This window comes from Paralcaligenes ginsengisoli (assembly GCF_054781135.1).
Window position 1 is genome coordinate 1 of sequence record NZ_BAAGUZ010000005.1, and the last position, 90647, is coordinate 90647.

The 90647-nt window shown below is 60.3% G+C and carries 90 protein-coding genes; 50 read left to right on the forward strand and 40 right to left on the reverse strand.

Annotated elements, in window-relative coordinates:
- Window positions 1-233 precede the first annotated feature (233 nt).
- The 7 genes from ACYVIS_RS03830 to ACYVIS_RS03860 form a co-directional block, all read right to left on the reverse strand.
- Window positions 234-644 carry a RidA family protein gene (locus tag ACYVIS_RS03830; protein ID WP_460873319.1) on the reverse strand — a complete coding sequence of 137 codons (411 nt, stop codon included), beginning with the start codon at window positions 642-644 and terminating at the stop codon, window positions 234-236.
- A gap of 24 nt (window positions 645-668) precedes the next feature.
- Window positions 669-2315: an AMP-binding protein gene (locus tag ACYVIS_RS03835; protein ID WP_460873320.1), complete on the reverse strand. Its 1647-nt coding sequence runs from the start codon at window positions 2313-2315 to the stop codon at window positions 669-671.
- Between the two features lie 63 nt (window positions 2316-2378).
- A complete protein-coding gene (locus tag ACYVIS_RS03840) occupies window positions 2379-3551 on the reverse strand; it encodes an acyl-CoA dehydrogenase family protein (protein WP_460873321.1) in 1173 nt (390 codons plus the stop codon).
- Entirely contained in the window at window positions 3552-4403 is an 852-nt protein-coding gene (locus tag ACYVIS_RS03845; protein ID WP_460873322.1) for an enoyl-CoA hydratase family protein, read from the reverse strand.
- Between the two features lie 29 nt (window positions 4404-4432).
- A complete protein-coding gene (locus ACYVIS_RS03850; RefSeq protein ID WP_460873323.1) occupies window positions 4433-5221 on the reverse strand; it encodes an SDR family NAD(P)-dependent oxidoreductase in 789 nt (262 codons plus the stop codon).
- A complete protein-coding gene (locus ACYVIS_RS03855; RefSeq protein ID WP_460873324.1) occupies window positions 5218-7557 on the reverse strand; it encodes a bifunctional salicylyl-CoA 5-hydroxylase/oxidoreductase in 2340 nt (779 codons plus the stop codon). The genes ACYVIS_RS03850 and ACYVIS_RS03855 overlap by 4 nt, the downstream gene beginning before the upstream one ends.
- Before the next feature lie 214 nt (window positions 7558-7771).
- Window positions 7772-8854 carry a M14 family metallopeptidase gene (locus tag ACYVIS_RS03860; RefSeq protein ID WP_460873325.1) on the reverse strand — a complete coding sequence of 361 codons (1083 nt, stop codon included), beginning with the start codon at window positions 8852-8854 and terminating at the stop codon, window positions 7772-7774.
- Window positions 8855-9268: 414 nt separating this feature from the next.
- On the opposite strand from ACYVIS_RS03860, the gene ACYVIS_RS03865 reads away from it, so the two are divergent.
- The 6 genes from ACYVIS_RS03865 (at window position 9269) to proB (ending at window position 14891) form a co-directional block, all read left to right on the forward strand.
- On the forward strand, window positions 9269-9781 hold the full coding sequence (locus ACYVIS_RS03865) for a MarR family winged helix-turn-helix transcriptional regulator (protein ID WP_370635862.1): 513 nt from the start codon (window positions 9269-9271) through the stop codon (window positions 9779-9781).
- 658 nt (window positions 9782-10439) lie between these two features.
- Window positions 10440-11666 carry a bifunctional glutamate N-acetyltransferase/amino-acid acetyltransferase ArgJ gene (argJ, locus tag ACYVIS_RS03870; protein ID WP_460873326.1) on the forward strand — a complete coding sequence of 409 codons (1227 nt, stop codon included), beginning with the start codon at window positions 10440-10442 and terminating at the stop codon, window positions 11664-11666.
- Window positions 11667-11762: 96 nt separating this feature from the next.
- The gene (rplU, locus tag ACYVIS_RS03875; RefSeq protein ID WP_232744667.1) at window positions 11763-12074 is read left to right on the forward strand and encodes a 50S ribosomal protein L21; all 312 of its coding nucleotides are present in this window, start codon (window positions 11763-11765) and stop codon (window positions 12072-12074) included.
- 37 nt (window positions 12075-12111) lie between these two features.
- Complete coding sequence (gene rpmA / locus ACYVIS_RS03880) at window positions 12112-12372, forward strand: 50S ribosomal protein L27 (protein WP_232741178.1); 261 nt, start codon at window positions 12112-12114, stop codon at window positions 12370-12372.
- 151 nt (window positions 12373-12523) lie between these two features.
- Entirely contained in the window at window positions 12524-13672 is a 1149-nt protein-coding gene (gene obgE, locus ACYVIS_RS03885) for a GTPase ObgE (RefSeq protein WP_232741179.1), read from the forward strand.
- A 37-nt stretch (window positions 13673-13709) separates the two neighbouring features.
- On the forward strand, window positions 13710-14891 hold the full coding sequence (gene proB, locus ACYVIS_RS03890; protein ID WP_232741180.1) for a glutamate 5-kinase: 1182 nt from the start codon (window positions 13710-13712) through the stop codon (window positions 14889-14891).
- Between the two features lie 53 nt (window positions 14892-14944).
- On the opposite strand, the gene ACYVIS_RS03895 is transcribed toward proB, so the two are convergent.
- Window positions 14945-15865 (reverse strand): LysR family transcriptional regulator, encoded by a 921-nt coding sequence (locus ACYVIS_RS03895; RefSeq protein ID WP_232741181.1) that lies wholly within the window; start codon window positions 15863-15865, stop codon window positions 14945-14947.
- Window positions 15866-16067: 202 nt separating this feature from the next.
- Here ACYVIS_RS03895 and ACYVIS_RS03900 point away from each other — a divergent pair, with 202 nt between their 5' ends.
- A complete protein-coding gene (locus ACYVIS_RS03900; protein ID WP_232741182.1) occupies window positions 16068-16451 on the forward strand; it encodes a DUF4148 domain-containing protein in 384 nt (127 codons plus the stop codon).
- Window positions 16452-16573: 122 nt separating this feature from the next.
- On the opposite strand, the gene ACYVIS_RS03905 is transcribed toward ACYVIS_RS03900, so the two are convergent.
- Complete coding sequence (locus ACYVIS_RS03905) at window positions 16574-17062, reverse strand: Lrp/AsnC ligand binding domain-containing protein (protein ID WP_305072083.1); 489 nt, start codon at window positions 17060-17062, stop codon at window positions 16574-16576.
- Between the two features lie 157 nt (window positions 17063-17219).
- Between ACYVIS_RS03905 and ACYVIS_RS03910 the strand changes: the two genes are divergently transcribed.
- On the forward strand, window positions 17220-18470 hold the full coding sequence (locus ACYVIS_RS03910; RefSeq protein ID WP_460873327.1) for a D-amino acid dehydrogenase: 1251 nt from the start codon (window positions 17220-17222) through the stop codon (window positions 18468-18470).
- A gap of 184 nt (window positions 18471-18654) precedes the next feature.
- Window positions 18655-20568 carry a phosphomethylpyrimidine synthase ThiC gene (gene thiC, locus ACYVIS_RS03915; RefSeq protein ID WP_460873328.1) on the forward strand — a complete coding sequence of 638 codons (1914 nt, stop codon included), beginning with the start codon at window positions 18655-18657 and terminating at the stop codon, window positions 20566-20568.
- A 146-nt stretch (window positions 20569-20714) separates the two neighbouring features.
- Here the strand turns inward: thiC and ACYVIS_RS03920 are convergent, their stop codons facing one another.
- The 5 genes from ACYVIS_RS03920 to ACYVIS_RS03940 form a co-directional block, all read right to left on the reverse strand.
- Window positions 20715-21377 (reverse strand): OmpA family protein, encoded by a 663-nt coding sequence (locus ACYVIS_RS03920; protein ID WP_370635863.1) that lies wholly within the window; start codon window positions 21375-21377, stop codon window positions 20715-20717.
- 128 nt (window positions 21378-21505) lie between these two features.
- On the reverse strand, window positions 21506-22513 hold the full coding sequence (locus ACYVIS_RS03925) for a Bug family tripartite tricarboxylate transporter substrate binding protein (protein ID WP_370635864.1): 1008 nt from the start codon (window positions 22511-22513) through the stop codon (window positions 21506-21508).
- 739 nt (window positions 22514-23252) lie between these two features.
- Window positions 23253-23993, reverse strand: coding sequence for an amino acid ABC transporter ATP-binding protein (locus tag ACYVIS_RS03930; protein WP_232741186.1), 741 nt, complete (start codon window positions 23991-23993; stop codon window positions 23253-23255).
- Window positions 23994-24040: 47 nt separating this feature from the next.
- Window positions 24041-25141, reverse strand: coding sequence for an amino acid ABC transporter permease (locus tag ACYVIS_RS03935; RefSeq protein ID WP_460873329.1), 1101 nt, complete (start codon window positions 25139-25141; stop codon window positions 24041-24043).
- 1 nt (window position 25142) lies between these two features.
- On the reverse strand, window positions 25143-26327 hold the full coding sequence (locus ACYVIS_RS03940) for an amino acid ABC transporter permease (RefSeq protein ID WP_232741188.1): 1185 nt from the start codon (window positions 26325-26327) through the stop codon (window positions 25143-25145).
- A gap of 101 nt (window positions 26328-26428) precedes the next feature.
- Between ACYVIS_RS03940 and ACYVIS_RS03945 the strand changes: the two genes are divergently transcribed.
- Genes ACYVIS_RS03945 through mutY form a run of 3 tightly spaced genes read left to right on the forward strand, consistent with a single transcriptional unit; the run spans window position 26429 to window position 29084 of the window.
- On the forward strand, window positions 26429-27100 hold the full coding sequence (locus tag ACYVIS_RS03945) for a cell division ATP-binding protein FtsE (protein WP_232741189.1): 672 nt from the start codon (window positions 26429-26431) through the stop codon (window positions 27098-27100).
- Window positions 27097-28005 carry a cell division protein FtsX gene (locus tag ACYVIS_RS03950; RefSeq protein ID WP_232741190.1) on the forward strand — a complete coding sequence of 303 codons (909 nt, stop codon included), beginning with the start codon at window positions 27097-27099 and terminating at the stop codon, window positions 28003-28005. The genes ACYVIS_RS03945 and ACYVIS_RS03950 overlap by 4 nt, the downstream gene beginning before the upstream one ends.
- Complete coding sequence (mutY, locus tag ACYVIS_RS03955) at window positions 28005-29084, forward strand: A/G-specific adenine glycosylase (protein ID WP_460873330.1); 1080 nt, start codon at window positions 28005-28007, stop codon at window positions 29082-29084. Before ACYVIS_RS03950 ends, mutY begins: the two co-directional genes overlap by 1 nt.
- A gap of 3 nt (window positions 29085-29087) precedes the next feature.
- Here the strand turns inward: mutY and rodA are convergent, their stop codons facing one another.
- The 5 genes from rodA to ACYVIS_RS03980 form a co-directional block, all read right to left on the reverse strand.
- Window positions 29088-30224, reverse strand: a complete 1137-nt coding sequence (gene rodA / locus ACYVIS_RS03960; RefSeq protein WP_232741192.1) for a rod shape-determining protein RodA — start codon at window positions 30222-30224, stop codon at window positions 29088-29090.
- Window positions 30221-32356, reverse strand: coding sequence for a penicillin-binding protein 2 (mrdA, locus tag ACYVIS_RS03965; RefSeq protein WP_460873331.1), 2136 nt, complete (start codon window positions 32354-32356; stop codon window positions 30221-30223). Before mrdA ends, rodA begins: the two co-directional genes overlap by 4 nt.
- 24 nt (window positions 32357-32380) lie before the next feature.
- Entirely contained in the window at window positions 32381-32962 is a 582-nt protein-coding gene (gene mreD, locus ACYVIS_RS03970; protein WP_232741194.1) for a rod shape-determining protein MreD, read from the reverse strand.
- Window positions 32940-33830 (reverse strand): rod shape-determining protein MreC, encoded by an 891-nt coding sequence (gene mreC / locus ACYVIS_RS03975; RefSeq protein WP_232741195.1) that lies wholly within the window; start codon window positions 33828-33830, stop codon window positions 32940-32942. The genes mreD and mreC overlap by 23 nt, the downstream gene beginning before the upstream one ends.
- A gap of 61 nt (window positions 33831-33891) precedes the next feature.
- Window positions 33892-34935 (reverse strand): rod shape-determining protein, encoded by a 1044-nt coding sequence (locus tag ACYVIS_RS03980; protein ID WP_232741196.1) that lies wholly within the window; start codon window positions 34933-34935, stop codon window positions 33892-33894.
- Window positions 34936-35203: 268 nt separating this feature from the next.
- On the opposite strand from ACYVIS_RS03980, the gene gatC reads away from it, so the two are divergent.
- Genes gatC through gatB form a run of 3 tightly spaced genes read left to right on the forward strand, consistent with a single transcriptional unit; the run spans window position 35204 to window position 38499 of the window.
- Entirely contained in the window at window positions 35204-35512 is a 309-nt protein-coding gene (gatC, locus tag ACYVIS_RS03985) for an Asp-tRNA(Asn)/Glu-tRNA(Gln) amidotransferase subunit GatC (RefSeq protein WP_460873332.1), read from the forward strand.
- A 3-nt stretch (window positions 35513-35515) separates the two neighbouring features.
- A complete protein-coding gene (gene gatA, locus ACYVIS_RS03990; RefSeq protein WP_232741198.1) occupies window positions 35516-37045 on the forward strand; it encodes an Asp-tRNA(Asn)/Glu-tRNA(Gln) amidotransferase subunit GatA in 1530 nt (509 codons plus the stop codon).
- Window positions 37045-38499 carry an Asp-tRNA(Asn)/Glu-tRNA(Gln) amidotransferase subunit GatB gene (gene gatB, locus ACYVIS_RS03995; protein ID WP_232741199.1) on the forward strand — a complete coding sequence of 485 codons (1455 nt, stop codon included), beginning with the start codon at window positions 37045-37047 and terminating at the stop codon, window positions 38497-38499. Before gatA ends, gatB begins: the two co-directional genes overlap by 1 nt.
- Before the next feature lie 75 nt (window positions 38500-38574).
- Here the strand turns inward: gatB and ACYVIS_RS04000 are convergent, their stop codons facing one another.
- A complete protein-coding gene (locus tag ACYVIS_RS04000; protein WP_232744670.1) occupies window positions 38575-39366 on the reverse strand; it encodes a DODA-type extradiol aromatic ring-opening family dioxygenase in 792 nt (263 codons plus the stop codon).
- Window positions 39367-39396: 30 nt separating this feature from the next.
- A complete protein-coding gene (locus ACYVIS_RS04005; protein ID WP_460873333.1) occupies window positions 39397-39801 on the reverse strand; it encodes a DoxX family protein in 405 nt (134 codons plus the stop codon).
- 174 nt (window positions 39802-39975) lie between these two features.
- Here ACYVIS_RS04005 and ACYVIS_RS04010 point away from each other — a divergent pair, with 174 nt between their 5' ends.
- The 3 genes from ACYVIS_RS04010 (at window position 39976) to ACYVIS_RS04020 (ending at window position 42479) form a co-directional block, all read left to right on the forward strand.
- Window positions 39976-40887 carry a LysR family transcriptional regulator gene (locus ACYVIS_RS04010; protein ID WP_232741201.1) on the forward strand — a complete coding sequence of 304 codons (912 nt, stop codon included), beginning with the start codon at window positions 39976-39978 and terminating at the stop codon, window positions 40885-40887.
- A gap of 49 nt (window positions 40888-40936) precedes the next feature.
- The gene (pyrE, locus tag ACYVIS_RS04015; protein WP_232744671.1) at window positions 40937-41620 is read left to right on the forward strand and encodes an orotate phosphoribosyltransferase; all 684 of its coding nucleotides are present in this window, start codon (window positions 40937-40939) and stop codon (window positions 41618-41620) included.
- 64 nt (window positions 41621-41684) lie between these two features.
- A complete protein-coding gene (locus ACYVIS_RS04020) occupies window positions 41685-42479 on the forward strand; it encodes an exodeoxyribonuclease III (RefSeq protein WP_460873334.1) in 795 nt (264 codons plus the stop codon).
- On the opposite strand, the gene ACYVIS_RS04025 is transcribed toward ACYVIS_RS04020, so the two are convergent.
- Together ACYVIS_RS04025 and ACYVIS_RS04030 are read right to left on the reverse strand one after the other, a co-directional pair.
- On the reverse strand, window positions 42476-43117 hold the full coding sequence (locus ACYVIS_RS04025) for a Vgb family protein (protein ID WP_460873335.1): 642 nt from the start codon (window positions 43115-43117) through the stop codon (window positions 42476-42478). The two genes, ACYVIS_RS04020 and ACYVIS_RS04025, sit on opposite strands and share 4 nt — an antisense overlap.
- Before the next feature lie 9 nt (window positions 43118-43126).
- Window positions 43127-44347 carry a helix-turn-helix domain-containing protein gene (locus tag ACYVIS_RS04030; RefSeq protein WP_460873336.1) on the reverse strand — a complete coding sequence of 407 codons (1221 nt, stop codon included), beginning with the start codon at window positions 44345-44347 and terminating at the stop codon, window positions 43127-43129.
- A gap of 128 nt (window positions 44348-44475) precedes the next feature.
- Between ACYVIS_RS04030 and ACYVIS_RS04035 the strand changes: the two genes are divergently transcribed.
- Both ACYVIS_RS04035 and ACYVIS_RS04040 read left to right on the forward strand, forming a co-directional pair.
- The gene (locus ACYVIS_RS04035; RefSeq protein WP_460873357.1) at window positions 44476-44826 is read left to right on the forward strand and encodes a DUF899 family protein; all 351 of its coding nucleotides are present in this window, start codon (window positions 44476-44478) and stop codon (window positions 44824-44826) included.
- 212 nt (window positions 44827-45038) lie between these two features.
- Window positions 45039-45671, forward strand: a complete 633-nt coding sequence (locus ACYVIS_RS04040) for a DUF2182 domain-containing protein (RefSeq protein WP_460873337.1) — start codon at window positions 45039-45041, stop codon at window positions 45669-45671.
- Window positions 45672-45675: 4 nt separating this feature from the next.
- Here ACYVIS_RS04040 and ubiE read toward each other — a convergent pair whose 3' ends face one another.
- Entirely contained in the window at window positions 45676-46452 is a 777-nt protein-coding gene (gene ubiE / locus ACYVIS_RS04045) for a bifunctional demethylmenaquinone methyltransferase/2-methoxy-6-polyprenyl-1,4-benzoquinol methylase UbiE (protein ID WP_232741206.1), read from the reverse strand.
- 109 nt (window positions 46453-46561) lie between these two features.
- Here ubiE and phoB point away from each other — a divergent pair, with 109 nt between their 5' ends.
- The 6 genes from phoB to ACYVIS_RS04075 all read left to right on the forward strand — a co-directional run bounded on the left by phoB (window position 46562) and on the right by ACYVIS_RS04075 (window position 51691).
- Window positions 46562-47263, forward strand: coding sequence for a phosphate regulon transcriptional regulator PhoB (gene phoB / locus ACYVIS_RS04050; protein WP_232741207.1), 702 nt, complete (start codon window positions 46562-46564; stop codon window positions 47261-47263).
- Window positions 47264-47311: 48 nt separating this feature from the next.
- The gene (phoR, locus tag ACYVIS_RS04055; RefSeq protein ID WP_232741208.1) at window positions 47312-48622 is read left to right on the forward strand and encodes a phosphate regulon sensor histidine kinase PhoR; all 1311 of its coding nucleotides are present in this window, start codon (window positions 47312-47314) and stop codon (window positions 48620-48622) included.
- A 131-nt stretch (window positions 48623-48753) separates the two neighbouring features.
- Window positions 48754-49185, forward strand: coding sequence for a VOC family protein (locus ACYVIS_RS04060; protein ID WP_232741209.1), 432 nt, complete (start codon window positions 48754-48756; stop codon window positions 49183-49185).
- A 13-nt stretch (window positions 49186-49198) separates the two neighbouring features.
- Entirely contained in the window at window positions 49199-49930 is a 732-nt protein-coding gene (gene pxpB, locus ACYVIS_RS04065) for a 5-oxoprolinase subunit PxpB (RefSeq protein ID WP_232741210.1), read from the forward strand.
- Entirely contained in the window at window positions 49927-50949 is a 1023-nt protein-coding gene (locus ACYVIS_RS04070; protein WP_460873338.1) for a 5-oxoprolinase subunit C family protein, read from the forward strand. The genes pxpB and ACYVIS_RS04070 overlap by 4 nt, the downstream gene beginning before the upstream one ends.
- Window positions 50930-51691: a LamB/YcsF family protein gene (locus ACYVIS_RS04075; RefSeq protein ID WP_232741212.1), complete on the forward strand. Its 762-nt coding sequence runs from the start codon at window positions 50930-50932 to the stop codon at window positions 51689-51691. Before ACYVIS_RS04070 ends, ACYVIS_RS04075 begins: the two co-directional genes overlap by 20 nt.
- A 458-nt stretch (window positions 51692-52149) precedes the next feature.
- Here ACYVIS_RS04075 and ACYVIS_RS04080 read toward each other — a convergent pair whose 3' ends face one another.
- Window positions 52150-56091, reverse strand: a complete 3942-nt coding sequence (locus tag ACYVIS_RS04080) for a DUF3683 domain-containing protein (protein ID WP_460873339.1) — start codon at window positions 56089-56091, stop codon at window positions 52150-52152.
- Between the two features lie 165 nt (window positions 56092-56256).
- Complete coding sequence (locus tag ACYVIS_RS04085) at window positions 56257-56793, reverse strand: YqaA family protein (RefSeq protein WP_460873341.1); 537 nt, start codon at window positions 56791-56793, stop codon at window positions 56257-56259.
- A gap of 141 nt (window positions 56794-56934) precedes the next feature.
- Here ACYVIS_RS04085 and ilvA point away from each other — a divergent pair, with 141 nt between their 5' ends.
- On the forward strand, window positions 56935-58443 hold the full coding sequence (gene ilvA / locus ACYVIS_RS04090; protein ID WP_232741215.1) for a threonine ammonia-lyase, biosynthetic: 1509 nt from the start codon (window positions 56935-56937) through the stop codon (window positions 58441-58443).
- A gap of 10 nt (window positions 58444-58453) precedes the next feature.
- Here the strand turns inward: ilvA and ACYVIS_RS04095 are convergent, their stop codons facing one another.
- From ACYVIS_RS04095 to ACYVIS_RS04125, 7 genes are all read right to left on the reverse strand, one after another.
- Entirely contained in the window at window positions 58454-59005 is a 552-nt protein-coding gene (locus tag ACYVIS_RS04095; protein WP_232741216.1) for an adenine phosphoribosyltransferase, read from the reverse strand.
- 104 nt (window positions 59006-59109) lie between these two features.
- Window positions 59110-60774, reverse strand: a complete 1665-nt coding sequence (cydC, locus tag ACYVIS_RS04100) for a thiol reductant ABC exporter subunit CydC (RefSeq protein ID WP_232741217.1) — start codon at window positions 60772-60774, stop codon at window positions 59110-59112.
- The gene (gene cydD, locus ACYVIS_RS04105) at window positions 60771-62543 is read right to left on the reverse strand and encodes a thiol reductant ABC exporter subunit CydD (RefSeq protein WP_460873342.1); all 1773 of its coding nucleotides are present in this window, start codon (window positions 62541-62543) and stop codon (window positions 60771-60773) included. Before cydD ends, cydC begins: the two co-directional genes overlap by 4 nt.
- 20 nt (window positions 62544-62563) lie before the next feature.
- Window positions 62564-62701, reverse strand: coding sequence for a cytochrome bd-I oxidase subunit CydX (gene cydX, locus ACYVIS_RS04110; protein WP_232741219.1), 138 nt, complete (start codon window positions 62699-62701; stop codon window positions 62564-62566).
- Between the two features lie 24 nt (window positions 62702-62725).
- Entirely contained in the window at window positions 62726-63880 is a 1155-nt protein-coding gene (gene cydB / locus ACYVIS_RS04115) for a cytochrome d ubiquinol oxidase subunit II (RefSeq protein ID WP_460873343.1), read from the reverse strand.
- Window positions 63881-63891: 11 nt separating this feature from the next.
- The gene (locus ACYVIS_RS04120) at window positions 63892-65472 is read right to left on the reverse strand and encodes a cytochrome ubiquinol oxidase subunit I (RefSeq protein ID WP_232741221.1); all 1581 of its coding nucleotides are present in this window, start codon (window positions 65470-65472) and stop codon (window positions 63892-63894) included.
- A 19-nt stretch (window positions 65473-65491) separates the two neighbouring features.
- Entirely contained in the window at window positions 65492-66034 is a 543-nt protein-coding gene (locus ACYVIS_RS04125; RefSeq protein WP_232741222.1) for a GbsR/MarR family transcriptional regulator, read from the reverse strand.
- Between the two features lie 183 nt (window positions 66035-66217).
- Between ACYVIS_RS04125 and ACYVIS_RS04130 the strand changes: the two genes are divergently transcribed.
- The 10 genes from ACYVIS_RS04130 (at window position 66218) to ACYVIS_RS04175 (ending at window position 74130) form a co-directional block, all read left to right on the forward strand.
- Window positions 66218-67207: a KpsF/GutQ family sugar-phosphate isomerase gene (locus ACYVIS_RS04130; RefSeq protein WP_232741223.1), complete on the forward strand. Its 990-nt coding sequence runs from the start codon at window positions 66218-66220 to the stop codon at window positions 67205-67207.
- A complete protein-coding gene (locus ACYVIS_RS04135; RefSeq protein ID WP_232744673.1) occupies window positions 67204-67809 on the forward strand; it encodes a KdsC family phosphatase in 606 nt (201 codons plus the stop codon). Before ACYVIS_RS04130 ends, ACYVIS_RS04135 begins: the two co-directional genes overlap by 4 nt.
- 5 nt (window positions 67810-67814) lie before the next feature.
- Entirely contained in the window at window positions 67815-68435 is a 621-nt protein-coding gene (gene lptC, locus ACYVIS_RS04140) for an LPS export ABC transporter periplasmic protein LptC (RefSeq protein WP_232741224.1), read from the forward strand.
- Entirely contained in the window at window positions 68432-69115 is a 684-nt protein-coding gene (gene lptA, locus ACYVIS_RS04145) for a lipopolysaccharide transport periplasmic protein LptA (protein WP_460873344.1), read from the forward strand. The genes lptC and lptA overlap by 4 nt, the downstream gene beginning before the upstream one ends.
- A 37-nt stretch (window positions 69116-69152) precedes the next feature.
- Window positions 69153-69941, forward strand: a complete 789-nt coding sequence (gene lptB / locus ACYVIS_RS04150) for an LPS export ABC transporter ATP-binding protein (protein ID WP_232741226.1) — start codon at window positions 69153-69155, stop codon at window positions 69939-69941.
- A gap of 204 nt (window positions 69942-70145) precedes the next feature.
- The gene (gene hpf, locus ACYVIS_RS04155; protein ID WP_232741227.1) at window positions 70146-70472 is read left to right on the forward strand and encodes a ribosome hibernation-promoting factor, HPF/YfiA family; all 327 of its coding nucleotides are present in this window, start codon (window positions 70146-70148) and stop codon (window positions 70470-70472) included.
- Window positions 70473-70677: 205 nt separating this feature from the next.
- A complete protein-coding gene (locus tag ACYVIS_RS04160; protein ID WP_232741228.1) occupies window positions 70678-71136 on the forward strand; it encodes a PTS sugar transporter subunit IIA in 459 nt (152 codons plus the stop codon).
- A gap of 12 nt (window positions 71137-71148) precedes the next feature.
- Entirely contained in the window at window positions 71149-72078 is a 930-nt protein-coding gene (hprK, locus tag ACYVIS_RS04165; RefSeq protein ID WP_232741229.1) for an HPr(Ser) kinase/phosphatase, read from the forward strand.
- 106 nt (window positions 72079-72184) lie between these two features.
- Window positions 72185-73057: an RNase adapter RapZ gene (rapZ, locus tag ACYVIS_RS04170; protein ID WP_232741230.1), complete on the forward strand. Its 873-nt coding sequence runs from the start codon at window positions 72185-72187 to the stop codon at window positions 73055-73057.
- Window positions 73054-74130 (forward strand): septal ring lytic transglycosylase RlpA family protein, encoded by a 1077-nt coding sequence (locus ACYVIS_RS04175; RefSeq protein WP_460873345.1) that lies wholly within the window; start codon window positions 73054-73056, stop codon window positions 74128-74130. The genes rapZ and ACYVIS_RS04175 overlap by 4 nt, the downstream gene beginning before the upstream one ends.
- Here ACYVIS_RS04175 and rsmI read toward each other — a convergent pair.
- Window positions 74106-75047, reverse strand: a complete 942-nt coding sequence (gene rsmI, locus ACYVIS_RS04180; RefSeq protein WP_460873346.1) for a 16S rRNA (cytidine(1402)-2'-O)-methyltransferase — start codon at window positions 75045-75047, stop codon at window positions 74106-74108. The genes ACYVIS_RS04175 and rsmI overlap by 25 nt on opposite strands.
- A 34-nt stretch (window positions 75048-75081) precedes the next feature.
- Here rsmI and ACYVIS_RS04185 point away from each other — a divergent pair, with 34 nt between their 5' ends.
- From ACYVIS_RS04185 to slmA, 7 genes are all read left to right on the forward strand, one after another.
- Window positions 75082-75570 (forward strand): YraN family protein, encoded by a 489-nt coding sequence (locus ACYVIS_RS04185; RefSeq protein WP_460873347.1) that lies wholly within the window; start codon window positions 75082-75084, stop codon window positions 75568-75570.
- Window positions 75571-75634: 64 nt separating this feature from the next.
- Window positions 75635-76228 (forward strand): phosphoheptose isomerase, encoded by a 594-nt coding sequence (locus ACYVIS_RS04190; protein WP_460873348.1) that lies wholly within the window; start codon window positions 75635-75637, stop codon window positions 76226-76228.
- The gene (locus tag ACYVIS_RS04195; RefSeq protein ID WP_460873349.1) at window positions 76228-76941 is read left to right on the forward strand and encodes a BON domain-containing protein; all 714 of its coding nucleotides are present in this window, start codon (window positions 76228-76230) and stop codon (window positions 76939-76941) included. The genes ACYVIS_RS04190 and ACYVIS_RS04195 overlap by 1 nt, the downstream gene beginning before the upstream one ends.
- Window positions 76938-77432 (forward strand): peroxiredoxin family protein, encoded by a 495-nt coding sequence (locus ACYVIS_RS04200; RefSeq protein WP_232741236.1) that lies wholly within the window; start codon window positions 76938-76940, stop codon window positions 77430-77432. Before ACYVIS_RS04195 ends, ACYVIS_RS04200 begins: the two co-directional genes overlap by 4 nt.
- 153 nt (window positions 77433-77585) lie before the next feature.
- Window positions 77586-78491, forward strand: a complete 906-nt coding sequence (argB, locus tag ACYVIS_RS04205; RefSeq protein ID WP_232744674.1) for an acetylglutamate kinase — start codon at window positions 77586-77588, stop codon at window positions 78489-78491.
- Between the two features lie 6 nt (window positions 78492-78497).
- Complete coding sequence (locus ACYVIS_RS04210) at window positions 78498-79226, forward strand: pyrimidine 5'-nucleotidase (protein ID WP_232741237.1); 729 nt, start codon at window positions 78498-78500, stop codon at window positions 79224-79226.
- A gap of 17 nt (window positions 79227-79243) precedes the next feature.
- Window positions 79244-79813 carry a nucleoid occlusion factor SlmA gene (gene slmA / locus ACYVIS_RS04215; protein WP_232741238.1) on the forward strand — a complete coding sequence of 190 codons (570 nt, stop codon included), beginning with the start codon at window positions 79244-79246 and terminating at the stop codon, window positions 79811-79813.
- Here slmA and ACYVIS_RS04220 read toward each other — a convergent pair.
- From ACYVIS_RS04220 to gpmA, 4 genes are all read right to left on the reverse strand, one after another.
- Window positions 79808-80572 (reverse strand): HesA/MoeB/ThiF family protein, encoded by a 765-nt coding sequence (locus ACYVIS_RS04220; protein ID WP_232741239.1) that lies wholly within the window; start codon window positions 80570-80572, stop codon window positions 79808-79810. The genes slmA and ACYVIS_RS04220 overlap by 6 nt on opposite strands.
- Window positions 80572-82134, reverse strand: coding sequence for a S41 family peptidase (locus ACYVIS_RS04225; protein WP_232741240.1), 1563 nt, complete (start codon window positions 82132-82134; stop codon window positions 80572-80574). The genes ACYVIS_RS04220 and ACYVIS_RS04225 overlap by 1 nt, the downstream gene beginning before the upstream one ends.
- 66 nt (window positions 82135-82200) lie before the next feature.
- Entirely contained in the window at window positions 82201-83658 is a 1458-nt protein-coding gene (locus ACYVIS_RS04230; RefSeq protein WP_460873350.1) for a murein hydrolase activator EnvC family protein, read from the reverse strand.
- A gap of 1 nt (window position 83659) precedes the next feature.
- The gene (gpmA, locus tag ACYVIS_RS04235; RefSeq protein ID WP_232741241.1) at window positions 83660-84412 is read right to left on the reverse strand and encodes a 2,3-diphosphoglycerate-dependent phosphoglycerate mutase; all 753 of its coding nucleotides are present in this window, start codon (window positions 84410-84412) and stop codon (window positions 83660-83662) included.
- 89 nt (window positions 84413-84501) lie between these two features.
- Between gpmA and ACYVIS_RS04240 the strand changes: the two genes are divergently transcribed.
- From ACYVIS_RS04240 to ACYVIS_RS04260, 5 genes are read left to right on the forward strand one after another with little or no spacing between them, the layout of a single operon-like run.
- The gene (locus ACYVIS_RS04240) at window positions 84502-84912 is read left to right on the forward strand and encodes a rhodanese-like domain-containing protein (protein ID WP_232741242.1); all 411 of its coding nucleotides are present in this window, start codon (window positions 84502-84504) and stop codon (window positions 84910-84912) included.
- Between the two features lie 34 nt (window positions 84913-84946).
- Window positions 84947-85204 (forward strand): glutaredoxin 3, encoded by a 258-nt coding sequence (gene grxC / locus ACYVIS_RS04245; RefSeq protein WP_232741243.1) that lies wholly within the window; start codon window positions 84947-84949, stop codon window positions 85202-85204.
- 32 nt (window positions 85205-85236) lie between these two features.
- Entirely contained in the window at window positions 85237-85749 is a 513-nt protein-coding gene (gene secB, locus ACYVIS_RS04250) for a protein-export chaperone SecB (RefSeq protein ID WP_460873351.1), read from the forward strand.
- Between the two features lie 11 nt (window positions 85750-85760).
- On the forward strand, window positions 85761-86864 hold the full coding sequence (locus ACYVIS_RS04255; RefSeq protein WP_460873353.1) for an NAD(P)H-dependent glycerol-3-phosphate dehydrogenase: 1104 nt from the start codon (window positions 85761-85763) through the stop codon (window positions 86862-86864).
- Between the two features lie 37 nt (window positions 86865-86901).
- Window positions 86902-87903: a Bug family tripartite tricarboxylate transporter substrate binding protein gene (locus ACYVIS_RS04260; protein WP_460873354.1), complete on the forward strand. Its 1002-nt coding sequence runs from the start codon at window positions 86902-86904 to the stop codon at window positions 87901-87903.
- Window positions 87904-87950: 47 nt separating this feature from the next.
- Here ACYVIS_RS04260 and ACYVIS_RS04265 read toward each other — a convergent pair whose 3' ends face one another.
- Both ACYVIS_RS04265 and ACYVIS_RS04270 read right to left on the reverse strand, forming a co-directional pair.
- Complete coding sequence (locus ACYVIS_RS04265; RefSeq protein ID WP_460873355.1) at window positions 87951-88421, reverse strand: tRNA (cytidine(34)-2'-O)-methyltransferase; 471 nt, start codon at window positions 88419-88421, stop codon at window positions 87951-87953.
- A gap of 13 nt (window positions 88422-88434) precedes the next feature.
- Window positions 88435-89214, reverse strand: coding sequence for a ComF family protein (locus ACYVIS_RS04270; RefSeq protein ID WP_232741248.1), 780 nt, complete (start codon window positions 89212-89214; stop codon window positions 88435-88437).
- An 88-nt stretch (window positions 89215-89302) separates the two neighbouring features.
- On the opposite strand from ACYVIS_RS04270, the gene ACYVIS_RS04275 reads away from it, so the two are divergent.
- A complete protein-coding gene (locus ACYVIS_RS04275; RefSeq protein ID WP_232741249.1) occupies window positions 89303-90211 on the forward strand; it encodes a methyltransferase domain-containing protein in 909 nt (302 codons plus the stop codon).
- Window positions 90212-90647: the final 436 nt, after the last annotated feature.

Here is a 90647-nt window from a genome sequence, read left to right on the forward strand (position 1 = left end):
CAGGCTGCGGCCGCGGCGGACTCAAGCTCGCCCACCCCGCCTGGGCCGCCACCCCCGCTCGCATCTAGGTTTTTGGGCAATCACAGGCCTGCGTTTTTTGGGTGATCACGGGCCTGCGTTTTTTGAATGGTCACGGGCTTGCGTTTTTTGCACGATCATGGGCCAGCGCGGCTATGAGTTATGGGCATGAGTCAACGCGGCAATCAGGGGGTCACGCGGACAGTTCGTAGGGATCAGGCGGTGGGCGGCACGACGGCGGTGACTTCGATTTCCACGCGGGCCCGGTCTTCGACCAGGTCGCCCACTTCAACGGCGGTCATGGCGGGGTAATGGCGGCCGATCACCTCGCGGTAATGGCGGCCAACTTCACGCAAGGCTGCTACATATTCATTTTTATCGCATACGTACCAGGTCATCCTGGCGATGTGCTCCGGGCCTGCGCCGCCTTCTTTGAGAACGGCCACGATGTTTCTCAATGCCTGGCCCACCTGCTCGGCGAAGTCGTCGGTCTCGAACTGCTGCTGGCCATTCCAGCCAATCTGGCCACCGACAAACAGCAGGCGGCTGCCCACCACCATTTCCGCCATGATGCCATTGGCGTAGCCGCGCGGAGCCAACCAGTCGGGAGGTTGCAAAGTATTCATTCCATTTTCCTTATAAAACGCTGATCATGATGATTTCTTACGCAGCATGAAACGCTGCAGCTTGCCGGTTTCGGTGCGCGGCAGGCTGTCGACAAACTCAATGGCACGCGGATACTTATAGGGCGCGATTACCGATTTGACGTGTTCCTGCAAGGTTTTGACCATGGCAGCATCGTGGCTGAAGCCGGGCTTGAGCACCACATAGGCAGTGACGATATTGCCGCGGTCTGCATCGGGTACGCCCACTACCCCACACTCGGCAACCGCCTCGTGCCGCAGCAGGGCTCCCTCGACTTCGGGGCCGGCAATGTTGTAGCCGGCCGAGATAATCATGTCGTCGTTGCGGGCTTGGTAAAACAGGTAGCCGTCCTCATCCATGCTGAAGGTATCGCCGGGCAGGTTCCAGCCCTGCTGCACAAAGACGCTCTGGCGCTCATCGCTCAAATAGCGGCAGCCGGTCGGCCCCTTGACGGCGAGACGGCCTACGACTCCCGGCGCGACCGGCTTGAAGTCCTGATCGACCACCTGCGCCACATAGCCCGGCACGACTTTGCCGATGGAACCGCGGCGCACCTCGGCCCCCGCGCTCGATACGTATACATGGATCATCTCGGTGCCTCCTATGCCATCGATCATTTCGATTCCGCTGGCCTCTTTCCAGAGCTGCCGCGTGGCGTCGGGCAAGGCTTCCCCCGCCGATACGGTCTTCTTCAGCGTCGACAGATCGTATTTGGACACCAGGGCCGCCATCTGGCGGTAAAACGTAGGCGCCGTAAAAGTCATGGTGACACCGAAATCCTGCACCGTCGCCAGCATCTCGTCAGGAGTAAGCCGCTCGGTCAGCACAACGGACGCGCCAACCCGCAGCGGAAAACACAGCAAGCCGCCCAATCCGAAGGTGAACGCCAAAGGAGGCGTGCCGCAGACTATGTCGGCAGCATCCATCTGCAAGGTGTGGCGGGAAAAGGTATCGCACATCGCCAGCACGTCGCGATGGAAGTGCATGCAACCCTTGGGCTTGCCGGTTGTTCCGCTGGTGAAGGCAATCAGGCATACGTCGTCGATGGCGGCATCGCAGGCCGCGTAAGTCTCCGGCTTGGCCGCGGCAAGCGCTTCCAGCCCCTCCGCGCCAGGATCATTGAAATAGCGCACCTGCCTGATTTCGGGACAAAAATCGGGATGCCTGGCATCCAGGCAATGCTCGATTTCGTCGGCCAGGCGCACATCGCACAAGACCGCCTGTATTTGAGCCTTTTGAATAATCGGCTTGAGCTCCGAAGCTCGCAGCAGGGGCATGGTCGGCACCGTAACCAGGCCCGCCTTCACGGCGGCCAGCCAGGAGGCGGCCATCATTACATTATTGGGGCCGCGCAACAAAACCCGGTTGCCCGCCTGCAACTGCATGTCTTCGGTCAGCACTCGGGCGATCCGGTTGGTCAGGGCCATGAGTTCGCGGTAGCTCATGCTGCGGTGTTCGCCGCCCTCGCACCAGCGCAGGGCGATCCGGTCGCCCCGGCCCTGGCCCACGATCGCATCGACCAGCTCCACCGCGCAATTCAGGCGCGCCGGATAGGCCACGTCGGGGTTGCCGTCGAGAAGCAGTTCCGGCCACTGATCCAGAGGTGGCAGATGATCCCGCGCAAAGGTGTCTTGGTATGCCGATACTTCCATGTCCGTCTCCTTGTTGTCCCGGCTGCGCCGCCCGCTTCCAGCTTGCGGCGCGGGCTCTGCGTCCTAGCCGTCTTTGAGCAGCTCGCGCGCAATAATCAGTTTTTGCACTTCAGTCGCGCCCTCGTAGATGCGCAAGGCGCGAATTTCGCGATACAGTTTTTCAACCGGCATGCCGCTCACCACACCGGCTCCGCCAAACATCTGCAAGGCCCGGTCGATGACGCGCTGGGCCGACTCGGTCGCCGCCATCTTTGCCATGGCCGCCTCGCGGGTGGTGCGGACTCCCTTGACGTCGCGCATCCAGGCGGCCCGGTACGTCAGCAAGGCGGCGGCATCGATTTCCGTGGCCATATCGCCCAGTGCCGCCTGGGTCAATTGCAAGTCACCCAGCGTCTGGCCGAACATGCGGCGCGACCTGGCGCGCGCCAGCGCCTCTTGCAGGGCCCGGCGCGCGAAGCCCAGGGCGGCCGCGGCCACCGAGGCGCGAAAGATGTCCAAAGTCATCATCGCAATCTTGAAACCCTGCCCGGGATCGCCCAGCCGATGCGAAACGGGAACCCGGCACTCGTCGAACCGCAGCGTTGCCAAGGGGTGAGGGGCAATGACTTCGATACGCTCCGAGACAGTCAGGCCCGGCGCGTCCGCATCGACCACAAACGCGGTAATACCACGCGCGCCGGGGGCTTCGCCGGTGCGAGCGAAAACACAATAGAAATCGGCAATTCCGCCGTTCGAAATCCAGGTTTTCTGTCCGTTCAGGACGTAGGCATCGCCGTCCAGCCGAGCCTCGCACGCCATGGCCGCCACATCGGAGCCGGCTTCCGGTTCGGACAGGGCAAAAGCCGCTATCGCCTGACCGCCGGCCACTCTGGGCAAATAGGCCAATCGCAGTGCATCGCTGCCGGCTATGGAAATAGCGCCGCTGCCCAGTCCTTGCATGGCAAAGGCAAAATCGGCCAGCCCATCGTGGCGCGCCAGAGTTTCGCGCACGATGCACAAGGCACGCGAATCGATCGCCGGCCAGCGTCCACCCCAACTGCCGTCGGGCCCCTGCGGAACGCCTACGCGCAACCATCCCGCGGCACCCAGCTCGCCCACCAGGCGGCGACATGCCGCATCGGTATCGCCATGGTCCACATGCGCCAGGGTGCTGTTGCACCAGGCTTCAAGCTGCCCGGCCAGCTCCTGATGCCGTTCATCGAAAAAAGGCCATTCCAGCCAACTGGTGTCGTTCATTCAATCACCTTCGAACACAGGTTTTTGCTTGGCGACGAAAGCATCATAGGCACGGCGAAAATCACGGGTCTGCATGCAAATGGCCTGGGCTTCGGCCTCGGCCTCGATTGCCTCGTCAACGCCCATCGCCCATTCCTGATGCAGCAATTTCTTGGTGACGCCATGCGCGAACGTGGGGCCGTCGGCCAACTGACGCGCCAGCGCCTGGGCGGCGCCGAGCACCGCGCCGGAGGCCTGCAGGCTATTGAAAAAACCCCAGCTCAAACCTTCATCGGCCGTCATCGCCCGGCCGGTATACAACAGTTCCGATGCCCGGCCCTGGCCTATCATGCGCGGCAACAAGGAGCACGCCCCCATGTCCGCGCCCGCCAGGCCGACGCGCGTGAACAGGAACGCCGTGCGTGCCTGCGGTGTACCGATGCGCATATCGGAAGCCAGGGCTACCATGGCGCCAGCGCCGGCGCAAATGCCATCGACGGCGGCCACGATGGGCTGGGGGCAGCCGCGCATTGCCTTGACCAGATCGCCTGTCATGCGCGTGAAATCGAGCAACTCGGGCATGGTCATGGTGGTCAGGGGCCCTATGATTTCATGCACATCCCCGCCCGAGCAGAAATTTCCACCCGCTCCGGCGATAACGATGGTTTTGATATCGCCGGCATAAACCAGGCCGCGAAACAAATCGCGCAACTCGGCATAGGAATCGAACGTCAGGGGATTCTTGCGCTCCGGACGATTCAGGGTAATGGTTGCCACCTTGCCGTCGGCGGACGTCTCCCACAGGAAATTCTTTGCCCGATAGCCGGCATAAGGGCGTTTGTGGTGGGTCATTGTATGTACTGCCTGTTCCATGCAGATTCTCCTTTTCCAGACAGCGGGCGCTAACCCGCCATCACCTCTCCCCCGTCGATGGGGATGGATTGCCCATTGACGGCCGCCGAGCCGGGCTGGCATAGCCATACCACCGCTTCGGCGACCTCGTCCGGTTGCACAAGCCTGCCCTGGGGATTGCGTTCCGCCAGCTTCCCCCGGGCCTGCTCGGCATTCATGCCGGTTTTTTCAGTGATATTCGCAACCGCTTCCCGCACAATATCGGTTTCGGTATAGCCCGGGCACACCGCATTGACTGTCACACCCTTTCTTGCGATTTCGAGCGCCAGCGCGCGAGTCAGTCCGATGACGCCGTGCTTGGCGGCACAATAGGCGCTTACATAGGCGTAGCCGACCAGGCCGGCGGTGCTGGCCACATTCACAATGCGCCCCCATTGCCGTTCCAGCATATCCGGCAGGGCTGCCTGCATGCAGTGGAAAGTGCCGGTCAGGTTCACGGCCAGCATTTGCTGCCATGCCGCGTCATCCAGACGATCGAAACGCTGGCTGACGGCCTGCCCCGCGTTATTCACCAAAATATCGATCGGGCCGAAACGTGCCTTGGCCGCGGCAAAGGCCTGATGCACATCGGACTGCCGTGCAATATCGCCGCTGGCAAAATTCACTTCGCCATGAACGGCAAGGCTGGCGGCCGCCTGTTTGAGCGCAGCTTCGCCTCGCCCCATGAGCGTGACGCATGCTCCCTGCTCCAGCAATTGCCGCGCCACGGCATAGCCTATGCCGCGCGAAGCGCCGGTTACCAGAGCATGGCGCTTGTCGAGCGAATGGTTAAGGCTCATTTTCCCACCGGCTGCGCGTAAGCGGCCGCCCGTTCAAAATTGGTTTCAAGCTGGCGCTTGGCCGGAAAATATTGTTTGGGCCAGGCCACATCGACAAAGCCTATGCGCGCCGACTCACGCAAGGTCCAGGCCGCGTCGGCCAGATGCGGACGAGCCAGGGCGCATAAATCCGCGCGGCCCGATGCAATGATGCTGTTGACATGATCGGCTTCGAAAATCGCCCCCACGGCAATCGTCGGCACGCCGGCCTCGTTGCGCACCCGGTCGGAGAACGGAGTTTGATACATGCGCCCGTAAACCGGCTTTTCCTCCTTGCTGACCTGCCCGGACGAGCAGTCCACCATGTCGGCGCCCGCCGCCTTGAACTGGCGCGCGATGTCGATCGCATCGTCGGCCGTAATACCGCCCTCGACCCAATCGTGCGCCGATATGCGCACCGACATGGGCAGGTGCTGCGGCCAAACGTCCCGCACCGCCCGGAATACTTCCAGCGGGTAGCGCAGGCGATTTTCGAGAGTGCCGCCGTATTCATCGCCGCGCTGATTCGTCAGCGGCGAAATAAAGCTGGACAGCAGATAACCGTGCGCGCAATGCAGCTCCAGCCAATCGAAACCGGCCTGCTGCGCACGGCGGGCGGCCGCGACGAATTCGTCGCGCACCGTATCCATTTGCCGGCGCGTCATTTCTTGCGGCACCTGTGACACGCCGTCGATATAGGGAATGGGCGAAGCCGACACCAGAGGCCAATTGCCGGAGGGCAAAGGCATGTCGGTACCTTCCCAACTGACCCGCGTCGACCCTTTGCGCCCCGCGTGGCCCAGTTGCATGCCGATCTTGGCACTGGTGTTCTGGTGCACGAAATCGGTAATGCGCCTGAAGGCATGCATTTGGCCATCGTTCCAAAGCCCCGGGCACCCCGGGGTGATGCGCGCTTCCGGAGACACACATGTCATTTCGACCATGACCATCCCGGCCCCGCCCATGGCGCGCGCGCCCAGGTGCACCAGATGAAAATCGCCCGGAACGCCGTCAACGCTCGAATACATGGCCATGGGCGACACAACGACGCGATTCTTCAAGGTCACGCCGCGTGCCGTATAAGGCATGTGCATGGGTGGGATCGACTGCTCGCCCTGCGGCGCCGCGCCGGCCTTGCCCGCCATCCAGCGTTCGTAGCTTTCGATCCACGCGGTATCGCGCAATCGCAGGTTCTCGTGCGAAATCCGTTGCGACCGCGTCAGCAAGGAATAGGCGAACTGCTCGGGCTCGAAATTGGCATAGCGCCGCACATTTTCGAACCATTCGGTGGAATTGCGCGCCGCGTTCTGGATTTTCAGGACCTCGATACTGCGTACGTCCTGATAATGGCGCAAGCCTTGTTCCAGATCGTTATTGTGTTCGAGAATGGAACGATTCAATTCGATGGCGTCTTCCAGCGCCAGTTTCGTTCCCGAGCCTATCGAAAAATGCGCGGTATGCGCGGCATCGCCCATCAGAACAATAGGCACGCGCCGGCCATCGGACAAGGCCTGCTCGTGCACCCAGGTGTTGCAGATTACCCGCGGAAAGCGGATCCAGATCGCCGACCCGCGCAGGTGCGTCGCATTGGAAACCAGGGCATTGCCGTCAAGCCACGGGGCGAACAGTTTTTCGCAATAGGCAATACCCTCTTCCTGGCTCATGGCCTCGAGGCCGGACGCTTTCCAGGTTTCGTCCAGGGTTTCCACGATGAATGTCGACATCCCCGCCTCGAACTGATAGGCATGGGCCTGAAACCAGCCGTGCTCGGTCTGCACAAAGGCAAAGGTGAACGCGTCGAAGGTTTTCTTGGTTCCCAGCCATACGAAACGGCACTGGCGGGTATCGATATCCGGCTGAAACGTATCGGCATAGCGAGTGCGCACGCGGCTGTTCAAGCCGTCGGAAGCCACTACCAGATCGGCTTGATATTTTTCGGCCAGGGCCTGGTCATCGGACACATCGGTTTCGAATACCAGCTTGACATCGAGCTCTTCGCAGCGGGCCTGCAAAATATTGAGCAGCTTCTTGCGCCCTATTCCGATAAAGCCATGGCCGCCGCTACGTATGCTGCGGTCCTTGTAATGGATCTCGATGTCGTCCCAATGATTGAAAGCGGCGCTGATCTGCCTGGCGGAAACGGGATCGGCTTCTTTCAGGTTTTCGAGCGTGGCGTCGGAAAACACCACGCCCCAGCCAAACGTATCGTACGGACGATTGCGTTCGACCACCGTCACTTCATGCGTGGAATCGCTGAGCTTCATGAGCAAGCCAAAATACAGGCCTGCCGGGCCTCCGCCTATGCATACGATTTTCAAGATCTTCTCCGAACGAACGCCCTACCTGTCGACAAGCCATCGGGCCATTGGTGCTGCCCCGATTCCGATGCCATATACTTTAAGCTTAAACTATATAGCCAAAAAAAAGAGCCGGCAAGCACTATTTTTTCAACCGCTGCGGCACATGCGCCGCAGCGACTCCGCGGGCACGACAGGCGGCGCATAGAATATGCCGCCTGCTTTCCCTTCAGAATCATGCACTCAAACCATAAATAGTTTGCAGCAGCGTTGCTCGCGACTGGCCTATGACAGCCCCTTTCCAGTCGTCGTTCTCCGGGTAAAAAGCGGCCCGGTGAGCGGCTTTCAGTGCGTGGCGGCGAGTTGGATCCACATCGGGCCTGTTGGCCAACCAGCGATCTGCGCGCAAAGCCGTGAACACCTCGTCCAGGGGCGCGGTACCGTATTCCAGCGCCAGGAACGTCAATTCCGGCACGGCGGCGCACTCTTCGAGCATGGCCTGCACCAGGGTTCCCCGGACATCCACCGTGCTCGAATCGGAATCGAAAATGGCCACGACGTCGCGACCCCACCATTCCCGGGCACGCAGGTAATCGGGGCCATCGGCCTGCACAAAGATTTTTTCCGCATGGCCGTATGGCCCCAGGCCCGTGTGATAGTCGATCCAGGCAATACGGTTGCGCGGCCGCCCATACTGCCGGAAGATTTCGCGCAAGCTGCGGTTGCTCCACGAGGCCGCGCGGCCGCCGTAAAACAGGCCGTCGGCGTGCGTATACTGGCCTTGCATCATGCCGTCGCGGTAGGCCTGCTCGCCCCGGGTGAGAATAAACTCCTGAATGGCCCGTGCGTTATCTTCACCTGGAGGCCAGCTTGCGGGGATCAGATAAGGATGCAGGGCATCGTAATGGGGATTTTCCGGCAAGGCCGCCGTAAAGTCGCAGAAATTGCGATTCAAATCAATGTTTTCTTCGTTGGTACGATGCCCGTATGAAAAGCCGTAAGGATTCAGGGCATGCACCAGCAGCACGCCGATTCCGGCCTCACGCGCCTTACGCAACAGGGCGGCGTCGTTCATCAGCGCGACCTGGCAGCCCGAACCGCAATACCCTTCGGCGCCATGAGTGCCCGAAGTCAGCACCAGCATGGCCGGCGCGTCGGCCGGCCCCGAATACGCAACATCGATCGACAGGACCTCACCGTCGATACCCAGGCCGACCGGATTGATGAAAGTCTGCAGATCGAACTCCTTTTCCTCTGCCGTGGCCATGAAAATGGCTTTGGCCTCGGCATAGGACGCGGCAAAGAATTTTTCAAGCATATGCACTCCTGGAAAGGCCGGCGCGATAAATCCGGCCAAAGCCGACTGCCGGCCGCGCCTGCGGGGACAGGCCTTGACCCATCCGCACGGGGCATGACGCAACACCGGCAAGCACTTTTATGGTTTAGGGTTAAATAGTATTCGTATTTATAATTTAAACTGTATTGATTGAAACAGTGTAAATTCAAGTCTGTTTCACTGCCGCATGCAGGCATGGCCGTCCATATTATGGGCATCCCGCATGGCGGGCAACCAGCAATTGCGCTCATGCCCGCGGGGCATGTCCCGTTTGCTCCAGCACTCAATGGTGCCGGCGCGGGCGCACTGCCAGACGGCTTGCGCCCCGGCGGTGTTGAATTCGTCTGTACCCGGACACACCGTCACACGGCAGTTCCGGCCTTCTCGATAAAAGTCATGGGCAACACTCACGAAACCGACCTGGAACTCATACCCGACCTGGAAAGCCGCACTATTCCCGAAGATCATCACGACTTGCGGCTATGGCTGCGCCTGCTGACCTGCTGCAACCTGATCGAAAGCGAAATCCGCACCCGCCTGCGCATCGAATTCGAAACCACCCTGCCGCGCTTCGATCTGATGGCACAACTGCTGCGCGCACCATCGGGCATGAAAATGAGCGAACTTTCCAGGCACATGATGGTGACCAACGGCAACATCACCGGCATTACCGACCAGCTTGAAAAAGAAGGTTTGGTCGAGCGCATCAAGGTCGCCACCGATCGCCGCAGCTCTCTCATCAAACTGACGGTCAAAGGCAAGCGGACATTCAAGAAAATGGCCCAGTCGCACGAGCAATGGATCCAGGACCTGTTGGGCGGCCTGTCGGAAAAGAGCGGCAAAGCCCTGTTCGAAGCCCTGGGCGAGCTCAAGTTGCTGACCCAGCCGCGACGTTCCAGCCGCCCTTGAACTCAAGGTTATAGCGGCGAGCCGTCGTCTTATAGGCAGCACAAGCCGCCGCGCAAGGTGTCCGTACAATCCCCTTATAGCCGCGCTGGCCCATGATCGTGCAAAAAACGCAGCCCATGATCATTCAAAAAACGCAGGCCCGTGATCGCCCAAAAAACATAGGCCTGTGATCGCCCAAAAACCTAGATGCGAGCGGGGGTGGCGGCCCAGGCGGGGTGGGCGAGCTTGAGTCCGCCGCGGCCGCAGCCTGGATCGGGATGCAAGGGCGCGGTTGTCTGAGCGTCAAGGGTGTCCACAGCCCGGGGGGCTGTGGACGACGCGAGTTCCGCGACCGCCCGATCCAGGCTGCGGCCGCGGGCAGTCCTGGCAAAGCCAGGACCGGACGATGCGAGCCCCACCCCGCCTGGGCCGCCACCCCCGCGTCTTAAGAACGCAGAAAACAGCCAGCCACAAGAACCCCACGCCTACGCATCCATAACGAACCCACAAGCGCCCCCCCATAAAACAAACAAGCGCTGTTAAAATTTTCGCTTCCCTGTCGCCAGACAAAGCTATTCTGTCGCAAGGCAAGCCCTGAACCGCCGTCCCATAAAATACCGCAACCGGCGTTTCAGCCGGATTGAAACTTTCACGCCCTCCTACCGTCGAGTAAACCGCCATGGCCGTCAACCTGTACATCCCGCCCGAATCCGACATCTTCCCCGTTGCGGGAATTGAAATCGGCATAGCCGAAGCCGGCATACGCAAGGCGAATCGACGCGACCTGACCCTGTTCCGCCTGGCGCCGGGCACGTCCGTTGCCGGTGTTTTCACTCAAAACCGCTTTCGCGCCGCCCCCGTACAAGTCTGCGAAAGCCACCTTGCCGCCGCCAAAGGCATAGGCGCGCTGGTCATCAATACCGGCAACGCCAACGCCGGCACGGGCCAGAGCGGCCTTCAGGCCGCCCGCCAGACCTGCGCCGCGCTCGCCGGGCTGCTGCACATCCAGCCCGAACAAATCCTGCCCTTTTCAACCGGTGTGATTCTCGAGCCGCTGCCCGTCGACCGCCTGACCGCGGCCCTGCCGCAGGCCATCGCCAGCCTGAGCCCGGGCAACTGGTACGCAGCCGCGCACAGCATCATGACGACCGACACACAGCCAAAAATCGTTTCCCGCCGCCTGAATATCGGCGGCAAAACCATTACGATCACGGGAATCAGCAAGGGCGCCGGCATGATCCGCCCCAATATGGCCACCATGCTGGGCTACCTGGCAACCGATGCCGGCATAGCCCCGGCGCTGCTCAAAACCGCCGCCGCCGCCATTGCCAACCGCTCCTTCAACCGCATCACCGTCGACGGCGACACCTCGACCAACGACTCCTTCATTATCATGGCAAGCGGACAGGCGGGCCTGCAGATCGAGTCGGACTCCGACCCTCTCTACCCAGCCCTTTACGAGGCCCTGGCGGAAGCCGCCGCCGAACTGGCGCAGAAAATCGTGCGCGACGCCGAGGGAGCCACCAAATTCATGACCATCCGGGTCGAACAAGCAGGGACCAGCGAGGAAGCGCTGAAAGTGGCCTATTCCGTGGCCCAGTCGCCGCTGGTCAAAACCGCGTTCTATGCATCCGACCCCAATCTCGGGCGGATCCTCGCGGCCATCGGCTACGCCGGCATCGCCGACCTGGACGTGAACAAGATCAATCTCTGGCTGGGCGACGTACTGGTGGCCAGCCAGGGGGGGCGCCACCCCGACTACCAGGAGGCCGACGGACAACGCATCATGAAAGAGCCGGAAATCCTGGTGCGCATCGCGCTGGGCCGGGGTAATGTGTCCGACACGGTGTACACCTGCGACTTTTCGCACGAGTATGTAAGCATCAACGCAGACTACAGATCCTAGGGCAAAACCCGCAACACCTTGACTTCAAAAACAAAATCACGTTATTATGTAGAGCTTGGCATTTTGCCAAAGGATATTTTTCGAGGTATTTCCCACATGTACGCGGTCATAAAAACCGGCGGCAAACAGTATCGTGTTGCTGCAGGTCAAAAACTCAAGATAGAACAGATACCGGCAGACATTGGGCAAGAAATTACGCTAGACCAGGTATTATCGGTTGGCGAAGGCGATCAATTGAAAATTGGTACGCCTTTGGTTTCCGGGGCCGTGGTCACAGCAACCGTTCTTGCGCAAGGCCGCCACGACAAGGTCAAGATCTTCAAGATGCGCCGTCGCAAGCACTATCAGAAGCGTCAAGGTCATCGTCAGAACTACACCGAACTTCGCATCGACGCCGTTACGGCCTGATGTTCGATTCAACGGTTTTGTATAGCAGGAGCTAAACATGGCACATAAAAAAGGCGGCGGCTCTACGCATAACGGTCGCGACTCGGAATCGAAGCGGCTCGGCGTCAAAATGTACGGTGGCCAGCTTATTTCGGCCGGTGCGATCATCGTGCGTCAGCGCGGCACCCGTTTCCACCCCGGCACCAATGTCGGCATGGGCAAAGATCATACTTTGTACTCGCTGGTCGAAGGCAAAGTGAAGTTTGCCGTCAAAGGCGCCCTGAACAAGCCCACGGTATCCGTGGTGGTAGCCGAGTAATACTCAGCCAGCCAGCTTGTCAGCCAAGGCCCTGCCGTGAAGGCAGGGCTTTTTGTTTTAGAATAGTCAGGCTTGGCAACTGTATGCGCAAGCCCGCATGCCGGCCATTTCCATCGCCCGACTTGCACCCTTACACATAGAACCCATCATCATGAAATTCGTAGACGAAGCCACCATCGAAGTCATCGCCGGCAAAGGCGGCAATGGCGCCGCGAGCTTTCGCCGCGAAAAATTCATCCCCAAGGGGGGGCCCGACGGCGGCGACGGCGGGCGAGGCGGCAGCATCTATGCGGTTGCCGATCGCAATATCAATACCCTGATCGATTTTCGCTATGCGCGCCTGCATCGCGGCAAAAACGGCGAAAACGGCCGAGGCTCCGATCAATACGGCGCCGCCGCACCCGATATCGTGCTGCGCGTACCGGTGGGCACGATCATTCAGGACGCCGAAACCGGCGAACAGTTGTTCGACCTCGATCACCACAAGCAGCAAGTCACTCTTGCGGCCGGCGGTGAAGGCGGCATGGGCAACCTCCACTTCAAGTCCAGCGTCAACCGCGCCCCGCGCCAGTTCACACCAGGCAAAGAAGGCGAACAGCGCAAACTGCGCCTCGAACTCAAGATACTGGCCGATGTGGGCTTGCTCGGCTTGCCCAATGCCGGCAAATCGACCCTCATCACCAAAATTTCCAATGCGCGGCCCAAAATCGCCGACTACCCCTTTACCACGCTGCATCCCAACCTGGGTGTAGTGCGCACCTCGCCGTCGCGCAGCTTTGTCGTGGCCGATATACCGGGGCTGATCGAAGGCGCCTCCGAAGGGGCCGGCCTCGGGCATCTGTTTTTGCGGCACCTGACGCGTACCCGGGTACTCCTGCACCTGGTCGACATATCCTCGCCCGACCTGGAAAACGATCCCATCGAACAGGCGGTTGCCAACGCTCGCGCCATAGTCGAAGAACTGCGCCTTTACGATCCGGACCTGTACGCCAAGCCCCGCTGGCTGGTCCTGAACAAGCTCGATATGGTTGCCGATCCCGACGACGCCAAGCGGCGCTTCTGCGAAGCCCTGGACTGGACCGGCCCGGTCTTCACTATTTCCGCGCTCACCGGCGACGGCACCCAGGAACTCATCTGGCAACTGCAGGACTGGCTGGATGCCGAACGCGCCAGGATGCACATCGCTCAGGATCAGGCCGACGGCACTTTCGTTGCCGAAGACCCGCGCTTCGATGCGAGCCGTGGCGATGCCGAGCCGGCGCCGCCGCCCGTCCCGGAAGACCCGCGCTTTAGAAACTAGTGGTATCGTCTCCTACCCCAAGTCCGCTGTTCCGACCATGTCTGCCGCCAATACTGCCTCATCCACCATTGCCAAGGCCAAGCGCCTTGTAGCCAAAGTAGGCTCCTCGCTCGTTACCAACGAAGGCAAGGGGATAGACCTTGTAGCGGTTGCCGAATGGGCGGCCCAGATTGCCTCTCTGCATGCGCAGGGCCGGCAGATGGTACTGGTATCCAGCGGCGCAATTGCCGAAGGCATGGCGCGCCTGGGCTGGACCAAACGCCCGCACACCATGCACGAACTGCAGGCCGCCGCCGCGGTAGGCCAAATGGGCCTCATCCAGGCCTACGAGGTGGCATTCGCCAAACACGGCATCCGCACCGCGCAAATTCTGCTGACCCATGAAGACCTGGCGGACCGCCGCCGCTATCTGAATGCACGCACCACCCTCTATACCCTGCTGTCGCTCGGTGTCGTGCCTATCGTCAATGAAAACGACACGGTGGTCACCGACGAAATTCGGCTGGGCGACAACGACACGCTCGGTGCGCTGGTCACCAACCTGATCGAAGCCGATGCCCTGATCATCCTGACCGATCAACGCGGCCTGTACCGCTCCGATCCGCGCAAAAACCCCGATGCCGAATTCATTTCGGTGGCCCAGGCCGGAGATCCGGCTCTTGAAGCCATGGCCGGAGGCGCCGGCAGCGGCATCGGCACGGGCGGCATGCTCACCAAAGTGCTGGCCGCCAAGCGTGCCGCCAATAGCGGCGGCCATACCATCATCGCCTCCGGACGCGAGCCCAATGTGCTCATCCGCCTGGCCCAGGGCGAGCGCATAGGCAGCGAACTGCGGGCCATCCTGCCGGTGCGCTCGGCGCGCAAGCGCTGGCTGGCCAATCATTTGCGACTGCGCGGGCGTGTCACGCTTGATGCCGGCGCCGTGCGAGCCGTCACGCAAGATCATAAAAGCCTGCTATCCATAGGTGTGGTTGCGGTAGAGGGCGAATTCGAACGCGGCGACGTAGTGGCTTGCGTCGACCAGCATGGCGTCGAATGCGGCCGCGGCCTGATCAATTATTCGGCCAACGACACGCGCCGCATCATGCGCCAGCCCAGCAGCCGCATTCCCGATATTCTGGGCAGCATGTCCGACCAGGAACTCATGCATCGCGACAACATGGTATTTGCCCGGCCGGCCCTGCGCGCGGGCGCAAATCAGGCGGCCCAACCCGACTGAGCCAGACGGCCCGCTCGTCGCCCGCCCGCGGAATAGCTTGCGGGTGGCCCGCGTCAGGCCAGCTTCAGCGGGCGTTTTTCCTGCGACGGCAGTTCCGCCAGGCGGGCTTGCAAATACTCGATGAACGCACGCACCTTGACCGGCATCATGCGCGAAGGGAACAGGGCCATCAGCGGAATAGGCTTGAACTCCCACTCGGGCAGCACCCGCTGCAAGCGTTCCGCCAGGTCCGTCGCAACGGAACAGTGATTGGGCAATGGAGCAATACCCATGCCTTGCGTAGTCATGCGCTGCAGCATGCCGATGTTATTGATGGCCAGCCGTCCAGATACCGTGACTTCCTCGACTTTCGAGCCCGAGGTCAATACCCAGGTGGACCCTTCCCTCCCCGCACTGGAGCGCAGGCATTGGTGCTGAGCCAGATCGGCGGGCACCGCCGGCGTTCCATGACGGGCCAGATAGGCGCTGGAAGCATAAAGACACACAGCCACGTTGGAGATGCGGCGTGAAATCACGCCGGAATCGGGTTGAGCGCCAAAACGAAATACGATATCGAACGAATCGGCCAATAAATCGATAGGGCTGATGCCCAGGTCGATTTCACACTCGATATCGGGATAAAGCTCACAGAAACCCCGCAATATGGCCGGCATGAAACTCACGGAGAAGCTGGTCGGCATGGATATGCGCAAACGGCCTTTGGGCTGCTGGGCCACTTCCAGCAACTGTTCATGAGCGATGCGCGCCTCGGCAACTATGTGCTGACAGCGCTCGAAATAGACGCTGCCGGCTTCGGTCAGCTCGATCTTCCGGGTACTGCGGTTGAGCAGGCGCACGGCAATTATGCGTTCCAGCTCATTGATACGCCGGGACAAGGTCGAAACCGGCATTTCCAGGGCCTCGGCGGCGCGGCTGAAACTCTTGCGCTTGGCTACCTCGACAAACAGTGCGATGTCATCCAGCGATGTGTCCATTGTTTATTCCAAAAACAGTGATAGTTTTTTTCAATTTCCTAGCATACACCCTTTATTATTCCATGAATGGAAATATATTTGCAATAATTAGGGTTTATACCTAATCAAAAAAAGCACACACTTCATCCATCGATTACAGCTTGCATCCCGCAAGCGGGGCAACAAAAAGCCTTCGATTTTTTGATTAGTGATGGAGTTTTATATGAAAGCCTTTGCAAGTGTACTAATGATTTCCGCTTCCCTGATCGCCGGTGCCGCGCAAGCTGCCACCTCGGCTGATGCGCCTGTGTCCAAAACCCGTGCGCAAGTCGTCGCCGAACTGCAGCAAGCTCGTGCCGAAGGTCTGTTGAGCACTGGTGAAGCGGATTATCCCGCTGTCGTTCAAGCCAATGCCGGCGCCAAGACGCGCGCTCAAGTGGAGTCTGAACTGGTGGTTGCCGAGGCAGCCGGCCAAGTCAGCACCGGCGAATCGGATTATCCTCCGCTTGCCGCTCAAACCAATGCCAGCAGCACGACTCGCGCCGCAGTAGAAGCCGAGTACGCTCAGTTGGCCGCAGCGGGCCAATTGCCTCAAACCACGTTCTAAGTGGGCATCGAGCCGTATCAACCGGCAAATCGCCCTATTGAACACACACACGTTTTCCGGGAACTGCAGTCACTGGAGTTCCCGGAAAACGTGTGGCCACATGGCCCGAACCGCCTCAGCGTTCATTTTTGCGCGGCTATGAACAGCGTTTCCTTGATTTCTTCCATGACGACGCAGCTTTTGGTCTGGGTTACTCCAGGCAATCGCAGCAGGATATCGCCCAGCAACGTGCGGTACTGACCTATCTCCCTGATACGCGCCTTGACCAGATAGTCGAAATCCCCCGAAACCAGATGACATTCCAGCACCTGAGGAATACACAGGACCTCACGCCGGAAATCATCGAAAGTGCGGTCGGATTTGCTCGACATGGAGACCTCTACAAACACCAGTAGCCCGGCATCCAGCGCGGCGGGTGAAACATGGGCGTGATAACCCGTAATGACCCCGTCGCGCTCCAGTCGTTTGACACGCTCTATGCAGGGTGTGACCGTCAAGCCTACCGCTTCGGCCAGGTCGGTCATGGACATGCGGCCATCGCGCTGCAGCAGATCAAGAATATGCCGATCCAGCTTGTCGAGCGCATGAACCGGATAACGCTGTACCCTCAAGGTTTTCTCCACCAGAAACATGGGTTGTGCCGTGTGCCGGACGCGCTGCGCGAAGCCGTACAACAGAAACCTCTGAAAATTGGATTTTTTTAATAAAAATAACTACTTATTGTCGCCTATTATCGTGGTAATTATCACCATAAAGCAATCGCGGACAATGAAAGTTCTTATTTTAGGCGCCGGAGTCATCGGCATCACCAGTGCTTACTACCTGGCTCGCCAGGGCCACGAAGTCACCGTGCTCGACCGCGAGGCAGGCCCGGCGCTCGAAACCAGCTTTGCCAACGCCGGACAAGTATCCTACGGCTACTCCTCGCCATGGGCCGCGCCCGGGGTTCCGCTCAAAGCCCTGAAATGGATGTTCGCCGAACATCCTCCCTTGTCCATCCGCCCCGACGGCACCCTGTTCCAGTTGCGCTGGATATACCAGATGTGGCGCAACTGCACGGCAGGCCGCTATGCCGTCAACAAAGAACGGCTCGTACGGATTTCCGAACACAGTCAGCATTGCCTGCATGAACTATGCGCGCAGACCGGCATTGAATATGAGGGGCGGCAAAAAGGCACTTTGCAGGTATTTCGCACCCAGAAACAAATGGACGGGATTGGCGCCGACATTCAGGTATTGCGAGAAGCCGGCGTCGCTTACCAGGAACTGTCGCGGCAAGAGCTTGTCAATGCCGAGCCGGCCCTGGCATCCAGCCAGGACAAACTGGTGGGTGGCCTGCGCCTGCCCGACGATGAAACCGGCGACTGCAATCTGTTTACGACGCGCCTGGCCGCGCTTGCCGAAGGCCTGGGCGTGAAATTCCGTTACGGGGTCAATGTTCTGCGCATCGAGCACGACGGCAATAAAATCAGCGGTGTGCAGTGCTCGAACGAAGTCGTACGCGCCGATGCCTATGTTGTGGCATTGGGCGCCTATTCGACCACACTGCTCAAGGACTTGGTCGCTCTGCCTGTCTATCCCCTCAAGGGCTACTCCATTACAAGCTCCATCGCCGACGAAGCGGCCGCCCCCGTTTCCACCGTGCTCGACGAAACCTATAAAATTGCAATCACCCGTTTCGACAAGCGGATTCGCGTGGGCGGCATGGCGGAAATCGTCGGTTTCGACAAGACGCTCAAAGAAAGCAGAAAAAAAACGCTGGAGATGGTGCTCGGCGACCTCTTTCCCGGCAGCTACCAGGCCGACAGTATCTCGTTCTGGGCCGGCCTGCGGCCGAAAACACCCGACAGCACGCCGATTATCGGCGCCACCCGGATCAGCAATCTGTTCCTCAATACAGGGCACGGCACGCTGGGCTGGACCATGGCCTGCGGCAGCGGCCAATTGCTATCCGACATCGTCTCGGGGCTGCCCACCGCCATCCGCAGCGACGATCTGTCCGTACTCCGCTACCAGTAACCACCGCATACAAGCGCAGACACACCGGCATTTAAACCGTATACTAGTTTCCACGCAGGGGTACTCGTTGATTCAACGGGTTGAGAAAAACCCTCGTACCAGTACGGATAATGCCGATGCTGGGAGCGCTCTTCACGAGATCCATCCCGATTCGGCTCCAGCTATTTATTTTTTGGAGCACACCTTGAACGCCAACCCCAAATTCCTGGCCGCCACCGCCGAAGTCGACGCGGCCGCCATACATCCCCTCCCCCAATCGCGCAAAACCTACCAGCAAGGCTCGCGCCCCGATATACAAGTTCCATTTCGCGAAATCACGCAAAGCGATACGCCCACGATGTTCGGCGGCGAAACAAATCCGCCGCTGATCGTCTACGACACCAGCGGCCCCTATTCCGATCCCGCCATCAAGATTGACATCCGCAAAGGCCTGCCGGCCTTGCGCCAGGCCTGGATCGAAGAACGCGGCGACACCGAACAGCTCGGCGGGCCCAGCAGCGAATACGGCCAGGCACGATTGCAGGACCCCAAGCTCACCGCCATGCGCTTCGAACTGCACCGCCCCCCCCGCCGCGCGCGCGCCGGGGCCAATGTCTCGCAAATGCATTATGCGCGACGCGGCCTGATCACTCCCGAAATGGAATTCGTCGCAATCCGCGAAAACATGCGCCGCGAACACTACATCGAGGCATTGCGCGCCAGCGGCCCCGACGGCGAGAAAATCGCCAAACGCCTGCTGCGCCAGCATCCAGGCCAGTCGTTCGGCGCTTCGATCCCGACCACCATCACACCGGAATTCGTGCGCGACGAAATCGCCCGCGGCCGCGCGATTATCCCGGCCAATATCAATCATCCGGAAATCGAGCCCATGGCCATAGGCCGCAATTTCCTGGTGAAGATCAACGCCAATATCGGCAACTCGGCCGTCAGCTCCAGCATCAGCGAAGAGGTCGAGAAAATGACCTGGGCCATACGCTGGGGCGGCGACACCGTCATGGACTTGTCCACCGGCAAGCATATCCACGAAACCCGCGAATGGATCATTCGCAACTCGCCGGTACCCATAGGCACCGTGCCCATTTACCAGGCGCTGGAGAAAGTCGACGGCAAGGCTGAAGAACTCACCTGGGAAATCTTCCGCGATACGCTTATCGAACAGGCCGAACAGGGTGTGGACTACTTCACCATTCACGCCGGCGTTCGCCTGCCCTTCATCCCCATGACGGCTGATCGCATGACCGGCATCGTATCGCGCGGCGGCTCGATCATGGCCAAATGGTGCCTGGCGCATCACAAGGAAAGCTTCCTGTACGAACGCTTTGAAGACATCTGCGACATCATGAAGGCGTACGACGTCAGCTTTTCGCTGGGCGACGGCCTGCGCCCCGGCTCGGGCTACGACGCCAACGACGAAGCGCAGTTCGCCGAGCTCAAGACCCTGGGCGAGCTCACGCAGGTCGCCTGGAAACACGATGTCCAGGTCATGATCGAGGGCCCCGGCCACGTGCCCATGCACCTTATCAAGGAAAACATGGATCTGCAGCTCGAGCATTGCCACGAGGCTCCTTTCTATACACTTGGCCCCCTGACCACCGATATCGCCCCCGGCTACGACCACATCACCTCAGGCATAGGCGCGGCGCTCATAGGCTGGTACGGCACCGCCATGCTGTGCTATGTGACTCCCAAGGAACACCTGGGCCTGCCCAACAAGAAAGACGTCAAGGACGGCATCATTACCTACAAGATCGCCGCCCATGCCGCCGACCTGGCCAAGGGACACCCCGGCGCCGCCATACGCGACAATGCCTTGTCCAAGGCGCGCTTCGAGTTCCGCTGGGACGACCAATTCAACCTGGGCCTGGACCCCGACACGGCCAAGGATTTCCACGATGAAACCCTGCCCAAGGATTCGATGAAGGTGGCCCATTTCTGTTCCATGTGCGGCCCGCATTTCTGCAGCATGAAGATAACCCAGGACGTACGCGAGTATGCCCAGCAATTGGGAATCGACCAGCAGCAGGCGCTGCAGCAGGGCATGCAGGAAAAAGCCATCGAGTTCGTCAAGAAAGGGGCGGAAATCTATCACCAGGCCTGACGATTGGACTCGGAGTGCCGCCGCATCCATCCCATTCGGGACGAATGCGGGCGATCCGCATCGATAAAGAGCCCATAGCTAAGGATGGCGACAATAGAAAAGGGCGGCCACAAGGGCCGCCCTTTTTACCTCACCAGCACCAAAACTTACTGCTTGACGGCATACAGATACAACTCGACGCGACGATTCATTGCGCGCCCGGCAGCGGTATTGTTGTCGGCAATTGGATTGCCGGCGCCGCGGCCTTCAACAGACAGACGATTTGGCGCCACGCCCTGCTGGCCGAGGTAGTTGGTCACGCTTTGGGCGCGATTGACCGACAGGGTCTGGTTGGTCGCGGCCGAACCGGTGCTGTCGGTATAGCCGATAGACTTGGCGCGCAGTTCAGGATGCTGGACAAGGGCGCGAGCCACGCTGTCGAGCACCGGCAACAAGGCTGGCTTCAAGGTATAACGCCCCGTATCGAAGGACACATTGCTCGGGATATTGACCCGCAGCGTGCCATCGGGCATTTCGGTGACATCGACGCCGAGATTCTTGGCGCCCGATTTTTGCACATCGTTCTTGATGCCCGACCAGTTATAACCGACGACCCCGCCGGCCACGGCACCAATACCGGCGCCAATCAGGGCGGCACCGCCTGTATTTCCGATCAAGGCACCCAGGCCGGCGCCCAAAGCGGCACCTGCACCCGCCCCGACCGCCGTTTTACCCCCCGTGCTCATGTCATTCATCTGGGCACACCCTCCCATCAAAGCAACCACGCTGAGGCATGCGGCGACTCGGCTAACACGCATAGATACGTTCATTTAATTCTCCTTGTGTCCATCGGTAAGCAGGATGATCTCTGCTGACAATATGCTAGCAAGCTCCATCGACCGCGAGTGTTACATTTTAATTCTGTCGACCAAACTTGACGTTATTTTGCATGGCATGCTTAAAAAATCTTGGCGCCCGAGACTTTGACAATGTCCTTGTATTTGGCCAGATCGTGCTTGACCAGCTCGGCAAAGGCTTCGGAAGTGGTCGGTTTGGCATCCGACCCCATGACCAGCAGGCTTTTACGCACCGCCGGATCCTCCAGCGCCTTCACATAGGCCTTGTTCAGTTTATCGACCACGGCTTTGGGAGTACCGCCCGTGGTGAACACTCCAAACCAGGTACCCAGATCGAAATCCTTGATGCCTTCCTGCTCCATGGTGGGCAATTTGGGATAGATCGACGAGCGCTGCGCCGTGGTTACGGCCAGGGCCTTGACCTTGGACTCGTTGATCAGCCCCGCGGCCGAAGCCAGATTATCGAACATGAAATTGGCCTGCCCGGCCAGCAAGGCCAGCTTGGCCGGGGAAGCTCCCTGGTACGGCACATGCACGGCGTCGATACCGGCCCGCACGTTCAGCAGGGCTCCAGCCAGATGGCCCGCGCTGCCATTGCCGCCCGAAGCAAAATTGAGCTCTCCGGGATGGGCCTTGGCATAGACGACGAGGTCGTGTACCGAATTGATATGGTGCGCCTCGGCAAATGCATTATTGACGATCAGCACATTGGGCACAGCTGCCACCAGCGTTACCGGCTCGAAGCTCTTGACCGGATCAAACGGCAATTTGGGATACAGCCAGGGGTTGATCGAATTGATAGCCACCGCCCCCATCATCAGCGTATAGCCATCGGGCTTGGCCTTGGAGACAACGCTCGCACCAATATTGCCACCCGCGCCGGGACGGTTCTCTACGACCACGGTTTGCCCAAGCTCGGGCTGGACTTTCTCCGCCAGAAGCCGGGAAATGGTATCCAGCGGGCCTCCCGGCGAATACGGCACGATGAACTGCAGGGGATGGGAGGGGAAATCGGCCGCCATGGCGCTGGGTATCGCGGCTGAAAAAGCCGTGCATGCAACCAGGCCTGCGGCAAGAGACATGGGCCATGATTTGAAACTGAACGACATGGGGAATTCCTCATTAAAAGCAAGAAATAACATGGTAACAAAATTGTAAGGACTCAATACTAGAGTATTTTTGGTTCGAGTGGTTACGGCACTCGATGGATTGGTAGCTTTGGCATTTACGGTTTGGTCTTTAAAGACGCCGTCTATCGGGGCTTGGGGTCAGGACCGGCACGGCGTGCTTGATCCGGATCTACCTCGTCCAGGCGGGCGTCGGGCGAACTCGCCCAGCCTCGCGAGGCTGGGCTCAGACAGCGCCCGCCGAAAGCCCCCGCCTTCCCTACGGTAGCATCCGGCGCACGCCTTACGCCGGTCCTGACCCCAAGCCCCGATAGACGGCTCACGTGATGGCATGCCTGGAATGAACTTGCCGACTCAGCGTATACCTCGATGCATAGCCCCAATGCCTCTCTCTATGCATTGCCTCAACGCAAGCCGCAGGGTGGGTGGTGCTGTACAGTCCGGCGGTAGTCCAGCGCCGGGTGCTGACGAAGGGAAGGCGGGGGCTTTCGGCGGGCCCTGTTTGAACGGAGCCGCGCCAGCGGCGTAGAGAGTTGGCCCGACGCCCGCCTGGACGAGGCAGACCCGGGTAGTCGGCTAGCGCAGCTAGCCGACCGCTGGACGTGCCGGACTGCACAGCACCGCCCACCCTGCGGCGTCTCAATAGAGATACGATCGCGCCCACACAGACAACACAGTCCAAAGCCACAGATCAAGCCAACAACCAGCCCAAAACGACAGATCAATGCAAAATCTGGCTCAGGAACAACTGCGTACGCGCATTTTTGGGGTTGTCGAAAAATGCATCGGGCGTATTCTGCTCGATGATCTCGCCCTCATCCATGAAAATCACCCGATCGGCCACTTTCCGCGCAAAACCCATTTCATGAGTCACGCACAGCATGGTCATGCCCGACTCTTCAGCCAGCCCCACCATGACATCCAGAACCTCTTTGACCATCTCCGGATCAAGCGCCGACGTGGGCTCGTCAAACAGCATAATCTTGGGACTCATGCACAAAGACCGGGCAATCGCCACGCGCTGTTGCTGACCACCCGAAAGCTGCCCGGGAAACTTCCGGGCCTGATCGGGAATACGCACGCGTTCCAGATACTTCATGGCCGCCGCCTCGGCTTCGGCCCGGGATTTCTTGAGCACCCAGATCGGCCCCAGAGTCAGATTCTCGAGCACCGTCAAATGCGGAAACAGATTGAAGTGCTGGAACACCATGCCCACATCGCGACGCACGATCTCGATATGCTTCAAATCGCTGGTCAACTCGATGCCATCCACCATTATGCTGCCCTGCTGATGCTCTTCAAGGCGATTGATGCACCGTATCATGGTGGACTTTCCCGAACCCGATGGCCCGCAGATGACAATCCGCTCGCCCTGCGCAACATCCAGATTGATATCGCGCAATGCATGAAACTGCCCATACCACTTATTGACACCCTTCAGGCTCACAATTGCCTCGGACATGCCCGTACTCCCCGTTAAACCCGCCACTACACACGGCAGCGCCGTTGCTAGCGCTGATTTCCTGCCTGCAAGGATCTCTCCAGAGAACGGCTATAGCGAGAAATCGAAAAGCAGAATGCAAAATAAATCAGCGCGATGAATAAATAGGTTTCGATATCGAAACCCCGCCATGCGGCATCGGCCAGCGCCGCCTTGGCGGCCTGGGTCAAATCGAAAATACCAATAACCACAACCAGGGACGTATCCTTGAACAGGGATATGAAAATACTGACCAGCGGCGGAATCACTATTTTCAGGGCCTGCGGCAAAATGATCTTGCGCATTTGCTGCCAATAACTCAGGCCCAAAGAATCGGCGCCCTCGTACTGCCCTTTGGGAATGGCCTGCAAACCGCCCCGGACGGTTTCCGCTATATAGGCCGCCGCAAAAAGGATAATGGCAATTTGTGCCCGCAGCAGCTTGTCGATATTGACGCCTTCCGGCAGGAACAAGGGCAACATGACCGAAGACATGAACAGCAGGCTGATGAGCGGCACCCCGCGGATGAGTTCGATATACACCACGCACAAGGCCTTGACTGCCGGCATGCGCGACCGACGGCCCAGCGCCAGCAACAGGCCCAGGGGAAACGCAAAGGCGATGCCGAACGTCGAGAGAATCAGCGTCAGCGGCAGCCCTCCCCAGCGACTGTCTTCAACAGGCGCCAGGCCCAGCACCCCGCCCCACATCAGCACCGCCACCGCCGCCAGCGCGACCGCCCAGATCGCCCCCAGGGCAGGACGCCAGAAACGGCGCATGCAACTGCAGACAATCACCGCGATGAGAATGACAGTTGCCAGCAAGGGACGCCACTGCTCGTCGTAGGGATAGGTGCCGAACAAGATCAGGCGATGCTTTTCAACTATGAATGCCCAGCAGGCGCCGGTTGCCGCACGACACTCTTGCGCGCTGCCGGCCGTGTAATTGGCGTTGACCAGGGCCCAATCGACCAGCCCCGGCACGAACATCAGCAGCAACCACACCAGCAAGACCGTCAGTACCGTATTGAGCGGCGATGAAAACAACCGGTTCCGGCACCAAGCCCATACCCCTCGATGCGCGTCCGGCGGCGGCAATACGCCGGACGCCCGGGCAAGGTTCGCGTTCATGTCAGCGCTCCACCAGCGCGATACGCCGGTTGTACCAGTTCATGAAAATCGAAATCGACAGGCTGACGGTCAGGTAGGCCGCCATAATGATCAATATGCCTTCAATGGCTTGCCCGGTTTGATTCAATGTCGTGTTGACCACCGAGACGATATCCGGATAGCCGATGGCCACCGCCAGCGAACTGTTTTTGGTGAGGTTCAGATACTGGCTGGTCATGGGCGGCACAATTACCCGCAAGGCCTGCGGCAGGACGACCAGGCGCAGTATGCGCGCCCGCGGCAAGCCGAGCGATCCGGCGGCCTCCCATTGCCCACGGTCGACCGCCTGGATGCCGGAGCGCACCACCTCGGCCGTAAAGGCCGCCGTATAAAAAACCAGTCCCGCCAGCAATGCCGTGAACTCGGGAGTCAGGGTCAGCCCGCCGCTGAAATTAAAACCCTTCAGATAAGGCATATCCAGGGCCAGCGAGGCGCCGCTTGCGAGCCAGCCGATAAGCGGAAATACAATCAGCACGGCCAGCGCAACCCGGCCGAAAGGGAAAATCCGCCCCGTCGCGTCCTGGTACTTCCTGGCCCAATGCCCGGTCACGACCACCGCGATAATGGCCAGGGCCAGCCCAGCCAGAATCCAATCCAGCGCATCGCCTTGCAAGGCCGGAAGCTTCAAGCCACGGTTCGATAAAAACACCCCCGGCAAAGGATGATGTGCCTGACGCGGGCCAGGCATGCTTTGGGTAATAATGGAATACCAGAAAAAAAGCTGCAACAACAAGGGAATATTGCGAAAAATCTCGATATAGGCGCCGGCCATGCGCGACAGCAGCCAGTTTCGCGACAGGCGCGCCACACCCAGGATCGTGCCCAGCAGCGTTGCCGCGACAATGCCCAGGACGGACACTCGCAAGGTGTTCAGCAAACCCACCAGGATGGCCCGGCCGTATGTGTCGGCGGGAGAATACGGGATGGACGTTTCGCCGATCGCAAAGCCGGCCTCGCGGTGCAGGAAGTCGAAACCGGTCTTGATATTGCGGGCCGCCAGATTATGCAGCGTGTTGGAAACCAGATACCAGGCAACGAAACCGACCAGACCCAGTATCATGGCCTGGTAAACCCATGAACGCACCGCCGGGTCGCTCCAGGAAAGGCGTGGACGCGATGCGGAAGGCGTGGTTTTTTTTATCGTCATAAGGTTCCAGCAGTACAGTAGGCCCAATGACAGGCCGCGCGGCATTTTGCATATTCTAAGGGCTAATGGTTACTATTAGGGCGCTCACCACGATACCCACTATGATTGAATTTCAACACGTATTTAAATCCTACGGACGCAGCCGGAATATTCTGGCAGACATCAACTTCCGCATCGAACCCGGTGAGTTTATCTTTGTCTCCGGGCCTTCCGGCGCCGGCAAGTCGACGCTGCTCAAGCTGATTGGCGGGTTCGAGCCCGCCAGCCGCGGCTCGGTGCACGTCAACGGCCACCGCATCGAAAAACTGCCTACCCGCGCGCGCCCCTATCTACGCAGGGCGGTGGGAATCATTTTGCAGGACACGCACCTGCTTTACGACCGCAACGCCATCAACAACGTCTTGCTGCCCCTGACCGTCATTGGCCTGGAAAGCAGCCTAGCCGCAACACGCGCCCGAGCCGCGATGGAAAAAGTAGGGCTTTCGGGCAAGGAAGACCTCAATCCCATCGAGATGTCGGGCGGCGAGCAGCAGCGCCTGGCCATTGCCCGAGCCATTGTCAATCGCCCGGCCATACTGATCGCCGATGAGCCCACCGCCAATCTCGACCAGGAAAGTGCCCGGCGCATCATGGAAGTATTCCGCGATTTCAACCGTGTGGGCGTCACCACGCTCATTGCATCTCACGACCGCGCCCTCATGGCCTCATACGCCACACGCACGCTGCGCATCGAGCAAGGCAAGTTCACGGACTTGCGTGGGGTGCAGGCATGACACGCTGGCTAAGGCAACACCGCTATGCGCTGCTCGTGGCAATTCGCCGCCTGCTGGCCCAACCCTTCTCATCGTTGTCCAACCTGCTGGTTATTGCGCTGACCCTGGCCTTGCCAATTATCGGCGCATCCGTCCTGGTTTCGGCCCAGCCCGTGGCCAGGCAGGTTTCGGTTTCGCCCGAAGTCACGCTGTTCCTGAAACCCAATGCGCCGGCCAATGCCGGCAAAAAAGTGCTGGATCGAATCCAGGCCGAATACCAGCGCGAGGTGCAGGCTGTACGTCTCGTACCCCGCCAGCAGGCTTTGCAGCAGCTCAAGTCGAACCCAAGCTGGGCCGATGCCCTGTCGGTCCTGCAGAGCAATCCTTTGCCCGACGCTGTCGTGATCACGCTCAAGGACGGCGCCGATCTGGCGCAGCACGCAAGCTCGCTTGCCCAGGAATGGCGCCGCTGGGATCAAATCGATGCCGTCCAGCTCGACAGCGCCTGGGTGCAAAGGCTTGAAGCCATCCTGCAATTCGTGCGCATCGGGCTGGGCCTGCTGGCCATAGGCGTCGCCCTGGTCGTCCTGGCCACCGTCTTCAATACCGTGCGCATGCAGGCGCTGACTCAACGCGAGGAAATCGGCGTTGCCCGCCTGGTGGGCGCAACCGAATCGTTTGTGCGGCGGCCCTTTTTATACCTGGGCGCGCTGACCGGTGTCGTGGCCAGCCTGATTGCCGTCCTGCTCTCGGCCCTGGCCCTGATTCCCCTCAACGCCGCGCTGGCTCGTCTGGCGCAGAGTTATGGCACCAGCCTGTCCCTGCACTTGCCCGACGGCCTCAGCCTGGGCCTGGCTGTCATAGTGGTGGCGATTTTAGGCGCCCTCTCGGCACGCTGGTCGGTCACCCGCAGCACCCGCTTCTGATGCCCGCCAACATCCAGCCCGCGATCGGGCGCTTTGCCGAAACGATAGTCCAATGGCAAAAACAGGCCGGACGTCACGATTTGCCCTGGCAGGGAACCTCCGATCCCTACAAAATATGGCTGTCCGAGATCATGCTGCAGCAAACCCAGGTCAGCACGGTCATTGCCTACTACCAGCGGTTCCTGGAGCGCTTCCCCACCCTGCAGGCACTGGCCGGGGCCACGCAGGATGAGGTCATGCCTTACTGGGCGGGCCTGGGCTATTACGCCCGCGCCCGCAACCTGCATCGCTGCGCCCAGGTGCTGTGCGAAAAATGGGGGGGCAAATTTCCCCGGCAAGTCAGTGAAATCGTACAACTGCCGGGCATAGGGCGCTCGACCGCGGCGGCCATCGCCGCCTTTGCCTATGGCGAACGCCAGCCCATCATGGACGGCAACGTCAAACGCGTATTTACCCGTTACTTTGGAATAATCGGCAATCCGGCCGTCCGGGCAATCGAACAGGAGCTGTGGCAGACCGCCGATGCGGCGATCGATGCGGCACCGCCCGAACTGGACATGGCGGCCTACACTCAAGGCTTGATGGATCTCGGCTCAAGCTGCTGCACGCGCACGCGGCCCGCCTGCGGCCTGTGCCCGCTCGGCAGCCATTGCTATGCGCGCATCGAATCCATGCAGCGCGAATTACCTACCCCTAAAACCAGGAAGACCGGCGCCGAGCGCCAATGCAAGATGCTGATCCTGGAACACCAGGGCAAGATTCTGCTCGAACAGCGGCCTTCGCCCGGCATATGGGGAGGTTTGCGCAGCCTGCCGCAATACGACGACCTGGAGAGTTTGCAGGAGGCCTGCCTGAACTGGGGGCTGGACCCTGCGCAAGCCCGGAAAATAGCGGCGCTGCTGCACACGTTTTCACACTTCAGACTGCACATCGAACCCTGGTATTTGCGCAGCCCGGCCCAGTTCGTCGCCGAAACGAGGCCGCAACAGGCCTGGGTCGCCATCGAAGACCTGCCCACGGCCGCTCTGCCCGCTCCCGTCAGGAAGCTCTTGTGCGGCCTGTTCCCCGGCCCGGAGTGAACACTACGGGCGTACCGGCCGATAACGGTTGATGCTCATCAGGATTCCGCAGGCAATACCCAGGGTCAGCAAGGCCGTCCCGCCATAGCTCATGAACGGCAGAGGCACACCCACCACCGGCAAAATACCCGTGACCATGCCGATGTTTACAAACACGTAAACAAAAAACATCATGGACATGGAACCGGCCATAAGACGGCCGAACTGCGTGTGCGCCTTGATGGCAATCGATAAGCCGCGTATGACGATCAGGGCGTAAAGCACCAGCAGCATGATGCCGCCATACAGCCCGAACTCTTCGGCATACACGGCGAAAATGAAATCGGTGGTTCGCTCCGGGATGAAGTCCAGATGCGACTGCGTGCCTTGCATATAGCCCTTGCCGTAGACGCCGCCCGAACCCACGGCAATCATCGACTGTATCGTATGGAAGCCCTTGCCCAGCGGATCGGAGCTGGGATCGAGCAAGGTGCACACTCGATGCTTCTGGTAGTCATGCAATACCACCCAGCTAACGTCCGGCTGGCATATCCGCGATTCGTAATACACCAGCGAGCCCAGCCCGATCGCACCCACTACCACCAGAGGGATCAGCAATTTGAACGACAGCCCGCCAAAATAGATCACGCAGAATCCCGCGACAAATACCAGCAGCGCAGTGCCCAGATCGGGCTGTTTGGCGATCAACGCGAACGGAATCGCCAGCAACACAATCGCCACCAGAAAATCCAGGATGCGAAGCTTGCCCTGGTGCCGATGAAAATACCAGGCCAGCATCATGGGGACGGCAATCTTCATCATCTCCGACGGCTGAATCCGACCAAATCCAAGATTCAGCCAACGGGTCGCCCCTTTGCTGGTTTCTCCCGCAAACTCCACGCCCAGCAACAGCACAATACCGACGATGTAAAAAGGCAGCGCCAGGCGCATCAGTTGCGGAGGCGGCACCAGGGCCACCGCCCACATGACGACAAACGCAATCATGAAATTGCGCAACTGGTCGGCAAAGCGCCAATCGGTTCCCCCCACCGCCGACTGCATGACCGTCATGCCCAGCAAGGTCATCAGGATCAGCAGGGCCAGAAGTGGCCAGTCGAACGCGGTAAGCGCCCTGATGGCCCAATCGATAATGCGCTTCATGGACGCTCCGTGACGCGGGATTCTGTCAGTGTCAGGGCCCGCGCCGGGCCGCGAGTGGTATTGGGTGCGACAGGATCCTGCGGATCCTCCTCTTCGTCCGGAGGTTGATCCTCGGGCCGCACAACGGCATCGGGCGATTCTTCCGGAACGTCATCGGCAGCGCCTGCCGGCGCATGAGGCGAAGTGTCGGCATTGTCTGCGGCGGGAGGCGGCGCAATGGCGCCCCGCCCCGCCGGCAATGTTTCAGTCAGCGACGCAGGCAGGGTTACCTCGTTTTCATTTTCCTTGCGGTCGGGTGAAAGCCAGTAATCGAACACCTTGCGCGCAATCGGCGCCGCCACGGTTGCGCCCCAGCCGCCATTTTCAACAATCAATGCCAGCGCAATGCGCGGATTGTCCGCCGGCGCATAGGCCATGAACAAAGCATGATCGCGCAAGCGCTCGTCAACCGAACCGACATGGTATTTGGCGCCCTTCAGGCTGTACACCTGGGCGGTGCCGGTTTTGCCCGCGGCCTGATACTTGGCGCCCACGAACGCCCGGCGCGCCGTGCCGTAGCGCACCACGTCGGCCAGCGCATCCTTCACCACCTTGAGGTTTTCAGGCTTGAGCGGAATCGTATAGGAAGGCTTGGTAACCGTGCGAATTACCTTGCCGCTCAGGGGACTTTCCACCAGACTGACCAGGTGCGGCTTCATGTATACACCATCATTGGCCAGCACTGCCGTGGCCTGGGCAAGCTGCAGCAAAGTAAATGCGTTATACCCCTGACCCACCGCGACCGAAACCGTTTCACCCGCGTACCAGCGCTGTTGCTCAGGTTTTTTATAGGCATGGCGCTTCCATTCCGTCGAGGGCAGCACTCCGCGCCGCTCGCCGTCCAGATCGATTCCAGTGATCTGGCCGAAGCCGAACTGCTTGGTGAAGTCGTGCAGCGCATTGACTCCTATTTCCGGACCCAGCGAAAAAAAGTACGTATCGGACGAGACCACCAGAGCTCGGTGCATATCCGTAGGCCCATAAACAGCGCCGGCGGCATTGCGGAATTTCTGCCCACCGAACTCGAAATAGCCCGGATCGGGAATGCGCGCAGTGGCCGTCCGCTTGCCCAATTCAAGCGCGGCCAACGCCACAAACGGCTTGTAAGTCGAACCGATGGGATACGTACCATACAGCGGACGATCGATGAGGGGATGATCGGGCGATTCGTTCAGCTTGCGCCAGTTCTCGACATCGATGCCGTCTATGAACAGATTGGGGTCGAACGACGGGGCCGATACGAACGCCAGCACGTCTCCGGTTTTGGGATCGATGGCAACCAGAGCGCCCCGTTTGCCTTCGAACAGCTTTTCGGCTTCTTTCTGCAAACCTATATCGAGCGACAAAACCAGATTGGAGCCAGGTACCGGATCGACACGCCGCAAAGTACGCACGGGCCGGCCGGCCGCCGTCACCTCGACCTCTTCGAGGCCGGTGCGCCCATGCAGCGACTCTTCCCAGGTTTTCTCTATGCCTTTTTTACCGATCGCATTGGTGCCGCGATAATTGCCGGAACGCCCCTCTTCATCGAGAGTGGCCAGGTCCGCCTCCGAAATCCGTCCGACAAAACCCAGCACATGAGCAGCCGACTCGCCCTGTGGATATTCGCGCACCCAGCGCGCACGCAGCTCAACCCCCGGAAACTTATAGGCATGCGCGGCAAACCAGGCGGCCTCGGTGTCATTCAGGTTATTGCGCAGCAGAACATGGGAGTAACGCCCAGTCTGGCTCAGCCGCTGCTTGAACCGTCGACGATCGAGCGGGCTCAAATAAACCAGCTGCTCCAGTGCATTGAGCATCTTGGTCATATTTCCGACGTGGGCGGGCGTCACCTCGAGGGTGTAGTCGCGATAGTTGCGCGCCAGCACCACGCCGTTGCGATCGACTATTTCGCCGCGGCGCGGCGGTATGGGCACCACGGCGATGCGATTCTGGTCAGCGCGCGCCGCCAGGCCCTCGTAGCGGTCGACCTGCAGAAACCACAAGCGCCCCAAAAGCGCGCCGAAGCACAGCAGCGCAAAAACACCGGCTACCCATATACGCAAAACGATACGCCGTTTTTGGTGGTGCGATGTTTTTTTGAACTCGAACATAAAGTGATCTGTACGTGCGCCCAGCTATACCGAGCCTGAATCCGCGGCATCCAGGCGACGCTGCGGCATATGCAGCAACACGTCGACAATAGGCCAGAGCAGCACCGTCAACAATGCCGACCACAGCCACTGCCAGCCCGCCCACTGGCCCGCCAGCCAGGCATGCATCAACCGCGACACCGCCTCGGAAAAAACAAACACCGGCAACAAATGTATGGCCTGTATGACTGCGCCAAAACGTTGCAGGCGGCGGGCCAATGCAATCGCGCCATAAGCCACCAGCGTATAAGTGAGGGCCTTTTCGCCCAACAAGCCAGCATCGTGCACATCCATGAGCAGGCCAAATACGAACGCCGTCAGCATCGAGACGCGCTGCGGCTCGTTGAGACACCAGAAAGCGATCACCAGCAGCAGAATATCCGGGGACGGCTGCCACAGGCGCCAGGGCAAGAAGGAAATCAGCCAGACCAGCAGCAAAGTCCCCCAGACAAACAGAGGATGGGCGGGCCGCTTGAATGGCGCGGCATCGATGGGCTGCAGGGAGCTTAACGACGAACGCCCGAAGCCCCCGGTTGAGATGGCATCACTGTTCGGCTTGCGAACCATGGCTCTGGGCCTCCTGGTTAGTGTCGGACTTCGACACATCAACACGCAACACCAGGAAATGGCGATAACGCTCGGGATGAGAAAGAGGGGTCGCCACCGCCCGGCCAAAGCCGGTGGCGGCGTCGCGTTCGACCTTGTCGATTTTAGCCACCGACAGGCCCGCCGGGAACAAACCGCCAATACCGCTGGTGATCAGCGTGTCGCCAGGCTCGATATCGACATTGGTTGTCAGGTAGCGTACCTCGACCTTGCCGCTTACACTGCCGCCGAAGGCAATCAGGCGCAAGCCATTGCGCAATACCTGCACGGGAATCGATACATTATCGTCGGTCAGCAGCGCCGCTTCGGAGGTAAAAGGCGTAACACGCACAATCTGCCCCACCACTCCGCCTTCGTCGATCACCGGCATCCCCGGGCGGATCCCGTTTGCCGTTCCCTTGTTGAAAACAAGATGGTGAACAAAGGCATTCGGCGGCTCGTACAGTACTTCGACGGCCACCGAAGACTGCTTGACCGTATCGGCCACATTGAGCAGGCGGCGCAATTGCTCGTTTTCGGCGGAAAGCTGGGCTGCATGGGTGGCAATCTGGGCAAGTTCGATGCGCTGTCGCTGCAACGCTTCTTGTTCGGTGCGGGCCAGCGCGGCCGCATCGGCCCAGTTGTTGAAAGCGGCTACAGCGTCGCGCGGAGCCAGCACCAGGCGCTGAAAAGGATATATGACCACCGAAATGGCCTGGCGGGCCGGGTCGAGGATGCGCCAGCGGGCATCGACCACCAGCAGCGACAGAGCCAGTACGACCAGGACGAAAACCCGGAACTCGGCAGTCGGTCCATGCCTGAACAGCCTGATCGTCCTATTGTATTGCATGGCAATTGTTGCGCCTCAAGCCGCTCGGCGCACTCCCGGGGGCACCCGAACCCGAACTGAATTAATCGTAAATAAACACCGTGCCAAGGCGCTCGAGATGCTCGAGAGCCTCGCCGCAGCCGCGAACCACGCAAGTCAGCGGGTCTTCAGCCACGACCACCGGCAAGCCGGTTTCTTCTTGCAGGAGGCGGTCCAGATCGCGCAACAGGGCACCGCCGCCGGTCAGCGAAATGCCTTTGTCGGTGATATCGGCGCCCAGCTCGGGAGGTGTTTGCTCGAGCGCCGTTTTGACCGCCGACACGATCTGGTTGAGAGGATCGGTGAGGGATTCGAGGATTTCGTTGGACGACACCGTGAAGCTGCGCGGCACGCCTTCGGAAAGGTTACGCCCCTTTACCTCGATTTCACGGATTTCGGATCCCGGGAAAGCCGATCCGACTTCTTTTTTGATCAGTTCGGCGGTGGGTTCGCCGATCAGCATGCCGTAATTGCGGCGTATGTAATTGATGATGGCTTCGTCGAACTTGTCGCCGCCGACGCGCACCGAGCCTTTATAGACCATGCCGCCCAGCGAGATGATCGCGACTTCGGTGGTACCCCCGCCGATGTCGACAACCATCGAGCCGCTGGCGTCGGAAACGCCCAGGCCGGCTCCGATGGCGGCAGCCATGGGTTCTTCGATCAGGTAGACCTGGCTGGCGCCGGCACCCAGTGCCGACTCGCGTATTGCCCGGCGTTCGACCTGGGTGGAGCCGCAGGGAACGCACACAATAATACGCGGGCTGGGCGCGAACATGCTGCGTGGATGCACCATGCGTATGAACTGCTTGAGCATTTGCTCGGTAACGGTGAAGTCGGCGATGACGCCGTCTTTCATGGGCCGTATGGCTTCAATGTTTCCAGGTACGCGCCCCAGCATCTGCTTGGCCTCTCGTCCTACCGCCTGGATAATTTTTTTACCGTTGGAACTGCCGTCGTGGCGTATTGCCACCACCGATGGCTCGTCAAGCACAATCCCCTTGCCGCGGACATAAATCAACGTGTTGGCCGTGCCAAGGTCGATTGCCATATCGGTGGAGAAATAACTACGTAGAAATCCGAACATGGACGCTCAGTTAAGTCAGAATTAAGAAAAGCCCGCTGATTGGGGAAGGGTTCCGCATAGCCGGTTTTCACGTCACTTTGCCGCAAGGAAAGTAGGGCGGGAATTGGTTAGCGATTAAACCGACAATGATAACTTATAATTTACCTTTGTTAAGAGTCTATCGAAGCGCTGTTAATTTTTGTAACGCGTTGGCTCGCCACCCACATTCAGGTATTGCCCAGCCTCGAACCGATGCCGGACAAGCCGTTTTTTACGGTCCAGGACACACATGGCTATCACTGATCAAGACGTTGCACGCATTGCGCGGCTTGCGCGCATCGAACTCTCTGCCGAGGCCAGCCGCCGCGCGCAGGCTGAATTGAACGGTATTTTAGGCTTAATCGAGCGGTTGCAGGCGGTCGACACCAGCGGCATCGAACCCATGGCTCATCCTCTGTCGGCGCATCAGGACATCACTCTGCGCCTGCGGCCCGACAGCGCTGCGGCGACACACTCGCAGGAACAGCGCAAGGCCCTGATGGCCAACTCCCCCGCCGAAGCAGACGGCCTGTTTCTGGTGCCCACGGTAATCGAATAACTCATGTCCACTATTTCATCGCTACACACTGAATTTTCCAGCATAGAAGCTTTGCGTACGGCCTTGCAGGCCCGTCAACTCAGCGCCCTGGAGCTCGCCGACAGCGCCCTGGCGGCGGCCGAGGCCAGTTCCAGCCTGAACGCGTTCCTGCATATCGACCCCGAGCTTACCCGGGCCCAGGCGCGCGCCGCCGACGCCTTGCTGGCCAAAGGGCAGGGCCAGGCCCTTACCGGCATACCCATTGCACACAAAGATGTCTTTGTCACCCGCGGCTGGCGCACCACGGCGGCCAGCAAAATGCTGGCCGACTACACCAGCCCTTTCGATGCCACCGTTGTCAGCCGCCTGCTCGAGGCTGGCGCGGTATCGATCGGCAAGCTCAATTGCGACGAATTCGCCATGGGTTCCGGCAATGAAAATTCGGCATTCGGCCCGGTCAAAAACCCCTGGAACCGGGCTTTCGTACCGGGTGGATCTTCCGGCGGCTCGGCCGCCGCCGTCGCGGCCGGACTGGTCGCCGCCGCCACGGGCACCGATACCGGCGGCTCGGTGCGCCAACCCGCCGCCCTGTGCGGAGTAAGCGGCATCAAGCCTACCTACGGCACGGTCTCGCGCTTCGGCATGGTGGCATTCGGCTCCAGCCTCGACCAGGCGGGTCCGATCGCGCGGCATGCCAAAGACCTGCTCGAGCTGCTCGACGTCATGAGCGGCTTCGACCCCCGCGACTCCACCAGCCTCGAAACCTGCGACGGCGCCGCCAACGCGCCGGGGCGAGTACGCAACGATTTCGATGCTGCAACGCAACAACAATCAGGCAAACTTCCCCTGGGCGGCTTGCGCATCGGCGTACCCACCGAGTTTTTCAACGGTGGGCTGGCCGCCGATGTCGCCCAGGCCATCGAAGCCGCCCTGCAAACCTTCGAGTCGCTGGGCGCCCGGCGCGTCAGCATCTCGCTGCCGCGTACCGAGCTTTCGATCCCTGCCTATTATGTGATTGCCCCGGCCGAGGCTTCGAGCAATCTGTCGCGCTACGACGGGGTACGCTACGGCCACCGCGCGGCGCAGTACCGCGATCTGGCCGATATGACCAGCCGTTCGCGTGCCGAAGGCTTCGGTGCCGAAGTGCTGCGTCGCATCATGGTCGGCACCTATGTCCTTTCCCACGGCTATTACGATGCCTACTACTTGCAGGCCCAGCGCGTGCGCCGCATGATCGCCAACGACTTCCAGCAAGCCTTTGCCCAGCATTGCGATGTCATCATGGGTCCCGTCACCCCCTCCGTGGCCAAGCCCATCGGAGTCAATCGCGACGACCCGACCGCCGACTGGCTAGCCGATGTTTATACGCTGGGCGTAAGCCTGGCCGGTCTGCCGGCCATGTCGATCCCCTGCGGATTCGGCGGAGCGCCCAACTCGCTGCCCATCGGGCTGCAAATCATCGGCAACTACTTCAGTGAAGGACGGCTGCTGGCCATAGCAGATCGTTTCCAGCAGACTACCGACTGGCATCAACGCAAACCGGAACAGCAATAATGGAATGGGAAATCGTGATCGGGCTGGAAACACACACCCAGCTCTCCACCGAATCGAAAATCTTTTCGAACAGCAGCACACGATTCGGGTCGGCGCCAAACACGCAAGCCAACGAAGTCGACATGGCATTGCCGGGCAGCCTGCCCGTCATGAACGTGGGTGCGGTTGAGCGCGCCATCCAGTTCGGCCTGGCCGTGGACGCCCAAATCGCACCTCGTTCCATCTTTGCCCGCAAAAACTATTTCTACCCCGACCTGCCCAAAAACTATCAGATCAGCCAGTATGAAATCCCGGTAGTCCTGGGCGGCAAGCTCAGCTTTTTTGTCGACGATCAGGAAAAGACCGTTAATCTTACCCGCGCCCACCTCGAAGAAGACGCGGGCAAGTCGCTACATGAAAACTTCACCGGTCCGCATGGCGAATCGTCCACCGGCATCGACCTGAACCGCGCCGGCACACCCTTGCTGGAAATCGTTTCAGAACCGGAAATGCGCTCGGCCGCCGAGGCGGTTGCCTACGCGCGCACGCTGCATGGCCTGGTCGTCTGGCTGGGTATTTGCGACGGCAATATGCAAGAAGGCTCGTTTCGCGTCGACGCCAACGTGTCGGTGCGCCCCAAGGGGCAGGCCGAATTCGGCACCCGCTGCGAAATCAAGAACCTCAACTCCTTCCGTTTCATGGAACGCGCCATCCAGTACGAAGTACGGCGCCAGATCGAACTGATCGAAGACGGCGGCACGGTGCGGCAGGAAACACGGCTGTACGACTCCGACGCCGACGAAACACGCACCATGCGCAGCAAGGAGGACGCGCATGATTACCGTTATTTCCCGGATCCCGACTTACCGCCGCTGGTCATCGCCGATAGCTGGATCGAACAGGTCAAAGCCTCGATGCCAGAGCTGCCGGCCCATAAACGGGCCCGTTTCGAACGGGAATTCGAACTGACCGGCTACGACGCGGCACAGCTGACCATAGATCGCGATAGCGCCAGCTACTTCGAGACCGTCGCTTCCCTGTTGCCGCAAGGCCAAGCCAAGCTGGCCGCCAACTGGGTCATGGGAGAACTCTCGGCCGCGCTCAATCGCGACGAAATCGCGCTGGCCGACAGCCCGGTCGCACCGGCGGCGCTGGCCGCGCTGATTGCGCGCATCATCGACGGCACCATCTCGAACAAAATAGCGCGCGATGTCTTTGCCGCCATGTGGTCGGGCGAACAGAAAGGCGATCCCGACGCCATTATCGAGGCGCGCGGCTTGCGGCAAATCAGCGACACCGGCGCCATAGGCGCCCTCGTCGACGAAGTGCTGGCCGCTCACCCGGCCATTGTCGAAGAGTTCCGGGCCGGCAAGCAAAAAGCCTTCAACTCTTTGGTCGGCCAGGTAATGAAAGCCGCCAAGGGCAAGGCCAACCCGCAGCAGGTCAACGATTTGCTGAAACAAAAGCTGGGCTGAACCACGGCGGCGCCTCTTGCGGGTGTCCGTGGCCAACGGGTCGGCAGCAATGGGCGGGCACAGGGCCGGATTGCGTCAACCGAAGCGGAAACTCGACGCGGTAATTCCGCCAAAGGCGTGAGTTTCGTGATAAATGCAGGTTGCCGCTTCGTTTTCGGCCGCCCCCACCGCCACCATGAGGGGAATCAGGTGGTCTTCGCGCGGATGGGCCTGGCGCGCGGAAGGAGCCGCAGCCCATTTTTCAAGCTGCGCTATCCGCTGGTCGATGGGTCCCTGCACCACTACCTGTTGCAGCCATGCATCGAACTGCGCCGAGGGCAGCGTGCCCCCCGCGCCCATATTGCGCAGATTGTGATAGCTCAACCCGCTGCCCAGGATCAGGATATCTTCATCGCGCAACGGGGCCAGAGCCCGGCCCAGCGCAATATGGACCGACGGATCGTAATGAGCCTCGATCGACAACTGCACAACCGGCACGTCCGCATCGGGATACATCACGGCCAGGGGGGCGAACGTACCGTGATCGAAGCCTCGCTCGTGATCGATCTGCACCGGCAAACGCGCCGCCTGCAGCAAATCGTGCACGCGTCCCGCCAGGCCGGGCATGCCCGGCGCGGGATACTTGACCTGATAGGTGTGCGCCGGAAAGCCGTAATAATCGTAGAGCATGGGAGGCTGGGGATGCGCCATCACCTTGAACCCGGCCTGCGTTTCCCAATGCGCCGATACGGCCAGTATGGCTACCGGACGCCGGGGCAATTGCTGTGGGATATTGCGCAGCGAAGCCGCCAGCAAGGCATTGCTTTCCTGCGCCTCGGGCATGTACGGCCAGGGGCCGCCGCCATGGGAAATAAAATAGCTGGGCATCTTCACGATGACGCTCCTGAAAATTCTTCGTTAAGCCTTGTTGCGCAGACCGTCCAGGCTCCAGGCGCCAGCGCCGGCGGCAACCAGGAACAGGAATACAAAGCAGAATAAAACCGCCGCATCGCCTCCGTTCAAGGACGGGGCCAGAACATGTCCCTGGCTGGCATGCGCCATGAAATAGGCAACCGCCATCTCGCCCGCAACAATGAACGCCGCGAACCGCGTAAACAGGCCGACCAGAATGAGAGTGCCCATGACCAGTTCCAGGACGCCGGCCAGGCCCGGCAGCGAAAACAGCTGAAGATTATCGAACATGGCCACATGCGGTATATGAAGCAGTTTGGCGCTGCCATGAGAGAGGAACAGATATCCGGCAACAATGCGGAGCAAGGCCTGCGCACGTGAAGCCCAGATTTGACAATTGGCGTTTGACATAATGATCCCGTATAAAAAAGAAAATAAATTGTGTATGTTCAGCAACGTAGCGCGACTCGCCGCCGGGAAACCGGCATGGAATCACGAATTCCTGCAACACGGGCAAAGTTTACAAAAATCCTATTAAGAAATATACGTCTATATAATTAACAATTCATTTCCTGACAGGAAACAATGGATACATTGCTAAGCCTCAAGGTTTTCTGTGAAATTGCCGCCGGCGGCAGTTTTGTCGCGGCGGCGCGGCGCCTGTCTCTATCGGCGCCCATGATCAGCAAACACATGGCCCACCTGGAAAAAGAGCTGGGTGTAAGGCTGCTCAACCGCACCAGCCGGCGCGTCAGCCTGACCGAGGCTGGCGCACTCTATTATGAGCAATGCCGGGCCGCCCTGGACACACTCCTGCTTGCCGAAACCGCCATCGGAAGCAGTGTGGAAGTGCCGCAGGGCATTCTCAAGATCACCGCCCCCGTCTGGTTCGCCAACCCGCGCGTGGTACGGATCATGGCCGAATACAAGCGACGTTACCCCGAAGTCGTACCGGATCTGCATTTTTCCAACCGCAAGGTCGATATGGCAGCCGAGGGCTACGACCTGGCGCTGCGCGTCACACGCGACCCGTCCCCTCACCTGATCGTTCGGCGCATCTGCGAAGTGCCCTTTTATCTGGTGGCCGCGCCTGCCTACCTGGCGGCCCACGGAATCCCCAAAACCATATCGGATCTGAGCCATTACGGCGGAATACTGCCCAATTACCTCAATACCGAAGGCTTCGAGTTCGACGGCCCCAAGGGCAAGGCGCTGATTCGCCTCACCCCCCTGATGAAGTCCGACGACACCACATTTTCCTGTCATGCCGTGTGCGCGGGCGCAGGCATCGGCTTCCTGCCATCCTGGCTGATCGAGGAAGACCTGCAGCGCGGCACGCTGACACGGGTGTTGCCGCAGTATCATCAGGCGCCGCAAGAGCTCTATGCCACCTACGTCAGCCGCAAATACCTGACCCCGAAAGTACGCACCTTCATCGATTTCCTGACCGAACCCCTGTGCCAGCAAGTCCTGGCCTCTACCCCTCTGCCACCATAAAAAGCCAGAATCATCGATAATGGCGCTTTTAATTCCCGACTTTCCCGCCATGGCCGATCCTACTCAGAACCGCAAAGATTTTGTACGTTTTTCCCTGGAACAAGGTGTGTTGCGCTTTGGGCAATTCAAGGTCAAATCGGGGCGCCTGAGCCCCTATTTTTTCAATGCGGGCCTGTTCAACTCCGGTTTGTCGGTGGGCCGCCTCGCCCGGTTCTATGCCCAGGCGCTGATCGACTCCGGCCTGCAATTCGATATGCTGTTCGGCCCGGCCTACAAGGGCATCCCCTTGTCCACAGCTACCGCCATCGCATTGGCCGCCCACCCCGCGATGGCCGGCCGCGATGTGCCCTTCGCCTTCAATCGCAAGGAAGCCAAAGACCACGGCGAAGGCGGCACGCTCGTCGGCGCCCCCTTGCAGGGCCGAGTGGTCATTATCGATGACGTCATTACCGCAGGCACCTCGGTACGCGAATCGGTCGAGATCATCCGCCAGGCCGGCGCCCAGCCCGCCGCCGTCCTGATCGCCCTGGATCGCATGGAACGGGCCGGGGCCGACGACGCTCTGTCGCCGCACTCGGCCGTACAGGACGTCAGTAAAATCTACAACATGCCCGTTGTCAGCATCGCGTCCCTGGGCGACATAATGGGAGTGCTGGATCACGACTCGCAACTTGCCGAACACCGCCCAGCGGTGGCCGCGTATCGCGCCAGGTACGGAGTACAAGACAACTAAGGCCGAGCGCAGCCCGCGCGCCGGCCGGACCTCCGCAGCTCAACAGCCAATCAAGGACACTGCTTTGCTACGCATCACTTCACTCAACGTCAACGGCATCCGATCCGCCTTTCGCAAAGGATTGCAACCCTGGCTGGCCAGCCAGCAGGCCGATGTGGTGTGCCTGCAGGAAATCAAGATCCATGCGGACGATCTCAGCGACGATCTGCTGCACCCGCCGGGCTTCAGCGGGCACTTCTATCATGCCGAAAAAAAGGGCTACAGCGGCGTAGGCCTGTATATGGCCAAACCCGCCCAGGCTGTTACCACAGGCATGGGCTGCGACGAATTCGACAACGAAGGCCGCATTATCCGCGCCGACTGGAAAAACCACAGTGTCGTCAGCGCCTACCTGCCCTCAGGCTCGAGCGGCGACGAACGGCAACAGGCCAAATATCGTTTCCTCGATCATTTTGCGCCCTGGCTCGACACCATGATGAAAGAGTACAAAAAAACCGGGCGCGAATTCGTGATCTGCGGCGACTGGAATATTGCCCACCATGAAATCGACCTGAAAAACTGGAAAGGCAATCTGAAGAACAGCGGTTTCCTGCCCGAGGAACGGGCCTGGCTCAGCAAGGTCCTGAGCGAAATGGGCTGGGTCGACGTATACCGCCAATTGCATCCGGACACCACCGGCGAGGCTTACACCTGGTGGAGCAATCGCGGCCAGGCCTGGGCCAAGAACGTCGGGTGGCGCATCGATTACCACATCGCCACGCCCGGCATTGCCGCCAAGGCAGTCAGCGCGGCGATCTACAAGGATGAACGCTTCAGCGACCACGCGCCGCTGACGATCGATTACGACTGGAGCGCCTAGGAACCTCGACGGGGCCGGTGGACGACCCTCACCTTCCCACTGTTTCCGCCGCCGCAAAAGAACTGATCGCCGCCGTCGGACTCAAGCCCCGACACACCCACCCCAGGCGGCATCTCGAGCATCTCCAGGACGTCTCCGGTTCCAGGGTCGATCCGCCTCAACTCGCTGGCGTCATCTTCCCACGTGCCGTGCCAGAGATCACCATCGACCCAGGTGACTCCCGTGACATGGCGATTGGACTCGATAGTACGAAGAATCGCCCCGGTCCGGGGGTCGATTTGATGGATCTTCCGGTCTTGATACTGCCCCACCCAGAGCGTGCCTTCGGCCCATGCCAGCCCCGAGTCGCTGCCGCCACCGGGGGCCGGGATCGTGGCGAGCACATGGCCGGTCGCCGGGTCGATCTTCTGGATGTGATCCTTGACGATCTGAAACAGGTGCTGGCCGTCGAAGGCCGTTCCCGCCTGCGCGGCGACATCAATCGAACGCTGTGTCGTCCCGCTGGCTGGATCGAAGGCGCACAACTTGTCTCCGGCTGCAAACCAGACTTGCCGGCCGTCATACGCGACCCCTCCCACATTGCCGACATCCGGAAAGGGCCCATATTCACGCGTGATTTTGGCTGCTGATCGATTCATGCTTGCATCCTAATCAATAGGGAGGGGAACGGGGAGTAACAAAGTTGTCGTGAATCCCGGCACGGGCGGGGCCATCCAGCAACGAGCCCGCCCACGGCCAAACGATTGCACCTTGCCCGCGGCCGCAAGCGCGTCGAGCGCCCGCTGCACAGTGCGCTGGCTGGCTCCCAGCGCAAGCGCCAGGGCCGAGCTCGACCACGACTCGCCGTCGGCGAGGAAGGCAAGCACCGCCCCATGCTTTTCTTCGACCAGCCGCGCCAGCACGACGACCTCGGCGGCACGACGCGGCATCAGTGCAAACCCTCGTTTGGTCGCACTCACACCGGCCAGTGCCCGAAGCGCCGTGCGAAGCCGCCCGATTTCGACACGCAAGCGCGCGCGATAGGACTCATCGGCGAGCTTCGCCCGGAACGCCTGCGCAACAAGCGCGTCCCTCGATACATCCGCGGGCCATGCTTCAGCCAATGCGCGCGCGAGCGTGAACAACACCGGGCGCCTTGCAAGCGAGATCTCCGTGCGGGCGTCGCGCACGACATGACGGCACGCGTCCACGACCAGCGCTTCCGACGCCAGCAAGGCTTCAACCTCCTCGAGCAGGAGGGGTCGTTGCTCGCCATGCGCAATCAGGCGCGCAGCGGGCATATTCAGAGCAAGAGACGCGCTTTCGACCTCCGCCGCCAGCGCAGGGATACCGGCGAGGTGCGCGGCGCGCCCGGCCCGGGCCAATGCAGCGCGCGCCGCCTTCGTCTGGAGACGCCGCATCGCGATCCCCGCAACGACCAGTTCGTGGGCGGCTCTGGCCGCGGGCGGAAAGGCCGCGGGGTCGAGCTCGGCAAGCGTGCGCTCGACCTCGTCGAGGCGCCCGATCAGGAGAAGGCGCCGCGCCTTCAGATACCGCGCATGAGCGGCGTTCACGCGGTCGCCGTGCTCTTCGAGCGTCGCTCGCGCCGCATCGAGCGCCTTCTCAGGCCCGCCGAGATCGCGCGAGGCGAGTGCGACCTCGGCCTCGGCAAGGACACACCTTGCGCGGGCCACGGCTTCTTTCGGGCCGAAGGCTCGCGCCGCACTGCGCAATAGAACCTTCGCTCGAACGAAATCGCCCAGCTGCGCCATCGCGACGCCCCGAAGCGCCAGCGCAGATGCGTCGTCGCGCAAGGCGACTTGGTTCAATGCGCCGAGGGGATCACCCGCCGCGAGCGCACGGGCCGCCGCCGCAATCAGCAAGTCCATCTGAATCCCGCCACACTTGTCACTCCCGCCATTCGATGACCGATATTAATCTATCACACAAGGACCCACCATCACGTCGTATCCAGAACGGAACGAACGACGGGAAACACCTGAAGGAGCACAAAATGATGACAGAACACATGATCGGAACACGCGAAGAGTGGATGACGGCGCGGCTCGAACTGCTCGATGCGGAGAAAGCGCTGACGCGGCACAGCGACGAACTTGCGAAGCAACGCCAGGCTCTGCCCTGGGTCCGGATCGACAAGGCGTACCGATTCGATACTGATGAAGGAAGCGCCACGCTCACAGACCTCTTCAAGGGTCGCTCGCAACTCCTCGTCTACCACACCTATTCCACCTATGCGCGCGGACTGGACGGCCTTTGGGGCATGTACCAGTGGCTCGACCGCGCCCCAAAAGGGCGCAACGAGACAGGCGTCTGGTGGCGCCGCCACGACGAATACAACAATCGTTGAGCCCAATCATGGGTACCCATTGCGCAAGCGATAGACAGGGGATCTCGCGATACATGGTTTCCGGGCGAGCTGCCCGGCATGCCTTCTTCAGCGCCTCCGCCCTGCTTTTCGCCGCCAGCGCGGCGGTGACGATCTCCTGGTGCACGGCCATGTCGACAATGGGCGAGATGCCCATGCCCGGCGGCTGGACGATGTCCATGGCTTGGATGCGGATGCCTGGACAAACGTGGCCCGGCGCCGCGGCATCGTTCCTCGGCATGTGGGCCCTGATGATGGTGGCAATGATGCTGCCATCCCTGGCCCCTATGCTGTGGCGCTACCGCCAAGCCATAGCCGCGACAGGCGGGACGCGGCCGGGCCGGCTGGCCGCGCTGATGGGCATGGGGTACTTCTGCGTGTGGGCCGCGTTCGGAATGGCCGTCTTTCCGCTGGGCACAGCGCTGACAATGATCGAAATGCAAATGCCGGCGCTGGCGCGCGCCGTTCCGATCGCGGTCGGCGTGGTCGTCTTGACCGCCGGCGCGCTCCAGTTCAGCGCATGGAAGATACGTCAGCTCGCCTGCTGCCGGGAACTGCCCGGGTGCGGCCGTGCCTTGCCGGCGAACGCCGTCGCGGCCTGGCGCCATGGCCTGCGTCTCGGCCTCCGCTGCAGCGGATGCTGTGCCGGCCTGACAGCAATCCTCCTCGTCATTGGAGTCATGGACCTGCGCGCAATGGCTGTCGTAACGGCGGCCATTACCGCCGAACGTCTCGCACCGGCCGGCGAGCCCGTCGCGCGAGCCATCGGAGCTGTCGCCGTCGTAGCCGGCCTGTTCCTGATCGTGCGCTCGGCCGGGCTCGGATGACGGGCTAGGCGCCCAGATTCACGCCTTCGTGCAGGGCCACCAGCCCGGCGCTCAGATTGAAAAAGCGTACGCGCGATAAACCGGCCGTTTCGAGCATGCCCGCCAAAGTCTGCTGATCGGGGTGCATGCGGATCGATTCGGCCAGATATCGGTAACTTGCTTCGTCGCCGGCCACTTTTTTACCCAGCCAGGGCAAAATATTGAACGAATACCAGTCGTAAACCGGAGCCAGGGGCTTGGCTATATGGGAAAACTCGAGCACCAGCAGTTTTCCTCCCGGTTTCAATACCCGCCGCATTTCGGCCAGGGCGCGATCTTTGTGTGTCATATTGCGCAGGCCGAAAGCCACGCTTACCCTATCGAAATACCCGTCCGGAAAAGGCAGTTTTTCGGCGTCGCAAACCGCGGTAGGCACCAGCAGGCCTTTGTCGGTAAGCCGGTCGCGCCCCACTCGCAGCATGGAATCGTTGATATCGGTCAGCCAGACCTCGCCCGAAGCGCCTGCCCGTTTGGCGAAGGCCTTGGCCAGATCGCCCGTGCCTCCGGCAATATCGAGCACCTTCATACCCGGACGGATATCGGCGCGGCCGATGGTGAATGCCTTCCAGACACGGTGCAGGCCTGCCGACATGAGATCATTCATGACATCATAGCGACTGGCCACCGAATGAAACACTTCGGCGACTTTGGCGGCTTTTTCAGCCTCTTGGACGGTTTTATAGCCGAAATGAGTCGTCGTTTCGGGAGACGGTCCGGGCTGCTTGGGGGTTGAATTCTGCATATTGATTATCGTACCTCATTCACAACGAGGCGATTTTCACAAACCTGAAACATTAACGCCATATTATCTCTCTTAAGCCACCCGATTACTTAATATACTATTGCGCGTTATGAGCACAACCATACTTGTTGTTGAAGACGAACCGGCCATCCAGGAGCTGATTTCCGTCAATTTGAGCTTTGCCGGCCACAAAGTCCTGCGCGCATTCGATGCGGAACAGGCGCAAACGCTGATCCGGGCCGAATTGCCCGACCTGATTCTGCTCGACTGGATGCTGCCCGGCGCCTCGGGCATCACGCTGGCGAAAAAACTGCGCTCCGACGAGCGTACCCGGCAGGTGCCCGTCATCATGCTGACCGCAAAAGGCGCCGAGAACGACAAAATCGAAGGCCTGGAAGCCGGGGCCGACGACTACATCACCAAGCCGTTTTCTCCCAAAGAACTGCTGGCGCGCATCAAGGCGCTGCTGCGCCGGCGCGCGCCGCAGCTGACCGACGACATCATCAAGATCGGCACTCTTACGCTCGATCCGGTCACTCACCGGGTTACGGGCCACAACACATCCCTGACCATCGGGCCGACCGAGTTCCGCCTGCTGCATTTTTTCATGACGCACACCGAGCGGGTATTTTCGCGCGCCCAACTGCTGGATCAGGTATGGGGCGATCATGTGTTTGTCGAAGAACGCACGGTCGATGTCCATATCCGCCGACTGCGCAAGGCGCTTGAACCCAGCCGGCACGAAAACCATATTGAAACCGTGCGGGGCGCGGGCTACCGCTTTACCGTGCACATGGTCAATCCCGCCTGAGGCCGGACCGCAACAAATCCCCGCACTCATCAATGCGACAATATCAGCATGATTAAAACGTTAATCTCGATCTGCCTGTGGGGAGTCCTGGGCTGGGCTTGCGGCACATGGATCAACGCCAGTATCGGCTGGGCAGTCTTTGCCTTCGGCCTGCTCATCATGACCCTGGTGGGCGGCCTGCAAATCGCGCGCATATCCAGGTGGGTCAAAGACATCAACTCCCCGCCGCCTCCGTCCGTCGGGCCCTGGGACGATATCCTCGCGCCGATTTACCGGCAGTTGCGCAAGGATTCCAATGAAATCGACCTGCTCAATCGCCACGTCGCCGGCATTATGCTGGCCGCCGAGGCATTGCCCGACGGCGCCATCACACTCAACGAAGAACTGCTCGTTACCTGGTGCAACCAGACCGCCAGCGAACATATCGGGCTGAATCTGAAAACCGATCGCAACTTCAGCATTCTGAACATTCTGCGCACACCCGAGTTTGCGCGCTATTGCAGACAAGCCAACTGGCCGACACCGGTCTTGCTGCATCTGAGCAAAGACGGCCGCGACAAATCACTGCTGGTGCAACTGACGCCCTACGGCGTCAAGCAATTTCTCATCGTCACCCGTGATGTCACCCAGGTTGAAAAACTGGAAACCACCCGCAAGGATTTCGTGGCCAACGTGTCTCACGAGCTGCGCACTCCGTTGACCGTGCTGGCCGGTTTTCTGGAAACGCTGCGCGACATGCCGGCCGAGTCGCTCAGCGGCGAACAACGAGCCCACTACCAGACGCTCATGCTGGAACAGGCGCAACGCATGCAGGCTATCGTCAACGACCTGCTCACCTTGTCCACGCTCGAATCCTCACCCACGGCCGGCGGCGAGCCGGTGCAGGTCAGCGCGCTCATCCGAACGGCGCTGCAGCAAGCCAAGATCATCTCGAACGACCAGCACGTCTTCGTCGAAAACATCGCCGACGATCTGGGTATCGTCGGCATCGAAACCGAACTGGCCTCAGCGGTGTCCAATCTGCTCACCAACGCCGTTCGCTATACCCCGAAAGACGGCACCATTACCGTGAGCTGGTACATCACTGAAGAGGGGTTTGCCTGCTATTCAGTGCAGGATACCGGCATAGGCATAGCGTCGCAGGACATTCCACGGCTCACCGAACGGTTTTATCGCGTCGACCGCGGCCGCTCCCGGGCCACCGGCGGCACGGGCCTGGGGCTTGCCATTACCAAGCACGTAGCCATGCGCCACAATGCCGAGCTAACGATTCACAGCCGATTTGGAGCCGGCAGCCTGTTCTCGCTGCAGTTTCCCCGCTCGCGCGTGACCACCATCGCCACGACCGCCACCGCCTAGTGTGCGGTTTGCCTAGCCCGTGTATTCAAATTGGCCAACGGCAGACTCGCAAGCCGAGAGGGCAAAACTGCCGCAACAGCGCTATCATGGCAGATAAGTCACTCAACTTCTTGCCAGACTCGGAGTCTCTGATGCCCCACCAAGCCGCCATCCCTCCTTTTCACCTTGCTTTCCCGGTACGCGATCTGTCCGAAGCCCGCGCCTTTTACGGCAATCTGCTGGGCTGCCCCGAGGGCCGCTCGTCGGACCAATGGGTTGACTTCGACTTTTATGGACATCAAATCGTCGCACACCTGTCGCCCGAAGAATGCGGCAGCAGCCAAACCAGCAAGGTCGATGACCACAACGTACCGGTGCGCCACTTTGGCGCCGTACTCGAAATGAGTGCCTGGGAAGCCCTGGCCGCGAAGCTGCAGGCCGCAAAAACCCGCTTTGTAATCGAGCCTTATGTACGATTCAAAGGTGAAGCCGGCGAACAAGCCACCATGTTCTTTATGGACCCATCGGGCAATGCCCTGGAATTCAAGGCCTTCCGGAACATAGACTCGCTGTTTGCCAAATAACGTTCTATCGCGCATGCCTCCATCCGCTGAAAACACGTCTCCCGCATGGAAAATTGTCCCTCAGGGGGATAGAACCCTGCTGCTGATTTTCGGCACCCAGATCGACGTGGAGACGGGCCAGCGCTGCATTGCGGCCGCCGCCGCCCTGCGCGCGGCCGGCATCAAGGGAATCGGCGATATTGTCCCTACCTTCAATACCGTGGCCGTGCATTATCATCCACTGGCTTTCGAGGCCAACACTAAATTCCGGCACCTGGCGATCGAAATCGAAAAATTGCTCGGCAAGGCGCTGGCCGGCGGTCCCCAGGCATACACAGCCCGGCAAATCGACATCCCGGTCTGTTATGGCGGCCAATACGGGCCCGATCTGGCCGATGTCGCGACCCACTGCGGGCTGAGCGAGGCCGAGGTCATACGCTTGCACAGCGAGACGCCCGCCTACGTATTCATGCTGGGCTTCGCGCCGGGCGCCCCTTACTTGGGCATACACGATGCCAGGCTCGCCATTGGGCGTCGCAACACACCCAGAACAGCCGTACCCGCGGGCTCGGTGGCCATGGCCAATCGGCAAACCATCATTTACCCCAACCAGTACCCCGGCGGCTGGCACCTGATAGGAACCACCCCCGTCGTCCTGTTCAACCCGCAACACGAATCTCCCTCGCTCCTGGCGCCCGGCGATACCGTTCGCTTCGTACCTGTCTCGGAGGCCGAGTTCAAGGCATTGCAAGAGAGCCAGGCATGAGCATCTCCGTCATCGCGCCCGGCATGCTTTCAAGTTTCCAGGACCTGGGCCGTACCGGCTCACAACACCTTGGAGTCCCGGTGGGCGGGGCCATGGACAGCCGCGCCCACCGGCTTGCCAACCTTCTGGCGGGCAATCCCGATAGCGAAGCCACGCTGGAAATCACGCTTACCGGGCCGAAACTGCGCTTCAATTCGGCGTGCTGCATAGCCATCAGCGGTGCCGACCTGAGCCCAAGCCTGAACCAAAAAGCCATACCCAATAACCGCCCCATCATCATCCGGCCCGACGACGTGCTGGAATTCGGCAAGCGCAACAACGGAGCCCGCGCCTACCTGGCCATTCACGGCGGAATCGCCCTGTCGAATGTCCTGGGCAGCCGCAGCACGAACTTGCGTGGCCAATTCGGCGGCTACCAAGGGCGGGCCCTGAAAAAAGGCGATACGCTGGCCCTGCGCCGCCACATCGCCGCCGACAGCCTCGATACGCTGGCCAAAAGCCTCTGGAATACCAAAGTGTATTTGCCGGCAATCCTGGGATTGATGCCACGAACGGCCATACGTGCGCTGTCCGGAGAGCACAGCAGCCTGTTCAGCCCGCAATCCATGAACGATTTCTTCAATACCGGATTTCGCATCAGCCCACACTCGGAACGCATGGGCTACCGCCTCGAAGGTGCCAGGCTGAAGCTGAACACACCACAGCAACTCCCCTCCGAAGCCATCAGCTTTGGCAGCGTGCAGGTGCCTGCCGATGGCAATCCCATCATTCTCATGGCCGACCGGCAGACCACAGGCGGCTATCCTAAAATTGCCCATGTCGCCACGGTCGATTTACCGGTACTTGCCCAGTGCATGCCCGGCGAAATCCTGCACTTCGTCGAAATCGACCTGGACGCGGCGCAACAACTCGACAGCCAGCGCGAAGAAGCCTTTGGCCGACTCCACCAAACCTTGGCCCCCTTGCGCGAACTGTTTAAACCATTTCGGGAAGAACTCAATGAGCAGCCTCGAACTTGATCTGAACTGCGATATGGGCGAAAGCTACGGCGCCTGGAAAATGGGCGACGACCTGGCCGTATTGCCGTTTGTCAGCTCCGCCAATATTGCCTGCGGCTTCCACGGCGGCGATCCGACCACCATGCGCAAGACCGTAGCCGCCGCCCTCGAACATGGCGTAGCGCTGGGAGCCCACCCAAGCCTGCCCGACCTGCTTGGCTTCGGCCGCCGCGAAATCCGCCTCAGCCCGCAAGAAGCCTACGACTGCGTAGTCGTGCAGATCGGCGCGCTCGCCGCCGTGGCCGCCAGCCAGGGAGCCAAACTGCACCACGTCAAGCCACACGGCGCGCTCTACAATATGGCGGCCAAAGACCCGGCCCTGTCCGACGCAATCTGCCGCGCGGTAAAAGACGTGGACCCCGCCCTGGTCCTGTACGGACTGGCCGGCAGCGAGCTCGTCAAGGCGGCGCAGGCACTGGGGCTGCGCGCCGCGCACGAGGTCTTCGGCGATCGCACCTACCAGTCCGACGGCAGCCTGACACCGCGTTCGCAACCGGGATCCATGATCGAAGACGCCGACGCATCGCTGCAGCAAGTGCTTTCCATGGTGCAGCGCCGACGCCTGGCTACCCAGCAGGGCATCGAAATCGATGTGCAGGCCGACACCCTATGCCTGCACGGCGACCAGCCCGGAGCCGCCGTGTTTGCCAAAAAAATCCGCACAGCGCTCGAAGCCAAGGGTATACGCATCGTTACTGTTTGAACGGGCCGACGACGTGCGGTCGCAATGGCCGCCCCATTTAACAGAGTACCCACAAATTCACGCGCATCCGCACAAAGTGCCCGTACGACCCCCTCATAGCCGTGTTGGCCCACGATCCCGCAAAAAACATAGGCCTGCGACCACCCAAAAACTCAGATGCGAGCGGGGGTGGCGGCCCAGGCGGGGTGAGCGAGCTTGAGTCCGCCGCGACCGGCGCCTGGATCGGGATGCAAGGGAGCGGTTGTCTGAGCGTCACGGGTGTCCACAGCCCGGGGGGGCTGTGGACGACGCGAGTTCCGCGACCGCCCGATCCAGGCGCCGGCCGCGGGCAGTCCTGGCAACGCCAGGACCGGACGAGGCGAGCACCACCCTGCCTGGGCCGCCACCCCCGCGTCTTAAGAACGAATATGGCCGCCATAAAAAGGCAAAACAGCCCCGAGCGGGGCGTCATCACTCCCCTACACCAACACCCTCTCTATCCCGCCGGCATTGGCCTCTTTCACATACGACTCCATCCAGCCCTCGCCCAGAATATGCCGCGCCATTTCAATCACGATGTAATCCGCCTCCATGCCCGTATCCCCTTCAAAACGGGACAAGCCCTGCAGGCATGACGGACAGGAAGTCAGTATCTTGACCTCGCCCTCGAAACCGTCGGCCCGTATCGCAGCCGTATTCTTGGCAAGCGCCTCTTCCTTGCGGAACCGCACCTGCGTGGAAATGTCGGGGCGCGACACCGCCAAAGTGCCCGATTCGCCGCAGCAACCATCGGCCTTGATGGTGCTGTCGCCCACCAGCGATTTAACCGTTTTCATGGGATCCTGCAGCTTCAGCGGAGTATGGCACGGATCGTGGTACATATAGCGCACACCCTTGACGCCCTGAATCTGCATCCCTTTTTCAAGCAGATATTCGTGAATATCGATCAACCGGCAACCGGGAAAGATCTTTTCAAATTCATAGCCGGCCAACTGATCGTAGCAAGTACCGCAACTGACCACCACCGTCTTGATATCCAGATAATTCAGCGTGGTCGCCATGCGATGGAACAGCACGCGATTATCGGTAATGATTTTTTCGGCCTTGTCGTACATGCCGTTGCCGCGCTGCGGATAACCACAGCACAGATAGCCGGGCGGCAGGACAGTTTGCACACCCACATGCCACAGCATGGCCTGCGTAGCCAGCCCCACTTGCGAAAACAAACGCTCCGAACCGCAACCAGGAAAATAAAACACAGCTTCGCTTTCCGGCGATGTGGACGCCGGGTTGCGGATGATGGGCACGTAATCCGCATCTTCGATATCGAGCAGCTTGCGCGCCGTCTGCTTAGGCAAACCGCCCGGCATTTTTTTGTTGACGAAATGCACCACCTGCTCGCGTATCGGCGCCTTGCCCAAAGTTGCCGGCGGATGCGCCGTCTGCTTGCGGGACGGCATCGAGAAAAAGTCGTGGGCCAGGCGCTGCACCTTGTAGCCCACATCGATCATGGCCTTGCGCGTTGCCTTGATAACCCGCGGATCCTTGGCGTTCAAAAAGAACATCGCGGCCGTAGTGCCTGGGTTGAAGGACTTCTTGCCCATGCGGCGCAGCAAGGCGCGCATGTCCATGGACACATTGCCGAAATCGATATCGACCGGACAGGGGTTATAGCATTTGTGACACACCGTGCAATGATCGGCAACGTCTTCGAATTCTTCCCAGTGCTTCAGGCTAACGCCGCGCCGGGTCTGCTCTTCGTACAAAAACGCTTCGATCAGCAGCGAAGTGGCCAGAATCTTGTTGCGCGGCGAATAGAGCAGATTGGCACGCGGCACATGGGTCGCACAGACCGGCTTGCATTTGCCGCAACGCAGGCAATCCTTGATGGCATGAGAAATGGCGCCAATCTCGCTTTGCTGCATGATCAAGGATTCATAGCCCAGCAAATTGAAGCTGGGGGTCCAGGCATGCCGCAAATCGGCGCCCGGCATGAGCTTGCCGGCATTGAAACGCCCACTGGGATCGATGCGGCGCTTGTAGTCCTGGAACGGTTGAAGCTCTTCTTGCGTCAGGAATTCGTACTTGGTCAGGCCTATGCCATGCTCGCCGGAAATCACGCCATCGAGATCACGCGCGATCTGCATGATGCGGGCCACTGTTTCGTTGGCCTCGCGCAGCATATCGTAATTATCGGAATTGACCGGAATATTGGTGTGCACATTGCCGTCGCCGGCATGCATGTGCAGCGCTACGAACACCCGGCCCTTGAGAACCCGGTCATGGATAGCCTGCAGTTCGGCCAGCACTGCGGCGAAGTCGGTTCCGGCGAAATAGCGTTCCATAAGAGCGCGCACTTCGACTTTCCAGGAGATGCGTATGCTGCGGTCCTGCACCACATCGAATAGCCTCGCCTCGGGTTGCGCGGCCAGCCGCTCGCCCAGGGCCGCGGCAAGGTGGCCCAAGCCCTGACTTTCCAGTGCCGGAAGCGCTTGCGCAAGCGGCATGTCGAGATTTTTCAGCAACCATGACCAGCGCTCGCGAACCGCGTGCAGGGTCTGGATGGCATCGTGCGTACGGGCCGCCAGTATTTCATCGCGCGTATGCTCGGCATCTTCAAGATCTTCGCTTTTACCTATGGGCAAATCGCCATTCAGGAAGGACTCAAGCTGATCGAGCAGGCGCAGCTTGTTGCGCGTGGACAGCTCGATATTGATGCGCTCGATCGCATCGGTGTACTCACCCATGCGATTCAGGGGAATCACCACATCTTCGTTGATCTTGAAGGCATTGGTATGGCGCGCGATGGCGGCCGTACGCGCACGGTCGAGCCAGAATTTCTTGCGCGCCTCGGCACTGACCGCTACAAAGCCCTCGCCGTGACGCGTGTTGGCAATGCGCACCACCTCGCTGGCCGCCACGGCTACCGCATCGGGATCGTCGCCGACGATATCGCCGAACAGGACCATTTTCGGAAAGCCGCCGCGTTTGCTTTTGGTGGCATAGCCCACGGCGCGCAAATAGCGCTCGTCCAGATGTTCCAGCCCGGCCAGGATGGCGCCGCGTTCGCGGCCTTCGCCATCGAGATAGCCCTTGACGTCGAGAATGGATGGAATGGCATCCCGGGCCTGCCCGAAAAACTCCAGGCAAACCGTGCGTGTATGGCTAGGCATACGATGCAGGATCCAGCGCGCGGAGGTAATCAGGCCATCGCAGCCCTCTTTTTGCACACCCGGCAAGCCCGCCAGGAATTTGTCGGTCACATCTTTGCCCAGGCCCGCTTTGCGGAAACGCGAACCGTCGATGGTCAGTATTTCGCTGCGCAGCAGGCGGGCGCCGGGAGCCGAGTTGCCGTCGAACCACTGCAACTCGAATCGAGCCTGCGCAACGTCGTGGATCTTGCCCAGGTTGTGCTCCAGCCGCGTCACTTCGAGCCAATTGCCTTCCGGGTCGACCATGCGCCACCAGGCCAGGTTATCGAGCGCAGTGCCCCACAACACAGCCTTTTTGCCGCCCGCGTTCATGGCGACATTGCCACCCACGCACGAGGCATCGGCCGATGTAGGATCGACCGCAAAGACGAAACCGGCGGCTTCGGCCGCTTCGGCAACCCGCTTGGTAACCACACCGGCGCCGGACAGAACCGTGGTGACCGGCTCGGCCAGCCCCGGCAGGGAGCTTGCCTCGACCGCACCCAGCGTGTCGAGTTTCTCGGTATTGATGACCACCGAGCGCCATGACAGCGGGATGGCTCCTCCGGTATAGCCGGTGCCGCCCCCGCGGGGAATCATGGTCATGTCCAGTTCGATGCAACCGCGCACCAGGGCTGCCATCTCGGCTTCGGAATCGGGGGTCAGCACCACGAACGGGTATTCGACACGCCAGTCGGTCGCATCGGTAACGTGCGAAACGCGCGACAAGGCGTCGAATTTGATATTGTCCTTGGCCGTGGCGCGCGCCAGTCGGCGCAACACTTGCTTGCGCAAATCATGTGTCTGTACGAACTCGCTCTCGAACGCCGTCACGGCCCTGCGCGCCGCATGCAGCAGGCGCGCCACTTTGTCGTCGCGGCTTGTATCGCCGGCATCGCGGCGATGATCGATTTCGGTCAACCTGTGGTTCAGGGCCTCGATCAACAGCCGGCGCCGCTTGGGATTGTCGAGCAGATCGTCCTGCAGATAGGGGTTGCGCCGAACCACCCATATGTCGCCAAGCACTTCAAACAGCATGCGCGCCGAACGGCCTGTACGGCGCTCGTCGCGCAAATCCGAGAGCCACTGCCAGGCATCTTCGCCGAGCAGCCGGGAAACGATTTCGCGGTCGGAAAAAGACGTGTAGTTGTAGGGAATTTCACGCAGGCGAGGCGTATCGGCCAGAGGGGCCGTAGTGCAAAGCAAATGACTGGCAAGGGGCGCGTTCATGGCGTTGAAAAAGTGAAAAGCCATTAAAGAGACAGTGTAAGGGTTAACACCTTAACACAGCGGTATTTCCCGACACGGGACTAGATATTTCAAGCTTTCAGATCCAGGCCCGATTTTAATCGATTCCAGCGCAAAACCGATGGGCCCGGGCCAAGGCCGCATGCGTCACGCATGCGGAAAAACCCACAGGAGTCCTCCGGTAAGGGCCACATAGCGCAAAAACTTGCCCACCGCCATGTAAAAAACACAGGGCCAGAACGACAAGCGCATCCAGCCGGCTACGGCACATAAAGGATCCCCCACAACCGGCAGCCAGGCGAAAAAAAGAATGGGTGGGCCTACTCGATGCGACCAGCGGCTGATTTGAGCATGCCAGCGCCCGCCCGCCTTGTGCCGAAGGCCAGCCTGGCTCTCGGGCAAATGCCCATGCTTCTCGTGCCAGCGCCTATAGGCTTTTTCCGCCGCCTCGCCGACACCGTAGGTAATCATGCCGCCCAGCGTATTGCCCGCGGCGGCAACCAGCATCGCCGGCCAGAACATGTCGGGAGCCATTTTGACGTAAGCGAAAACAGCCGGCTCGGAGCCCATCGGCAGCAAGGTCGCCGACACCAGGCTGACAAGAAAAATAGCGCTCAGGCCCACTTTGGGCAGCGCCAGGGCAAGCAATAACCACTGTATCGAAGATTCCAGCCAAGTTTCCATAGTGCGGTAGTTTAGCCTCGACCGGCGCAGGCTTGCGAAACCGAGACTTTACGCGACTTTGCCCTGCCCATGCCGGGAATCGCCATGTGGTAATCTGCTTCTTTGTATTTTTTCTGCATCGGCCCCTTCTTTCTCCTCACCATGTCAACCGACTATCTAAAGCGCATACTCACCTCGAAAGTTTACGACGTTGCCGTCGAATCATCTCTGGAACTGGCCCCCCAGCTATCGGCACGAATTAATAACAAGGTGTTCCTCAAGCGTGAAGATACTCAGGCGGTTTTCAGTTTCAAGCTGCGCGGGGCCTACAACAAAATGGCCAATTTGAGCGCGGCCGAACTCAAGCATGGCGTTATTGCGGCATCGGCGGGGAATCATGCCCAGGGTGTGGCCTTGTCGGCCCGGCGCCTGGGCTGCCGCGCGGTCATTGTCATGCCCACCACCACTCCGCAAGTCAAAATCGATGCGGTACGTGGCTTCGGCGGTGAAGTGATCCTGATGGGCGACAGCTTTTCCGATGCGTACTTGTACGCCAAAGAGCTGGAAAAGAAAGAAAAACTGACGTTCGTGCATCCTTTTGACGACCCCGATGTCATCGCCGGACAGGGCACGGTGGGGATGGAAATCCTGCGCCAGCACTCCGGTCCGATCGACGCCATTTTCGTGGCCATAGGCGGTGGCGGCCTGATCTCGGGCGTGGCCGCGTATGTCAAACAATTGCGTCCCGAGATCAAGATCATAGGCGTGCAAACCACCGACTCCGACGCCATGATCCGCAGCATCAAGGCCGGGCGACGCATCGAGCTTACCGACGTGGGCCTGTTCTCCGACGGCACCGCGGTCAAATTGGTCGGCGCGGAAACCTTCAGGCTGACGCGCAAATACGTCGACGACTTCATCACCGTCGACACCGACGCCATTTGCGCCGGCATCAAGGATGTCTTCCAGGACACCCGCTGCGTCCTGGAGCCCGCCGGCGCCCTCGCGCTGGCCGGCGCAAAGCGCTACGCGGCCCAGAACAAATGGAAAAACAAAACCATAGTCGCCATTACCTGCGGCGCCAACATGAACTTCGACCGATTGCGCTTTGTGGCGGAACGGGCCGAAGTGGGCGAAGCGCGCGAAGCCATCTTTGCGGTCACTTTGCCAGAAAAGCACGGCAGCTTCCGCGGCCTGTGCGAAGCGGTTGGAAACCGCAGCGTCACCGAATTCAATTACCGCATTTCCAACTCTGAAAAAGCCCACGTATTCGTCGGCCTGCAGATCTCCTCCCTGCCGGAGGCCGATAAAATCGCGGCGAATTTCCGCAAGAAGGGCTTTCCTGCGCTGGACCTGACGCACGACGAAATGGCCAAGGCGCATTTGCGCTATATGGTGGGCGGACGCTCGGCCTTGAGCGAAAATGAAGTGCTGTATCGTTTTGAATTCCCGGAGCGTCCCGGGGCCCTGATGAAGTTTCTCAATGCCATGAACCCCGACTGGAACATCAGCCTGTTCCACTACCGCAACCAGGGCGACGACTACGGCCGGATTCTGGTCGGCATCCAGGTCCCACCCCGCGACAAAAAACACTTCAAGGATTTCCTGGAAACCCTGGGCTACCCGTACTGGAACGAGACCGACAACCCGGCGTATCAATTGTTCCTGTAGAAACTGCCCCTCAGGGCGCTGTTTCGGAAAAACTGCAGACGGTGTACAACGGCAGGCCGGTGGCCCTGACCGCTTGCGAGCCGCCCAACTCAGGCAGGTCGATAATGGCGGCGGCCTCAACCACATTGGCTCCCAGGCGCTGCAGCAATTTGGTGGCGGCCATCATGGTGCCGCCGGTGGCGACCAGGTCGTCGATCAGCAAAACCCGCTGCCCGGGCCGCACGGCATCGGTATGCATCTCGACGGTCGCGTTGCCGTACTCCAGCGTATATTCCTCGGCCACGGTGCGAAACGGCAGCTTGCCCTTTTTGCGCACCGGCACAAAGCCCAGATTCAGCTCGTACGCCAATACCGATCCCAGGATGAAACCCCTGGCATCGACACCCGCCACCAGATCCAGCCGCTGGCCTATATAGCGATACACAAACAAGTCGATCAGCACGCGAAACGAGCGCGGATCCTGCAGTACCGGCGTGATGTCGCGAAACATGACCCCCGGCCTGGGCCAATCGGGTACGCTGCGAATCGTGTTGCGAATGTAGTCGACGGGATCAGTACTCATGGGATTGGCCAGAAAGCGGAACGGAGGCAAGGCTCACTATACCTTGCCCGTGCGGGCAAAGCGTGCACGAACACATTTGTTACAAAACGCGTCACACCTTTGCCTCAGACCGGGCCCAGGACACCATCGCCCAAGCGCACTATCCGGTCGACGGTGCCGGGCGGGATCTCGGCATGCGTTGCCAGAATCACCGTCTTGCCTATGGCCACCCTGGCCAGATCGGCAAAGAAAGCCCGCTGGGCCCGCTCGTCCAGGCCGGCGGTCGGCTCGTCCAGCAACCACACCCGGGCCGACGTCAACAAGGTGCGCGCCAGGCATAAGCGTCGCACCTGTCCAACCGACAACCGGCAACCCGATTCGCCCACCCAGGTATCGAGGCCCATTTCCAGCGTCCTGACGAACTCGGCCAAGCCAGCGTGCTCCAGCGCTTGCCAGAGCTCAGCCTCGCTGGCGTCGGGCTTGCCGATAAGCATATTGCTGCGCAGCGTCCCAAGAAACACCGGCGAATTCTGCGACAGCAGGGTGATGCGACTATGCAATTCCGCCAGCCTGACCTGGCTTACCGGGACGCCCCCGTACTCGACCGCGCCCGCGTCCGGATCGACTATGCGCATCAACAGGGACAGCAGCGTCGATTTGCCGGATCCGCTTACCCCTACGATGGCAACGCGCTCCCCTTCGCGAACAAGCAAGTCCACACCCTCCAATACCTTGCGATCGCGCGCGCCAGGATAGGCATATCGCAGGCCGGACAGTTGGATCGCCCCATTCCGCGGCAGGGGTCGCGGATCATCCACCTCGGGCACCGCGGCCTGATCGCGCAGGATAGCCCGCACGCGGACGGCCGCAGCCGCGGCCGTCCCCAGCCGGGCCGCACCGCGCATCAACGGCCCCAACACTTCAAACAAGCCCAGCGCCCCAAGCAACAAGCCGGCCCAGACCGGGCCGCTCAGGATGTGGGCTTGAAACGCCACCAGCCCGAGCCATAAAAGCACCACTACGCAAAACCCGGCTACCAACTGCTGCATCAACTGCCCCGCCGAACCAATCGCCGACAGGCTGTCGCGCGCACTGGAAAGTTGTTGTACAGCCATTTGAAACCGCGCCGTCGCCTGGGGCTCCGCGGCAAAAACCGCCAAATCCACATGGCCGGCAATCGCATCGTGCATAAGCGTCCTGGCTTGAGCCGCGGCCTGTTGGGCGTAGGCCCCCGGAACCCTGGCCCAACGCGCCAGCAGGTAGGGGATCACGCAAACGCCAAGCAGCAAAGCGGCAAATACCAGCCAGCCCATTAACGGCACCAGCCCTCCCAAGACCAGGCTGAATGCCAATCCCAGGGTCAGCGCCGCAAGAACCGGTGCAATCACCAGCAGGAACAGCGTATCCAGTGCATCGATATCGCCCACCAGGCGAGCCACCAGATCCCCTTCTTGATAGCCGGCCAACTGGCCCGGGCTCAAACCCATGATCCGGCCAAACACGGTAGTGCGCATATCGGCCAGCAAACCCAGGGTGGCGGCATGTCCGACCACACGCTCCGCATAACGGGAGCCGATGCGTACAAAGGCAAAGCCGCGCACCAGGGCCGAAGGAGCAAACAGATTGAAGGCAATCGAGGCCCCCGCCAAAAAGGCTCCAGTCAGAAACCAGCCCGACACCGACAGCAAACCCATGCCTGCGGCCAGCGTCAGCATCGCCAGCGACAGCGCCCCCAACAGGGCGCGCCAACGCTGCGCGAACCAGGGCCACAGCAGCACCAGGGCTTTCATGCCGACACCTGATGTTCATGTATCCGCAAAATACGCCCCAAACGATCCGCCACACAAGGATCGTGCGTAGCCACCAGCAATGTGCGATCGGCCGCAAATTCCAGAAGCGAATCCATGAGCCGGTCGCGGCTGGCCGCATCCAGATGCGCAGTCGGTTCATCGAGCAGAATCAAGTCGGGGGAAGTCAAGAACAGGCGGGCCAGCGCCAATCGATGCAATTGCCCGCCCGACAGACCGTAACCCTGGGCGCCGAGTACGGTTTGCAGCCCTTGCGGCAAAGCCATGACAAATTCTTTCGCACAAGCCGATTCCAGAGCCTGGAACAAAGCCTGCTCGGAAGCATCCGTCCTGGCCAATCTGAGATTGTCGGCAATTGAGCCCGGCAGGAAAAACGGCCGCTGGGCAATCAGCACTGCGCGGCGCCGCAATTCGACATTCGGCCATTGATGCAAAGGCCGGCCAAAGAGCCGGATTTCGCCGGAGCCAATCTCCCGCAAATTCACCAAAACCTCGAGCAGGCTGGTTTTGCCCGCCCCGCTTGCTCCCATGAGAGCCACTTTCTCACCCTTGCCCAGGGCAAAGCTCGCTTCGTTCAGTATCGTCGCGCGGCCCGATGCGGGAATCGTCACGCACCGCACCGATACCGCCTGAGCCGTCTCCCGATCGACAAAAGGCGCGGCGTCGGGCACACAAGAGTTTGGAGTCGCCCCGGGAAACAACAGCTCGCGCTTGTCCCCCAGACTCACTTCAGGCAGAACGTCAAACGCCGCGGCGATATGCCCGACCGCGGCACGGGCCGCCGCGCGATCATGATAATTCGCCGCAAACTGCCGCAAGGGGTTGTAGACCTCGGGGGCAAGAAGCAGGCAAAACAAGCCCAGAGGCAGTGTCAAGGCACTGGAACGCAGGTCCAGGTAGCCCAGATAGCTCAAGCCTACGTAAAGTGCCACGGCAGCCACGCCCAGGGCCGCGAAAAATTCCAGTACGGCCGACGACAGGAAAGCGATACGCAGCACCGCCATGGTTTTCCTGCTCAGGCTCTCGCTGGCCAGGCGCACCGTTTCAATTTCAGCCTGGGCGCGGCCAAAAAGCTTGAGGGTAAAAGCACCGCGCAGGCGATCAGCGAAAAATCCGGATAAACGCGCCAGGGCCAATTGATGCTTGCGGCTTGCCGCCTCGGCACCCCAACCCACCAGCGCCATGAAGACGGGAATGAGCGGCGCGGTCAACAGCAGAATAAGCGCCGCAATCCAGTCCACCGGCAACAGCACAATGCCAAACGCCAACGGCAAGAACAGGGCGGCAATCGCCGACGGCACGTAGCGGATAAAAAAGCCATCGAGTATTTCAACCTGCTCGATCACGGTGCTGGCCAGCTCTCCGGAAATTCCTTGCCGGGTCCATTGAGGGCCGCGCGCCAGCATTTGCTCGAAAAGTGCCAGCCTGAGCCGGGTCTTGATTTTTTCAGCGCCTCGGCTGGCCGCCCGCTCGCCCGACCAGACAATGACGGCCCGCAACACGATGAGAAGCACAATCGAATAAATCATGGATGATGCCGCGGCCAGCGGCAGCCCCCCGCCTATGGTCAGTCCAAGCACCTGGGCCAGCCACCACGTCTGAACCAGCAAAAGCAGGCCCGCGACGATCGGAGCCAGAAATGCCCACCCCATGTATAGGGGGATCAGCCGTATCAGCGACGACAACCAGCGCGACTGATGGCGGGTCAGCCGGGACGACGACAGGCCTGGGCCATTTTCAGAACCCGGCATGGCGTTCCGCGACTCGGCACTCAAGCCTGATGATCTGTAAATGCGCCAAGGTTGCGGGGATTATGCGATTCGCCTTCGCGCAATTCGAACCACATTGCATTCAGAATCGAAAACGCGCAGGCCAGTCCCAGTCCCAGGATCCACGAAAAATACCACATACAGACACCCTATACGATTCAAAGTTAGTAGGCATGCGGGGCATCGCCGACAGATGCCGACGTGACCTTGCCGCGCATGACCCGGTATACCCAAGCGGTATACAGGCAGACAATCGGCAGTAAAACAGCAGTTGCCAGCAGCATGACCCACAGGGTCAGACGGCTGGAGGACGCGTCCCAGATGGTCAGGCTTGCATGAGGGTCGAGCGAGGAAGGCAGCAAAAACGGAAATATCGAAAACCCGAAGGTCAGCACAATTCCGGCCACACTCAGGGCTGAGGACAGGAACGCCGCCGCCGCGATTCTGAGTTGCAGCGCCAGGATCACCAGAACGGCACCGCCCAGACCAAGGATGGGCGCTATCCACATCGCCGGCCACAAGGCGTAATTGTGAAACCACGCACTGGGCATGGCGACCACCGACTTGGCCAAGGGATTGGACAGCTGATTGGGGTCGATGGCGCTGGTAATCGAAAAACCGACCAGGCCATGCGCCGCCCACCAACCACCCAACGCAAACAGCACCAGAGACGCCAGCGCAAACAGGCTGCCGGCAGTTCGAGCCCGCGCGGCCAATGCGCCATCGGTTTTCCAGAACAACAGCGCCGAGCCGTGCATGGCCAGCATGCACACGCTCAATAGACCGCACAGCAAGGGAAACGGCGTGAACAGATCAAAAAATCCGCCTTGGTAGAGGGGGCGCATGGAGTCGGCCTCGAAGCCGAACGGTACGCCGATCATTACATTTCCCACCGCCACCCCGAACACCAGCGAGGCAATCAGTCCCGAACCGCACAACACAGCATCCCAGGCGCGGCGCCACCGCCGCGAGGGCATTTTGCTGCGATATTTGAATCCGACCGGACGCAGGATCAGCGCAATCAGCAAAAGCATCATGGCCAGATAGAACCCCGAGAAGGCCGACGCATACAACAGGGGCCATGCCGCGAAAACCGCTCCTCCCCCGGTAATCAGCCAAACCTGATTACCCTCCCAGACCGGACCGGCAACGTTGATCACGACACGGCGTTCGATATCCTGCCTGGCGACCAGAGGCAGGACCGTTGCCATGCCCAGATCGAATCCGTCCATGACGGTGAAGGCGACCAGCAGCGTGCCCAGCAGCGCCCACCAGATCACTCGCAAAGTCGAATAGTCGAAAGGAATAAGCTGTTCCATGAAATTTGCTCCTATTCGGTTGCCGGCAGCGCCGGCGCCAGGGCTGCCGCCAGCGAGGCTTGTCGCGCGCCAGTCCCGTCGCTGGGTCCGGCCTTGATGGCATGCAGCATGACCTTGGCGCCAACAATCGCCAGAATGGTGTAGAGCACCAGAAATATGCCCAGGCTGAGCGCCAGATCGCCCACCGTCAGCCCCGATGCCGCATAGTAGGTGGGCAGCACGCCTTCAATCACCCAGGGCTGGCGGCCGAACTCGGCCACAAACCAGCCGCACTCGATGGCGATCCACGGCAAAGGCAGAGTCCATACGGCAAATTTCAGGAAGCGCGGATATTTTTGCAGCCGCCCGGTGGATGCCAGCAGGAACGCCACGGCGAAAAACAGAATGAAATACAGACCCAGGCCCACCATGATCCTGAAAGTCCAGTACAAAGGAGCCACCTGGGGAACCGTATCCTTGGCCGCCCGGGCAATATCCGCGGGGGTGGCCTTGCTGATATCGGCGCTATAGCGCTTGAGCAGCAAACCATAGCCCAGGTCGCGCCAGTTGTCGTCGAACAGCTTGCGCGCCGCGGCATCGTGCGGGCTTGCCCGAACCTTTTGCAGCGCGTCGTAGGCCACGATGCCGTTTTTTACCCGCACTTCGGCACGCTTGACCAGATCGTCAATTCCCAACAGGGGTGTGGTCAAGGACCGAGTGCCGATAATACCCATCAGATATGGAATTTCGACTGCAAAACGATTTGTTTCCGTGGCTTGGTCGGGAATGGCAAACAAATTGAAACTGGCCGGTGCCGGCTCGGTTTGCCACATCGCTTCAATGGCGGCAATCTTCATTTTCTGATGCTCGGTCGTCAGGTAGCCGCTTTCATCGCCCAGGACCACCACCGACAGGGCCGAGGCCAGGCCGAAACTGGCCGCCACCACCATGGAACGCTTGGCCATCTCGAAATGGCGACCGCGCAACATATACCAGGCGCTCACGCCCATCACAAAAACGGAGCCCATGACATAGCCCGCGCTGACCGTATGAACAAACTTGGCCTGCGCCACCGGGTTAAAGATGACCTCTGCGAAATCGGTCATTTCCATGCGCATGGTCAGGGGGTTGAAGATGGCACCCACCGGGTTCTGCATCCAGCCATTGGCGATCAGGATCCATAGAGCGGACAGGTTCGTCCCCAGAGCGACCAGCCAGGTGACTGCCAGGTGACCCGTCTTGGACAGACGGTCCCAGCCGAAGAAAAACAAGCCCACAAACGTGGCTTCGAGAAAAAACGCCATCAGGCCTTCGATTGCCAGCGGAGCGCCGAAAATATCTCCTACATAGTGGCTGTAATAGGCCCAGTTCATGCCGAACTGGAACTCCATCACAATGCCGGTCGCCACGCCCAGCGCAAAATTGATGCCGAACAAGGTACCCCAGAACAGCGTCATGCGACGCCAGATGTCGCGCCCGGTCATCACATAGATGCTTTCCATGATGGCCAGCAGAAATGACAGCCCCAAGGTCAGAGGCACAAACAGAAAGTGATACATCACCGTCGCGGCGAATTGGATTCGCGACAGAGTGACCACGTCGAAATCAGGCATGGCAATGCTCCCCAGTGATTTATTTGCTGCGCAACTTTCCGGCAAACCCTAAAACTTTCTGTACTTTGCTGCCGAGCCGCATCAGGCTTTCGAGAGTTTCGGGCGGCAAGCGCTGAACTTCATCGAACCAGGCAGTGCTGAGCTCGATGAGCTCGAGCATTTCAGTAATGCGCTGCTGGCCATAAGCCTCGTCGGCATCGGCGGGCTTTTCAAGCAGGGATCCCCGCAACAAAGTCAGCGTAGGATCGATTTCACGCTTGCGTTTTTCTTCGACCAGCACACGGAAAATTTCCCAGACATCCTTGAGCGATTCGAAATAATCGCGCCGATCGCCAATCTGATGCACCATGCGCACCAGACGCCAGGACTGCAGTTCGTGAATGCCCACGCTGACATTGGAGCGCGAGAAGCCCAGCGTTTCGGCAATCTCGTCGGCATTCATCGGCCTGGGAGACAAAAACACCAGGGCATATATCTGCCCTACGGTGCGGTTGACTCCCCAGCGGCTACCCATCTCGCCAAAGTGCAATACAAATCGTTCGGCCTGCGGACCTAGTATCATGATTTCTTTTCTTTCAGTAATTACCGAAATAACTGTAAAAACAGAATATAGCCAAAAAATGCCAGGCACACAAGCGGCAAAACCGGCGGGGCCCGGCATGTTCCGCAACCCGACTGAAACACGGCGAAACGGACTCGACCGCACAAATCGCAGAACTTGCCCGACTGCGTTTAAAATCCAGCCATGAAATCCACACCGGCTCCCGTCTCATCCGACATTATTGCTTCGGCGCACCGCACGCTAGGCATCGAAATCGCAGCGCTGCAAGCGCTGGATGCCCGCATAGACGACTCGTTTACCCGCGCGGTCTCCATGATGCTTGGCTGCCAGGGCCGCGTGGTGGTAACCGGCATAGGGAAATCGGGCCATATCGCCAAGAAAATTGCCGCTACACTGGCATCCACCGGCACACCGGCCTTTTTCATGCATGCCGCCGAAGCCATACACGGCGACCTGGGCATGCTGACCGCCCAGGATATCGTGCTGGCCCTGTCCTACTCGGGCACCGCCCAAGAGCTGCTGACCATCCTGTCGGTGACCAAACGCATGGGCATCCAGCTCATCGCCATCACCGGCAACCCGCAATCCGAACTTGCCCGGAACTCCGACCTGCACCTGGATGTGCATGTGCAACAAGAAGCATGCCCTTTGAATCTGGCGCCCACCGCCAGCACAACCGCCTCCATGGCATTGGGAGACGCCATTGCCGTGGCCTGCCTCGAGGCCCGGGGCTTCACCGCCGAAGATTTTGCCCGGTCCCACCCGGGCGGCGCGCTGGGCCGCCGCCTGCTGACGCTGGTGCGCGATGTCATGCGCCAGGGCAGCGCCCTGCCCATCGTGCACACCGGCACGGCCGTAACCGATGCGCTCCAGGAAATGTCCAGCAAGGGCATGGGCATGACCATCGTCATCGACAAGGACAATCGCCCGATAGGCATCTTTACCGACGGCGACCTGCGCCGGCTGATTACCCGCCACGGCGATATACGCCCCCTGACGGTGGCCGACGGCATGAGCCCGCACCCAAAAAGCGTTCCGCCCACCGCGCTGGCGGTCGAAGCGGCGACACTGATGGATTCGGGGCGCCTCAACCAGATACTCGTGGTCGACAATACCGGGCTATTATTAGGGGCTCTGCACATGCACGACCTCCTTGCCGCGAAAGTCATCTGATCATGAAATCTCCCACTGTCCCTCACCCCGCCGAGGCTCTGGTTCTGGCCAAAATCGCGCCGGCCGTCATAGAACGCGCCAACCGGATCCGGATCATGGCTTTCGACGTCGACGGCGTCCTGACCGACGGGCGCCTGTGGTACGGCGAGCATGGCGAAGCCTTCAAGAGCTTCAATGTCCTGGACGGGCACGGGCTTTCGCTGCTGCGTGAAAGCGGCATCACCATAGCCCTCATCACCGGGCGCCAGGGTCCGATCCTGGCGCGCCGGGCAGCCGAACTGGGCATCTCGATCGTGCTGCAGGGCGTACGCGACAAAGCCACGGCCCTGGTCGCCCTGGCCCAGCAGCACGGCTGCACTCTGGAACAGGTCGGTTTCATGGGCGACGACATCATCGACCTTGCCGCCATGCAGCGTGCAGGCCTGGCCATCAGCGTGCCCAACGCCCCGATTTACGTGGCGCAGGCCGCCCATTGGGTCACTGCGACGGCCGGCGGCTTTGGGGCGGTGCGCGAATGCTGCGACGTCATCCTGGCCGCCCAAGGGCGCCTGCGCACATTCTTTGCCTCCCGCCCCTTCACAACGAGCGGGCCCACGCAATAAATTCAATGAAAGACCGCATTCCCACCTTCATCGCATTCGCTCTGCTCATCGCTCTGGTTTTTGGAACCTGGTGGGCGGCCGACTATGCCCAGCGCTCCATCCCGGTCGACCCACCCCGGCGCCTGACCCACGAACCCGACTCCTGGGCCGATCAATTCGTCATGGTGCGTACCGACGCCGCCGGAACCCCCATCAACCGGCTCGAAGGGGTATACATGCAACACTACCCCGACGACAATTCGTACAAAGTCACCACCGCGCGAGCCATAGGCCAGCAACCCGGCTCGCCGGTCACCATAGGCACATCCAAAGTGGCTGTCATGGATCAGGATGGCGCACGGATTATCATGCAGGGCGACGCGCACCTGCACCGCCTTGCCGATAAAGATCATGCCGCTCTTGACGTCACCAGCCAGCAACTGACCTTGCTTCCAGACAAAGACGTCGCTTTTACCGACCTGCCCGCCCTGGTGGTCAACGGCAACTCGACCATGAACGGCAAAGGGATGCGTTACGATAACAAAACCCGAACCCTGCAGGTGTACTCGGCTACCGACGTCAAGATATCGGGCCAGGACACTCAAAATCAACGAAACTCCAAACCCTCGCGCAAAACGAAACCATGAATCCACGACGCCCCCTTTTACTCTCGGCATGGCTAGTCGCGTCAATAGTGCTGTCCGGTCTTGCGGGCAATGCAGCGTACGCCGCGTCCGCGGCCCATCAGCCGGCCGCGGGCAATACCGCACCCCCCAAGGCTGAACCAGGCAGTGCCAAGGCGCCTGGCAAAACGGGCAAGAAGCCGGCAGAAGAACCCGACACCCTGGTCCTGTCCGACACCTTGAACTACAACGACCTCAAAAAGGAAAGCGTCTTTACCGGCAACGTCGTCATGACCCGTGGCCTCATGACGCTGCGTTCCGATACGCTCTCCATGCACGAAGACGCCAACGGCTTTCAATACGGCACGGCCACCGTCGGCCCCAACAAGCTGGTTTTCGTACGCCAGGAAAACCCCGCCAAATACGAAGTCATCGAAGCCAAGGGCCTGCGCGCCGAATACAACGGCAAAACCGACGACTTCGAAATGATAGGCAAAGCCGTAGTCACTCGCTTTGTATGCGGCAAGCCTTTTGACACCATCAGCGGCGAACGCGTCAAGTACAACCAGAAAACCGACATCTACGAGGCCTATGGCGGCCCCAATTCGGCGGCGGCAGGCGGCCGCGTGCGCTCCGTGGCCCAGCCCGGCGCCAAAATCGATGCGGCGGTTGCCGAATGCAGCAAAAAATCGGCCAAGGGCTGAAAACGCCCCGCCCATTTCTATAAGCAAACAATAATTTATGTCATCTTCCCCACCGGCCGGCCACGCTTCGGCACCGCAGCTTCCTCATCGCAGCCTGCGTGCTACAGGCTTGCGAAAAACCTACGGCAAACGCACCGTCGTGCACGATGTGTCCCTGGCCGTCGACAGCGGCGAAGTCGTGGGCCTGCTGGGCCCCAATGGCGCCGGCAAAACAACCAGCTTCTACATGATTGTCGGAATTATTCCAACGGATGCCGGGCGCATCGAAATCGACGGCACATCGATCACCGGCTTGCCCATGCACAAGCGCGCGCGTATGGGTTTGTCGTACCTGCCGCAAGACGCCTCGGTGTTTCGGCGCCTGACGGTCGAAGAAAACATACGCGCCGTACTCGAGCTTCAGGTCGAAGAAGACGGACGCCCCATCTCCTCGGCCACCATCGGTGAAAACCTGGAATCCCTGATCGACGAATTGCAAATCGGACACATACGCCGCAATACGGCCATTTCCTTATCGGGCGGGGAACGGCGCCGTGTTGAAATCGCGCGCGCGCTGGCCACGCATCCCCGCTTCATTTTGCTTGATGAACCTTTTGCCGGCGTAGACCCTATTGCCGTCATCGAAATCCAGCGCATCGTGCATTTCCTGAAAAGCCGCAACATCGGCGTATTGATCACCGACCATAACGTACGCGAAACCCTGGGCATTTGCGACCGGGCCTACATCATCAGCGAAGGCAAGGTCCTGACCAACGGGCATCCCAGCGAAATCATCGACAACGAAGCCGTACGCAAAGTGTATCTGGGCAAGAATTTCAAGATGTAATTGTTATTACGCACTGCCCAGGGCCACCACAAGGGCCGCCCCTGCGCAACCGTGCCGGCCGGGGATTCGTGCCGGCCCCGGCCCACTTGATTTAGTTTGCATAATCTATAAACTGAAGTCATTGCCATTTCATTACAAGGAGAGCAATTTATTTCAAAAACGCGCGTCGTCGCGCATCCGTGTTTTTTTATAGGAGAGCACAGTATGAACCTGAGCATTAGCGGTCGTCACCTCGAAGTAACCCCCGCCATCCATGAGTACGTCATGAATAAAATGGCCCGAGTTTCTCGACACTTTGATAGCGTCATCGACACCCAGGTCATGCTCTCGGTAGAGCCCCTGAAGCACACCGCCGAAGTCACCATGCGACTACGCGGCAAAGATATCCATTGCGAAGCAAACGACGAGAATCTGTACGCAGCTATTGACCTTCTGGCCGACAAAATCGACCGTCAGGTCATAAAATACAAAAGTAAAATCCAGAATCACGCACACGAACCCGTCAAACGACAAGAAGCCCCCGTCGAATAAACCCAAGCAGACCACGCACGCTGGCCCCACACCAGGGCAAGCAGGCCGGGCTTGACCTTGCAAACTTGCCATGGCTCCAATCGCTGTTTCGGTTGAGTCATGGCGTTGCAAACACTTGTACCTAAAAAGCACCATCCAGGGTTGATCGCCCGTGGATTTTCGTTCTTTTTTATATGGTTTTCGATAAGCCCATATAATGGGTCACATGAACCTACTGTCACGTATCCTGCCACCGCAAAACGTTGTGCTCGACCTGGCCGTTACCAGCAAAAAAAGGGCTTTCGAGCAAGCAGGTCTGCTTTTTGAAAACCACCACGGCATTGCGCGGACCTCGGTGTTTCACAGCCTGATCGCGCGCGAACGCCTGGGTTCGACCGCGCTGGGCCATCATATTGCTGTGCCGCACGGCCGGATCAAAGGCCTCAAGGAGCCCTGTGCCGCCTTTATCCGGCTCGCCAGCCCGGTACGTTTCGATGCCAGCGACGGCCGGCTCGCAAACCTGCTGTTTTTTCTGCTGGTGCCTGAAACCGCGACCCAACTGCACCTGGACTTGCTGGCCGAAATAGCCAAACTGGTCTCCAGCCCGGCATTGCGCCAATCGCTGGCAACCGAAACCGACGTCTCTGTGATTCACACCCTGCTCACCACCGACTCGCCAGTCTAAAAAAACACCGCCATGCTCACCATCCAAGAACTCGTTAGTGACAATGCCGACAAGATCTCCTTTACCTGGGTGGCCGGACTGGGGGCCGCGCATCGCCTGATCCCCGACGTCGGCATGTCCGGGGCCGACCTGGTGGGCCACTTGAACCTGATTCACCCCTCCCGCATACAGGTTTTCGGCAAGGAAGAGCTGTCTTATTACACCCGTTTCGACACCAAGCGGCGTATCCATCATCTCGAAGATCTGGTCGTGGGCGGCGTGCCCGCCATTCTTATCGCCGAAAGCATGCCGGTTCCCGAAGATTTGCGCGAATTCTGCAATTTGCAGCAAATCCCCTTGCTGAGCACCTCCATCGATGCGGCCCAACTGATCGACCTGTTGCGAATTTATCTGGGCAAGCGGCTGGCGCCCAAAACCACCGTGCATGGTGTATTCATGGATGTACTGGGCGTGGGTGTGCTGATTACCGGCGAGTCTGGCCTGGGGAAAAGCGAACTGGCTCTCGAACTGATATCGCGCGGCCACGGCCTGGTTGCCGACGATGCCGTCGAGCTGTCGCGCACCGCCCCGAACATGATAGAAGGCATGTGTCCCTCGCTCCTGCAGAATCTGCTCGAAGTACGGGGTCTGGGCCTGCTCGATATCCGCACCATTTTCGGCGAAACCTCGGTACGCCGGAAAATGAAACTGAAGCTCGTGGTGCAATTGGTGCGCTCGACGGCCGATGCTTTCGAGCGCCTGCCCATGCAGGACCTTACGCAAGACATACTGGGCGTGCCCATACGGCGTGTCATGCTGCAGGTTGCCGCGGGCCGCAATCTGGCGGTACTGGTCGAAGCAGCCGTGCGCAACACGATTCTCGCGCTGCGCGGCATCGATACCATGGGTGAGTTCATCGAACGGCAAGCTCTGGCCATTATGGAGAACAGCCGCAAAGAGTAAGCCTCAAGCCGGGCCCTCTTAACACGGCCCGTCCGAGTCATTTAGAATAAGGCAAGCGGGTTGCCGCCCGTCCACCAGCCGTTTTTAGTGGAACCTTTTTATCGTCATGCTCCGTATCGTTCTTATTACCGGTATTTCAGGTTCGGGCAAGTCTGTCGCGCTGCGCCTGCTCGAAGACGCCGGCTATACCTGCGTCGATAACCTGCCCGTCCGGTTTCTCCACGATTTTATCGCCAGCACCCGGGAAGACGGCCTTGAGCGCGTCGCTGTCGCCATCGACGTACGTTCGCCCGGCGAACTCGCCGGACTGCCCGATGTCATCACCGGCCTGCGCGCCATGGGCACGGCCTTCAGGGTCATTTTCCTGGATGCCAACGATCATACGCTGCAGCAGCGCTATTCCGAATCGCGCCGGCGCCATCCGCTTACCGACAAGCTGCAGCAAGGCGGCACGACCCCATCGCTGCAGGAATGCATCAATGCCGAGCGCGAGCTGTTGGCCCCGCTGCGCGAGCAAGAGCACGTCATCGACACGTCCGACCTCACGCCCGGCCAGTTGCGCGCCTGGGTGCGCGATCTGGTTCAAGCCGACCGCGCCGCCGTGGTCCTGACATTCGAGTCGTTTGCCTACAAACGAGGCGTCCCCGGAGACGCCGATCTGGTCTTTGACGTGCGCTGCCTGCCCAATCCTCATTACGACCAGGCCTTGCGGCCACTGACCGGGAAAGACGAACCTGTCGCAAAATGGCTGAGCCAGTTTGGCAGCGTCGAGACCATGGTCGAGGATATTGCCGGATTCATCCGGCGCTGGCTTCCCCTGTACATGCAGGACACCCGCAACTACCTGACCGTCGCCATAGGGTGCACAGGTGGGCAGCACCGATCGGTTTACGTCGTGGAACAGCTCGCAAGGCGGTTTGCCGACCACTCCCCGCTTCTGGTGCGGCATCGCAACCAGCCTCCCTCCCACATCCCATGACGACGCCATTACGTACGATCACCGCGGCCCTGACGCTGACATGCCTGCTTGTCCTGGCAGGCTGCTCGACGACACGCACACGAGGCGGCGGATACTATAAAGACGACGGCCCAGGCGCCCATCCCCCCTCCAATATCGATGCCATTCCAGATGCTGTCCCCCGCATCGAAACCCATTCCAGCGCCACCAGCAAGCCCTACGTCGTTTTCGGCAAACGCTACGTTCCGCTGAGCTCGGACCGCCCCTTCCGGCAGCGCGGCATCGCTTCCTGGTACGGAAAAAAATTCCACGGCGCAAAAACCTCCAATGGCGAAACCTACGATATGTACGCCATGACGGCAGCCCATCCCACATTGCCGATTCCCAGCTATGCCCGGGTCACCCGGGTCGGAACCGGCAAATCCGTCATTGTGCGCATCAATGACCGCGGGCCCTTCCACAGCAGCCGTATCATGGATCTGTCGTATGTCGCCGCGGCAAAGCTGGGCATTATCGGCCCCGGGAGCGGCGAAGTGATTGTCGACGCGATCACCAACCAGGATATTGCCAGGGGTGAAACGCATATCGACGACATTGCCGCGGCCGGGGGCACCATCCCCGAAACAGCTCCCGCCACCGCCGTGGCCGTCGCCGAACCTACGCCCAATGTCATGGCTGCCCTGCAAGGCACACGGGAAGATGCCTCGTCAACGCCGCCCGACCCCACCTCAAACGAAGCCGCGCCCGCCACACCCACGCCGCAATTCGCCAGGGCGCCCGAGAGCACGCCCGCCAACACTCCCAGGCCGGCATTGCTTGCCTACTCCAACAACTCCGCACAGGCGATGAATGTCGGGAACAACCAGATCTATCTGCAATTCGGCGCCTTCAGCGGTTCGGAAAACGCTCAACACATGGCGCAGAAGCTCAATCAGAAAATCGGTCAGATAGAAAGCCGGCCGGCCCGGGTGGAAACCGACAACAATCTGTTCCGTGTACAGATCGGCCCGTACCCCAACCGCACCGCGGCCGTTAACGCGGCCGTGCGTATCCAGCAGGAAACCGGGGCTCAGTCCACGATTGCGGTGCGTTGACGAGCCAGCGCCAACGCGTACAGCGTATCGCGCGACACGCCTGTTACCTTGGCGGCAATCCGCGCGGCATCCCGCACGCTCACTGATTCCAGCAGGGCATCCAACAATACCAGCGTCTGCGGATCGGCCTCTGCCGCCGTCTGATCCGCGGGTGGCTGGTGCACGATCAATACGAACTCGCCCTGGCTGCGGTGCGCGTCGTCGGCCAGCCAGGCGGCCGCCTGGCCCAGGGGTAAAGTGACCACCTGTTCGAAGCGCTTCGTCAGCTCGCGGGCCAACGTCAGCAAACGATCCGCGCCGCATACTTGCAGCAAATCCCTGACAGCGGCCTCAAGACGGTGAGGCGACTCGAACATCACAACCGGAGCCGCAACGGCGCACCAGCGTGCCAGCCATTTTTGCCGGGCCGTTGCCTTGGGCGGCATGAACCCCGCGAATACAAAGGCAGGATTCTCGTCGGACGTAACTCCGCTGGCCATAAGCGCCGTAATGACGGCGCTTGCGCCGGGAATCGCCACAACCCCATATCCCGCCTCGCGAACTGCACGAACGATCCTGGCGCCCGGGTCGCTGACCGCGGGAGCCCCCGCATCGGAAATCAGCGCCACACGCTCCCCCCTGGCCAATCGCGCCACAATCGCCTCGGCGGCACCCGCCTCGTTGTGGCGGTGCGCAGTCATTAGAGGTGTTCTCACCCCCCAGGCATCGAGCAAGGAGCGGCTCGCACGGGTATCTTCGGCGGCTATCACATCGCAACGCGCCAGCGTCTGCCAGGCGCGTAAACTCAAATCGCCCAGATTGCCTATCGGGGTAGCCACCACATAAAGCGTAGCCTGAGGCCAGGTCTGGCCTGCGACACGTTCAGTGAGACGATTCCATGTCGTTTGGGAATCTACAAAATCAGGAGTTTCACTCATACTAGGAAATAAGCGTTAAAACAGGACAATAGCCATGCCTGGCGAAGATCAATTCATTCATGCGCTGGCTCGAACCGCCCAAAAAGAAGCCGTACGCAAACGGCGCAGGCGACTATCCCGCGCAAAAACCAGGTCTCCTGCGAGTCCGACCGCAGTACTGTCGCCGTCTCAACGCGCCGGGCAGCAGGCGGAACAACATGCCAGGCGCCACCTGGAAGCTGCCGGCCTGACCATAGTAAGGCAGAATCTGCGCTGCAAAAGCGGTGAAATCGACCTCATCGCCCTGGATGGCGCAGTCCTGATTTTCATTGAGGTCAGGCACAGGCATTCCCGAAGCCATGGCGGCGCAGCAGCCAGTGTAAACCCCGAAAAGCAGAAACGCCTGATCAAGGCCGCAAATTATTTTTTGCCTGCCCTGAGCCGGCAATACTTCGGCGGCGCGGTTCCGCCCTGCCGTTTCGATGTGGTGGCCGTGGAACCTGATGGCATAAACTGGCTCAAACATGCATTTGCCGCCTGGTGAAGCCGACGGCCATCCGTTACGTCCGTTGACATTCTTTTCAGTCGAACATGAGATAATACCCACTATGGATATGACATCACGCATGAACTCGCACTTCGATGATGCCATCGATGCTTTCAAGGCCAGCTCCAAAGAGCTTGCCGCCCCACTTGCGGCGGCTATCGACCTGCTGTTTGGCGCCCTGGCCAACAACGGCAAGATCCTGGCCTGCGGCAACGGCGGGTCGGCGGCCGATGCTCAGCACTTTATTGCCGAACTGGTCGGCCGCTTCGAACGCGACCGCCTGCCGCTGGCGGGCGTCGCGCTGAATACCGACACCTCGATCCTGACCGCGGTGGGCAACGATTACGGTTTCGACGCCATTTTCGGACGCCAGGTCAGCGCGCTTGGACAACCGGGCGATGTGCTTGTCGCAATCTCCACCAGCGGCAACTCCGCCAACGTCGTCCAGGCCATCGATGCCGCCCACGAACGCGAAATGTCGATCATCGCCCTTACCGGCAAGGGGGGCGGCACAATCGGCTCCCTCCTGCACGAAACCGATATTCACTTATGCGTCCCGCATGAACGCACAATGCGCATCCAGGAGGTCCACATCCTGCTCCTGCATGCACTCTGTGACGGTATTGACGCCTTGCTACTGGGAGACACCTTGTAATGCCTAAGCTCAAACATTTCACCGCCCGTTCGCTCGTGCTGGCCTCGCTGGCCACGCTCAGTCTCGCCTCGCTGTCGGGTTGCGGCCTGCTGGTAGTGGGCGGCGCGGCCGCCACCACTGCCTCGGTCGCCAGCGACCGCCGTACCACCGGCGAGCAGGTGGAAGACAAAACCATCCAGATCAAATCCGCCGACGAAATGAACAAACTGGTGGGCGACAAAGGGCGCATAAACTCCACCTCGTATGCGGGCTGGCTGTTGCTCGTGGGCGATGTGCCCACCGAACAGATCAAGCAGCAGGCTGAACAGACCGCCAGCAAGATCGAAAAGGTCAAGAAAGTCATCAACGAGCTGAGAGTGGGCGACATCACCCCGTTCAGCGTGCGCACCAACGACACCTGGATCACTTCCAAAGTAACCGCGGCGCTGATCGACACCAAGGGGGTTCCAACCCGCACGATCGTCGTTCTCACCGAGCGCGGCGTCGTGTATCTGATGGGCAAGGTTACCGATGCCGAAGGCCAGATGGCAGCCACCGCGGCGTCGGGCGTGAGCGGCGTCAATAAAGTAGTAAAATTATTCGAGATCGTCACGCCGGAAAGCCTTCTGCAACGGCAAACACCGGCTCCGGTCCAAGATAACGCGGCAGCTCCCAGTTCAACCCCGGCGCCAGGCGGTACTTCCGGCGGCGCACAAGCCCTACCCATCAAATGAAAAAAACCTTAGTCAGTCTCGTCGTCCTGGTTGCGCTGGCAGGCATCGGTCTATGGCAGTTCTCCGGTTCCGCCAAGGCGGCGCCCGATGTCACCTTCGTCTCGCTGAGCGGGCAGAAAATCACACCGCAGGATTTGCGCGGCAAGGTTGTGCTGGTCAAATTCTGGGCCACCGACTGCGTCACCTGCATCCAGCAAATGCCCGATATGATCAAAACCTACGATGCGCTTGCGCCCAAGGGATTTGAAGCCATTGCCGTGGCCATGCAATACGATCCCCCTAACTATGTCAAAAACTACGCCGAAACGCGCAAATTGCCCTTTCCGGTAGCCATCGACGCGCAGGGGCAGATCGCCAAGGCTTTCGGCGACATCAGGCTGACTCCAACCGCGTTCCTCATCGACAAGCAGGGGCATATCATCAAGCGCTACCTGGGCAACTACGACAAGACGGCCTTTTTAAACACCGTCGAAAAGGCTCTTGCCAGTTGATCCCGGCGCAATCCGCTGTGCGCCATCAACCCGAGACCGCAACGCGACTCTCGGGTTTTTTACATGTCCCCGGCGTCTCGCTACGGGGCTACAATTGCGCTCGAACGTGGGCAAGCCCTGCCTGAAGACATCAACCCTTTTCCTCCTGCCGCCATGACTACATCGTCTTCCTCCGATTCCTCCACGTACACCTCCAAGGTCAAGGCCGACGTCCTGTCCGAAGCCTTGCCGTATATCCGCCGCTTCCACGGCAAAACCGTGGTCATCAAATACGGCGGCAACGCCATGACGGAAGAACATCTGCAACGCAGTTTCGCGCACGATGTCGTGTTGCTCAAGCTGGTCGGCCTGAATCCTGTGGTGGTGCACGGCGGCGGGCCGCAAATCAACAGTGCCCTCAAACGCATCGGCAAGGAAGGCACCTTCGTCCAGGGCATGCGCGTCACCGATGCCGAAACCATGGAAGTGGTCGAATGGGTGCTCGGCGGCCAAGTCCAGCAGGATATCGTCATGATGATCAACGAAGCGGGCGGCAAAGCCGTGGGCCTGACCGGCAAGGACGGCTGCCTGATCCAGGCGCAGAAGAAAATGCTGGCCGACAAGGACAAACCGGGGCAATGGCTCGACATCGGCTATGTGGGCGACATCACGCGCATCGAGCCGGCCGTGGTCAAGGCTTTGCAGGACGACCAGTTCATCCCGGTCATATCCTCGATAGGCTACGGCGAAGACGGCACCGCCTACAACATCAATGCCGATGTGGTGGCCGGGAAAATGGCCGAGGTGCTGGGCGCCGAGAAGCTTGTCATGATGACCAACACGCCAGGGGTGCTCGATAAAAACGGCGATCTCCTGCGCAGCCTGTCGGCCCAGACCATCGACGAACTGTTCGAAGACGGTACCATTTCAGGCGGCATGCTGCCCAAAATCTCATCGGCGCTCGACGCCGCCCGCAACGGCGTCACCTCGGTCCATGTCGTCGACGGACGTGTTCCACATTGCCTCCTGCTCGAAATACTGACCGATCGCGGCGTGGGAACCATGATCAGCTCTCACTAGGCCGCGATGCGGGCGCTTCTCACTCCCATCGCGCCACACCGGTCCCGGCGGCCGGCGGCAGCCGAGACCGTCTGGCTCTTCGACCTGGACAACACGCTGCACGATTCATCCAGGGCCATGTTTCCAGCAATCGACCGCAGCATGACATCAGCCGTCATGCAAAGCCTGGGCCTGGATCTGGATACGGCGACGCAATTGCGCACCCGCTACTGGAAACGATACGGAGCCACGGTCATAGGCATGGTCCGCCATCATGGGGTCGACGCCGAAACCTTTTTAAACCTGAGCCATGCGTTCGATGTCGCCTCTCTGGTGCATTCCGAATCCGGCCTGGCCTATAAGCTCGGGCGGCTCAAGGGCCGCAAGATCGTGCTCACCAACGCACCGCTCAACTATGCTCGCGAGGTCCTGAAAACGCTGGGGGTGCTGCACTACTTCGAAAGCCTGTGGTCCATCAACCATATGCGCCTGCAAGGCCAGCTCAAACCCAAGCCTTCGGCCGCGCTCATGAAACAGGTCCTGGCCAGGATAGGCGCTCCCGCACAACAGGTCGTACTGGTCGAAGACACACTCAGAAATCTGAAAACCGCGAGGCAGATCGGCATGGGAACCGTCCACATCTTCCATCCTGGAACTCCTTTTTCGGGCAAGCACAGCGGGCGCAGCGCCTATGTGGACCTACGGGTCAATTCAATCGGCGAGCTGCTCCTCAGCCGCCGGCCCTTGCGCCGCTAAGCCCCGCGTACCCACCCATGAATCGCCAGCCCGGCGCCCGCAAGACGCAAATACTCGAAACACTGGCTTGCATGCTGGAGCAGCCGCACTCGGCACGCATCACTACGGCGGCACTGGCCAAAGAGATCAATCTGTCCGAAGCGGCTCTTTACCGTCATTTTTCCTGCAAGGCGGCCATATTCAAAGACCTCATCAATCTTATCGAGACCCTGATTTTCGAAGATTCGCATCATATCAATGCCACTGAACCCAGAGGCAGAAGACAGCTTGGAAAACAAGTGCATGCCCTGCTGTTGTTCGCCGAACGGCACCGCGGGCTGACACGGGTGCTTACGGGCGATGCGCTGGCCACCGAAGACTGGCAACTGCAGGCGCAGCTCGACAATCTGATTGCCGATATCGAAGCCATGCTCAGGCAAAGCGCCCAGCAGGCCGCTCACGAACTGCCGCCCGGATCCGATGCGGGCATCATGGCCAGCCTGCTGATGCATTGGGTACTGGGCCGATGGCTGCGCTATGTGCAAACCAGTTGGCGGGTCCCGCCAGCCGAGGGCTACGCCCCAGAACTGGCTTTATTGGGCTTATGAGGCCGGCAAGGGCCGTGTGCCGCAGACCAGGCAATCGGGGTCGCGCTTGAACTTCACTTCGTTCCATTGCATGGAGAGGGCATCCAGGCACAGCAGGCGCCCCACCAGGGGCTCGCCGACACCAGACAGTACCTTGATGGCCTCGGCGGCCTGCAGGCTGCCGATAATGCCCACCAGCGGAGCCAGCACACCTGTTGTGGCACAACTGACCTCTTCAACGCCATCCGCCTCGGGAAACAGGCAGTGATAGCAGGGCGAGCGATCGTCCCTCAGATCGAATACGCTTACCTGTCCGTCGAAACGGATTGCCGCCCCCGACACCAAAGGCTTGCGATGCCTGACACAGGCGCCATTTATGGCGTGGCGCGTCGCGAAATTATCGGTACAGTCCAGCACCAGATCAACCTGCGCCACGGCTTCATCGAGCAGCGGTCCGGCAAGCCTGGCCACCCTCGCATCGACTTGTATTTCCGGGTTGAGTTCGGCCAGCATCCGCTTGCCCGATTCCGCCTTGGACCAACCCACGCGTGCCGTGGTGTGCAGAATCTGACGCTGCAGGTTGCTGAGCTCGACCTCGTCGTCGTCAGCCAGAATCAGTTGGCCGACCCCGGCCGAGGCCAGGTAGCACGCCGCCGGCGAACCCAGGCCACCGGCCCCTACGATCAGGACGCGCGACGCCAGCAAGCGCTCCTGGCCCTCGATACCCAGCTCGTCGAGCAGGATATGACGGGCATAGCGCAGCAGCTGCGGGTCATCCATTACTGAATCTTGATCAGTCCGTCGGGCGTAATCTTGAAACGCTCGATTTTCTGACCCGAAGGTTGCGCCGGCATGTCCGATTGCGGCTGGACAGGCTTGCCGGCAGGGGCTTTGGAGCCCTTTTCGGGAATTATTTCAGTTTTTTTTTCAGCCGCCCCGGACTTGCCGGCGGGAGCCTCTTTGGGCGCTCCCGCGGTGCCCGGCTTGGCCGACGAAGTCAGGATCAGGCCAGGTTCGATTTTATGTACCGAGCGCCCTTCGAGATAATTGACCGCTTGCCGCAACTGGAAGTCGTCAGTGCCGCCAAACTCGAACATTTTGGGCTCGACCTTGGGCTTGCCGACATCTTTCTCTTCGGCCGTGTTTTCCTTGGTGACGGCGCTGTTGAGCAAATGATGTTTCAGGTCGACCTCGCGCGGCAGCTGGAATAAATTCCCTTGCGCCGTGTCGTCGACGGTAATATCGGGTTCTACTCCGGTAACCTGAATTGAGCGCCCGCTTGGCGTGTAATAGCGCGCCGTGGTGATCTTGATGCCGGTATCGTCGCTGAGCGGCAGGACGCTCTGCACCGACCCCTTGCCGAAAGTGCGGTTACCCATGATTTTGGCCCGCTTGTGATCCTGCAAGGCCCCGGCCACGATTTCGGAAGCCGACGCCGAACCTACGTTGACCAGCACAACCATAGGCACTTTTTTGGTCCAGTTGCCAAGCTCGGAAACCGTGCCGATAGACTTGGCCAGATACTGGTGATTGGACGAAGGCACGCGGCCTTTGGTCGACACCACCAGCGCATTGGGCTTGAGGAAGGCCGACGATACGCCTATGGCGCTTTCGAGCAGGCCGCCCGGATCGTTGCGCAAATCGAGTATCAGGCCCTTGGGCGTGCTTTTCTCGCCCAGGGTGTGCAACTGCTTGACCAGGTCGGACACCGTGGTTTCCTGGAACTGCGAAATACGCACAAAGGCGATATCGTTGGGCAGCATCTTGCTGCGCACGCTGCGCACTTTGATGAGATCGCGGACGATCTTGAATGTTAGGGGCTTGTCCTTGCCGTCGCGCTTGATCGTCAGGACAATCGAGGTTTTGGGCTCGCCTCGCATCAGTTTGATCGCGTCGTTCAGGGTCATGCCCTTGGTGGGCTTGCCGTCGATCTCGGTAATGAGGTCGCCCGCCAGGATTCCGGCCCTGGCCGCAGGAGTGTCTTCAATGGGCGCAATAACCTTGGGCATGCCGTCTTCGCTGCCGATTTCGATGCCCAGGCCGCCGAACCCACCCTGCGTCATGGATTCCATTTCTTTGTAGGCGTCGGGATCGAGGTAGGCCGAATGCGGATCCAGGTCGGAAAACAGCCCCTTGATTGCATCGTTGATCAGCGTTTTGTCGGAAATCGGCTCAACGTAACTGCTTTTGATGGCAGAAAACACGTTGGCGAATTGCTGCAATTCTTTGAGCGGCAGGGGTTCGCCGCGCTGTGCCGCCGCGGAAATCCCCAGACTGACCAAAACGCCGCCGGCCACGCCCAGCGCCACTAAACCGAAACTGCGATACCTGCGAGTGCCCATGCACATTCCCGAATAAATTTTAAAATCATCAATATGCCAATCAACGCAAGGCAAATAGTACCGAAATTAATGCCCCAGCCAAAGCAAAGGATTCACCGGCGTACCCTGATGCCGGATCTCGAAGTATAGACCCGACTCCACTTGTCCGCCGGTTGCCCCCACCCTGGCAATCGTTTCTCCCGCGTGAACGATGTCGCCAACCCGCTTGAGCAGGCTCTGGTTATACGCATAAACGGTAAGGTATTTGTCGCCGTGGTCGACGATCATGATATTGCCGAACCCGCTCAGCCAGTTGGCGTAAACCACCCGCCCATCGGCAACCACATGCACGGGCGTCCCGGCATCGGCGCGCAAAACAATGCCGCGCCAGATGCCTCCATCGGGCCGCGCCACGCCGAAACGGCCCTGCACATCGCCGTGCACCGGATACGGCAGGCCTTTTTTCAAGCCGCCGAAACCACCCGCCGGCATAAGCCGCGTGCCTGACGAGGCGGCCGGTTCGGCCGGCGCGGGCTTGGGCTTGTTCGCCTCGCGGTTCGCCTGCTCGGCGGCTCGCGCCTGGGCACGCGCCTTTTCCACCTGCTCGCGAACCTGCCGCGCTTCCTGCTCGCTCTGTTCCTGCTGCGCACGGGCCTGCGCGTCCTGAGCCGCTTTCTCGGCCTGACGGGCGGCTTCCCGCTTGCGCTCGATTTCACGCTGGCGTTCCTGCTGGGCCTTGCGAGCCTCTTGCGCCTTGCGCGCCGCCTCGGCCTTGCGCTTTTCCTCGGCCAGACGCTCTTCTTCGGCCTGCTGGGCAATCGCCGCGTCCAGGCCGGTAATCAATTTTCCAAGACGTTGGTCGTTATGCTCCAGGCCTTGCGCCTGGGCCCGCTGGGCCTTCAACTGAGCCTCGATTTTGCTCAATACCTGCTGATGTTCCTGTTTTTGCTCTTCAAGCGATTTTTTCTGCTCGACGGTTTCCTGCGCGACTTTCTCAAGCTCTTTTTTGCGGGCCTCGGAACGAGACTGCAAACGGGCCAATTCGTCGATAGCGTGGCGAATCGCCCTGACAGTCTTGGCCTGCGCCGCCGAGATATAGCCCAGATACCCCAGTTCCCGGCCTATGGCTTGCGGGTCGTCGCCGGACAACAACGCCGTCCAGGGCGACAGGCCGCTGGCATACTGCGCCCTCAGTTGATCGGCCAGCTCGCTTTGGCGCTGCGCCATTTGCTGCTTCTGGTCGACAATGCTCTTGGCAATATCGGCCAGGTCGGCCTCGGCGCCATGCTTCTGCTGCAGCAATTCGTCAAGACGCCGGTTGATCGAGGAAATTGCCGACTCGGAGGCTTTGAGCTCGTCGGCCGCGTCGCGTCGCGACGACTCCTGGCTATCGATGGCCTTTTGCAAAGACTCGATACGGCCGCGCAGCTCTGCCTGCTGTTTCCTGGCTTGCGCCTGCCTGGCCGTCAGCACGGCCGACGAGTCGGCGGCAAACGCCGCACCCGTCCACAAAATCAGCAAGGCCCAGACAAACAAACGCCGCATGCTAGTTCTTTTTAGCCTTGCCCTGAGCCGCCACGGCTGCCATCGCCGCCTCGATTTCGGCTGGATCGCCCAGGTAATAGTGACGGATTGGACGCAATTCGTCGTCCAGCTCGTAGACCAGGGGCTGCCCGGTAGGAATGTTCAGATGCACGATATCATCGTCGGAAATGCCGTCCAGATGTTTGATCAGGGCGCGCAGGCTATTGCCGTGGGCGGCCACCAGAAGGCGCCGGCCGGCCCGCAGCGCGGGCGCAATCGACTCGTTCCAGAACGGAAGAACGCGCTCCACCGTGTCTTTCAGGCACTCGCTTGCCGGCAGCTTGTCGGCCGCAATTTTGGCATAACGACGATCGAAACGCGGATGGCGCTCATCGTCGAGCTGGAGCGGATTAGGCGCAATGGCATAGGCGCGGCGCCATATCAGCACCTGTTCATCGCCGTACTTGGCCGCGGTTTCGGCCTTGTTCAGGCCTTGCAGGGCGCCATAATGGCGTTCGTTCAAGCGCCAGTTCAGGCCCACCGGGGTATACATGGCATCCATCGCATCCAGCGCAATCCAGAGCGTGCGTATGGCGCGCTTCAGCACGGACGCATAGGCCAGATCGAATTCGAAGCCGTTCTGCTTGAGCAATTCGCCCGCCTCCCAGGCCTGCCGGCGCCCGGTTTCGGTCAGATCGACATCAGTCCAGCCTGTGAACCGGTTTTCAAGATTCCACTGGCTTTCGCCGTGTCGCATGAGCACGAGTTTATGCATGGTAAAAAGCGCCTAAAAGTTGAATTATCTTCTCCATTTTATAATCGACTTGTTCGACTCTTATTCCAAGAGCCAATTCGGGATACATCGTGGACTTTCTTTTCAGCCAAAACAACCTATATATTTTGATAATCGCCCTGGTTTCAGGCGGCTTGCTGCTATGGCCCACCCTGAACAAAGGACGCAGCGGCAGCAGTGTCGGCGTTCAGGAAGCCATTCAGCTGGCCAACCAGAAACAGGCCATTTTCATCGACGTTCGCACGGCCGAACAATTCAAAACAGGTAGTATCCCACAGGCACGCAACCTGCCCGCCGCCGAAATCGACGCAAAACTGGCCACCCTACCCAAAAACAAGCCGATTATCCTGGTTTGCGACCAGGGCCGGGACTCCGCCCGCGTCGCGGCCAGCCTGCGCAAGCAAGGGCTGACTGAAACAGTCAGCCTCGATGGCGGCTTGCGCAGCTGGGCCAAAGATGGCTTGCCCCTGAAAAAATCCTGATAACCCTGTCTTAATCCGCTTACACGAAGAAATCATGGCAACTGTCACTATGTATTGCACCGCCGTGTGCCCCTACTGCGTCCGCGCCGAAATGCTGCTGAAGCAGCGCGGCGTAACGGAAATCGAAAAAATCCGCATCGACCAGAATCCCGAGCAGCGTGCGGCTATGATGGAACGTACGGGCCGCCGCACCGTACCGCAAATTTATATCAACGATACCCACATCGGCGGATACGACGATCTATCGGCACTCGACCGCTCCCATGGTCTGGTTCCTTTGTTGAACACCTAAAACCCACACATTATCCATTTCAGGAAAATCTTATGGCCGATCAAGACCAAAACACACAGCAAGACAGTCAAGACCCAAGCTTCAGCCTGCAACGCACCTACGTAAAAGACCTGTCGCTCGAAATGCCCAATGCTCCTCAAATATTTCTCGAGCAGGAAAGCCCGACCGTCGAGGTCTCCATCAATGTAGGCGGCCAGCGCCTGGCCGACACCGTGTACGAATGCTCAGTCACCGCAACCGTCACCACCCGCATTACCGATAAAGTGCTCTACCTGGTCGAAGCCACACAGGCCGGCATTTTCGAAGCCGCCAACATTCCCGAAGAGCAGTTGGACCCCTTGCTTGGCATTGTTTGCCCAACCATGCTTTATCCCTATCTGCGCGCCAATATCGCCGATGCCATCAACCGGACCTCATTGCCGCCATTGCATCTGGCCGAAGTCAACTTCCAGAATTTGTACGAGCAGCGGCTGGCACAAATGGCGGAAGAACAGGGCAAGCAAGAGTCCGGCCTGGTGCTGCCCCCCGGCGTGACTCGCCAGTAAAGGCAAAGCCCATGAGCGCGCCAGGCCGCCTGCGTGTTGCAGTACTCGGAGCGGGAAGCTGGGGCACAGCGCTCGCGGCATTGGCCTGCGCCAATGCCGACACCATGCTGTGGGCACGCGATGCGGCACTGGCAGACAGCATCGGCGAACAGCATCGGAACAGCAAATACCTGCCTGAGGTGACGCTGCCCGATGGCTTGTCCTGCACCCACGATTTCGATCGGGCGGTCGCCCATGCCCGCGCCCCCGGCCATGCAGGCGGCCTGATCATACTGAGCGTTCCCGTCGCCGGCCTCAACGAGGTCTGCGTGCGCCTGGCCGCGACACTGCAAGCCCAGGCGTCGCCGCAACATCATGCCGGCACCGCCGCCATGCCTCTGGCCGTCGTCTGGACTTGCAAAGGCTTTCATCAGGAAACCGGACAACTTCCGCACCAGATCGTCCAGGCCGCCCTGCCCGGCCAGGGCGACAAACCCGGGGCTGCACCGCAAACACTGGGCCTGGGAGTGCTTTCAGGCCCCTCATTTGCCCGCGAAGTCGCACAAGGCCTGCCGGTGGCGCTCACCATTGCCAGCCGGCAAGCCTGGGTCGCAGAAATCACTACCGCGGCCCTGCACGGCGGCAGTGCGCGCATCTATACCAGCGACGATGTCGTTGGCGTCGAGGTGGGTGGCGCACTCAAGAACGTCATGGCCATTGCCTGCGGGATAGCCGATGGCATCGGCCTGGGCACCAACGCCCGCGCCGCGCTGATTACCCGCGGCCTGGCGGAAATGCAGCGCCTGGGCACCGCACTGGGCGGTCGTGCCGATACCTTCGCCGGTCTGACCGGCCTGGGCGATCTGGTCCTCACCGCCACCGGGGCCTTGTCGCGAAATCGCCAGGTAGGCCTCGCCCTTGGGCAGGGCCAAACCCTTGAACATATTCTGGCCAGCGGCATGACCGCCGAGGGCGTGCGTTGCGCCCGCGCCGCATTGGCTCTTGGACGTAGCCATGGCGTCGATTTGCCTATCACCGAAGCCGTCTGCGAAGTATTATTCAATGGCGTCGCGCCCAGGCACGCCGTGTCCCGCTTGCTGGCCCGCGAAGCCCGGGCCGAAACACCGACCTCTTGAAACCCGCTTTCCTATGATCTCCACAAGGAATTTTTTCATGTCCAAGTTCTCGCCGACTCGCCGAATCGCGCATAAAGCCATTCTGAGTCTTGCCGCAGGCACGACAGTGCTGTTTGCTGCCCCGTCCATGGCCTCACCCTGGCCGGACCGAGCCATACAAATGGTGGTTCCATTCCCGGCCGGATCCTCGCCCGACACACTGGCGCGATTGATTGCCGACCCCCTGTCCAAAGCGCTGGGCCAGGCCGTTATCGTCGAGAACAAGCCGGGCGCCGGCGGCAATATCGGCACCCGCTATGCCAGCCAGGCCAAACCCGACGGCTACACAATCCTGATGACCATCAATGGTCCCATGGTCACGGCTCCCACCCTGTACAAAAAAACCCTGGGCTACAACCCTGAAACCGACCTGGCGCCGATCACCCTGGTGGGCACCAGCCCGAATGTACTGGTGGTGCCCATGGACTCTCCGGCCAAAACCGTCCAGGAATTCGTGGCGCTGGCCAAGGCCAAGCCGGACACACTGAACTACGGCACCGTCGGCCCCGGCAGCTCGTCGCACCTCAGCATGGCCATGCTGGAACATCAAGCCGGAATCCAGCTGCAGCAAATTCCCTACACCGGCTTTCCGCAAATCATTTCGTCGATCATCGGCGGCGACATCCAGGCAAGCTTCATGGTGCCAGGCATCGCCATGCCGCAAATCACCGCCAACAAAGCGCGGGCGCTGGCCATTACCAGCCTGGAACCCAGCGAAATATTGCCAGGCATACCCACCATGGCATCGTCAGGCTATCCGGGCTTCGAATCCATTTCATGGGACGCCATGTACGCGCCCGCCGGCACCCCTGTGGATATCCTGGACCGGCTCAATCAGGCCATCACGCAAATCCTGACCGAACCCGAAGTCAGTAAAAAAATGGCGGCACTGTATTTCACCCCGGCCCCCTCATCGCCTGAACAGCTCAGCGCCCTGGTTCATAAAGAGAAAAAACGCTGGGACGAAGTCATAGACCGGCTGCACCTGTCGCTGGACTAAACCGCCCGAACGGGTGGGCGCAAGACCCACCCCCCGGCCCACGGCGCTCAAACGCTGCCCGCATACCCCATTTGCCGCCACGCCTCATATACCGTCACGGCCACGGCATTCGACAGGTTCAAACTGCGCTGCTCCGGCCTCATGGGCAGACGCAGCCGCTGTTCGGGCGGGAACAGGGCCAGTTGCCCGGCCGACAAACCCGCTGTCTCGCGCCCGAACACCAAGACATCTCCGGCCTGAAACGCCAGGTCGCCCAGCTTGCGCCCAGCCTTGGTCGTCAGGGCAAAGCGACGCTGCGCCGCCCCGCCTATCTGTGCAAAAGCGTCATCCAGGCTGTCATGCACCTGCATGGCCGCCCACTCATGGTAATCAAGCCCGGCTCGCTTCAGCTTCTTGTCGTCGAGCTCGAATCCCAAAGGGCGCACCAAATGCAAATACGCACCCGTATTGGCGGCCAGCCGTATCACATTACCCGTGTTGGGCGGAATTTCCGGCGATACCAAAACAATGTGAAACATGATTTCCTATTCCTCAGACCTGCAAACTGTAAGGCGTACGCGCCACCACCAGCCCGATCACCGAAGCGGCGCCAGCCTCCTTGAATTCACGCGCTATGCTGTCCAGGGTGCTGCCGGTGGTCAGGACATCGTCGACAACCGCAATGACCGCGTCCTCGACCCTGTACGGACACTCATATAGCCGCTCTACGCCAGCGATCCGGCCAGCTCGGGACAGCCCGGTTTGCCGCACACCCTCTCTGGCCCGCACGAGCAGCTCGGGCCGCAAGGCAAACGAGAGCCGAGGGGCCAGCCCACGGGCAATTTCGGCCGCGGGATTGAATCCGCGCCGCCTCAAAGAGGCACGGCTGGCCGGCACGGGAACCATGATTGTATGCTCCGGCAAGGCGGGCTTTGCCGCCAGCACGGCACCGGCCACCAGATCGGAAAACATGCGCGCATGCGAAAAGCGATGCCGTGCCTTGAAATGCTGGATCAGCAAATCGCCCGGTGCGGCGTAATCGAATGCCGCTATTACGCGATCGAAAGCGGGGCGACGCGCGGCGCAATCAGGGCAGCCCGGCTGCTCCAGAGCCAGGGCGCATACCGCGCACCGCAGCGTCGGCGCCGCCATGGACCGCGTAACGTCGAGACGGCAGGCATCGCACAATTGCAAGCCTCGCGACTTGCCTCGGCATAGAGCGCAATCGGCGGGCACCTGCTCCAGCAGATGTTCCCAGTGGCGTCGAACCAGGCCGTAAAACCTCCCCACCCCGCCGGCCTCGGATTCGCGCCGGAATTGCAGATAAGCCATAATAGTGCCAAGAGGTAAAGCTCAGGCGAGCCGATGCCCCTCATCTGAGCACGATTCCTGTTATAGCGCCCCGCCGATGTACGCAAAAATGTCACAACCTCCTACCCTTCCATTAAGCCCCGCACACGTCACCCAGCAATTTGCCCGCCGCCGCCCTCTGGACGAAGCCCAGTTCCTGTACGGCGAAGTGGCGCAGCGCATGCTGCAGCGCCTGAGTTACATACGCATCACTCCGTCGGCCGTACTGGATGCCGGCTGTGGGGCGGGGCATGCGCTCGAACCGCTGCGCTCGCGCTATCCCGACCTGCACTATACCGGCCTGGACTCCTGTTCCGCACTGCTGCAGGTAGCCACGGAGCGCTATGCCGCCAAGCCTAGCCTGTGGCAGAAATTGCGCAACAAACCCACCAATGCGGCACAGTTCGTGCAAGCCGATCTGGCTCATACCGGGCTTGCCCCCGAAAGCCTGGACATGGTCTGGTCGAATATGGCGCTGCACTGGCACCCCCAGCCGCACCTGGTGCTGGGCGAATGGCGGCGCACACTGAAAACCGGCGGGCTGGTCATGTTTTCCTGCCTGGGGCCAGGCTCGCTGCAGGAAGTGCGCCTGGCGCTGGCCGACGCCGGCATCCAGACCATTACGCCCAGCTTTGTCGACATGCACGATTTCGGCGATCTGCTGATCGAACGCGGCTTCGCCGATCCCGTCATGGATCAGGAAATCCTTACCCTGACTTACCGCAACGCCGAGAAGCTCTTGAGCGATTTGCGGGCTTTGGGCGGCAACCCCAGCCTGGGCCGTACACCCGGCCTGGTCGGACGGCAATGGCGGAACCGCCTGCTGGCCTCACTGGAGAAACAGCGTCACCAGGATGGCACCATCCACCTTAGCCTGGAAGTTGCCTATGGTCATGCATGGCGTTCGGCTGTCAACCGCAGTATCCCTGGCGAGACTCGCATTTCCATCGATTCGATCAAACGCAAGTCCTCGCCATAGCGAAAGCGGCTTGCGGGCATGAGGGCGGATGGCTGGAGTATTTTTGGTTTGAGTTGTTTACGGGATTCGATGGGTGGGTATTGGTATCTAAAGACGCCGTCTATCGGGGCTTGGGGTCAGGACCGGCACGGCGTGCTTGATCCGGATCTACCTCGTCCAGGCGGGCGTCGGGCGAACTCGCCCAGCCTCGCGAGGCTGGGCTCAGACAGCGCCCGCCGAAAGCCCCCGCCTTCCCTACGGTAGCATCCGGCGCACGCCTTACGCCGGCCCTGACCCCAAGCCCCGATAGACGGCTCACGTAATGGCATGACTGGAATGAACTTGCCGACTCAGCGTATACCTCGATGCATGACCTCAACGCTTCTCTCTATGCATTTCCTCAACGCAAGCCGCAGGGTGGGCGGTGCTGTGCAGTCCGGCGGTAGTCCAGCGCCGG

What these genes read in the sequence shown, in the direction of transcription:
- mreD (WP_232741194.1), bottom strand. Translation starts at nt 32,962, where the DNA reads ATGGTTCGCAAGCCGAACAGTGATGCCATCTCAACCGGGGGCTTCGGG.
- rodA (WP_232741192.1), bottom strand. Translation starts at nt 30,224, where the DNA reads ATGAAGCGCATTATCGATTGGGCCATCAGGGCGCTTACCGCGTTCGAC.
- lptB (WP_232741226.1), top strand. Translation starts at nt 69,153, where the DNA reads ATGTCATCTTCCCCACCGGCCGGCCACGCTTCGGCACCGCAGCTTCCT.
- ACYVIS_RS04275 (WP_232741249.1), top strand. Translation starts at nt 89,303, where the DNA reads ATGTCACAACCTCCTACCCTTCCATTAAGCCCCGCACACGTCACCCAG.
- argJ (WP_460873326.1), top strand. Translation starts at nt 10,440, where the DNA reads ATGGCCGTCAACCTGTACATCCCGCCCGAATCCGACATCTTCCCCGTT.
- obgE (WP_232741179.1), top strand. Translation starts at nt 12,524, where the DNA reads ATGAAATTCGTAGACGAAGCCACCATCGAAGTCATCGCCGGCAAAGGC.
- ACYVIS_RS03910 (WP_460873327.1), top strand. Translation starts at nt 17,220, where the DNA reads ATGAAAGTTCTTATTTTAGGCGCCGGAGTCATCGGCATCACCAGTGCT.
- cydD (WP_460873342.1), bottom strand. Translation starts at nt 62,543, where the DNA reads ATGCCGGGTTCTGAAAATGGCCCAGGCCTGTCGTCGTCCCGGCTGACC.
- ACYVIS_RS03835 (WP_460873320.1), bottom strand. Translation starts at nt 2,315, where the DNA reads ATGGAAGTATCGGCATACCAAGACACCTTTGCGCGGGATCATCTGCCA.
- rapZ (WP_232741230.1), top strand. Translation starts at nt 72,185, where the DNA reads ATGCTCCGTATCGTTCTTATTACCGGTATTTCAGGTTCGGGCAAGTCT.
- ACYVIS_RS04120 (WP_232741221.1), bottom strand. Translation starts at nt 65,472, where the DNA reads ATGCCTGATTTCGACGTGGTCACTCTGTCGCGAATCCAATTCGCCGCG.
- ACYVIS_RS03925 (WP_370635864.1), bottom strand. Translation starts at nt 22,513, where the DNA reads ATGTCGTTCAGTTTCAAATCATGGCCCATGTCTCTTGCCGCAGGCCTG.
- rplU (WP_232744667.1), top strand. Translation starts at nt 11,763, where the DNA reads ATGTACGCGGTCATAAAAACCGGCGGCAAACAGTATCGTGTTGCTGCA.
- secB (WP_460873351.1), top strand. Translation starts at nt 85,237, where the DNA reads ATGGCCGATCAAGACCAAAACACACAGCAAGACAGTCAAGACCCAAGC.
- ACYVIS_RS03920 (WP_370635863.1), bottom strand. Translation starts at nt 21,377, where the DNA reads ATGAACGTATCTATGCGTGTTAGCCGAGTCGCCGCATGCCTCAGCGTG.
- ACYVIS_RS03895 (WP_232741181.1), bottom strand. Translation starts at nt 15,865, where the DNA reads ATGGACACATCGCTGGATGACATCGCACTGTTTGTCGAGGTAGCCAAG.
- ACYVIS_RS03935 (WP_460873329.1), bottom strand. Translation starts at nt 25,141, where the DNA reads ATGAACGCGAACCTTGCCCGGGCGTCCGGCGTATTGCCGCCGCCGGAC.
- ACYVIS_RS04185 (WP_460873347.1), top strand. Translation starts at nt 75,082, where the DNA reads ATGCCTGGCGAAGATCAATTCATTCATGCGCTGGCTCGAACCGCCCAA.
- gatB (WP_232741199.1), top strand. Translation starts at nt 37,045, where the DNA reads ATGGAATGGGAAATCGTGATCGGGCTGGAAACACACACCCAGCTCTCC.
- ACYVIS_RS04190 (WP_460873348.1), top strand. Translation starts at nt 75,635, where the DNA reads ATGGATATGACATCACGCATGAACTCGCACTTCGATGATGCCATCGAT.
- ACYVIS_RS03980 (WP_232741196.1), bottom strand. Translation starts at nt 34,935, where the DNA reads ATGTTCGGATTTCTACGTAGTTATTTCTCCACCGATATGGCAATCGAC.
- ACYVIS_RS03830 (WP_460873319.1), bottom strand. Translation starts at nt 644, where the DNA reads ATGAATACTTTGCAACCTCCCGACTGGTTGGCTCCGCGCGGCTACGCC.
- ACYVIS_RS03930 (WP_232741186.1), bottom strand. Translation starts at nt 23,993, where the DNA reads ATGTCCGAGGCAATTGTGAGCCTGAAGGGTGTCAATAAGTGGTATGGG.
- ACYVIS_RS04200 (WP_232741236.1), top strand. Translation starts at nt 76,938, where the DNA reads ATGAAAAAAACCTTAGTCAGTCTCGTCGTCCTGGTTGCGCTGGCAGGC.
- mreC (WP_232741195.1), bottom strand. Translation starts at nt 33,830, where the DNA reads ATGCAATACAATAGGACGATCAGGCTGTTCAGGCATGGACCGACTGCC.
- cydB (WP_460873343.1), bottom strand. Translation starts at nt 63,880, where the DNA reads ATGGAACAGCTTATTCCTTTCGACTATTCGACTTTGCGAGTGATCTGG.
- ACYVIS_RS04010 (WP_232741201.1), top strand. Translation starts at nt 39,976, where the DNA reads ATGGATACATTGCTAAGCCTCAAGGTTTTCTGTGAAATTGCCGCCGGC.
- ACYVIS_RS04080 (WP_460873339.1), bottom strand. Translation starts at nt 56,091, where the DNA reads ATGAACGCGCCCCTTGCCAGTCATTTGCTTTGCACTACGGCCCCTCTG.
- ACYVIS_RS04255 (WP_460873353.1), top strand. Translation starts at nt 85,761, where the DNA reads ATGAGCGCGCCAGGCCGCCTGCGTGTTGCAGTACTCGGAGCGGGAAGC.
- slmA (WP_232741238.1), top strand. Translation starts at nt 79,244, where the DNA reads ATGAATCGCCAGCCCGGCGCCCGCAAGACGCAAATACTCGAAACACTG.
- ACYVIS_RS04230 (WP_460873350.1), bottom strand. Translation starts at nt 83,658, where the DNA reads ATGCGGCGTTTGTTTGTCTGGGCCTTGCTGATTTTGTGGACGGGTGCG.
- ACYVIS_RS04060 (WP_232741209.1), top strand. Translation starts at nt 48,754, where the DNA reads ATGCCCCACCAAGCCGCCATCCCTCCTTTTCACCTTGCTTTCCCGGTA.
- hprK (WP_232741229.1), top strand. Translation starts at nt 71,149, where the DNA reads ATGCTCACCATCCAAGAACTCGTTAGTGACAATGCCGACAAGATCTCC.
- ACYVIS_RS04095 (WP_232741216.1), bottom strand. Translation starts at nt 59,005, where the DNA reads ATGAGTACTGATCCCGTCGACTACATTCGCAACACGATTCGCAGCGTA.
- ACYVIS_RS04270 (WP_232741248.1), bottom strand. Translation starts at nt 89,214, where the DNA reads ATGGCTTATCTGCAATTCCGGCGCGAATCCGAGGCCGGCGGGGTGGGG.
- ACYVIS_RS04005 (WP_460873333.1), bottom strand. Translation starts at nt 39,801, where the DNA reads ATGTCAAACGCCAATTGTCAAATCTGGGCTTCACGTGCGCAGGCCTTG.
- ACYVIS_RS04085 (WP_460873341.1), bottom strand. Translation starts at nt 56,793, where the DNA reads ATGGAAACTTGGCTGGAATCTTCGATACAGTGGTTATTGCTTGCCCTG.
- grxC (WP_232741243.1), top strand. Translation starts at nt 84,947, where the DNA reads ATGGCAACTGTCACTATGTATTGCACCGCCGTGTGCCCCTACTGCGTC.
- phoB (WP_232741207.1), top strand. Translation starts at nt 46,562, where the DNA reads ATGAGCACAACCATACTTGTTGTTGAAGACGAACCGGCCATCCAGGAG.
- gatA (WP_232741198.1), top strand. Translation starts at nt 35,516, where the DNA reads ATGTCCACTATTTCATCGCTACACACTGAATTTTCCAGCATAGAAGCT.
- ACYVIS_RS03860 (WP_460873325.1), bottom strand. Translation starts at nt 8,854, where the DNA reads ATGCTTGAAAAATTCTTTGCCGCGTCCTATGCCGAGGCCAAAGCCATT.
- ACYVIS_RS04265 (WP_460873355.1), bottom strand. Translation starts at nt 88,421, where the DNA reads ATGTTTCACATTGTTTTGGTATCGCCGGAAATTCCGCCCAACACGGGT.
- ACYVIS_RS04260 (WP_460873354.1), top strand. Translation starts at nt 86,902, where the DNA reads ATGTCCAAGTTCTCGCCGACTCGCCGAATCGCGCATAAAGCCATTCTG.
- ACYVIS_RS04220 (WP_232741239.1), bottom strand. Translation starts at nt 80,572, where the DNA reads ATGGATGACCCGCAGCTGCTGCGCTATGCCCGTCATATCCTGCTCGAC.
- cydX (WP_232741219.1), bottom strand. Translation starts at nt 62,701, where the DNA reads ATGTGGTATTTTTCGTGGATCCTGGGACTGGGACTGGCCTGCGCGTTT.
- ACYVIS_RS03845 (WP_460873322.1), bottom strand. Translation starts at nt 4,403, where the DNA reads ATGGAACAGGCAGTACATACAATGACCCACCACAAACGCCCTTATGCC.
- pxpB (WP_232741210.1), top strand. Translation starts at nt 49,199, where the DNA reads ATGCCTCCATCCGCTGAAAACACGTCTCCCGCATGGAAAATTGTCCCT.
- gpmA (WP_232741241.1), bottom strand. Translation starts at nt 84,412, where the DNA reads ATGCATAAACTCGTGCTCATGCGACACGGCGAAAGCCAGTGGAATCTT.
- mrdA (WP_460873331.1), bottom strand. Translation starts at nt 32,356, where the DNA reads ATGTTCGAGTTCAAAAAAACATCGCACCACCAAAAACGGCGTATCGTT.
- ACYVIS_RS04035 (WP_460873357.1), top strand. Translation starts at nt 44,476, where the DNA reads ATGACAGAACACATGATCGGAACACGCGAAGAGTGGATGACGGCGCGG.
- hpf (WP_232741227.1), top strand. Translation starts at nt 70,146, where the DNA reads ATGAACCTGAGCATTAGCGGTCGTCACCTCGAAGTAACCCCCGCCATC.
- ACYVIS_RS04130 (WP_232741223.1), top strand. Translation starts at nt 66,218, where the DNA reads ATGAAATCCACACCGGCTCCCGTCTCATCCGACATTATTGCTTCGGCG.
- ACYVIS_RS04125 (WP_232741222.1), bottom strand. Translation starts at nt 66,034, where the DNA reads ATGATACTAGGTCCGCAGGCCGAACGATTTGTATTGCACTTTGGCGAG.
- lptC (WP_232741224.1), top strand. Translation starts at nt 67,815, where the DNA reads ATGAAAGACCGCATTCCCACCTTCATCGCATTCGCTCTGCTCATCGCT.
- argB (WP_232744674.1), top strand. Translation starts at nt 77,586, where the DNA reads ATGACTACATCGTCTTCCTCCGATTCCTCCACGTACACCTCCAAGGTC.
- ACYVIS_RS04025 (WP_460873335.1), bottom strand. Translation starts at nt 43,117, where the DNA reads ATGAATCGATCAGCAGCCAAAATCACGCGTGAATATGGGCCCTTTCCG.
- ACYVIS_RS03945 (WP_232741189.1), top strand. Translation starts at nt 26,429, where the DNA reads ATGATTGAATTTCAACACGTATTTAAATCCTACGGACGCAGCCGGAAT.
- lptA (WP_460873344.1), top strand. Translation starts at nt 68,432, where the DNA reads ATGAATCCACGACGCCCCCTTTTACTCTCGGCATGGCTAGTCGCGTCA.
- ACYVIS_RS03940 (WP_232741188.1), bottom strand. Translation starts at nt 26,327, where the DNA reads ATGACGATAAAAAAAACCACGCCTTCCGCATCGCGTCCACGCCTTTCC.
- gatC (WP_460873332.1), top strand. Translation starts at nt 35,204, where the DNA reads ATGGCTATCACTGATCAAGACGTTGCACGCATTGCGCGGCTTGCGCGC.
- ACYVIS_RS04070 (WP_460873338.1), top strand. Translation starts at nt 49,927, where the DNA reads ATGAGCATCTCCGTCATCGCGCCCGGCATGCTTTCAAGTTTCCAGGAC.
- ACYVIS_RS04210 (WP_232741237.1), top strand. Translation starts at nt 78,498, where the DNA reads ATGCGGGCGCTTCTCACTCCCATCGCGCCACACCGGTCCCGGCGGCCG.
- ACYVIS_RS04075 (WP_232741212.1), top strand. Translation starts at nt 50,930, where the DNA reads ATGAGCAGCCTCGAACTTGATCTGAACTGCGATATGGGCGAAAGCTAC.
- ACYVIS_RS04160 (WP_232741228.1), top strand. Translation starts at nt 70,678, where the DNA reads ATGAACCTACTGTCACGTATCCTGCCACCGCAAAACGTTGTGCTCGAC.
- rpmA (WP_232741178.1), top strand. Translation starts at nt 12,112, where the DNA reads ATGGCACATAAAAAAGGCGGCGGCTCTACGCATAACGGTCGCGACTCG.
- ACYVIS_RS04195 (WP_460873349.1), top strand. Translation starts at nt 76,228, where the DNA reads ATGCCTAAGCTCAAACATTTCACCGCCCGTTCGCTCGTGCTGGCCTCG.
- ACYVIS_RS04175 (WP_460873345.1), top strand. Translation starts at nt 73,054, where the DNA reads ATGACGACGCCATTACGTACGATCACCGCGGCCCTGACGCTGACATGC.
- ACYVIS_RS04040 (WP_460873337.1), top strand. Translation starts at nt 45,039, where the DNA reads ATGCCTGGACAAACGTGGCCCGGCGCCGCGGCATCGTTCCTCGGCATG.
- ACYVIS_RS04000 (WP_232744670.1), bottom strand. Translation starts at nt 39,366, where the DNA reads ATGCCCAGCTATTTTATTTCCCATGGCGGCGGCCCCTGGCCGTACATG.
- ACYVIS_RS03850 (WP_460873323.1), bottom strand. Translation starts at nt 5,221, where the DNA reads ATGAGCCTTAACCATTCGCTCGACAAGCGCCATGCTCTGGTAACCGGC.
- pyrE (WP_232744671.1), top strand. Translation starts at nt 40,937, where the DNA reads ATGGCCGATCCTACTCAGAACCGCAAAGATTTTGTACGTTTTTCCCTG.
- phoR (WP_232741208.1), top strand. Translation starts at nt 47,312, where the DNA reads ATGATTAAAACGTTAATCTCGATCTGCCTGTGGGGAGTCCTGGGCTGG.
- ACYVIS_RS04030 (WP_460873336.1), bottom strand. Translation starts at nt 44,347, where the DNA reads ATGGACTTGCTGATTGCGGCGGCGGCCCGTGCGCTCGCGGCGGGTGAT.
- ACYVIS_RS03900 (WP_232741182.1), top strand. Translation starts at nt 16,068, where the DNA reads ATGAAAGCCTTTGCAAGTGTACTAATGATTTCCGCTTCCCTGATCGCC.
- rsmI (WP_460873346.1), bottom strand. Translation starts at nt 75,047, where the DNA reads ATGAGTGAAACTCCTGATTTTGTAGATTCCCAAACGACATGGAATCGT.
- mutY (WP_460873330.1), top strand. Translation starts at nt 28,005, where the DNA reads ATGCCCGCCAACATCCAGCCCGCGATCGGGCGCTTTGCCGAAACGATA.
- ubiE (WP_232741206.1), bottom strand. Translation starts at nt 46,452, where the DNA reads ATGCAGAATTCAACCCCCAAGCAGCCCGGACCGTCTCCCGAAACGACG.
- ACYVIS_RS04225 (WP_232741240.1), bottom strand. Translation starts at nt 82,134, where the DNA reads ATGGGCACTCGCAGGTATCGCAGTTTCGGTTTAGTGGCGCTGGGCGTG.
- ACYVIS_RS03840 (WP_460873321.1), bottom strand. Translation starts at nt 3,551, where the DNA reads ATGAACGACACCAGTTGGCTGGAATGGCCTTTTTTCGATGAACGGCAT.
- ACYVIS_RS03950 (WP_232741190.1), top strand. Translation starts at nt 27,097, where the DNA reads ATGACACGCTGGCTAAGGCAACACCGCTATGCGCTGCTCGTGGCAATT.
- cydC (WP_232741217.1), bottom strand. Translation starts at nt 60,774, where the DNA reads ATGAAAGCCCTGGTGCTGCTGTGGCCCTGGTTCGCGCAGCGTTGGCGC.
- proB (WP_232741180.1), top strand. Translation starts at nt 13,710, where the DNA reads ATGTCTGCCGCCAATACTGCCTCATCCACCATTGCCAAGGCCAAGCGC.
- ACYVIS_RS03865 (WP_370635862.1), top strand. Translation starts at nt 9,269, where the DNA reads ATGGGCAACACTCACGAAACCGACCTGGAACTCATACCCGACCTGGAA.
- ilvA (WP_232741215.1), top strand. Translation starts at nt 56,935, where the DNA reads ATGTCAACCGACTATCTAAAGCGCATACTCACCTCGAAAGTTTACGAC.